The following is a 112,054-nucleotide window of genomic DNA, read 5'->3' on the forward strand; positions in this document are numbered from 1 at the left end:
GCCCGCGGCCCGTCGTGACACAGCCGCCGCGCTGAACCGCGGGGCCGTCACGCGGCGGCGGTTCCGGCGGGGCCCGGCGCCGGCAGCCGCCCGATGTCCCGCACGGCCGCGCGCCCGGCCCGGTTGGCGCCGACGGTGCTGGCCGAAGGGCCGTAGCCGACCAGATGGATCCGCGGGTCGGCGACCGCGCGGGTCCCCTCGACCCGGATGCCGCCGCCCGGCTCGCGCAGTCGCAGCGGAGCGAGGTGGTCGAGAGCGGCCCGGAAGCCCGTGGCCCACAGGATGACGTCGGCCTCGACGCGTCGTCCGTCGTCCCACTCCACCCCGTCCGGGATGATCCGGTCGAACATCGGCAGCCGGTCCAGGACACCGTCCGCCAGCCCCCGCCGGACGGCGTCGTCGAGCGGCAGAGCGGTGACCGAGACCACGCTCCTCGGCGGCAGCCCCTGCCGCACCCGTTCCTCCACCAGCGCCACGGCCGCCCGGCCGGCCTCCTGGCCGAACGGGCCGTCGCGGAAGACCGGGGGCCGTCGGGTGACCCACGTGGTGGCGGCCGCGTACGGGGCGATCTCCAGCAGGTGCTGGGTGCCGGAGGCCCCGCCCCCGACGACCACCACCCGCAGTCCGGCGAACTCCTCCGGTCCGGCGTAACGCGCGGTGTGCAGCTGCCGTCCGCGGAAGGTCTCCCGGCCCGGCCGGTGCGGCCAGAACGGCCGGTCCCAGGTGCCGGTCGCGTTGATCAGTGCCCGCGCCGACCAGTTGCCCTCCGAGGTCTCCACGAGCAGTCGGCCCGCGTCCCCCTCGCGCACGGCCCGCACGTCGACGGGACGGTGGACGCGCAGGCCGAAGGCGCGCTCGTACCGGTCGAAGTAGTCGCGGACGACCTGTGCCGACGGCCGCGCCGGGTCGGCGCCGGTCAGCTCCATGCCGGGCAGGGAGTGCATCCCGTGCACCTTGTCCCAGGTCAGCGACGGCCAGCGGAACTGCCAGGCGCCACCGGGGCCGGGGGAGTGGTCGAACACCACGAAGTCGCGTTCCGGTACACAACCGGTGCGCCGCAGGTGGTAGGCGCTGGACAGGCCCGCCTGCCCAGCGCCCACCACGGCCACCCCGACCTCACGAGCTGCGTTCACGCCGGTGCCAACAGCACGGTGCGCGCGGATCTTCCCGCACGGTCAGCGCCCGCCCGCCACCGGCAGCGGCGCCCCGCCGTCCGGGACCGCACGCTCCAGCAGTCCGCGCGCGGCCAGTTCGGGGAGCACGCCCTCCCCGAACCAGTACGCCTCCTCCAGGTGCGGGTACCCGGACAGCACGAAGTGCTCGATGCCGAGGGCGTGGTACTCCTCGATCAGGTCGGCCACCTGCGCGTGGCTGCCCACCAGGGCGGTGCCCGCGCCACCCCGGACCAGGCCGACACCGGCCCACAGGTTGGGATGGATCTCCAGCCGGTCGCGGGAGCCCCCGTGCAGCTCCAGCATCCGCCGCTGCCCCACCGACTCGCTGCGCCCGAGCGCGGCCTGGGCGGCGGCGATCGTGCCGGAGTCGAGGTCGTCGAGCAGCCGGTTCGCCGTCGACCAGGCCTCGGCCGAGGAGTCCCGGGACAGGGTGTGCAGCCGGATGCCGAAGCGGACCTCGCGTCCTTCGCGCTCGGCCAGCGAACGGATCCAGTCGGCCTTCTCCTTCACCCGGGCGGGAGGCTCGCCCCAGGTCAGGTACACGTCCGCGTGCCGTGCGGCGACCGGCCCGGCCGCCGGTGAGGAGCCGCCGAAGAACAGCTGCGGCACCGGGTCCGGCGGCAGCGCGGTCAGACCGCCCCGCACCTGGTAGTGGCGGCCGTCGAAGTCGTACGGTTCGCCCCGCCACACCCCGCGGACGACCGAGAGGAACTCGTCCGTCCGTTCGTAGCGCCGGTCGTGGTCGAGGTGGTCGCCGAAGCGCTGCTGCTCGGCCGAGTCGCCCCCGGTGACCACGTTGAGCAGCAACCGCCCACGGGTCACCCGCTGGTAGGTCGCCGCCATCTGCGCGGCCAGCGTCGGTGACAGCAGCCCCGGCCGGAACGCCACCAGGAACTTCAGCCGCTCGGTGTGCTGGGCGAGTGCGGCCGTGGTCAGCCAGGCGTCCTCGCACCAGGTGCCGGTCGGCGTCAGCACCGCCTCGAAGCCCAGGTGCTCGGCGGCCTTGGCGATCTGCGCCAGGTACTCGATGTCCGGGGCCCGCACCCCGGCGGCCCGGCGCCCGTCGTTCGGCCCGTAGGCGTGCCGGTCCACCAGGGTGCGGCCGTCACCGCCCGTCGGCAGGAACCAGTGCGGTCGTACCGTCATGCCCGATCCCCCTCAGCCCTTGGCCGCGGTCGTCGACGGTGGCAGGCCGCCGTTGAACCGCGTGTCCACGAAGTCGCCGAAGTCGACCTCGCGCGGGATGAGCCCCAGCCCGGCGAAGGCGTCGGCGATCTGCTGCTCGGAGGCCACGAGCGGCTTGTCCACGGCCACCGCGACCCGGGTGGAGTTGGTGCGCTCCACCGAGGCCAGGGCCACCTCGTAGGGCAGCCCGGTGTCCTTCGCCCACACCTTGGCCCACTCCTCCTGGTGGTCGTGCACCCAGGCGGTGGCCCGGCGCAGGCGCGCCAGGTAGTCCTTCATGGCGGCGGCCTTCTTCGGGTCCCGCAACGCGCCGGGCGCGGCCACCTGGAAGGTGAGCCCGTTGGTGACACCGTCACCGGTGGTGAGCACCCGGCCCTGCCCGGCCCGCAGGACCTGTGAGGTGTACGGGTCCCACACCGCCCACGCGTCGACCTTGCCGGAGGTGAACGCGGCGAGCGCGTCGGCCGGCTGGAGGTACTTGACGTGGACGTCGGCCAGGGTCAGCCCGGCCGCCTTGAGCGAGGCGAGGAGCTGGTAGTGCGCGGAGGAACCCTGGGCCACGGCTACGGATCTGCCCTTGAGCTGGTCCGGCCGGGTCAGCGCGGAATCGTCGGGGACGAGGATCGTGTCGCCCTTGGAGGTACCGTGCCAGGCGGCCACGACCGTGATCCTCGAGCCGGCGCCGGCTGCGAAGACGGGCGGGGTGTTGCCGACGCCGCCGATGTCGACGGCCTTGGCGTTGACGGCTTCCAGCAGGGGCGGGCCGGAGGTGAACGTCGACCACTTGATCCTGTACCGCAGGTTCCCCAGTTCACCGGCGGCCCGCAGGATGGCCTCCGAACCGCCCTTCTGGTCGCCGACGTCGAGCGTGACCGGCCCCGAGCCGTCGGCGCCGGTGCCCGCGCTCGCGGCCGGGTTGCCGCCGCAGGCGGTGAGCAGGAGGACTAGGGGCAGGAGCAGCGGGGCGGGGATCAGGCGTCGGCGCATGGCATTCCGTTCATGAGCGGGGGACGGTGAGGTGATCAGGCGGCTTCGGCGGCGGTGTCGACGCCGAGCCGTTCCAGCAGTCCGGCACGCAGGGCGGCGAACCGGGGGTCGGCGATGTCGCGCGGCCGGTCGAGGTCGACGCGCTGCTCGTGGGCGATGCGCCCGTCGTCCATCACCAGGACGCGGTCGGCGAGCAGCACGGCCTCCTCGACGTCGTGCGTGACCAGCAGCACGGCGCAGCCGCGGCGCTGCCACAGCTCCCCGACGAGCCGCTGGGCCCTGATCCGGGTGAGCGCGTCGAGGGCGCCGAACGGCTCGTCGAGCAGCAGCAGGTCGGGCTCGCGCACCAGGGCGCGGGCCAGGGAGGCGCGCTGGGCCTCACCGCCGGACAGCGTCTTCGGCCAGGCGTCGGCGCGGTGGGCCAGGCCCACCTCGTCCAGCGCCCGTTCCGCGACGGTCCGCCGGGGCCTGCCCGGCAGGCCCAGCAGGACGTTGCGCCAGACCCTCTTCCACGGCATCAGCCGGGGCGCCTGGAAGGCGACGGCCCTGCGGCGGGGGACCAGGGCGCTGCCCTCGATGTCCCGGTCCAGGCCGGCCAGGATGCGCAGGAGGGTCGACTTGCCGCAGCCGCTGCGGCCGAGCAGGGCGACGAACTCGCCGGGCGCGATGTCCAGCCGCAGGTTGTCGATGACGGCACGGCCGTCGAAGGAGCGGGTCAGCCCTTCGACCCGCACGGCGCTGGGGACCCGGGCGGGGGCGGGGCTCACCGGCCGGTGAACGTCGGTCGCCATTGCAGCAGCAGCCTTTCGAGGGAGCGGACGGTGAAGTCGGCGAGCAGGCCGAGGACGGCGTAGACGATCAGGCAGACCACGATCACGTCGGTCCGCAGGAAGTCACGCGCCTGCACCATCAGGAAGCCGATGCCGGAGTCGGCGTTGACCTGTTCGGCGAAGACCAGTGCGAGCCAGGCGATGCCGAGCGAGTACCGCAGTCCCGTGAGCGCGCCGGGCAGGGCTCCGGGCAGTACCACGTGGCGCACCAGCCCCCACCGGGACAGCCCCAGCGACTCACCGGCCTCGACGAGTTGGGCGTCGGCCCCCCGGATCCCGGCGTACACGTTGAGGTAGAGGGGGAAGGTCACGCCGAGCGTGATGATCGCGGTCTTCGGTGCCTCGCCGATGCCGAACCAGATGATGAACAGCGGGATGAGACCCACGAACGGCACCGTCCGCAGCATCTGCACCGGCGCGTCCACCAGGTCCTCGCCGATCCGGAACAACCCCGAGACCAGGGCGAGTCCGGTGCCGGCCACGGTGCCGAACAGCAGTCCCGCCGCGACACGCCGGAGCGAGGTGCCCATGGCCGACGGCAGTGAACCGTCGGCGGTCAGGTCCCAGCCGACCCGGGCGATCCGGCCCGGTGACGCGAGCACGTCCGCCGTCAGCAGGCCGGTGCCGCTGAGGAACTGCCACAGTACGAGCAGCAGCAGCGGGCCGGTGGTGCGGCGCAGCCAGCGCGGGACGCGGGCCCGGCGGACGGAGGCGGGGACGAGGGGCTGAAGACCGGGGGAGGAGGGTCCGGGGCTGCCCGTTCCGGTGGCCCCGGATTGCGGCATGCCGGAAATGCCGGGCCCTGGGGAATGGGATGGGGTGTGGCTGACGCTCATGGATGCTCCACGGAGGAGGGGGCGGGGTGAGCGGACACGGCGCGCCGCCGCGTCACGCCCGCTCCAGGGGGCGGCGGACGGCGGCGTGCGGATGTGCGGCGGAACGCGCCGGGAGGGGGAAGTGCGCCGGGAGGCGAAAGAGGCGTCAGCGACCGCGGCGACACGCGGCGGAGGTCACCCGCAGCAGGTCGATGTGACCGCGCGTGGTGAGCAGGGCTGAACGCAACATGCGGGTGAAAGTAGCCAGCCGTGCGCGTGCCGGTCAACGGGCGTCTCGCCCTGTGGACCCACCGTGCCGGCGGGTGTGGAACCCCGCGTACGGGTCAGGATGGGGTCATGCCAGATGTCTTCACCACTCGGATGCTGAACGTCGCCACCGGCTCGCGGGAACGGATCGTCGACCTGACCCGCGACTGCGAGGACTTCCTGGGCGAGGCGGCGGCCGGCCGCGACGGCCTGCTGAACGTCTTCGTCCCGCACGCCACCGCCGGCATCGCCGTCATCGAAACGGGTTCCGGCAGCGACGACGACCTCCTCGCCGCCCTGCACACCCTGCTGCCCGCCGACGACCGCTGGCAGCACCGGCACGGCAGCCCGGGCCACGGGCGCGACCACGTCCTCCCGGCGATCGTCCCGCCGCACGCGACCCTCCCGGTGATCGGCGGCCGCCTGGAGCTGGGCACCTGGCAGTCGGTGTGCCTGGTCGACACCAACCGGGACAACCCCGACCGGACGGTCCGGCTGAGCTTCCTCGGCTGACACCGCGCGAGCCCGCCCCGGGACACCGGGCGGCACGGCCGCGACCCGGCGGGCGCTCCGGTCAGCGGCTCACGGCACCGTCGGCCCGTCCGGCGGGACGCCGCTCCCGGGGGCCGCGGGACGGGAGCAGCCCGAGCCGCTGGGCGCGCAGTACCGTGCCGACCCGGTCGCGGGTGCCCAGCTTGCGGTAGAGGTTCTCGACGTGCTTGTGCACCGTGCGCGTCGAGATGCCGAGGCGGCGGCCGATGGAGTCGGCGGTCAGGGCGTCCGCGAGCAGCAACAGGACGGTCGTCTCGCGCGGCGTCGGTGCGCAGTCCGCCGCCCGCTCCTGGGGCGCCCCGGCCGGGGGCAGGGACCGCCGCCACTCCTCCAGCAGCTACCGCTGCCGCTCGACGGCGGCCAGCAGCGGCTGCGCACGCCCGGCCACGGCGAGGTGGTCCTCGGTGAAGTCCGTACCGGACCGGTAGACGAGACAGCCGGTGACCGGGGTGCCGCAGTCGGGCAGCGGTACCCCGAGCACGTGATCGGCGTCCAGGACGTCGCCGAGCAGGCGGGCGGTCCGGCTGCCCGGCCAGTCGCGGCCCGCCGCCCGGTGCGCGGTGACCGGTGCCCGGTCCGGCCGGGCCGCGTGGTGCCGGGCGAAGGGGTAGCCCGCGCGCAGCAGGCCCAGCGCCGCCTCCCCGAGCCGGTCCAGTTCGGCGGCGGCGCCGGGGGCCGCCCCGACGGTGCCCCCGCTCTCGCTCCAGTCGCCCCCAGCTTGTGGATGACCGCACCGCCGCCGCACAGGTCCGTCAGGGCGGTGCCGAGCAACGGCCACGGAAGCCCCGGGTCCCGTTCGTGGAGCGCCGCGACGGCGGCCGCCGTCAGGGTACGAGTCCTACGAGAACGAGGACGCCATCTGGAAGCACATGGAGAAGACCGCCGAGGGCCAGCGCGACTGGGCGGAGGCCACCGAGCTCGTCTCCCTCGCGGCGCTCGGCCCCATCAGCCAGAAGTTCCGCGACGCCTTCACCGGCGGCGAAGGCGTGGAGTGGAAGCCCTTCCGCAGCGTCAAGCGCTGACTCCCCACACCGGCCCGGTCCCGCGCCTCCCGAGGAGCAGGACCGGGCCGCGCACGCCGGGCCGCGGCAGCGGTGTGGTGTCCGGCTGCCTGCGCATGAGCTTCACCAGGTCGGTGGCGAAGCCCCGGCCATAGCGGTCGGCGGACATCTCGTGAACGCGCTTGGCCAGAATCTCCGCGTCCTGGGCGTCGGCGGCGAACTGGCCGAGCACGGAGCCGTCCGGGCCGGGGATGGTCAGCACCGCGGCGGCCGGTCCACGGCTCGACGCCCTTGGAGACCTCGTCGAGGGCGTGTAGGGCGCACGCGAGTGCCAGCGCCGCGGCCGGAGAGCCGTCCTGCGAGGCGGTGGTGCCAGCGGCACTGATCCAGCGGCCGATCTGTTCAGCGGGCATGGCGGGACTCCGATACGGGTTGGCCGGCGGCGCTGGCCGATGTGCGGGGATGGGGCACCGTGGGCAGGGCGAAGTCGAGCCGCTTGTCCATCTCCAGCCGGAATGTGCCGTACGGGTTGATGTTCGACCAGAAGAGCGCGGTCAACCCGCGCCGGTCCTCGTCCGAGAACTTCTTCGCCCACGCGGGTTCGGCAAGAACGCGTTGAAGCAGCAGGGTGTTGATGTGGACGAGGCTGGACTGGAGCAGGTGGAGCGCGAGCATGGAGGTCTCGGCGCGCTCCTTGTCCGGGCCGGTCAGCGCGCCGTCCTTGCCGTAGTGCGGCACGGTGTTCGCGCTGTTCCAGTTCTCCACGACCTGGAGGCCGCCGTGGATCTCGCGGCGCAGGCCCGGGCTGGCGAGGTAGTCGCAGGCGAAGACGGTGCGCACGGCGCGGCCGAGTTCTTCGAGCGCGGCGTAGGTGGGGTGTTCGGGGCCGCCGCGGGTGAAGCGGCGCAGGACCTGTTCCGCCTCGGTGGTGCCCAGTCGGAGGGCGGTGGCGTACTTGACCATCTGGTCGTACTGCTGGGCGATCAGGTCCCACTTGATGGGCCGGTCGTCAGCGAGCCGCCGAGCGCCGGCCAGCCGGGTGGGGTGTCGTCCGGGCGGTACAGGCGGATGCTGCCGATGTTCTTCAGCCGGGGCAGCAGCGGAAGTTCAGCGGCTCGGTGAAGGCGAACCCGACCACGCTCGCGCCTTGCGTGTCGACGTAGTTCGACTCGATCCCGGCGTCCGTGCAGTGCCGCAAAAGCCCCTCGATCATCGCCGCGACCTCGGACGACGAACAGCTCTTGAGCTGGGAGTAGATGCGGACGTTCTTCTTCTCGACGTGCCAGCACACCATCACGCCGTTGCCGCCGTAGCGGGCGTGGTACTCGGTCATGAAGTTCGAGGACCGGGACCCGAACTTCTTCGAGTCCGACGCGCACGCGGTGCGGCCCCCGCGTCCAGCAGGGCGGCCACGGCGGCCTCGGCGGTCCCGTCGTACGTCTCGCGGGACCCGCGGGTCCCGTGCGTCGCCGTGGCGGTCATGCCGCACGCTCCTCGTCCTCGACGTCCCGCCCGGCGTACAGCGCGGCCGCCATGCGCATGCCCTCCGACCAGGCGACCGGCCCGACCTCACCGAGCCCCAGCAGGCGTCCGGCGGAATCGGCCCACACCAGCGGGCCGGTCTCCGTCTCCTCGTAACCCTCGTAGTCGCCGACCCGGACGCGGGCCTCGACGCCGCGGCCCTCCTCCAGGACGGAGCACACGGCGTGGCCGCCGCGCACCCGGTAGCCCAGCTGGACGGCCCGGCCGTGCAGGAAGCGCAGCCCCTTGAACGGGCCGCCCGCGTACTCCGCCACCTGCGTGGCCCCGGCGTCGACGGCGGCCGGGCGGTGCCAGACCTCGCGGAAGAGCTGCCGGGCGCCCTGCTCGACACCCAGTTCGACGGCGAACTCGCGCAGTTCCTCCAGGTCGTCGAGGAGCACCGGGTGCGGGATGCGGACGAGGGCGGGGGCGGCGCGGACAGTGTCGCCGTCCGGGTCGACCAGGCCGAGGCCGCGCCCGGGACCGGCGTCGCGCAGGAAGCCGGTGACCCGCCCGTCGGCGCCGGTGACGACGAGGTCGCGCAGGGCGGCCCGCCAGGCGGGGTCCGGCCACACCCGGGCGATGACGGCGAGCGGCACCGGCAAGGAGCGGACCATCCAGCGCTCCACGTCGGCCAGGCACTGCCGCTCGTGCCGCTCCAGCCACTCGGTGAGCTGCCTGAGGCCACCACCGCCGGATCGTCACCGAGTTTGGCGGGCACCGACTTCAGCCGTCGCCCGGCCGCGTTGCGGCACACCACCTTCCCGCCGTCGAGGGCCACCTCGTAGCCGCCGGCCGGTACCCACCCCGTATGTGCCTCCCCGCACACCGCGGTGATCAGGTGACGGGAACCCTAGGGGAGGCCACTGACAGCGCCGCCGCCCTCCGGCGGCGGAGGGCGGCGGACACCACGAAGGAGGGCGGAAGCCCAGGTGAACCGGGCCGATGGGGGTCAGTCCCGCGCGGTGCGCCGGTCCTGCTTCTCTTCCTTCTCCTTCTGCAGGTTCTTCACCCGCACCGCTTCCCTGCGGACCTCGGCCTGGGTGGCGCGCTCCTTCTCCAGCCACTGCGGCCGCTCCTGCTTGAGCGCCTCGATCTGCTCGGTGGTCAGCGCCTCGGTGATCCCGCCGCGCGCGAGGCCCGCGATGGACACGCCGAGCTTGGCCGCGACCACCGGGCGCGGGTGGGGGCCGTTCTGCCGCAGCTCGCGCAGCCACGCCGGCGGATCGGCCTGCAGCCCGTTCAGTTCGGCGCGCGTGACCACACCCTCCTGGAACTCGGCGGGGGTGGCGGGGAGGTACACACCCAGCTTCTTCGCCGCGGTCGCGGGCTTCATCGTCTGGGTGCTCTGCTGCGAACTCATGGGGCCAAGGGTATCGGCCGGGTGCCGGGCGGCCGACCACGGCCGGTAGCCTGGCCCGGTGACAGGCTCGCAGGAATCACCGTCGTTCCGGCTCGCGCACGTCCCCGGAGCGACGCCCGCCAAGTGGGTGCGGATCTGGAACGAGCGCCTGCCCGGCGTCCCGCTCACCCTCCTGCAGGTCACGGCCGCCCAGGCGCCCGAGGCGCTGCGCGCGGGCGAGGCCGACGCGGGACTCGTCCGGCTGCCGGTCGACCGCGCGTTCCTCAGCGCCATCCCGCTCTACACCGAGACCACGGTGGTCGTCGTCCCCAAGGACCACCTGGTCACGGCGGCCGACGAGGTGACCTTGGACGACCTCGCCGACGAGGTGCTCCTCCACCCCCTGGACGACGTCCTCGACTGGGACCGCCCGCCCGGCGAGCCCGCCTTCGAGCGGCCCGCGACGACGCCGGACGCCGTCGAGCTGGTGGCGGCGAACGTCGGTCTGCTCGTCGTCCCGCAGTCCCTGGCCCGCCTGTACCACCGCAGGGACCTCACCTACCGCCCCGTCACCGACGCCCCCCGGTCGAGCATCGCCCTGTCCTGGCCGGAGGAGGCCACCACCGACCTGGTGGAGGAGTTCATCGGCATCGTGCGCGGCCGCACGGTCAACAGCACCCGCGGCCGTACGGCCGCGAAGCCGCAGGCCGAGCGGACGGGCACCCGGCAGAAGCCGTCGGCGGCGAGGTCCGCCGGCGCCAAGCCGACCGGCGCGAAGTCGGCGGGCCGTACCGCGCGGGGCCGCACGGGTGCCGCCAAGCCGGCCCCCAGGCGGGGCAAGCCGCGCCGCAGGTCCTGAACCGGGCCGGGCGGCGCCGGAGGGCTGTGGCCCGGGTGCCGTGCGGAGCGGGGCGAAACGGCGCCGAAGGGCGCAGCCGGGCAGGGCGGGGCCGCCCGCCGCGAGTCGCCCGCCGTGCTCCCCTCAGGTCCTCCCGGCCGGGTCCGGGACGGCCGCGGCGGGCTCGGGGCGCACCTGCCGCTCCCACAGGTCGGCCACGGCCAGCCCCAGCGCGACCAGGATGATCCCCACGGCCGTGAGCAGTCCGAGCTGCAGGGCCGTGGAGGCGCTGCCGTGGTTGGCGAGGTGGGCGAAGTACACCGCACCCACGACGGCGATGCCGCCCGCCGAGCCGATGCGCTGGGCCGTCACCAGGACGCCGCCGGCCGCCCCGGCGCGGTGCACGGGGACCCGCGTGAGGGTCAGCGTGGTGTTCGGGGAGATCGTCACGCCGGAGCCGAGACCCGCGAACAGCAGGGGCAGCGCGGCGGCCCACGCCACCCCGTCGCCCGGCACCGCCCGCACGGCCACGACGACGCCGAGCAGTCCCACCGCCACCCCGCCCAGCCCGCCGATCACCAGCTTGCGCCCGTGCCGGACGACCAGCCGGCCGCCCGCGGCGGCCCCCGCGGCCGAACCGACCGCGAAGGGCAGGGAGGCGAGCCCGGCCGCCAGCGCGCTGTAGCCCACCCCGTTCTGCAGGAACAGCGTGTAGACGAAGAACACCGTGGTGAAGCCGGCGAAGTACACCAGGTTCAGCAGCACGCCGAGCGAGAAGGAGCGCAGGGAGAACAGCCCCGGGTCGAGCAGCGGGACCCGCTCGCGCCGCTCCTGCCGCCGCTCCCACGCCCAGAACGCCGCCAGCAGCAGGCCGGCCACCGGCAGCAGCGCCCACTTCGCCCGCCCGCTCCACTGCTGTTCCTGCACGAGGGGCAGCATCAGCGCGATCACACCCGCGCCGAGCAGCAGGACACCGGGCAGGTCGATGCCCTCCCGCTTCGCGGCGGAGGGGGCGGGGCGACCGGGGGAGCGGGGCAGCAGCCGCAGCGCCCCGACGAACGCGGCCACCCCGATGGGCACGTTGACGTAGAACACCCAGCGCCAGCCCTCACCGGTGCCGAACGCCTCGATGAGCAGGCCGCCCGCCGGCGGGCCGACGGCCGTGGAGAGCCCCACGACGCTGCCCAGCATGCCGAACGCCCGGGCCCGTTCGCCGCCGTGGAACATCTGCTGGATGAGTCCCGTGGTCTGCGGCGCGACGATGCCCGACGCCACCCCCTGGAGCAGCCGGAACAGCACCAGCCAGGTGCCGTCGGTCGCCATCCCGCACGCCACCGAGGCCATCGTGAACAGGGCGAGCCCCACCAGGAAGACCTCGCGCCGGCCGCGCAGGTCGCCGAGCCGGCCCGCCGGGACGAGGGCGAGACCGAAGGTGAGGGCGTAACCGGAGACGACCCACGACAGGTCGGCGGCGTCGGCGCCCAGGTCCCGTTCCACGGAGGGCAGCGCCACGTTCACGATCGAGCTGTCGAGCAGCGTCATGAAGCCCGCCGTCAGACAGACCGCGAGCGCCTTCCACCGCCTTGGGTCACCGGTGGCCGGACGGGTCCGCGCTGTAGTCATGGAGTCACGCTATGCAGCCGGGACGCGGGGCGCACGCCGGGAGGCGCCGACGCCCGCGCACCCGGCGTCACGCCGTTCGTCCCCCATGGCCGGACGCGGCCGCGTCCCTGAGCCGGGCGTGGGCCGACCGCGCCGTGAACTCCGCCTGCCCGCCGCGCGGCAGCAGCCCGGCCGTGCCGAACCCGGGGGCGTCCGCCCGCACGGCCGCGTACGGGATCGCGACGCACCGCATGCCGGCCGCGCGCGGCGGCGGCGCCCGGAGCCGCGTCCTCCGGGACCACGCGATCGGCCGGGCCCGCCCCGAGCCGCCGGGCCGCCGCCAGGAAGACGTCGGGGGCGGGCTTGCCGCACGGCGCCCCCTCGGCCGACACGACGGTGCCCGGATGCGCGTCCGGACCGGTCCCGGCGAGGGCCGCCCGGATGGCCCCCGGGGGGCCGGAGGCCACCGTCACCGGCACGTGCTCGGCGGCCGGCGGTTCCACGAACTTCCGCATCTCCGGGTAGGCACGCGTGCGGGTGCGGGCCAGTTCCAGGTAGCGCCGGTCCGGGGCGGCCGGCAGCCCCTGCGCCGGGGCGCTCGCGCCGGGGAGGGCGACCGTGTCCCGGGTGCCGGCGCAGTCCTCGTGGTCCGCCCGGGTGAAGCCCGGACGGCCGCGCTCGGCCAGGGTCTGCCTGCTCGCCCCGTAGGGGTTCGGCCCGCTGTCCACCGGCGTTCCGCCGAGCTCGAGGACGACCGCACGGGCGCCGAGCGTGCTCATGGCGTCCAGCGTGTCCGGGATCAGGCCCCGGCCTCCCGGCCGAGCGACTCCACCAGGGGCAGCAGCCGGTGCGGCACGCGCTCGCGCAGTGCCACCTCGGTGCGGGTGCGCACCACGCCCGGCAGGCTGATCAGCTTCTGGATCACGTCCTCCAGATGGGCGTTGTCCCGTCCCACCACCCGGGCCAGCAGGTCCCCGCCGCCGGTGATCGAGAAGGCCTCGACGATCTCCGGTACGCCGGCCAGCGCGTCCCCGACGTCGTCGAGGTGGCCCTGGGTGACCTCGATGTGCACGAACGCCAGTACCGGGTGGCCCAGGGCGGCGGGGGAGAGCGAGGGGCCCGTGCCGGTGATCACGCCCTCGCGCTCCAGCCGGTCCAGGCGGGCCTGGAGCGTGCCCCGGGCGACACCGAGGATGCGGGCGTACTCGCGCACGCTGGTGCGCGGCTGCTCCAGCAGCAGCCGCAGGATGCGGGTGTCGAGTGCGTCCACGGTCATGGCGTACGACTGTACCAATGGCTCACGGTCGTCCGGTCGCCCATGGCGCCCGAGCTGGTCCTTTGGTATTCCGTTTCGCCCGCCCGGTCGGCCCCGGATGGGCCAATGGCGCAGTGATCCGGGTGCGACTTGAGCCACTGCCCCCGGGGATGCTCTCATGGGGGGGTGTCGATGGCGCTGCGGATCCCCGCGGCGCTTTTTGCGTGCCGGGACCCCACGCGGTCCCAGGGAGGGGAGCAATGCTGAAAAGGGCGTTCGTGGCGCCGGATCCGGGGCGGAGGCGGCTGCGCTTCGCCGCGCGGGCCGTCCTCGGCATCGGCCTGGCGGTCGTGGTGTGCGGGCTCGCGGGGCACTCCCTCGTCGGCGCGGTCACCGGCGGTCTCGCCGCACTGCTCGCCCTGTTCACCGTCGCCGACGCCACCGTGCGCGGCCAGGCGCTCACCACCGCGCTGCTGCCCGTCGCCGGTGTGCCGGTGCTCGCCGTGGCGGCCGGGCTGCACGCGCACCCGGTGGCACGGGACCTGGCGTTCCTCGCCGTGGTCGGCGCCGGCGTGTACGCGCGCCGCTGGGGTCCGCGCGGGCACAGCCTCGGCGTGTTCGCCTTCATGACCTTCTTCGTGGCCCAGTTCCTGCACGCCACGCCCGGACGGCTGCCCGAGCTGTCCGCCGCCGTCCTGCTGTCCGTGCTCAGCGCGGCCGTGGTGCGCTTCGGGCTGTGGTGCTACGAGCGGCGGCTGCCCCCGGCGGCCGTCCCCGCGCCGCCCGCCGGGACCGGGCTCGCCCGCGTCACCACCCGGCAGGCGGTCCAGGCGGTCACCGGCGCGGGATTCGCGCTGGCCGCGGGGCAACTGCTGTCCGGGCAGCGCTGGTACTGGGCGGTGGGCGCCACCTGGTGGGTCTTCGTCAACACCGCCTCGCGCGGCGAGACGCTGGTGCGCGGCTTCCGGCGGGTCCTCGGCACCGTCCTCGGCATCGGCCTGGGCTTCCTCGTCGCCGTCCCCGTGCACGGCGCGCCCGTACCGACCGCCGTCCTCGTCGCGGTGGCCGTCTTCGGCATCTTCTACACGGCCGCCGTCTCCTACACCTGGATGATGCTCTGGGTGACCCTGCTCGCCGAGCTGCTCTACGGCCTTCTCGGCGTCCTCGGCCCCGGACTGCTCGCCCTGCGCCTGGCCGAGACCGCCGTCGGCGTGCTCGGTGCCGTGCTCGCGGTGCTGTGCGTCCTGCCCGTCACCACCCACGCCACCACCGACGCCTGGATCCAGCGCGCCCTGCGCTGCGTCCACGCCTGCACCGAGCAGGCCGCGGCCCGGCTGGCGGGCTCGGCCACGGCCGACCCGGCCCCGCGCGTGGCCGAGCTGGAGCAGCTGCTCGGCCGGGTCCGGCTCTCGGTCGCCCCGCTGGTGCACCCGCTGAACCCGGTGCTCGGCCGCAAGCGGCGGGCCCGCCGGGTCCTGGCCCTGCTCGACGACTGCGCCCGGGAGGTCCGCGGCCTCGTTGCGGTCGCCGCCGACCCCGAGGCCTCCCACGACGCCCGCCTGGCGGCGGCCTGCTGGCGCGTGGAGGCCGCCGTCGAGGCCCTCACCGAGTCCGGCGGCGAGCGCGTCACACCGCCCGCCGACGCCCCGGCCGAGCCCGCCCTGGCCCACCTGCACGGCCTGGAACGCGCCCTCGCCGACCTGGCCGAACCCCTGCGGGCACCGTCCAGGTCCCCGCTGGTCGGCGCCTGAGGGGGACACGCGCCGCACCCCGGTCCCTCTTGGTCTAGACCGAGGTCGGTCGGCTGCTACCGTCGGCACCGGCTCGGCGGAGAGGGGACAGCGGTGGCACGGAGCGGCAGGCGGCGCAGGGCGTTCATCGGGTCGTTCACGGCGGCGGGCGGACCCGGGCTGGTGACCGCGGAGATCCGCGCGGACGGCGGCGCACTGACCCTCACCGGCAGACTCGGCACCGTCCCCGACCCGTCCTACCTGGCCCTGTCACCGGACGGGGACATGCTCTACGCCGTCAGCGAGACGGCCGAGGGGGCCGTCGCCGCCTACCGGGTCGGCGGTGACGCGCCGGAACCCGCCGGGCCGCCCGTGCCGGTCGGCGGCAGCGGACCCACCCACCTCAGCGTCCACGCCGGACACGTCCTGACCGCCAACTACGGTTCCGGCAGCGTCACGGCCGTGCCGGTGCGCCCGGACGGCACGCTCGCCGCCACGCCCTCGGGGGCGCTCCGGCACACCGGCTCCGGACCGCACGAGCGGTTCCAGCGCGGCCCGCACCCCCACCAGGTGCAGCCCGACCCCGGCGGCCGGTGGGCCGTCAGCGTCGACCTCGGCACGGACTCGGTCCGGGTGTGCACCCTGGCCGACGGCGTCCCCGTCCTGCACCGGGAGTTCGCGCTGCGCCCCGGCTCGGGCCCGCGCCACCTGGCCTTCCACCCGGACGGCGAGCGCGCCTACGTGGTCAACGAACTCACCCCGACCGTCACCGTGTGCCGCTGGGACGCGCGCGCGGGCTCCCTGAAGCCGCTGGCCGAGGTCCCGCTCCTGCCGGGCGCCCCGGCCGGCGACGCCTACCCCTCCGGCATCGTCGTCGCGCCGGACGGCCGTTTCGTGTGGACCGCGACCCGCGGTGAGGACGTCCTGTCCGTGCTCGCCGTCGAGGGGAGTGGGGGAGACGGGCTCCGGCTCACCGGCACGGTGCCGTGCGGCGGGCACTGGCCGCGCGCGCTGGCCGAGAACGACGGCTTCCTCTACGCGGCCAACGAACGCTCCGGCGACGTCACCTGGTTCGCCGTCGACGACAGCACGGGCCTGCCCCGCTACGACGGCTCCGTGGAGGTCACCGCGGCCTCCTGCGTGGTCTTCGGCTGACGGCCGGCCGGATCGCGCGCGGAGCGGGCCCGCCCCGGCCGCCGGAGCGGACCCCGCGCCGTACGAGTGCCGCGGCGGCTCAGCGGACCGGCGCGCCCAGCGGCTGCTGCGGGGCGATGCCCAGGGTGGTCGTGTACTTGGCCAGAGCCAGCTTGCCGATCGCCGGGTACGAGCCGAGCGCCTCGGCGGTGGCGCAGTTCGCCTCTTCGGCGGCGGCGGCCAGCAGTCCCGGCTCGATCTCGGGACCGATCAGGTACGGCGCGAGGGCCAGCTGCTGCGAGCCCGCGGAACGCAGCTGCTCGGCGACGGAGGCGATCGAACCCTCCTGGTCCAGGGCCGCCGCCATCACCGGCACGGCCAGTCGCGCGGCGAGCAGCATGCCGGTGATCCCGGCCGCCTGCACGGCCTCCTCACCGCCCACGGAGGCCAGGATGATGCCGTCCGCGGCCGTGGCCACGGTGAACAGCCGGGCGCGGTCGGCGCGGGCCAGGCCCGCCTCCGACAGGCGCACGTGCAGTGCCTCGGCGAGCAGCGGGTGCGGGCCGAGGACGTCGGTCAGTTCGGCGGCGACCCGGCTGTCCATCAGGGACTGGCGGACCTGGCGCAGCAGCGCGCTGTCCGGGCCGGCCAGCAGCGGGACGACGACGGCGACCGGCCCGTCCGGCTCCTTGGTCCCGACGCCGGCGGCGAGGGCCTGCTCGTGGCGGACGGCGCGCTCGTCGGCGGCGCGCGCCAGCACGGACCGCAGGGAGGGGAACTCCGCGTCGTTCCCCTCGACGTAACCGATGCGGGCGTTGAGGCCGGGTAGCTCCGAGCGGGCGATGCTGACCACTTCCTCGGCGAGGCCCCGCGTGGTGGTGCTGGGCACCCCGGGCACCGCGAGGACGAGCGCGGGCGCGCCCTCGGGAGCCACCAGCGGTTCCGGTCGGCGGTGCCGTCCGGGCTGGCGGGGTCGCGGCATTCGTACTGGCAGGCCGGACGCGGGCCCAGTGGGGGAGCTCATGGCGCCGCATGTTACTGGCTTCCTGGGCTCTTCTGTTCGGGGAGGGTGCAGGTGAGCGGTATCCGTCCGGTTTTGTCTGATGAGGTGCGCACCCGTGCCGCATGTTCGGGGCAGGTACCGGACGCAACAGCCTGAAAAGGAGTCAATCCCCCTTTGCGGTGACGACGTGCGGCATGGCCGGACCGCCTGGCAGGGTGAGCCGCCCGGCCGTCGGGGCGGCCGCGGTCCGGACGCGGCCGGGCGGCGGGCCGGGCCGGGGCCGACCGCGATCGGTCCGGTGCCGGGGCCGCCTGTTCGGTGACCTCTGCGCCACACGGGCATGACGACCACGGCGGAGCGGCTCGACCCCGGATGCAACAAGACCCCTCCCGGCGACCGGTCGAGCGGTCCGCCCGACCGGCTCGAAGACCCCGGCGGGGAGGAACTGCGCCGGAAGGGGCCCCGGTGCGCGGGGGCCTTCCGGCTCGTGCGGGACTCCGGTGCGTGCCAGTAGAGTGACGCGTCGTGGCACCACGACCCTTGCATGAACTTGTCGAAGCGGGTTGGGCGAAGGCCCTGGAACCCGCGGCCGGAGGCATCGCGGCGATGGGGGACTTCCTCCGGGCCGAGGTAGCGGCAGGCCGTACGTACCTTCCGGCCGGGGCGAACGTCCTGCGGGCCTTCCAGCAGCCCTTCGACGACGTCCGCGTCCTGATCGTCGGTCAGGACCCCTACCCCACGCCGGGAATGGCGATCGGGTTGAGCTTCGCGGTGGCGCCCGAGGTGCGTTCCCTGCCGGGCAGTCTGGAGAACATCTTCCGGGAGATGCACACCGACCTGGGGCTGCCCAGGCCGTCCAACGGAGACCTGACGCCGTGGACGCGGCAGGGCGTGCTGCTGCTCAACAGGGCGCTCACCACGGCGCCGCGCAGCCCCGGCGCCCACCGCGGCAAGGGCTGGGAAGAGGTCACCGAGCAGGCGATCCGGGCGCTGGTGGCACGGGGCAAGCCGCTGGTGTCCATCCTGTGGGGGCGCGACGCGCGCAATCTGCGGCCGCTGCTGGGGGATCTTCCCGCGATCGAGTCCGCCCACCCCTCGCCGATGTCGGCCGACCGCGGCTTCTTCGGCTCGCGTCCGTTCAGCCGGGCCAACGACCTGCTCGTGCAGCAGGGCGCGCAGCCGGTGGACTGGCGACTGCCGTAACGCCACGGCCGCCGCACCACCCGTGCCGCCCGCTCGTCGTCGGCCGGTGTCCGGCGTCGTGGAGTGCGGCGGTGATCCGGGGCGAGCCGTGGACACCGCCGCGGGAGCGGTGAACGGAACGGATCGGTTCGGCGCCGGGGCCCGGTCGTCCCGGTGCCGTCGCGGCCCTGCGGGGCCCGGTCCCGTCGGCACTCCGGACAACGACGTCCGCCCGGCGCGTTCCTCCGGCTCCGGGCCCCACGGTCACTACAGTCCCGTCCCGTGACGACGGTTACCACGCGCACGGTCGAGTACCCGGCCGACGGCCTGACGATGATCGGGCACCTCACGCTCCCGGCCGGTGCCGACCGCCGGCCCGCGGCCCTGATCGGGCCCGAGGGGCCGTGGCTGAACGACTTCCAGCGCCGCCGGGCCGACGCCCTGGCCGAGCTGGGATACGTGGCGCTGGCCTTCGAAACGCCCGCGACGCCACCCAGGTCCACGGCGGCTACGGCTTCATGAACGAGTACCCGGTGGCCCGCATGTGGCGCGACTCCGAGATCCTGGAGATCGGCGAGGGCACCAGCGAAGTCCAGCGGATGCTGATCGCCCGGGAACTGGGCCTGGTGAGCTGAGCCCCACCACCCACCACCCACCACCCACCACCCACCACCCACCACCCACCACCCGCCACTCGCCACCCGCCCCGCACCCACCGGACGCCACCCCGCCGCCCGGACGGGCGTCAGCCGATCACCGCGGCCCGCACGCACAGTACGTCCGGCAGGTGCGACGCCAGTTGCCGCCAGCTGTCGCCGTCGTCCGCGGAGGCGAACACCTCCCCGTTGCGGTTGCCGAAGTAGACCCCGGCCGGGTCCGCGTCGTCCGTGCACAGCGCGTCCCGGAGCACGGTGCCGTAGTGGTTCTCCGCCGGCAGCCCCCTGGACAGCGGTTCCCAGGTCTCGCCCGCGTCGGCCGTGCGGAACACCCGGCAGCGACGGCCCGCGGGCACCCGGTCCGCGTCGGCGTTGATCGGGAAGACGTACGCGGTGCCGCCGCGGTGCGGATGGGCCGCCGCCACGAAGCCGAACGTCGACGGCAGGCCCCCGCCGATGTCGGTCCAGTGCGCGCCGGCGTCGTCGCTGCGGTACACGCCCCAGTGGTTCTGCAGGTACAGCCGGTCCGGGTTCCCCGCGTCCCTGGCGACCTTGTGCACGCACTGGCCGAACTCCGGGTAGGGGTCGGGCAGGAACACCGCCGACACCCCGGAGTTGGAGGGCGCCCAGCTGACCCCGCCGTCGGTGGTGCGGAAGACGCCGGCGGTGGAGACGGCCACGGTCACCGCCCGCGGGTCGCGCGCGTCGGTGAGCACCGTGTGCAGGCCCTCGCCGCCGCCGCCCGGCACCCACCGGGAGCGGGTCGGATGCTCCCACAGGGGGCGCACCAGCTCGAAGCTCTCCCCGCGGTCCGCCGAGCGGTACAGCGCGGCCGGTTCCGTGCCCGCGTAGACCACGTCCGGCTCGGCGGCGGACGGGTGGAGCTGCCAGACCCGCTCCAGCGAGGCGCCGGTGTCCTTCGGGAACCTGACGGCGGGCCGGGCCGGCTCGGTCCAGGTGCGGCCCAGGTCGTCGGAGTGGAACACCGACGGGCCCCAGTGCGCGCTGTCACCGCCGGCGAGCAGTCGCGGGGTGGCGGTGCGGGTGTCGATGGCGACCGAGTAAACGGCCTGCGCGTTGAAACAGGGACCGTCGTCGAACTCCCAGGCGCCTGCGCGCCGGCGCCCGATGAAGAGGCCCTTGCGGGTGCCCACGGCGAGCAGTGCCTCGGTCATGCCGATCACCTCCGGGACGTCTTCGTCCTGGTAGTCGTCAGATACCGGTCAGTCTGCACCGCACCACTGACAGCCGCCCCCGCGAACGGCGTCGCCCCAGGTCGGCGCGGTGGTGGCGGCCCGGGGCGGAGATCGTCCGGTCCTGTTGCCGCATGTGCCTGCGGGAAAGGGGTGCGGCGTGCGACCGTCGAAGTGACGGCTCGTCGTGAGCACCGGGACGGCCCCGCCCGTGGGAGAGGACGGCGGGTCCGCGGGTGCGCTCGTGAGGAGGATGCCCTTGATGGCGTTCCGTGGTCCGAAGGTGTGGCTGTGGCGCTGGCGGCGCAACCCGCTCCGGCGCCGGGCCGACGTGGTGGAGGCGTGGGTGGTGCTCGGAGCCTGGCTGCTGACCGTCCTGGCCGGGGTGACGGCCGGTCTCCTGGTGGCCCGGTCGGTGCAGCACGGGCTGGCCCGGGAACGCGCCGAGTGGCGTCCCGCCGTCGCCCGCGTCGTCGCCAGGGCTCCCGGGACGCCCGTCACCGAAGGCGCGGGAGGAGGGCGGGTCTGGGCCGAGGTGCGCTGGACGGTGGCCGGCGGTTCGGTCCGCACCGGCCAGGCCCGGGTCGCGCCCGGCAGCGCGGCGGGCACCCCGGTCACCGTCTGGACCGACCGGCGGGGCCACCTCGTCGCTCGTCCCGCCACCGCCTCCGAGGCCGGCTTCCGCGCCGTCCTGGTAGGCGCCCTGGTGGGAGCGAGCGCCGCCGCCGTCCCCTTCGCGGGCGGCCTCGCCCTGCGGGACCGCCTCGAACGCCGCCGCCTGGACCGCTGGGACACGGAGTGGGCCCGGCTCGGCCCGCAGTGGGGCCGGACGACCGGCTGACGGCCACCCCGGACGGGCGCGGGCGGCCGGTGGGCGTCCCGGACGGGTCCGGACGGCGGCCACCACACCGGCGCGGACCGCACGCAGCGGTGTGGTGGCCGCCGCGGGGCGGCGCCCCCGACCGCGTCGTCCGGACCGGTAGGCCGCCTCCCGCACCGCTCCGGCAGCGCCTCGTTCCGGGGAGGGGGATCAACTCCGGTCGGGCAGGGACCGCTCCAGGATCGCGTCGAAGCCGGTGGCGGGGGGCAGCGTGCCGAAGGAGTGCCCCCAGTCCCCGCCCAGCCGGGACGCGCAGAAGGCGTCCGCGACCGGGTGCGGGGCGTGCCGGACCAGCAGCGAGGCCTGGAGGGCGAGGGCCATCCGCTCCACCAGCCGGCGGGCGCCCGCCTGGTCCGTCGCGGCCAGTTGGTCCCCGAGCCCGGCCACGGCCGCGTCCAGGCGGGCGTCCGCCCCCCGCGCGAGGGCGAGTTCGGCGAACAGCGCCTCGGCGGTGTCCGGTTCCCGCCCCAGGGCCCGCAGCACGTCCAGCGCGTTGACGTTCCCCGAGCCCTCCCAGATGGACAGCAGCGGAGCCTCCCGGTAGTGGCGGGGCATGCCGGACTCCTCCACGTACCCGTTGCCGCCCAGGCACTCCAGGGCCTCCGCGGTGAAGGCCGGGCCCCGCTTGGTGACCCAGTACTTGCCGACCGCGGTGGCGATCCGCCGGAAGGCCCGCTCCCCGGCGTCCCCGCGCACCGCCCGGTCCGCCGCCCCGGCCAGCCGCAGCGTGAGCGTCGTCGCGGCCTCCGACTCCAGGGCCAGGTTGGCCAGGACGTTGCGCATCAACGGCTGGTCCGCCAGCCGGGCGCCGAACGCGGTGCGGTGGCGGGCGTGGTGGCCCGCCTCGACGAGGGTCTTGCGCATCAGGGTCGCCGAGGACATCACACAGTCCAGACGCGTGCAGTTGACCATCTCGATGATGGTCTTCACACCCCGCCCCTCCGGGCCGACCAGCCAGGCCACGGTCCGGTCGAACTCCGGTTCGGAGGAGGCGTTGGACCGGTTGCCGAGCTTGTCCTTCAGCCGCTGGACGCGGAAGGTGTTGCGGCTGCCGTCCGGCAGCACGCGCGGCACCAGGAAGCAGGACAGTCCTCCCGGGGCCTGGGCGAGGACCAGGAAGAGGTCGCACATCGGCGCCGAGGCGAACCACTTGTGCCCGCGCAGCGTGTAGACGCCGGGCTCGGCGGTGGGCGTGGCCGCCGTGGTGTTCGTCCGGACGTCGGAGCCGCCCTGCTTCTCGGTCATGCCCATCCCGGCCAGCAGGCCGGGCTTCTCGGCGGGCACGCGCAGGACGGGGTCGTACACGCGGCTGGTGAGCAGCGGTTCGTAGACCTCGGCGAGGTCCGGCTGGGCGCGCAGCGCGGGGACGGCGGCGTACGTCATCGACGTCGGGCAGCCGTGCCCGGCCTCGGTGTGCCCCCACACCAGCCCGCCCGCGGTCCGGGCGACGTGCGCGCCGGGCCGCTCGTCCGCCCACGGCGCGCCGGCCAGGCCCTCGGCGACCGCGGTCCGCATCAGGTGGTGCCAGCTGGGGTGGAACTCGACCTCGTCGATCCGGTGGCCGTAGCGGTCGTGCGTGTGCAGCTCCGGCTCGTGCCGGTTGGCCAGCTCACCCCACTCCTGGGCCTCCTCACCGCCGGCCCGCAGTCCCAGTCGCCGCACGTCCTCCTCGGCCCAGCCGGCGCCCTCCCGGCGCAGCCCCTCCAGCAGGGCCGGGTCGTCGGAGGCGTCGTACGGGGGAGGGGCGGGGGCTGATTGGTGACGTCGTGGGTGCCGCACCGCGGCTGGTGCGGTGCCTGCGCGGGAATCGGGGCCATGCCGCCATGTTGCACTCTTCGTACGGCTGTAGCAAGGCTGCAACAGCACGGCCGACGTACAGTACGTGCCCATGCGCATGAACGTGTCGGCGGAGCCGGGCGCGGCGGACCTGCGGCCGCTGTCCGCACGGTCGGTCGTGCTGAGCCTGTTGCTGGGCACCCATCCGCCCGAGCTGCCGGTGAAGGACCTGGTCCGCCTGGTGGAGCCGTTCGGGGTCGGCGGCTCGACGCTGCGGGCCGCGCTGAGCCGGATGGTGGCCGCGGGCGACCTGCGCCGCACGGACGCGGTCTACGGGCTCAGCGAGCGGCTGCTGGCCCGCCAGCGCCGCCAGGACGAGGCGGTGCACCCCGGCACGCGCGCGTGGGACGGCGACTGGGAGATGGTGGTGATCACGGCGACCGGCCGCGGCCCCGCCGAGCGCGCCGGGCTGCGCGCCCGGCTGACCGCGCTGCGCCTGGCCGAACTCCGCGAGGGCGTGTGGCTGCGCCCGGCCAACCTCACCCGCCCGCTGCCCGGCGACCTCGCGCGCGTGGCCCTGTCGTGCACCGCCCGTCCCGACGGCCCCGCGCGCGACCTCGTCACCCGGCTGTGGCCGCTGGACGCCTGGGCGGCCACCGCGCGCGTGCTGCTCGCCCGCGCGAGCGCCTCCCGGGATCCGGCCGACCGCCTCACGTCCTTCGCCGCGGCCGTGCGCCACCTGCTCACCGACCCCGTCCTGCCCCCGGAGCTCCTGCCCGCCCGCTGGCCGGGCGGGGCCCTGCGCACCGCCTACGCCGGCTACCAGCGCGAGCTCGCGGCCTCGGCGGGACGGCGGGAGGTGCCCGGGGCGTGACGGCGGCGGCCCGGGAGGCGGGCCGCCCCGGGACCGCCCAGGACCGGCCCCGGCCCGTGCGGGAGCCGCCGCCCCAGGGGGCGGCGGCCCGGGCGCTCACTTGTAGGTGATGTCCGAGGACGCGTACTTGCAGTAGGTCCCGTCGGGCCCCGAGCCGTTGGTGGTCGGCTCGCTGCCGGTGCTGTTGCCGATGTACTTCTGGCACGGAACGATCTTCTTGCTGGTGTCCCCGACGACGGTGATGCCCCTCAGGGTCGCGCTGTCGCCGTAGTTGGTGTTGATGCCGACGAGCCTGCTGCCCTTGTAGGTCGCCTCGACGGAGCTGAGGTTGATCGTCCGCTTGTACTGCGTCCTGCAGTTGCCGCAGGAGCGGACGAAGGTGCCGAAGTTCTGCACGGCGAAACCGGACACGTTCAGCGTCCCGGCACCGTTGAACTGCAGCACCTTGTCGCTGGCCTCCTTCGCCCCGCCGCCGCTGACGGTGTAGACGTTGGACGGGGAGGAGCCGAGGAAGGTGGCGGCGTCCTCGCCGACGTCCTCCCACCAGACGTTCTGCAGCGTGCAGCTGCCCAGGCAGTGGATGCCGTCCGCGGCGGGCGAGCCGATGATGACGTTCTTGACCACCGCGCCCGGCGCCAGCTCCAGGACGGGGCCCTGGTCCTCGTCCTGGGAGTCGCTGCCCAGGTCCCCGGTACCGTACAGGCGCTTCATGCCGTAGTCCTTGGTGCCGGAGACCGGGACGGTCGCGGAGACCGCCTGGCTGCCGCTGGCGGTCGGCCAGGTCGCCGCCCGTGCCGGTCCCTCGCTGATCATGATCATGCCAATCGAGAGGCCGAGGGCGGCGACTCCGCCCAGCAGGGCGCGCCCGGTGCCGGTGCGCGCGGATGCTCGTGAGGTCATGTTCCGAGTGCCTTCTTCCGAGGGGGTGTCAGATCTTTCCGGTGCCCGCGCCGGCCGTCACCGAGGCGATGACGCCGGAGGCGGGTTCGGCGGTGTAGCCGTAGGGCGCGCTGGTGAAGGTGCCGGTCCGCGAGACCTCGGTCGCGGCTCCGCCGAGGTCGTTGCCGCGCAGGTTGGCGTAACCGTCCACGTCGCTGTCGCGACTGGTGGTGACGGCGACCCCGGTGCTGCGGAAGACGTTGTTCTCGACCAGCATCTGCGCGCCCATCCGGGAGTGCACCGCGGTCTCGGCGCCGACGACGTAGTTGTCGTAGAAGTGCCCGGTGCCGAACCGCAGGCTGGGGGTGCGGGAGTTGACGTTGTCGAACCAGTTGTGGTGGTACGTCACCCGCAGGTGCCCGGTGTCCTCGCTCGCGTTGTCGTCGCTGTGCCCGGCGAGCGAGCCCTTGTAGTGGTCCTTGAAGGTGTTCCAGGAGACCGTGACGTGGTCGGAGGCGTGGGTGATGTCGACCAGGCCGTCGTAGTAGTCCTTGCCGTGGCCGCGGTCGGAGGACAGGGCGTTGTGGTCGATCCACACCTTGGTCGAGGTCTGCACGGTGATCGCGTCGGTCCCCACGGGCCTGCTGAGGTTCAGGTTGCGCAGGACGACGTTGGTGACCTTCTTCAGGCGCAGCCCGCCGCCCGTGAAGCCGGAGGACGGTCCGACGCCCAGCACGGTGGTGTTGGAGCCGATGTCGACCTGGCCGCTCAGCGGGATCAGGCCGCTGACCTTCACCACCTTCGCCGAGGTGCCGGTGACGGCCGTCTTGAAGGCGTCCAGGGTGGAGACGGTCACCGCCGTGGCGGCGCCGCCGCCGGTCGCCCCGGCGCCGAACCCGACGGGCGCGGTGTCCGCGGCCCCGGCCGCCTGGGGCAGTGTGAGTGCGGCCGCCGCCGCGAGGGCGACGGCCGTGGCCGCCGCTCCGGTGAGTCCTTGCGTTCGCATGCGGGTGCGTCCCTTCGAGTGGGGGATGTTTGTGTACGTGAACGACGTACTTCATGGGGAACGCGCATATGGAACTGGTGGACGCATGAGCCCGGTTGTCGGACCCATCGGTCACGCTGATGAACGGAACGTAGGGTGCAAGCGCTTTCCAGTCAACGCCTCGCGTGCGGTCGCTTTCGGTCATCACCGATGTGAACAGGAAGGTGAAAAGGGGGTGATGTGCGACGATATGGGCATCTTAGGGATAGATGGGATCTCATCCTGGGAGCGGTCATGGCTGAGCAAAGGTCCCCGTCGGTCCTCACGGCGCCGTTGCACGGCGCGGTCTCGGTGCTGCGCAGGGTGCCCGGTGCCGGGGTGGTCGGCAGGGCGGCACAGGAAACGCTGGACCGGGTCGGCGCCGTCTCACCCCGGGGGCGCCGGTTCGCGGTGTACACCGGGGCCGGTGTGCTCGGCGTCGCGGGCGTGGTGGAGTGGCCCGTCGCCCTCACCGGAGCGGCCGTGGCCTGGCTCACCCAGCCCCGGCCCGCCGCCCCCGCCGTGCCCGCCGCCCCCGCCGCGCAGGCCGCGGGAGCGGAGCCGGCCCGTGAGCCCGCGCGGGACCTCGGCAGCGCGGCGCTCAGGGCCGGCGGCACCGAGGAGGACGGCGGAGGCCGTCAGGAGACCGCACCACCGGGCCCGGCGACCGCGCCCGGGACTCCCGGCAAGAGCGGCACCCGGACGCCGTCCGGACGGGCCGGGGAGACGAAGAGCTCGGCGTCCGGTGGCCCCCTGGGCCCGACGGCGCGGCCCGATCGCACCAGTCTGTGAGGACCCGCCATGGTGTTCGCCCTGCTCACACCCCCTGCCGCCGCCCGGCTGCTGCCCGCGGCGCCCCGACTGCTGGCCCGGGCCACCGCCCCGGCCCTCGGAGCAGCCGCGGGAGCGGCGGCGGGCACGGCCCGGGCCGGTGTGCGCGGTGCGGACACCGCCGTGCGGGTGGCCCGGGTCGTCCGCGGCGCGCTGCCCGGCGCCCGCGGCCACTGGCGGTCCGGCGCCCGCGCCCACCTGCCGCTGCGGCCCGCCGAGCCGGAGCGGGTACGCGACGGCGGCGGCACGGAGCACCTGGCGCACCGGATCGCCGCGGACCTGGCCGAACGCCCGGACGTCCTCCTCGCCCACTGGGACGAGGGCCTCGCCCGCCTGGTGGTGACCGCCACCGGGGAGGAGTTCACCGACCGGATCGTGGAGCACGCGGCCGGCCTCGCGGAGCGGCACGGGCTGCTCCTGGCGGACGGCGCCCCGCAGGGAGTGACCCACCCGGCCGACCCCGCCGGGGTGCGCGCCGCCGCGGCCCCACTCGCGGCCGACGTGCTCGGCATCGCCGCCGCGCTCACCGCCTCCGCCCTGCGCCTGCCGCCGTCGCCCCGCGCGGTGACGGCGGCGGTGACCCTGCTCAGGGAGAACCCGCGCTTCCGCGCCCTGCTCGGCTCCCGCCTCGGCAGCGCCCGCACGGACCTGGTCCTGGCCTGTCTGAACGCGGCCGTGCAGGGGGCCGGGCAGTCGCCGACCTCCCTGCTGCTCGACGGAGCGCTGCGCGGTTGCCAGCTCGCCGAGACGGTGGCCCGGGCGGCCGCCTTCGACACCATGCACGACCGGCTGTGCGCTCCCGACCGGGTCAGCGTCGGCGGGCACGGCATCCCGCGCCCGCCCCTGCGCACCTCCCCGGCCCAGGAGTACGCCGCCCACGCCTCGGCCGGCAGCGTGCTGGGCGCCGCCGCGACCCTGCTGGTCAAGCACAGCGGCGCCGAGGCGGCGGAGGCGGTCCTCGCCGGCTCGCCCAAGGCCGCCCGCTACGGACCCGCCGCCTTCCACGCCGTGCTCAGCGCCGCGCTGGCCCGCACCGGCGCGCTGGTCCGCGACCCCGAGCGGCTGCGCCAGCTGGAGATGGCCGGCACGGTGCTGCTGCACCCGAGCGCCCTGCGGGCCGGGGACGCGGCGGCCGATCCGTGGGCCGAGGCCGTCCTGGACGCGGCCCGGCGGGCCGGTCTGAAGGTCGTGGTGGTGGACAACCCCGCGCTGGAGGACCTCACCGGCCTGGCCGACCAGGTGGTGGACGCGCGCCGCCCGCTGGACGACGTCGTGTACGAGCTGCGCCGGGACGAGGGTGCCGTCATCACCGTCGCCCGGATGGGCGCCGACGAGCACGAGGTCTTGGCGGGGCTGCGCGGCAGCGACGTCGCCGTCGCCCTGACGGACCGGGGCGGCGCCGTCGTGTGGAGCGCCGACGTCCTCGCCCCGCACGGACTGCCCGACGTGTGGCGGATCCTGACCGCCGTCCCCGCCGCCCGCGCGGTCGGCCGGCGCTCCCAGACCCTGGCCCGCTCGGGTGCCGCCCTGTCCGGGCTCCTGGTGGCCGTCGGCGAGTCCCGGGGCGGACGCGGGCGCCTGGCCGTGCTGCCCGGTCTGCGGCACGCACCGGTCGACGCGGGCGCGGCGACCGCCCTGCTGAGCGGAGTGCGGGCCGCCCTCGGCGTGGCCGCCGCCCGCGCCCCGCACCCGCGCCCCCGCGTGCACTGGCACGAGCTGCGCCCGCAGGAGGCCCAGGAGCGGCTGGAACGGGAACCGGACGCCCGGCCGAGCCCACTGGACGAGGCGACGGCGCGGGCCCGCAAGGCGGCCGGCGCGCTCGCCCGGCACCCGGCGGTCGCCCCCCTGCGGTGGAGCGTGCAGCTCGGCCGGGCCGTGCGCGGCGAGCTGCAGGACCCCCTCACCCCGGTGCTGGCCGTCGGCTCGGCGGCCTCGGCGATCCTCGGCTCGGTCGTGGACGCCCTGCTGGTCCTCGGCGCCCTCGACCTGAACGCGCTGGTCGGCGGTGTCCAGCGGCTGCGCGCCGAACGGGCCCTGTCCGGCCTGCTCGCCGACCAGAAGCAGAAGGCACGCCTCGCGCCGCCGGCCGGCCAGGCACCGGCCGGCGGCGCCCGCACCGTGGACGCCGGCCGGCTCCGGCCGGGTGACGTGATCGAACTCAAGGGTGACGACGTGGTGCCCGCCGACGCCCGGCTGCTGTGGGAGGACGGCCTGGAGGTCGACGAGTCGGCGCTGACGGGCGAGTCGCTGCCCGTGCAGAAGCAGACCGACCCCACCCCGCACGCCGCGGTCGCCGACCGGCGCTGCATGGTGTTCGAGGGCACCACCGTGGTGGCCGGCCAGGCCCGGGCCGTCGTGGTGGACACCGGTGACCGCACCGAGGCCGCCCGCGCCGTCCACCTCGCCGCCCGCACGCCCCCGGCCGCCGGGGTCCAGGCCCGGCTGCAGGAGATCACCCGCAAGGCGCTGCCGGTGACGCTGGCCGGCGGCGCGGCCGTGACGGGGCTGGCGCTGCTGCGCGGCACGCCCATCCGGGAGGCGGTCAGCGGCGGGGTCGCCGTCGCCGTGGCCGCCGTCCCCGAGGGACTGCCGCTGGTGGCCACGGTGGCCCAGCTGGCGGCGGCCCGGCGGCTCAGCCGCGACGGCGTCCTCGTGCGCACCCCGCGCACACTGGAGGCGCTGGGCCGCATGGACACCATCTGCTTCGACAAGACCGGCACGCTGACCGAGAACCGGCTGCGCCTGGTGCGGGTCTGCGAAGCCGACGGCACCTCCCACGCGGCCGGCGACGCCACCGCCACGCAGACGCTGCGCACCGCGGCCCGGGCCTGCCCCCGGTTCGACGGCGGTTCGGACCGGCCGACGCACGCCACCGACGAGGCCGTCCTCGACGCGGCCGGCCCCGACCCGGACTGGACCCAGCTGGACAGCCTGCCGTTCGAGGCCGCGCGCGGCTACGCCGCCGCCGTCGGCCGTACCGGGGACGGCCCCCGCACGCTCGTCCTCAAGGGCGCCCCGGAGACCGTCCTGCCGGCCTGCGCCGACCTGCCCGCCGAGGCCGCCGGCGCGGCGCACGCCCTGGCCGGTGACGGCCTGCGGGTCCTGGCGGTGGCCCGGCGCCGGCTCACCGCGGCCGAGGACACGGAAGACGTCCTCGAACCACCTTTGCAGGACCTGGAGTTCACCGGTCTGCTGGCGCTGTCGGACGTACCGCGCGAGACGTCCACGGCCCTGGTGCGGGGGTTGTACGAGGAGGGCGTGCGACCGGTCATGCTCACCGGCGACCACCCGCAGACCGCCCGGGCCATCGCCACCGAGCTGGGCTGGCCCGAGGACACGGCCGTGGTCACCGGCGACGAGCTGGCCGCCGCCGACCGGGCGGCCCGGGCCCGGATGCTGCGCGACGCCGGTGTCGTGGCCCGGGTCGCGCCCGAGCAGAAACTCCAGGTGGTCGAGGCGCTGCGGGACGCCGGACGCGTGGTCGGGATGGTCGGCGACGGCGCCAACGACGCCGCGGCGATCCGCGCCGCCGACATCGGCGTGGGCATCAGCGCGCGGGGCTCGGCGGCGGCCCGCAACGCCGCCGACATCGTCCTCACCGACGACGACCTGACCGTCCTGATCGATGCGGTCGGCGAGGGCCGGGCCCTGTGGCACGGCGTCGCCGACGCCATCGCGATCCTCATCGGCGGCAACGCGGGCGAGGTCGGCTTCGGCATCCTGGGCACCCTGCTGTCGGGCACCGCCCCGCTGTCCACCCGGCAGATGCTCCTGGTGAACCTCTTCACCGACCTGTTCCCGGCGATGGCGGTCGCCGTCACCCCGACGGCGCCGGCGGAACCCGACGGCGCGGACGGCGCGGACGGGGCGGACGGGGCCGGCGGGAAGCGGCCGGCGGCCACCGCGCCGGAGGAGGCGTCCGCCGTGCTCGGCGAGCCGCTGCTGCGGCAGATCCGGCACCGGGCCCTGACCACCTGCCTGGGCGCGGTCGCCGCCTGGCTGATCGGCCGCTTCACACCCGGTACGGCCCGCCGCTCCAGCACGATGGCCCTGTGCGCCGTGGTCGTCACCCAGCTCGCCCAGACGCTCCTCGACCGCCGCGACAGCCGCCTGGTCCAGGTGACGTCCGTGGGCTCCGCCGCGGCGCTCTTCGTCCTGGTGCAGACTCCGGGTGTCAGCAGTGCCCTCGGCTGCACCCCGCTGGGTCCGGTCGCGTGGGCGGGCGTCGCCGCGGCGATCGTCCTGGCCCTCGCGGCCCAGCGGACCCTGCCCCGTCTGGAGGAGACCGTCGAGCGGCTGCTGCCGGCGGTGCGGGCGTGACGGCCGTCGGGCCGGCCCGCTCCCCGGCCGCCGCGGCCGTCCGCGGCGCGGGACGGCACCGGGCCCCGCGCGGCACGGGCCGGGGCCCGGTCCTACCCGGTGTGCTCCCCCCCGGTCGCGAAGAACCGTGACAGGTCCTGTTCCCCGGCCGTCCCGGCGCCCTCGCCGCCCTCCGGCGGCACGCCCATCTCCCAGTCGAGCCGGTACCGCCGGAACAACTCGGCGCGCAGCTCCGGCACCGGCATCGGCGCCCCCGGCATCAGTGCGGCGTACACCGCGCCCATCAACTGCGAGCGCAGCAGGGGGTAGTCGGCCGTCACGTCCGGGGAGCCGTACCGGGCGACCGTGTCGCTCAGCAGCTCCGACAGCCGCCGCTGCTCCGGGCACTGCACGAAGCCCTCGGCGTGGAGCAGCCCCGCCATGTGCTGCCGCATGAGGACCGGCCGCTCGTGGGCCAGGCCGAGGATCGCGTCGATGGCCCGGGCCAGCCGCTCCCGGCCGTCCTCGGTGCGCGGCTCCCGTTCGAGCGCCTCCTCCAGCGTCCGGTGCATCAGCCGGTGCACGGCGGACTGCACCAGTTGGCGCTTGCCGGGGAAGTAGTACGACACCAGCCCACGCGCGGACCCGGCCCGGTCGGCGATGTCGCCCAGGGTGGTGGCCTCGAACCCGCGCTCCCCGACGAGTTCGACCGCGGCCTGCAGCAGCCGCTCCTGGGAACGCCGCCGCAACTCTTCATTGACCGAGGCGCTGCGCGGGGACATCCTGTAACTCCTGCGTTGACTGGCTGTCAGCCAACTATACTCAACGTGGGAGGCCCCGCCCTGTGCGGGGTCCACTCAGGGCTGCCGTCCGTCTGGGACGACGCGGGGGATCGTCTCAGACGGGCGGCGCACATCGCCGGGCGCCGCCCGTTCGTCCCGCGGCGCTCGCGCTCCGGCCCGGCCGGTTCAGCCCACCAGCTCCAGCACCGGCAGCAGCGCGTCGGGCCGCTGGGCCACCGGCAGGTGGTCCACGAAGTGCACGCGACAGCCCAGTGCGGCCGCGCCGCCGTCCGCCGCCCTGCTGTCGCCGACCATCAGCACCTGTCGCGGATCGGCGCCCAACTCCTCGCAGGCGGCGGAGAACAGGCGCGGGTCCGGCTTCTGCACGCCGTGTTCGTACGACAGCACGTACGCGTCCACGTAGGCGTCGAAACCGTGCTCGCGGAAGACCGGGCGCAGGTCCCAGCCGATGTTGCTGACCACGCCGATGCCGATCCCGCGCTCGCGCAGCGTGCGCAGCACCTCGGCGGCGTCCGGGTACGGGGACCAGGCGGCGGGGGACATGTGCCGCTCGTACAGCGCGTCGTGCAGCCCCGGGTCGGGCAGGGGCACCCGCCGGGACAGGCCGGTGTAGGCGGCCCGGTGCAGCTCCGCGCTCTTGTCGCGCACCGCCCACAGTCCGGCCAGGTCCGCCGGCAGCCCGACCGGCGCCGCCCCGCCCGGCAGCGCACCGGCCGCCTCCAACGCAGCAGCCGCCCGGGCCAGTTCCGCCTCGGTCATCGCCAGGCCGGTCCTGCGCAGCACGGCACGCAGCCAGGACGCGGTGGACTCGACGCGGAACAGGGTCCCGGAGAAATCGAAGAGCACGGCAGTCATGCGCCGGACTCTACCCGGACCCGTGCGCGGCGCGGGGGCCGCTCGCGGCGCGCGCCCGCCCGTCAGCGGGGGGCCGTGTGGCCCCCGCGCGGCCCCGGGTGGACCAGTACGGCCAGCGCCACCACCAGCGCCCCGAGCAGCCAGCCGCCCAGGACGTCCGAGGGCCAGTGCACGCCCAGCCACACCCGGGTCAGCCCGACGCCCACCACCGACACCGCGGCCACCGTCACCGCCGTCCGCCACAGGACGCGACCGGCGCCCAGGCGGTACAGCAGCCACAGCAGCAGTCCGCAGACCACGGTGGCGGTCATGGCGTGCCCGGAGGGGAAGGCGGCGTAGTGCGCGCTGTCCACCGGGTCCGGCCACCGGGGCCGGCCCCGGCCGACCGCGGCTTTCAGCAACTGCTGCACGAGTGCGGCCAGGGCGCAGGTGACCGCCGGCCACAGCACCGCCCACCAGGCCCCGCGCCGCCGCGCCAGCCACAGCGCGGTCGCCGCGCACACCAGGCGCAGGGTCAGCGGATCCCAGACCCAGTCCGTCAGGATCCGGGCGGCGTGCGTGACGCCGGGCTCGCGGACCGCCCAGCGGTGCACGGTGCGGGAGACGACGCCGTCCAGGGCGAGCAGCGGAGCCCACCGGATCACGACGAGCACCAGCAGCAGTGCGGAGCAGACGGCGAGGCCGGCCGCCACGAGGGCCGCGGTGCGGCGGGCCGGCGGCCGGGGCGGGGCGGGGACGGGCGGGTGGCGCATGCCGCGATCCTCGTCGACGGGGCGGCCCCGTGGCCACCGCCGCGGACGCGGTGCCACCGGGTGGCGTGCGGGGCGGACGGACCCGCCCGGTCCGGCCGCCGTGCTCCGGAGGGCCTGCCGGAAGGCGCCCGCCGAAGAGGAAACCGGCCCGGGCGGCGCTGCCCGGGTCCCGCCGGCCCGAGCCGGGCGGCGGGGCCTATCCCAGGGCCCGCAGGCCGGGGACGAGTGCCACCAGTACCGGGATCACCGGCACCAGCGCGGCCGCCGCCGTCAGCCGCAGCCGACTCAGCGGGGGCAGGCGGGCCGGTGCGGCGAGCAGCCGGTGCACCCGCTGCGGGACGTGCGCCTGCGGTGTGGGGCACGGGCCGAACACGCCCCGGTCCTCGTTGAGTTCGACCAGCGCCAGCGCGGTCGTCAGCCGGCCGAAGCGCCGGGAGGCCGTGTCGTCGGCGGCCAGCTCGACCAGCCGGTGCATCTCGTCGCGGAAGGCCGCGAACACGGGCACCTGCGGGAACCCGGCCGCGAGCGCCGCCGAACAGTGCAGCAGCCAGTCGTGCCGGGCCCGGGCGTGGCCCTGTTCATGGGCGAGCAGGGCGTCGAGCTGCCGCCCCTTCAGACGGCGCAGGGCGGCCGTGGTGATGACGAGCCGGGGTGCCGCCCCGGGCAGCCACCAGGCGTCGGGGCGTTCACCCTCCAGCACCGCCACCCGGCCGCCCGCCGGCTCCTCTCCCGGCAGCAGCGGGAGGCGCGCCTGGAGTTCGGCCCGGCGCAGCCGCCACCGGGACCGGGCCCCCGCGACCTCGCGCACCAGCATCGCCAGGCTCCACAGCCCGGCGCAGGCGAGTGCCGCCGCCGTCGCCGCCGCCCACGGTCCGGACGCGCCGAGGGCGTACGCCTCCACGACCGCGCGCGGAGCCGTGGCGAAGACGTGCCCGCGCACCGCCGCCCAGGCCGCCGCGCTGAACGTCATGGACAGCGCGCAGCACAGCAGGACCCCCGCCACCACGCACTGCCACGCCCACAGGGCGACCACCGGCTCACGGTCCGGCCAGTCGGCCCGGGCGAGCAGCCGCGGGGCGACGACGGCGGTCAACGCGCCGAGCAGCAGCAGTGCCACGGGGAGCATCATGGGTAGCAGCCTATGAGCGGGCACCCGCGCACCGGTACGGTCTCCGGTGTCGAAGTGACGCACACAACGCCTCCGCCGTCCGCGGGGCCGGGCGCTCCACCCGGTCCGGTGCCTCACACGGCCAGCAGCATGGTCACCATCCCCATCCCCATCGACAGCCGGCACGCCCGTGCCAGTTCGGGACGGTCCCCCCAGCGCAGCGTGCCCGCCTGGCCCGCCGTGGCGGCGGGCAGGAGGCGGGCGCCGGACAGCAGCACGTAGCCGGTGAAGTAGAGCAGGAACGCGCCGGTCACCACCGGCACTCCCGAGCCGCCGTGCGCGTGGTGACCGGCGGAAGCGGGCGGGGCGGCCATGACGAGCGCCATGTAGACCATCGCCGAGGTCCCCGCCACGTGGTGCAGGTGGTGGGCGCTCGCGCGGGCGGTCCACAGGGCGCGCAGGGCCGCCGCGCCGAAGACCGCCGCGTACAGCGGCCAGGCCCACGCCGGCGGGGCGAACACCGTGGCGGGCACGGCCATGACGGCCATGCCGAACCCCATGAGCGCCTCGCCGCCCGCGGCCCGGCGCTGCTCCTCGACACCGCTGCGCATCCGCAGCAGGCAGTAGGCGCCGGTCGCCGCGCACAGCGCGACGAGCAGCCAGGCCGGCGCATCCGGTCCGTGCACGCGCACCTCCCCGCTCGACGTCGGTCGAGGAATGCGATGCCCGCACCGCGTGGAGCGCACGCAAGCGCAGGGGGGTACACGGGGAGCGTTCGGCGGAGCGCGGGCGGTGAACAGGCCCGGGACCCGGCGCCGAAATTATTTTACTGATAAAGTATATGTTAAATTAAATTAGGATGCGCAGTGCGGGCCCCCTTCCCCTTGCCGGCGTGCTCCGCCTCGGGCGCCCCCGACATCTGGTTCAAGCCCGCGCTGAGCGTGGTGGCCGCGGTCGCCCCGCCCAATCTGCCGCTCGTGGCGATGGGCCGCCTCGACCTCGCGATGTACACGATGGCGGGCGCCCTGTGCGCGCTGTACGGTCACAACCGGCCCTACGCCGCCCGCGCCCCGCACGCTCGCCCTGGTGGTCCTCGGCATGGTCGGCGGCCTCGCCGTCTCCCTGACCGCGGCCGCCCTGACCGGCTCCGCCGCCGTCCTGGTCACCAACCGGCGGGCGGGCGACCGCCTCGAACAGGCGCTGAGCACCGCCGAACGCGCCCGCGAACGGGCCGCCCGCCTGCCCGCCCGGCCCGACCCGGAGCCGCGCGCCCTGGAGACCGCCCGCCGCGCCCTCGCCGGGGCCCTGGCCGACCTGCGCGCCACGGCCGACGCCGCCTCCGGCGAGTGGTGGCAGCGCGCCCTGCCCGAGGAGCGGGTCGTCCTCGCCGAGCAGTCGGGACACCGTACGCTCGCCGCGACGGTACGACGCCAGGGGCTCGCACCCCTGGACCGGGGCACGGGCAGGACGACGGAGGACATGCGCCCATGACGGCGACGAACGGCCGGCCGGGGGCCGGAGGCGGCTCGGCGCAGGGCCGGTCCCGGACCGGCAGCGGACGGGCCGGGGCGCGGCCGGACGCCGGGAGCGGTGCCGCCGGGGCGCGGCCGGACGCCCGGACACGGGCGCCGGGCACGTCGTGAGCGCCGGCGGGGTACCGCGCGCGAGCGCGGCGGGCGGTGGGAACGGCGCGCGAGCGGGCGCGGCAGGTTCCGCGGGCGGGGGCGGCCGGCCGCCGCGCCCGCTGCGCCGAGGACGCCGGAGGCGGCTCGGCGCAGGGCCGGTCCCGGACCGGCAGCGGACGGGCCGGGGCGCGGCCGGACGCCGGGAGCGGTGCCGCCGGGACGCGGCCGGACGCCCGGACACGGGCGCCGGGCACGTCGTGAGCGCCGGCGGGGTACCGCGCGCGAGCGCGGCGGGCGGTGGGAACGGCGCGCGAGCGGGCGCGGCAGGTTCCGCGGGCGGGGGGCGGCCGGCCGCCGCGCCCGCTGCGCCGAGGACGCCGGAGGCCCCCGTACCCGCTGCGGCCGGAACGCCGTCCGGTACCGCGCGGGCCGCGGGCGCGATGCCGTCCGGTGCCGTACGGGAGGGCGGCGGGAGGGGGCCGCAGGCCAGGGGGGCCGCCTGGGACGGCTCGGAGCCGGAGCCCTCTCCCGGCCGGAGCGGTGGGGAGGCGGACACCGTCGCCGCCGTCGTCCGGCAGTGGCGCGCCGTCCACCCCGGACTGGACACCGGCCCCATGGAGGTCATCGGCCGCATCAACCGCTGCGCCGCCCTCCTGCAGCAGGCCGAGGACGCCCCGCTGCGCCGGGCGGGCCTCAGCCGTCCGGAGTTCGACCTGCTCGGCGCCCTGCGCCGCACCGGCCACGAGCTGACCCCGGGGGAGCTGGCCCGTGAGACCTTCTCCTCCGGGGCGGCCGTCACCAAGCGGCTCAAGCAGCTCACGGAACGCGAACTGGTCGAGCGGCGCGGCGACACCCGGGACCGCCGCGTCGCCCACGTCCGCCTCACCGGCACCGGCCGCGACCTCGTGGACGGCGTCCTGCCCGAGCAGCTCGCCTACGAGACGGCCGTGCTGTCCGTCCTCGCGCCCGAGGGGCAGGGGGAACTCGCCGCGCTGCTGGCCGACCTGCTGGGCCGCTTGGAGGGCCGGATGGGCGCCCTGCGCGCGTAAGGGGCGTCAGTGCGCATCGGCGGCCCGGTGGGCACCCCCGGGCTCCTCGCCGCTTCCGCGGCACCGCGACGCGCGGTCCCCGGGCACCGGCGCGGGCTCCACCGGGACAGGACCGTCCGCCGCGGCCGTCGCCGCGCCCACGCCGTCCGCCGCGACGCACGACAGCCGGTGCGCGGGCGCCGCCCGGGGCCGTCCGCCGGCCCCGGGCGGGCGGCGTCAGGTACCCGGCCGGTACCGCAGCGGATGGTCCGGCGGGATCTCCACCAGGACGATCCGCGTGCCGTCCGGGTCGGTGATCCACATCTCGACCAGGCCCCACGGCTCCTTCACCGGCGGCCGTACGATCTCGACGCCCCGGGCGTCCAGTTCCGCGTGCGCGGCGGCCACGTCCTCGACCTGGAGCCACAGCCGCACCGCCGGTGAGGGCGGGACCGGGGACCGGCCCGAGACCTCCAGGAAACCGCCCCCGAGGAAGTAGACGGTCCCGCGCTCCGGCCCCGTGCCGAACTCGCGGTAGACGGCGAGGCCCAGCTGCTCGCCGTAGAAGACGCGAGAGCGTTCGGGGTCCGTGGGCCGGAGGAGTGTCCTGCTGCCGAGTACATGCACCATGCGTCCGGAGCCTAGCGGCACCGTTACGCTCGTCCCCGGTTCCAGCCGCGCACGAGATCGGAGACCGCCCCGTGGACACCAGCACCAGCGGACTGACCTTCAAGGACGCCACCGACGCCGACGTGGACGCCCTGGTCGCGCTGATCGAGTCGGCGTACCGGGGGAGGCCAGCCGGGCCGGGTGGACCACCGAGGCGGACATCCTCGAAGGACAGCGGACCGACCCGGAGGGCGTGCTCCAGGTCATCAAGTCGCCCGGCAGCCTGCTGCTGACCGCGGAGCGGGACGGCCGGATCGTCGCCTGCTGCCAGCTCGAACACCGCGGCGACCACGCCTACTTCGGCATGTTCGCGGTCAGTCCCGCCCTGCAGGGCGCGGGCCTCGGCAAGGCGGTCATGACGGAGGCGGAACGCCGGGCCCGTGCGGTCTGGGGCGTCACCGAGATGCACATGACCGTGATCTCGGTGCGCGAGGAGCTGATCGCCTGGTACGAGCGCCGCGGCTACCGCCGTACGGGAAGGACGACGCCGTTCCCGTACGGCGACGAGCGCTTCGGCATCCCGCGCCGCGCCGACCTCCGGTTCGAACTGCTGGTCAAGCCGCTGGTGTGACGTCCACCGGGGAGGGCGCGCCGGCTCACGCGGTGAAGCGGCCGGTGCGCTTGATGTCCGGGTAGTCGGTCGTCGCGCCGTCCAGCTGCAGCGCGCGCACGAGCCGCAGCTCGTCCTGGGAGTTGACCACCCAGCCGATGATCCGCAGCTCGGCCGCGCGCGCGTGCTCGACGACCTCCAGGGTCAGCCGGCGGATGTTGAGGCAGAGGGCCGAGGCCCCCGCCTCCATCGCGCGCTCCACCACGTCGGTGCCGTAGCGGCTCGCGATCAGCGCCGTGCGGGCGCCGGGCACCAGCCGGGCGATCTCGGCGATCGCCTCGTCGTGGAACGAGGACACCTCCACCCGGGAGGCCAGGTCCCGCCGGCACATGACCTCGGCCAGCGCCCGGGCCGCGGCCACGTCCTTGATCTCGGCCTGCAGCGGTGTCCGCACCGCGTCCAGGACCTCCTCGAAGACCGGCACGCGCTCCCCGCGTCCGGCGTCCAGGGCACGCAGCTCCGCGAGCGTCTTCTCGCCGATCGGGCCGGTGCCGTCGGTCGTGCGGTCCACCTCGGCGTCGTGCATCACGACGAGGGCGCCGTCCTTGCTCAGGTGCAGATCGAGTTCGATCAGGTCCAGGCCGGCCTGCTGCGCGGCGACGAAGGAGCGCAGGGTGTTCTCGGGCTCGACGCCCATGACCCCGCGGTGACCGATGGTAAGGAAGTTCAAGGTTCAACCCGCTTCCGTCGAACGGCGGCTAAGCGTGCGGACCTGACGACGGGTCACGCCGTCCACCCGGCACGCCCGCAGCCTAGTGGCCGGGTCCCGCGATGGGCCCGCACTCGCGCGGCGGACGGGTGCGCGGCGCGGGTGCCACTCCTGGCGCACGCGCCCCACTCACAGTCGAAGTGAGCGTCATCACGGTTTGCCGCAGGAAAAATGTTGGTGACCATGGGGCTGGGCAGGAGAACTTACCGGATCACCTCTTGCTGGGATCACTCGGGATGCATACGGTGTCCCTACGCGAGGTTCTCCCGTGGAGGGTGAAAAATGACGGAAATTCTTGTGCAGACGGGTGTGAAGGGACAAGTTCCTTCGGGGAGCAGGGTGGTGGAGCACCCGGCGTGGCCCCTGCTCAAGGATGCCGTGGAGCGGATCCGGCCATGGCAGAGCACGGACGGGTCGGTCGACTTCACGGCCGAGGGCGCTCCCGCCCGCGCCGACGTCGAGGCGGCCGTCCGCCGGGTGGCCGAGGCGGTCGAGCGGCTCTCCCCGCTGCTCCCGCACGACGCCGCCTACCACGAGGCACTGGTCGGGGATCTGCGCCGCTGGGCCGAGGGCGGCTTCGGGGTGCCGGACTTCCTCGACTCCCTGCTGGCCTTCCAGCCCGCCGCGAACCGCGCGGACGGCCTGCAGCACCTGGTCGTCTTCCCGATGTACACGCAGAACGGCAACCCGGACCGCAACCTGGAGGCGGTCGTGCTGCGCATGGTCTGGCCCGACTGGCTGGCCGAGCTGGAGCGCACCCGCTACGACAACCCGCTGTTCTGCGGCATCAAGTTCGAGGACTTCACGGCCGGCTACGACACCAACTCCGCCGTCCTCTTCCCGGAGACCATCGCCGTACGCCAGGCGCCGGAACGGTTCTCCTGGGGCGGCATCTTCTGCGACCGCGAGGCCGCGCGCTTCCGCCGGGTCACCGAGGCCGCCGTCGGCATCCTGGGCCTGGAGCTTCCCGAGGACATCGCCGCGATGGTCCACGACCAGAAGCGCTGCGAGGAGGCCTTCGTGCTGTGGGACATGGTCCACGACCGCACCCACAGCCACGGCGACCTGCCGTTCGACCCGTTCATGATCAAGCAGCGCCAGCCGTTCTGGATGTACGGCCTGGAGGAGCTGCGCTGTGACCTCACCGCCTTCAAGGAGGCCGTGAAGCTGCAGGCCGACGGCGTGCCGCAGGCCCGTGACGTGCAGTACGCGGTGCTCTTCGACCGGATGTTCCGCTTCCCGGTCACCGGCGACCGCGTCCGCAACTACGACGGCCTCGGCGGCCAGCTGCTCTTCGCCTACCTGCACCGGCACGACGTCGTCCGCTGGACCGACAACAAGCTCTCCATCGACTGGGAGCGCGCCCCGCAGGTCACCAACCAGCTGTGCGCCGAGATCGAGAAGCTGTACAAGGACGGCATCAACCGCCCGAAGATCGTGCACTGGTTCGCCGGGTACGAGCTCGTGTCCACCTACCTCGCGCCGCACCCCGGTTCCAAGTGGGCCAAGGGCCCCGACGCCCTCGACCTGACCCAGCCGCCGCGCAGGCTCGTGGACGACGTGCTTCCGGACGAGTTCCCGCTGAGCATGTTCTACGAGGCCCTGTCCAAGAAACTGAAGAACGTGATCGCCTCGACCCGGGGCATCACACCGGGCGACGCCGAGCGGATCGCCGCGTGAGCGACCGCGTCCACACCACTGCTTCGGAGGGGAAGAACATGGGCAACGGCTCTCTCGGCGGCGCGGTGATCGCGGTGGCCGGGGCGGGTGGACCCGCCGGACGCGCGACGCTGGTCCGGCTCGCCGAAGCGGGCGCGACCGTCGTCGGCGCGGACAACGACCCCGCGCGCCTGGCGGAGGCCGTGGACGCGGCCCGCCACGCGGGCGGCGGCGCCACGGTGACCGGCGAGACGGTCGACCTGCTGGACCTGGAGTCGACCCGGGCCTGGGCCGACCGCATCGAGAAGGAGTACGGCCGCGTCGACGGCCTCGTCCACCTCGTGGGCGGCTGGCGCGGCGGCGCGGACTTCGCCGGGACCGACCTCGCCGACTGGGACCTGCTGGAGAAGCTGCTCGTGCGCACCGTCCAGCACACCTCCCTCGCCTTCCACGACGGCCTCCGGCGCAGCGACCGCGGCCGGTACGTACTGGTCAGCGCCGCCGGCGCCACGAAGCCCACCGCGGGCAACGCCGCGTACTCCGCCGCCAAGGCCGCCGCCGAGGCCTGGACGCTGGCCATGGCCGACGGTTTCCGCAAGGCGGGGGGCGGGGCGGGCCCGCGGGCGGCTGCTGCCATCCTGGTGGTCAAGGCGCTGGTGCACGACGCGATGCGCGCCGAACGCCCCAACGCGAAGTTCGCGGGCTTCACGGACGTCAAGGACCTGGCCGAGGCCGTCGAGGGCGTCTGGAGCAAGTCCGCCGCCGAAGTGAACGGAAACCGTCTGTGGCTGACCGAGAAGCCGTGAACCCCCCCAGGACCGACGCGCGTCGCCATCACGACCCGGAGGTCCGCGGTTTCGCCAGTGACAACTACGCCGGGGCGCACCCGGAAGTGCTGGCCGCCCTGGCCCTGGCCAACGGCGGCCACCAGGTGGCCTACGGCGAGGACGACTACACCGGGCACCTCCAGGGCATCGTCCGCAGCCACTTCGGCGCCACCGCGGAGGCCTTCCCCGTCTTCAACGGCACCGGCGCGAACGTCGTCGCGCTCCAGGCGGTCACCGACCGCTGGGGTGCGGTGATCTGCGCCGAGAGCGCGCACATCAACGTCGACGAGGGCGGGGCGCCCGAGCGCGTGGGCGGCCTCAAGCTGCTCACCGTGCCCACGCCCGACGGCAAGCTCACCCCCGAGCTGATCGACCGTCAGGCGTACGGCTGGGAGGACGAGCACCGTGCCATGCCGCAGGTGGTGTCGATCACCCAGAGCACGGAGCTGGGCACGCTGTACACGCCCGGCGAGATCCGCGCGATCTGCGAGCACGCCCACGCGCACGGCATGAAGGTGCACCTGGACGGTTCGCGGATGGCCAACGCGGCCGCCTCCCTGGACGTGCCCATGCGGACGTTCACCAACGCGGTCGGCGTCGACGTCCTCTCGCTCGGCGGGACGAAGAACGGCGCCCTGTTCGGCGAGGCCGTCGTGGTCATCAACCAGGACGCCGTCCGCCGCATGAAGCACCTGCGCAAGCTGTCCATGCAGCTCGCCTCCAAGATGCGCTTCGTGTCCGTGCAGCTGGAGGCGCTGTTCGCCAAGGACCTGTGGCTGCGCAACGCCCGCCACGCCAATGGGATGGCCCAGCGGCTGGCCGAGGGCGTGCGCGCGGTGCACGGGGTGGAGATCCTCCATCCCGTGCAGGCCAACGGGGTCTTCGCCCGGCTCCCGCACGACGTGGCCGAACGCCTGCAGAAGCGGTTCCGCTTCTACTTCTGGGACGAGCCCGCCGGGATCGTGCGCTGGATGTGCTCCTTCGACACCACCGAGGAGGACGTCGACGCCTTCCTGGCGGCCCTCAAGGAGGAGATGGCCCGTTAGTCGCCAAACGTGCATGAACGTGCGGCCACTTGAAAAGTCATCGACCTTCGGGTGGTCGTGTTCCCATGCTCTGCGGCCATGGAGCCGATCCGGCAGACCGACGGTCCCTCCGCCGGCCTGGCCGCCGATGAGGTCATCGACCTGCACCGTCCCGTCGGGCGTCGGCGCCCGGTTCTCCCTCGAGGGCGAGCGGCCGGCGTGGACCCCCGACCCCGCGTCCCGGGAAGAGGACCACCCGCTCCTGCACGCCGCACCGCGCCCGGCCGTCCTCGCCGCTCCGCGCGCCGCCCGGGACCGGCCGCACCTGTGGCGGACGCTTCCCGGCACCCCCGTGAAGCCCCCGGGGCGAGGGGGACGGCGCTCACGCCCGCCGTGTCCGACGGGCGGGGGAGCGGGTGCGGTGCCGGTGCGTCAGTGCACCTCGGCCGCTCGCAACTGCTCCGTGGTCGGGGCCGTGCCGCCCAGGTGGGCGGGCAGCCACCAGGAGTCCTCCGCGGCCCTGGGGCGTGCGGGATAGGCGCGCTGGGCGGCGTCCAACAGGTCCTGGACGCGCTCGCGCAGACGGCGGGTGATGGCGCCCGCGTACTGGTCGCGCGGCGCCTCGACCGCCTCGCCGACCCGGATGGTGATCGGGGTGTGGCTGCGCCGGAAGTTGCGCGGCTGTCCCTTCGTCCACAGCCGCTGCGTGCCCCACACCGCCATCGGGACCAGCGGGACGCCCGCCTCCTGGGCGAGGCGGGCCGCGCCCGACTTGAAGCTCTTCAGCGTGAAGGACTGCGAGATGGTCGCCTCCGGGAAGACCCCGATGACCTCACCGGAGCGCAGGGAGTCCAACGCGTGCGCGTAGGCGGCCTCGCCCTGGCCGCGGTCCACGGGGATGTGCTTCATGCCGCGCATCAGCGGTCCGGACACCTTGTGCCGGAAGACGGACTCCTTCGCCATGAAGCGCACCAGGCGCTTCTGCGGCAGGGCCGCCAGACCGCTGAAGATGAAGTCCAGGTAGCTGATGTGATTGCTCACCAGTACGGCGCCGCCCGAGCGCGGGATGTTCTCCGACCCCTTGCAGTCGATCCTGAGGTCCCAGACCTTGAACAGTGTCTTGGCGAAACCGATGACGGGACGGTAGACCAGTTCTGCCATGGGCGGGGTGGACCCTTTCTGCTCTGCTCGGGAAAGGGAGGAGCTCCCGGCGGGAAAGTTACGGAGCCGTAGGTTTACGGCGTCTCGCAGATCGTGCCCGAAGAACGGACGGGGGGCCAGTCCTGGTGCCCCGCGTCGGCGAGATCCTCGTCACGTCGACGTATACCCCGTGCCCGTTCCTTGAGTCCCCCGGTCCGGTGCGCACCGCGACCCTCCCCGGCGCCCGCACCGCCCCGCCTTCCGGGGCGGTGTCCGGACTCCGCGGCGGGGAAGGGGCCCGTGCCGAGGGGCGTGGGTCAAGCCCGCCGCAAGGGAAACTCCGCCGGGAAACGGGAATCTTCGCAGTCTCGTGAACGCTTGTGCAGGAGATGACCGGACCGGTGGTACACGTTCCGTCGCCCGTCGCGGCGGGCGTCGACGGAGTGCTGCGCGAGCAGCGGAGCGGGAGGGCGCGGGTGCGCGGGCAGGACGACGGCAAGCGGCTCGGGGCGGCCGACCTGGGGGGCGAACTGGGCCGGCGGGCCACCCTCGTACAGTTCTCCACCGCCTTCTGCGCGCCCTGCCGGGCCACCCGGCGCGTGCTCGGCGAGGTCGCCGCACTGGTCCCGGGCGTGGCGCACGTCGAGATCGACGCCGAGACCCGTCTGGACCTCGTGCGTGAGCTGGGGATCCGCAGGACGCCCACCGTGCTGGTCCTCGACGCCGGCGGCCGGGTGGTGCGGCGCGCCGCCGGGCAGCCGCGCAAGGCCGATGTCGTAGCGGCCCTGGGGGAGGCCGTGTGAGCGCGGCGCGCGGCCCCGCTGATCCAGGAGCGGGCTTGACCGCGCGTGCCCCCTGTCGTCAGCCTGGCCCGGTGCCGATGCGACTCCTTCTCGCCGTGCGGGCGCACGCCGGCCCCGCCCGCACCGCGAGTGCGCGCTGCCCGGGCCGTCGAGCAGCCACCGACCAGCTCGTCAACCCCGGCAGAAGGACCCCGTCATGACGGCCACCCCCGACCTCCGCACCTTCCGGCTCGCCTCCCCCGACCTGCTGCGCGCCACCTTCCGCCGGCACGCCGCCGGTGTCGCGGTGATCACCGCGCGCGGGGCCTCGGGCCCGGTGGGCTTCACCGCCACCTCCCTCACCTCCGTGTCCGCCGAGCCCCCGCTGATCTCCTTCGGCATCGCCACGGGCGCCTCCAGCTGGCCCGCCGTCGCCGAGACCGAGCACGTGGGCGTCCACATACTCGGCGAGCACCAGAGCGAGCTGGCCGCCACCTTCGCCCGCAGCGGCGCCGACCGGTTCGGGGCGCCCACCGCGTGGCGGGAGGGCCCCGAGGGCGTGCCCGTGCTCGACGGCGTGCTGGCCTGGCTGCTCTGCCGGGTCGTCGGCCGCGTCCCGGCCGGTGACCACCGGATCGTGCTCGCCGAGGTGGTCCTCGGCGACCCCACGGGCGCCGGCCGCCCCCTGCTCTACCACCAGGGCCGTTTCAACGGCCTGCGGGACTGACCGCCACCGGATCGTGCCCCGCCACCTGCGAAGCCGTCGGATTCCGGTTACGCTGCGTTGCGAAGGTCACAGTTCAAAGCGCTTGCTCAGCGGGCACGAACTGGGTGTACTGGCGAGTAATATTTCGGTCGGAGCGCGCGGACGCCCCGACCGGGATCGGCCGCTGCAGGCGCCTATGCTGCCTGCTAGAGGCAGCCCGGAAATGACGATGCAGTAGGAGAGCCGGCGTGAGCTTGAGGATCGTTGTCACTGTGAAGTACGTGCCCGACGCCACTGGCGACCGGCACTTCGCCGATGACCTGACCGTCGACCGCGACGACGTGGACGGTCTGCTCTCCGAACTGGACGAGTACGCGGTCGAGCAGGCGCTGCAGATCGCGGAGGACGCGGACGACGCCGAGGTCACCGTTCTGACGGTCGGCCCCGAGGACGCCAAGGACGCCCTGCGCAAGGCCCTGTCCATGGGCGCCGACAAGGCGATCCACGTCGAGGACGACGACCTGCACGGCACCGACGCCATCGGCACCTCCCTGGTGCTGGCCAAGGCCATCGAGAAGGCCGGGTTCGACCTGGTCGTCTCCGGCATGGCCTCCACCGACGGCACCATGGGCGTCGTCCCGGCGCTGGTCGCCGAGCGGCTGGGCGTCCCGCAGGTCACCCTGCTGTCCGAGGTCTCCGTCGAGGGCGGCACGGTCAAGGGCCGCCGCGACGGCGACGCCGCCTCCGAGCAGCTTCAGGCGCAGCTCCCGGCCCTCGTGTCCGTCACCGACCAGTCGGGCGAGGCGCGCTACCCGTCCTTCAAGGGCATCATGGCGGCCAAGAAGAAGCCGGTTCAGTCCTGGGACCTGTCCGACCTGGACATCGAGGCCGAGGAAGTCGGTCTCGAGGGTGCGTTCACCAAGGTCGAGACCGTGCACGAGCGTCCGGCCCGCACGGCCGGCACCATCGTCAAGGACGAGGGCGAGGGCGGCAAGCAGCTCGCTGAGTTCCTCGCGGGCCAGAAGTTCATCTGAGGGCCCGCCCCCGCTGACCGCCCCTCAACTTCGTTTCGCAGGAGAGCAATCCCATGGCTGAAGTCCTCGTCTACGTCGACCACGTGGACGGTGCCGTCCGCAAGCCCACCCTGGAGCTGCTGACCCTCGCCCGCCGCATCGGCGAGCCCGTCGCCGTCGCCCTGGGCAACGGCGCCGCCGACACCGCCGCCACCCTGGCCGAGCACGGCGCGGTGAAGGTCCTCACCCACGACGCGTCCGAGTACGCCGAGTACCTGGTCGTGCCGAAGGTGGACGCCCTGCAGGCCGCCCACGAGGCCGTCTCCCCGGCCGCCGTACTGGTCCCGTCCTCCGCCGAGGGCAAGGAGATCGCCGCCCGCCTGGCGCTGCGCATCGGCTCCGGCATCATCACCGACGCCGTCGACCTGGAGGCCGGCGACGAGGGCCCGGTGGCCACCCAGTCGGTGTTCGCCGCGTCCTTCACCACCAAGTCCCGTGTCGTCAGGGGCACCCCGGTCATCACGGTCAAGCCGAACTCGGCCGCCGTCGAGGCCGCTCCGGCCGCCGGTGCGGTCGAGGCCCTGTCGGTGTCCTTCTCGGAGAAGGCGACCGGCACCAAGGTCACCGGCCGCACGCCGCGCGAGTCCACGGGCCGTCCGGAGCTGACCGAGGCCGCGATCGTGGTCTCCGGTGGCCGCGGCGTGAACGGCGCGGAGAACTTCTCGGTCATCGAGGCCCTCGCCGACTCGCTCGGCGCGGCCGTCGGCGCCTCGCGCGCCGCGGTGGACGCGGGCTGGTACCCGCACACCAACCAGGTCGGCCAGACCGGCAAGTCCGTCTCGCCGCAGCTGTACATCGCCAACGGCATCTCCGGCGCGATCCAGCACCGCGCCGGCATGCAGACCTCGAAGACCATCGTGGCCGTCAACAAGGACGCCGAGGCCCCGATCTTCGACCTGGTCGACTACGGCGTCGTCGGCGACCTCTTCGACGTCGTCCCGCAGCTCACCGAGGAGATCAAGGCCCGCAAGGGCTGAACCCCGCGGCGCCGCCCGGCGCACGAGGCCCCCGTGACCGCGCCGGTCACGGGGGCCTCGGCGCATCCCGGTGGGGCCCGGGGCGCCGGGCCGCGTTCCCCGGGTGTTGACCAGCGGGAAGCGCCCCGGATAACTTCATTCTACGGATTGTTGATTCCGTGCAGTGGAAAAACGGAGGGCGCGGGATGGAGCAGGGCCGCCGGGAACAGGTGACGACGAGCCTCGCCGGTGCCGTCGGCGAGGAGATCGGTGCCCGTCTCGCGCCGATCGACGCGGAACTGCGCCGCCGCTACCCCGGCGACCCCGGCACCCGCCAGCCCGTCCACACCGTGTACGTCCCCGGCGACGCCCTCAGCGCCGGCACCGTCCGCTCCTGGGGTGACCGCGCCCTCGCCGCCCTCGACGAACACGCCCCGGACGCCGCCTCGTTCGCGGCCGTCCTCGGCCTCGCCGACGGCCTCGCCGAGCCGGTGCACTCCCGGGTCCGGGCCAAGCTGGAGCGCGAGCCGGTGGAAGACCTGCGTGTCGACTTCGAGGACGGCTACGGCATCCGCCCCGATGCCGAGGAGGACGAGGCGGCCGCCCGCGCCGCCCGCCTGATCGCCGAGGCGTACGCCAACGGCACGGCGGCCCCGTACATGGGCATCCGCACGAAGTGCATGGAGGCCGCGGTGCGCGACCGGGGCATCCGCACCCTCGACGTCTTCCTCACCGGACTGATGCGGGCGGGTGGCCTGCCCGAGGGCCTGGCGCTGACCCTGCCGAAGGTGACCTACGCCGAACAGGTCGGCGCCTTCGCGCGCCTGCTGGAGGCCTTCGAGGAGACCCACGGGCTGGAGTCCGGCCGGATCGGCTTCGAGATCCAGATCGAGACCAGCCAGTCCATCCTGGCCGCCGACGGCACCGCGACCGTCGCCCGCATGATCCAGGCCGCCGAGGGCCGTGCCACCGGCCTGCACTACGGCACCTTCGACTACAGCGCCTGCCTCGGCGTCTCCGCCGCCCACCAGGCCGCCGACCACCCGGCCGCCGACCACGCCAAGGCGGTCATGCAGGTCGCCGCCGCCGGTACCGGCGTACGCGTCTCGGACGGCTCCACCAACGTGCTGCCCGTCGGCCCGGCCGAGCGGGTCCACGCCGCCTGGCGCCTGCACTACGGCCTCACCCGCCGGGCCCTGGCCCGCGCCTACTACCAGGGCTGGGACATGCACCCCGGCCACCTGCCCACCCGCTACGCGGCCGTCTTCGCCTTCTACCGCGAGGGCTTCGAACAGGCGGCGACCCGGCTCGCCCGCTACGCGAACCGCGCCGGCGGCGACGTGATGGACGAGCCCGCCACCGCCAAGGCCCTCGGCGGCCACCTGCTGCGCGGCCTGGACTGCGGTGCCCTCGACGACGCCGAGGTCGCCCGCCTCACCGGCCTGACCCGCACCGGCCTGGAGGGCTTCGCGGCACCCCGGCGCAGGGGCCCGGCGGCTTCCGCGCGGTAGCGGACGCGGGCGTGTCCGCACCGGCCGCCCCGGTGCCCTCCGCTCAGGCGGCGGGCGGCAGCTCGCCGGAGCCGCGGGTGATCAGCCGGGTGGGCAGCTCCATCCGCTCCGGTGCCGCGAGGCCGCCGTCCAGCCGGCGGAAGAGCCGCTCGGCGGCGGTCCGGCCCAGGGCCGCCGAGTCCTGGGCGACCACCGTGACGCCCGGCCGGAGCAGGTCGGCCAGCTCGAAGTCGTCGAAGCCGACGAGGGCGACCCGGCGGGAGTGCTCGGCGAGGACCCGGATCACGGTGACCGTCACCCGGTTGTTGCCCGTGAACACCGCGGTGACCGGCGCGGGCCCCGACAGCATCTCCTCGGCGGCCAGGCGCACCCGCACCGGATCCGTCGCCCCGAGGGACATCCACCCCTTCTCCACCGCTATCCCCGCGTCCTCCATCGCGGCCCGGTAGCCGCGCAGGCGCTCGGCGGCGGTGTGGATGCGGGGCATGTCGCCGATGAACCCGATCCGGCGGTGGCCGTGCGCGATGAGGTGGGCGACCCCGTCGCGGGCGCCGCCGAAGTTGTCGGACAGCACGACGTCGGCGTCGATTCCCCCGGCGGGGCGGTCCACGAACACCGTCGCCACGCCCGCCTTGATCTCCGGCTCCAGGTAACGGTGGTCGTCCCCGGCGGGGATCACCACCAGACCGTCCACGCGCCGCGCGCACAGCGCCAGCGCCAGTTCCTGTTCCCGCTCAGGGTCCTCCGCGCTGGAGCCGTTGATCAGCAGTGCGCCGTGCGCCCGGGCCACCTCCTCCACCGCGCGGCTCAGCGGGCCGTAGAAGGGGTCCGCGAGGTCCTCCAGCACCAGGCCGATGCTGGCGGTGCGGCCCTTGCGCAGCACGCGCGCGCTGTCGTTGCGACGGAAGCCGAGCGCCTCGATCGCCTCCTGGACGCGGCGCTCGGTGTCCGGCGTGACCCCCGGCTCGCCATTGACCACCCGGGACACCGTCTTCAGGCCCACCCCGGCGCGCGCGGCGACGTCCTTCATGGTGGGACGGTTGCCGTAACGGGTCGCGGGGTTTCCGGCCGGCCGGCGGGTCGTCTCGGGCACGATGCGCTGTCCTGTCCTAGTCGTTCGCGGCGTCGCGCTGCCGCGTCGGTGCGTTCTCCACCGGGGGTGCATCGGTCGGTGGGCTTGTATGAGGATGTGGCGTCGAGCATAGAGCCTGGACAACGTTGTCAGATGCGAGAGAGACTGTCGTCCGCCCTGCGCGGCCCGCGTTCCCGCCGCTCGACCGGCTCGCGGCGTGCACTCGTTCCACTCGTTTCTCATGGTTCAACGGGGAGATCTGACTCTGATGCACACCGACCTCGTGGTGGCCCTCGACATCGGCGGTACCAAGATCGCCGGCGCACTCGTGGACGGCTGCGGACGGATCCGGGCGCGCGCGCAGCGCGCCACGCCCGCCCGGCAGGACGGCGAAACGGTCATGCGGGCCGTCGAGGAGGTGCTCGGCGACCTCGCCGGGTCACCCCTGTGGGGACGCGCCGGCTCGATCGGGATCGGCAGCGCGGGTCCGGTGGACGCCACGGCGGGCACCGTGAGTCCGGTGAACGTGCCGGGCTGGCGGAACTTCCCGCTGGTCGAGCGGGTGCGCGCGGCCACCGGGGGGCTGCCGGTCGAGCTGATCGGCGACGGGGTGGCCATCACCGCGGCCGAGCACTGGCAGGGCGCCGCCCGCGGCCACGACAACGCGCTGTGCATGGTGGTCTCGACGGGCGTCGGCGGCGGGCTGGTCCTGGACGGCCGGCTGCACCCCGGCCCGACCGGCAACGCCGGCCACATCGGGCACATCAGCGTCGACCTCGACGGCGACCCGTGCCCGTGCGGTGCGCGCGGCTGCGTCGAGCGCATCGCCAGCGGCCCCAACATCGCCCGCCGGGCCCTGGAGCGGGGCTGGCGGCCGGGCCCTGACGGGGACGGCTCCGCCGCCGCGGTGGCCGCCGCCGCCCGCCGGGGCGACCCGGTGGCCGCGGCCTCCTTCGAGCGGGCCGCCCAGGCCCTCGCCGCGGGCATCGCGGCCACCGCGACCCTGGTGGAGATCGACATCGCGGTGGTCGGCGGGGGCGTCGCCAAGGCCGGCGACGTGTTGTTCACGCCCCTGCGCGAGGCCCTCACCGACTACGCGACCCTCTCCTTCGTCCAGCGGCTGACGGTCGTGCCCGCGCAGATGGGCACGGACGCGGGCCTGGTCGGCGCCGCCGCGGCCGCGCTGGTCCGCGGACCGGACGCGACCGCGGCGGGCGTCTGAGGGCCCGGCGGTGGGCGTCCGGCGCGCCCGGAGCCGTCGCCGCGGCCGGGCCGGCTCAGCAGTGCAGCCGGGCGTCCGCCCAGTCCGCGTGGTCCGAGCCGACGCCGTCCCCGCCGTCGGTCACCACCAGGCGGACCACCTGGGCGCCGCCGACGTCCGCGGTGAGCGGCTGGGCGGGCATCGCGTTGGTCAGCACACCGGTCGAGGCGACCTTCGTGCCGTCCGCCCGGACCTCGAAGGCGACGGTGCCCCGCGTCCCCTCCTCCTCCTCCTCGTCGACGCCGACGTCCGCGGCGACCTTCCCGCACGCCCTGCCGGTGCAGAAGGCGATCTCGCTCCGCGTGGGGACGCCGGGCCCCTCGGCGTGGCCCACGCCGCCCAGGGTGATCGGCCCGCCGTCGCCGGCCGCGCTCTCCCGGTTGCCGGCGTCCCGCTCGACCGGGCCCCGGCCGCTGTCCGCCGACAACCAGGGCAGACCGCTGAGGTACGACGTCCCGGAGGGCGGCGGCACCACCACGGACACCGTCAGCGGCGGGGAACCGCCGACCCGCTCCCCGGCGGGCGAGCGGTAGCCGGTCCCGACGGAGAGCGGGTAGGAGCCGGGCGGTGTGCCCGCCGGGGCGGTCACCCTCCGGCCGGTGCGCTGAGTCCCTTGGCGCGGGCGTGGTCGGCGACGGCCCCGATCCCGTCCGGGAAGCGGGCCGGGTCGGGCACCAGCCTGGCGCTCGCGTCCCGGTCCGGCAGGGCCCGGCAGTCGTCGAGGTCGACGTAGCGGTACCCGGCGTCCTTGAGGCCCTCGTCCACGAACAGGTCGGCGATCCCCTTCACCGTGGCCTCGTTGAAGTCGGCCCGGCAGGACGTGGGGTTCCAGTTGTTGAAACCCGTCGGCGGGGTGAGGGCGAGACCGTCGGCCAGGGCGGGGGCGGCGGGGCCCGCCGCGCACAGCAGCCCCACGGTGAACGCTCCGGCCACTCTCCGGCGGATGGTGCGGGGCCGCCCGCCCGGTGCATTCGGTCCAGCGGGAACGCGCCGGGTGCACCGGAGGACGTGATCGCCGTGATCCGCGTGACCTCCGCGGGGTTCCGCAGTTGACCACGGCATGAAGAAGCGCAGCATGCTCGCCATCGCCAGCCTCGCCACCGGATTCGTCGTGGCCGCCGTCACCCCGTCGCACGCCGCGGACGGCGGGCCGCTCGGCCACCTCGACGCCCCCAGCGCCCCCGACGACGCCGGCCACCCGGTCGGCGAGGACGGCCCGGCCGTGGACGACGGCGCCCCCGACCGGGGCTAGCCGCGGACCGGTGCCGGTCCCCCCGCCGCGGGGGGACCGGCACCGTCGTGCGGGCGCCCCCTCAACTGGACGTGGTTTCCGTGGCAGGGTGGAGCGGGCAAGCCCCAGGGGGCCGACACAAGAGGGGGAACCGTGACCGTCGTCTGGATCAACGGCGCGTTCGGTGCGGGCAAGTCCACCACCGCACGGGAACTGATCGAACTGATCCCGAACAGTTCGCTCTTCGACCCCGAGGTCATCGGCGCCGGGCTCGCGCACCTGCTGCCGCCCAAGCGCCTCGCCGAGGTCGGCGACTTCCAGGACCTGCCGATCTGGCGACGACTGGTGATCGACACGGCGGCCGCGATGCTCGCCGAACTGGGCGGGACCCTCGTGGTCCCCATGACCCTGCTGCGCCAGGAGTACCGCGACGAGATCTTCGGCGGCCTCGCCGCCCGCCGGATTCCGGTGCGGCACGTTCTCCTCGCTCCGGCTGAAACGATACGGCGTGCGCGGGCGGCCGGGCGGCAGGTCCCACCGGACCCGCTCGACGGGGAGATACGGCAGCGGCGGTGGGCGTACGACCGCATCGAGCCCTACCGGAGCGCCCTCGCCTCCTGGCTCACCACCGACGCCCACCTGGTCGACACCAGCGCGCTCACCCCGTACGAGACCGCCGTCCGCATCGCCGAGGCCGTCAGCAGCGGCGTCGTGGCGCCCTGTGACATCGTGCAGAGCGCCGAGCCCACCGCGGAGACCCTCGCCGCCGGGGTGCTCCTCTTCGACGAGCACGACCGGGTGCTGCTCGTGGACCCCACCTACAAGCCCGGCTGGGAGTTCCCCGGAGGAGTGGTCGAGCGCGGCGAGGCGCCCGCCCGCGCCGGCATCCGCGAGGTCGCCGAGGAGACCGGCATACGCCTCGCGACCGTGCCCCGGCTGCTCGTCGTGGACTGGGAGCGGCCGGCGCCCCCCGGCTACGGCGGACTGCGCCTGCTCTTCGACGGCGGGCGGCTGGCTCCGGCCGAGGCGTCCCGGGTGCTGTTGCCGGGGCCGGAACTGCGCGCCTGGCGCTTCGCCACCGAGCGTGAGGCCGCCGACATGCTGCCCCCGGTCCGCTACGAGCGGCTGCGCTGGGCGCTGCGGGCCCGTGAGCGCGGCGCCGCGTTCTACCTGGAGGCCGGTGTCCCGGTCGCCGGAGAGGCCGCCTGACCCCGCGCGGCGCCCAAGGGCTCGGAACGCGGCCGCGCGCCCGTCCGTGCCGCCGTGCCGCGGACGGGGCCGCCCGGCGGGGGAGCGCGGGAGGTGCGGGCGGAGGATCGGTTGGACGGCCTCCACGCGCTGCCCGCGGGCAGAAGCCGTCAGCCCGCCGCGTAAGCGCGCAGGAACAGCGCCTCGGCGACCGACAGCCGCTCCAGCTCCTGCGGGGACACGCTCTCGTCGACCGCGTGGATCCGCGCCTCCGGCTCGCTGAGGCCGATCAGCAGGATCTCCGCCCGCGGGTACAGCCCGGCGAGGGTATTGCACAGCGGGATCGAGCCGCCCTGGCCGGCGTACTGCATGGTCTCGCCCGGGTAGGCCTCGGCCATCGCCTCGGCCATCGCCTGGTAGGCCGGGCTGGTGGGATCGGCGCGGAAGGCCTGGCCCTGGCCGACCTGCTCGGTGCTCACCCGGGCGCCCCACGGGGTGTGCGCCTCGATGTGGGCCTGGAGCAGCTTCGTCGCCTCGGCCGCGTCCACGCCCGGCGGCACCCGCAGGCTGATCAGCGCGCGGGCACTGGACTGCACCGACGGGGTGGCGCCCACGACCGGCGGGCAGTCGATGCCGAGGACGGTGACCGCCGGGCGGGCCCAGATGCGGTCGGCGACCGAGCCGTCACCGATCAGGCCGACCCCGTCCAGCACCTTGGCGTCCGAGCGGAACTGCTCCTCGGCGTACTGCAGTCCGTCCCACCGCGCCGTGGCGTCGAGCCCGTCGACCGCGGTCGAGCCGTCCTCGGCGCGCAGCGAGTCCAGGACCCGGATCAGCGCGGCCAGCGCGTCCGGGGCGGCACCGCCGAACTGGCCCGAGTGCAGGTTGCCCGCGAGGGTGTCGATCCGGACGCGGACCAGCGTCATGCCACGCAGGGTGGTGGTGACCGTCGGCAGGCCGACGCGGAAGTTGCCCGCGTCGCCGATGACGACGGTGTCCGCCGCCAGCAGCTCCGGGTGCTGCTCGGCGTAGCGCTCCAGGCCGCCCGTGCCCTGCTCCTCCGAGCCCTCGACGATCACCTTCACGTGCACCGGGACGCCCCCGTCGGCCTTCAGGGCGCGCAGCGCGAGCAGGTGCATGATCAGGCCGCCCTTGCAGTCGGCGGTCCCGCGGCCGTACCAGCGGCCGTTCCGCTCGGTCAGCTCGAAGGGGGGAGAGGTCCAGCCGGCCTCGTCGAGCGGAGGCTGCACGTCGTAGTGCGCGTAGAGGAGGACGGTCTTCGCGCCCTCCGGGCCCGGCAGGCGGCCGTACACCGACTGGGTGCCGTCCGGGGTGTCCAGCAGCGCCACGTCCACGAAGCCCTCGGCGCGCAGCGCGTCGGCGATCCAGCGGGCGGCGCCCTCGCTCTCGCTCCTGGGGAACTGGCCGAAGTCCGCCACCGACCGGAAGGCGACCAGCTCGGCCAGCTCCGCCTTGGCCCGGGGCAGCAGCGAGGCGACGGTCTCGGCGACCGGATTCGACGACATGGGCACACTCCTCGTGGGTGCGACGTCCAACTGGTGGGTACACCGATCCTCCCACAGTGGCCTGCGACGACGACCGCCGTAGGATGCGGGGGATAAGTGCGGCAGCGGCTTGATCGGAGCAGTAGACCATCGTGAGCGGCGAGAACTCTTCGGCGGACGACGTGCAGCGAGTGTGGGACGTCGTCGTGGTGGGCGCGGGACCCGCGGGGGCCTCGGCCGCCTACGCGGCGGCGGTCGCGGGACGGCGCGTCCTGTTGCTGGAGAAAGCCGAGCTGCCCCGCTACAAGACGTGCGGCGGCGGCATCATCGGTCCCTCCCGCGACGCGCTGCCGCCCGGCTTCGAACTGCCGTTCCGGGACCGGGTGCACGCGGTCACCTTCTCCCACAACGGGCGCTTCGCGCGCACGCGCCGCTCCAGGCAGATGCTGTTCGGACTGATCAACCGCCCCGAGTTCGACCAGCAACTGGTCGAGCACGCCCAGAAGGCGGGCGCCGAGCTGCGCACGGGCGTCACGGTGCAGCGGGTCGAGCAGCACGGCTCGGCGGTGCCGGACCGGCGCACGGTCGCGGTCGTCCTCCAGGGCGGCGAGACCGTGCTGGCCCGCGCGGTGGTCGGGGCCGACGGCAGCGCGAGCCGCATAGGAGCCCACGTCGGCGTGAAGCTGGACCAGGTGGACCTCGGTCTGGAGGCGGAGATCCCGGTGCCGGAGACGGTCGCCGAGGACTGGCAGGGCCGGGTCCTCATCGACTGGGGCCCGATGCCGGGCAGTTACGGCTGGGTGTTCCCGAAGGGCGACACGCTGACCGTCGGCGTCATCTCCGCGCGGGGCGAGGGTGCGGCCACCAAGCGTTACCTGGAGGACTTCATCGCCCGCCTCGGGCTGGCCGGCTTCGAACCGAGTGTCTCCTCCGGACACTTGACCCGCTGCCGGGCCGACGACTCGCCGCTTTCGCGCGGCCGGGTGCTGGTCTGCGGTGACGCGGCGGGGTTGCTGGAGCCGTGGACCCGCGAGGGCATCTCCTTCGCGCTGCGCTCGGGCCGGCTGGCGGGCGAGTGGGCGGTGCGGATCGCCGAGGCGCACGACGCCGTGGACGCCCGGCGCCAGGCCTTGAACTACGCGTTCGCCATCAAGGCGGGACTCGGCGTGGAGATGAGCGTCGGCAAGCGCATGCTGGCTGCGTTCGAACGCCGTCCCGGCATCTTCCACGCGGCCCTCACCGGTTTCCGGCCCGCCTGGCGGGCGTTCAGGGACATCACCCGGGGCTCGACCTCGCTCGGTGAACTCGTCAGGTCCCACCCGATCGCCCAGCGCGCCCTGAACGCGCTGGACCGGGGGCAGCCGGCCGCCGCCCCGGCAAAGGACCCCGTCGGTCCGTGACGGCGGCGCGGTACTCCGTCCCGGGCCGGGCGCACGACCGCGGACCTCGCGCCCGACGCGTCCCGAGTGGTGGCGGCCGTGCGGGTGGCGGCCGTGCGGGTGGCGGCGGGCGGGTGGCGGCCCGGACCCGGCTGTTCGGGCCGGCGGGGTGCGGACCGCGCGGGCGGGCGGCGGGGGACCGGGGGATCAAGGCGCGGGCCTGGCGGCAGATCGCCACGGCGGGAGCCTCGGGGCTCTCCCCCAACGCGATCGCCGAGGAACTGGGCATGAGCGGCCCGGCGCTGTACCGGTACTTCGACGGCCGGGACGGCCTGACCACCGAACTGGTCCGGGACGCCTACCGCGGCCTCGCGGACACCTTCCGCGCCGCGGCCGACGCGGGCCCGGGCCTGTCCGGCCTCGCCCACGCGATGCGCCGCTGGGCGCTGGAGGACCCCCAGCGCTACTTCCTCGTCCACGGCACCCCCGTCCCCCGGGGTGCGCAGGTGCCACCCCGGGTCACCGTCCCCTCACGGGTACCTGTGGAATGCACCCGCATCTGATGTCCGCGCAACGACGGTGCCGCTCTGCTACGGTGCCGCCATGGCGGCGGACAGGGCCGAGCGGGCGCTCGTGGAGCGGTGGCGGGACATGCTGGCCACGCACGCCCGGACCCAGTGCGAGCTGGACCGGGTCCTGAGCGGACACGGCCTGTGCGCGAGCGACTTCGAAGTCCTCGACGTGCTCGCCGAGGGCGTCGCGCCGGACGGCGGCTGCGCCTACCGGGTGCAGGAGGTCTCCGAACGGGTCCACCTCAGCCAGAGTGCGCTGTCCCGGCTGATCGGGCGTTTGGAGAAGGACGGACTCGTCGAGCGGGCCATGTGCCCGGAGGACCGGCGCGGTGTGCGGGTGGTGCTCACGGCGAAGGGCCGCGCGGTGCACGGCGAGGTGCTGCCCGTGCACCGCGCGGTGCTGGCGCGCATGCTGAGCGGCTGACGGCGCGTCACACCCGACGGCGGCGCGTCAGACGCCCGAGCGCTCCCGCCACAGCGCCGCCACCCCGGGGTCGCCGGTCACCTGCGGTACCGGTCCCCCGTTCCACAGCGCCAGGTACAACGGTCTGGCGGGCCCGGACAGTTCGGTGTCGGCCTCTCCCGGCGCGTCCCGGGAGGCCACCGGCGACTCGGCCGACAGCCGTACGGTCCACACCGCGTCCCCTCCCGCGTCCACCGCGCGCACCCGCAGCGTGCGCGGCCGCTCCGTGCGGACCCGGCTTCTGGGGCGGGCGTGGAAGCCGCGCAGCAACTCGTCGACGCCGTCCGCCGAGAGGTCGGCGGCGACCGGGGACACCGCACCGCCGCGCGCCGCCTCGGCGTCGCGGCGGTGGACGGTCGTCTCGTGCGCCTGCCGCCGCGTCCAGAACGCCAGCGGCGAGGGGTACGGTGCCGGATGGAAGGTCCAGCACTCCGGCTCGGTCGGGGCCAGGGCGTCGACCAGTTCCCGGTGGCTCTTCCGGTACCAGGACGCCAGTTCGGCGCCGTCCAGGTCCGGGTTGTCCGCGACGGGCCGCGGCGCGGTGTGCCCGCCGGTGACGAAACCGGTGGCCCACTCGTGGACCGCGCCCGTGTGCCGCAGCAGGTCGCGGACCCGCCACTTCGGGCAGTCCGGCACCTCGGCGTCGGGCCCCGCCGCCTCGGCCGCCGCGGCGAGCAACCGGCCCTCCCGGTCCAGCGTCTGAAGGTGCTCGGCAGTCTCCATGCGGATGAGTGCGCCGGACGAGGTCCGTGCCGGGACACTTGTTCTCCGGCTCGCGGCCTCCGTCCGGGAGCGGGCGGCCCCGGGAACGCGGGCCGGTGACCGGACGGCGGGGTTGCGGGTCCCCGGGTGGGTGCGCGGGACCGTTCGAGGTGACACTGCCGGTGCCGTCTGCTGGAGGACCTCCATGACCGATCCCGCGCCCGCGTCGCTGCCCGCCCCGCCCTACTACGCCGTGGTGTTCACCGCCGTGCGGACCGCCGGCGACAACGGCTACGGGGAGACGGACGAGCGGTTGCTGAAACTGGCTGCCGACCAGCCGGGATTCCTCGGTGTCGATTCCGCTCGCGGTGCGGACGGCCTGGGGATCACGGTGTCGTACTGGAGGGACGAGGACTCGACTGCCGCTTGGCGGGACCACGCGGAGCACGTCCTGGCCCGTGCGCACGGGCGCGAGCACTGGTATGCCTCGTTCCCGCTCCACGTGGCCAAGGTCGAGCGCGCCTACGGGTTTGCCCGCCCGGCGGATCTGTAGGTGCCGCCGCCCGGGCGCCCCGGCCGGACGGGACGGCCCCGCGGCTCAGCCCCCCATCACGCGCCGCGTCGCCACCCCGACGAGCGCGGCCACCGCGGCCAGCGCGGCGACGCTGGTCAGGGCCGTGGGCAGGGAGAACCAGTCGGCCATGAACCCGATCGCGGGCGGCCCGAGGAGCATGCCGCCGTACCCCAGGGTGGAGGCGACGGCGACGCCGGACGGTCCGCTCAGCGCGCCGGCCCGCTCCACGGCGATCGGGAAGAGGTTCGCCAGGCCGAGTCCCGTCACGGCGAAGCCGATCAGCGCCGCCCACACCGACGGCGCGAGGGAACCGAGGACCATGCCGGCCGCGGCGGTGGTACCGCCGGCGATCACCGTCCGGGCACGTCCCAGGCGCTCCAGCAGCGCGGTCCCGGTCAGCCGGCCGACGGTCATGGCGAGCGCGAAACAGGCGTACCCGGCCGCCGCCGCCCCCGCCGACGCGGCCAGGTCCTGGTGGAGGTGGAGGGCGCCCCAGTCGGCCATGGCACCCTCGCCGTAGGCGGTGCACAGGGCAACCAGCCCGAAGACCACGACGAGCCCGCGCGTACGGCCGTCCGTCCGCCGTGTGCCGTTCCCGTCCTCCGGCCCCCGCCGGCCGGGCGGGACCGGAGCCTCCTGCCGCAGCAGGGCGCGCCCGGCGACGAGGGTGACGAGCAGACCGGCCGTGGTGATGCCCAGCAGGTGCAGGGTGGGGGAGACGGCCCCGGCCACCAGTCCGCCGAGGCCCGCGCCGACCATGCCGCCCAGGCTGAAGGCCGCGTGGAAACTCGGCATGACCGGCCTGCGCAGTGCGGCCACCAGGTCGACCGCGGCGCTGTTGAAGGCCACGTTCGCCCCGCCGTACGCGGCCCCGAACAGCAGCAGTACGCCGCCGAGCGCGAGTGCCGAGTGCACGAGCGGGGGCAGGGCGACGCTGAGCGCGAGGACCGTCACGCAGGCGACGGTCACCGGGTGGCTGCCGTAGCGGCGGCACAGCCGGCCGGTCAGCGTCATGGTCAGCACGGCGCCCGCGGAGACCCCGAGCAGGGCGAGTCCGAGGCCACTGGCGGACGCGTGCGTCTGTTGCTTGATGTCGGGGATGCGGACGACCCAGCCGGCGAAGATGAAGCCGTCGAGGGCGAAGAAGGCGGTGATCGCCACGCGGAGCCGGGTGAGGCCGTTGCCCGGCACGACGTCGTGCGGACAGGTTTTGTATTTTATCGGCACAAAGTGAGGCTAAGGGGGCCCGGAGTCAGGGGCAAGACCGTCCGGCCCGTGGTTCCGCGGCCGTGCGCCGGGTGGCCCGGCGGCGTCACGGGAGGAGTAGGAGCTTGCCGCTGGTCACCCGGGACTCGATGGCGCGGTGGGCCCGGACGGCGTGTTCGAGGGGGTGGCGGCGGCTGGTGCGCGGTCGCAGGACGCCGCGCCAGGTCGAGGAGTTCGGCGCTGTGGCGCGGCAGCGCCTCGCGGGTGGGGATGCGGTCGCGGAGCCGGACCGTGGCGGATACGAGTCGGTTAATGCCCGTGCACAAGCTGGTTGCCCAGGGATGAGCGCGTCATGATGGGTCCATGACGTTGGCCTCGCGCGCGCTCGCGCAACTGGCGACCTGGCCGGACCTGAGACGGGCCGTGCCCAGCTGCGGCCGGGGACAGGCGGTGAGTTCGGCCGAGGGCGAGATCGCCCACTTCCACTCCGGCCGGGACGTCGACCTGCGGCTGACCGACCGGGCCGTCCGCCGGTTCGCCAAGGACCTCAGGGGCTCCGGTGTTGTCCGCATCGTGCCCGGCTCGCAGTGGGTGACCCTCCGCCTCGACGCCGCCAGTGACGTGGACCTGCTGCTGACGCTGGTGAGCGTGGCGCTCACGGCCCAGCAGAGCTGGCCCGACCCGGTCGAGCGTCCGCTCGTCGGCTGCAACGACCAGCGGGGCGCGGGGTTCGTGAGCGCCGACCACGGCCGTTTCTAACCGCGGCCCCCGCCCCGGTATGACGTGCGGGCGTCCACGGCGGGCTTGAGGACGTGCCGGCACCAGGTGCGGAAGTCCGTCGGCGTCGGCTCGGCGGTCGCCCAGTCCGCGTCGTAGATGCCGTGGTCCTGTGCGGCGAACGCCTCGGTCAGGTCCTTGACCGCCTGGTCGCCGGTGCCCTGGGAGCGGAGCAGCGAGGCGTAGTCGTCGATGCCCGTGCGGCGGTAGGCGACCGGACGCCCGAGTTCCTGGCTGATCACCTCGGCCATGCCGTCGGGGGTCAGCCGGTCGGGGCCGAACACGGGGAGGTTCTCCTGCCCGGTCCAGGACAGGTCGGTGAGGAGGCCGGCGGCGGTGCCGGCGATGTCCTCCGTCGCGATCGACGCCGGCGGCAGGTCACCCGCGCAGGTCAGGTAGAACGCGCCCCGCTCACGGATGGCGCCGAGCTGTCGCAGGAGGTTCTCCATGTAGAAGGGCATGGACAGCGCCCGGTAGGCCGCACCGGACGCGCTCGGTTCGGCGTCCATCGCGAAGGCCGCCGACAGGACGCCGGCCGGGGCCGGCCAGCCGTGCCCGGCGCTGGAGACCCCGACGACGTGACCGACCCCGTGGCGGGCGACGGCGGCGGCGCCCGCCCGGACGAACCGGAGGTAGTGCGCCTCGGCACTCGGCGCCCGACGGCCTGTGGGACGAGCCAGAACAGGGCCGGGACGCCGGGCAGTGCCTGGTCGAGCACGGCCGGATCGCCGTGGGAGCCGACGACGGTCTCGACCTGCTCGCGGACCGAGTCGTCCAGTCGCGAGACGTCCCGGACGGTGACCCATCAGGGTGCGGGCGGGTGCGAGGGGGCCGGCCGGGCCCGGCGCCCCGGGTGGAGCGGTCCGCCCTCACCGGCTGACGACGCCTGCTCCTCCCGCGCGATCCGCGGGCACCTGCGCACACACGGCATCCGGGCGGTCACCCCCGTCCCGGCGGCCAACGCGGCCACCGGCTCCGCCGGGGGAACCGCGGCGGCAGGCCGCCCGCCCCGACCGTGAGGCGTACAAGCAGCGTGACACCGTCGAACGCTGCACCAACGAGCTCGAACAATGGCGCGGCCCGGCCACCCGCCACGACGGGACCGCCACCGTCCACCTCGCCGGACCCCACCGGTTCGAGTACCCAGCACGCGTGTCACCGGCGTCCCGGGACAGCACGCCTAGCCCTTCTTGACCGCCCTCAGGACGACGAACTTCGGGTCGCTCGCCACCAGGTGACTGTTGCCGAACAGCCGCTTGAGCTTGACGTGGTAGCCCAGGTGACGGTTGCCCACCACCCACAGCTCGCCGCCCGGGCGCAGCGCGCGCCTCGCCCCGGTGAACATCCGCCACGCCGTCGCGTCGGTCGTCGCCTGGTGGGAGTGGAAGGGCGGGTTGTTCAGCACGAGGTCCACACTGCCGGGCGCCACCCCGGCCAGCCCGTCCCCGACCCGGAACTCGGCGTGTCCGGGCGCCCCGTTCGCCTTGTACGTCGCCTCCGCCGAGGCCACCGCCTGGAACGACTCGTCCACGAACAGCACCTCGGCCTCCGGATCGGCCAGCGCCACCGCCGTGCCCACCACGCCGTTGCCGCAGCCGAGGTCCACCACGCGCCCGGCGCCCGGCCCGGCCGGCAGGTGCCGCAGGAAGAACCGCGTACCGATGTCGAGCCGGTCCGCGCAGAACACCCCCGCGTGGTTGACGACCGTGTGCCCGGACACCGCGCCGACGCCGTCCGGGAGGGCGTAGCGGTACGGCCACGGGTTCGCGGGCCGCTCCAGCGACGGATCCGGGGTGCACAGGATCAGCCGGGCCTTCTGCCGGGCCGGCGAGGTGCGGGTGGTCCCGAGGACACGCTCGAACAACTGGAGCGTGGAGGTGTGGACCTCCTTCACCATCCCGGCGCCGACCACCACCGTGCCGGCGTGCACGGCCGGCGCCAGCCGCAGCAGTTGGTCCTCCAGCAGCGCCAGGCTCTTCGGCACCCGCACCAGCAGCACGTCCACCCGCCCGGGCGGCGGGTCCTGTGTGGTGAGCAGCGGCACGGAACCGCGTTCGGCCCCGGCCCGCGCCAGGTTCGCCCGGGTCGCCTCCTGGCTCAGGAAGGAGTCGGTGATCTGGACCGGCCGGTGCTTCGCGAGCGCCGTCACCAGCGCGCCCCAGCGGTCGCCGACCACCACGACCGTGCCCGACAGCGGCACCCGCTCCTCGGCCAGGTGCCGCAGCAGGTAGGCGTCGGCGGCATCCCAGGCGCGCAGCCGGTCGCGGGGGTCCTCGGGGAAGCGGGACAGTTCGAATTCGCCCCACGGCGTCGTCATGCGCTCGTTCATCGTGCGTCCAGGCTAACGGTCCCCGGCCACCGGCCCGTCCCGGCCGTCGCCTCCCGGCCGGGACCGAGCCGCAGCTCAGGGCGGTCGGCGGACCGCCCGGCGGGCGCCTCGGGCAGGATGGGAGCCATGGAGGCGGAACTGTTCCCGCGCGGGCGGGCACGACTCGCACCGGGCGCCGTGCACGTCCCGGACTGGCTGGACGCCGGCCGGCAGCGCGCGCTGCTCGCCGCCTGTCGGGAGTGGGCGCGGCCACCGGCCGGGCTGCGCACGGTCCGCACCCCGCAGGGCGGCACCATGTCCGTCCGGCAGGTCTGCCTCGGCCGGCACTGGTACCCGTACGGCTACGCCCGCACGGTCGTCGACGGCGACGGCGCCCCGGTGAAGCCCTTCCCTGCCTGGCTCGGCGAACTGGCCCGCGGCGCGGTGGCCGACGCGCTCGGCCCCGAGGCGGTCCCCGCGCAGCCGTACGACACCGCGCTGGTCAACTTCTACGACGGCGGCGCCCGGATGGGCATGCACCGTGACGCCGACGAGGCCTCGGACGCGCCGGTGGTCTCGCTGAGCCTCGGCGACACCTGCGTCTTCCGCTTCGGCAACACCGCGACCCGCGCCCGGCCCCACACGGACGTGGAGCTGCGCAGCGGCGACCTGTTCGTCTTCGGCGGGCCGTCCCGGCCCGCCTACCACGGGGTGCCGCGCGTGCACCCGGGCACGGCACCGCCGGCGCTGGGACTGACCGGGCGGCTGAACGTCACCCTGCGGGTGAGCGGGCTCTGACGCGTCGGCCCGCAGGCCGGTTCCGGCCGCTCACGGAGCAGGCCGCAACGCGTGCGGATCATGGGAGACTCGCCCTCATGAGCGGCAAGGCGGACCCCCGGTCGGCGGGGGAAGGGACCACCTCGAGGGCGCGGCTGGACCGGGGGCGCGGTGCGCTCGGACCCGCGCTGGAGCTGGTGCACACCGGGCGGGCACCGACCCGGGCCGTGCTCACCGCCGAACTCGGGGTCACCCGGGCGACGGCCGGGGCCGTGGCCGCCGAACTGGAGGCACTGGGACTGATCCGTGTGGACGCCCGCCCGGGCGCGGCGGCCGGTTCCCAGGGGCGTCCCTCGCACCGGCTGGGGGTCGCCGAGGACGGCCCGGTGGCGCTGGCCGCGCAGGTCCACGCCGACGGGTTCCGGGCCGCGCTGGTCGGTCTCGGTGGGCGGATCGTGGCGACCGCGCCGGGCAGCGGGACCGTCGACGCCGATCCGGCGAAGGTACTGGGTTCCGTCGTGGAGATGGGCGCCGAACTGTTGCGGACGACGGGCCGCCGCTGCGTGGGTGCCGGACTCGCCGTGCCGTCCGCCGTGGCCGAACCCGACGGCCGGGCCCTCAACCCCCTCCACCTGGCCTGGCCGGTGGGTGCCCCGGTCCGCCGGATCTTCGCCGAGTGCGTGCGCGCCGCCGGCCTGGCCGGCCCCGCCTTCGCGGGCAACGACGTCAACCTCGCCGCGCTCGCCGAGCACCGGCACGGCGCCGGCCGCGGGGCCCGGGACCTGTTGTGCGTGGCCACCGGGCACCGCGGTGTCGGCGGCGCGCTGGTCCTGGACGGCCGCCTGCACGCGGGCAGCTCGGGGCTGGCCCTGGAGGTCGGCCACCTCACCGTCAACCCCGAGGGCCGGCCCTGCCACTGCGGCAGCCGGGGCTGCCTGGACGTCGAGGCGGACCCGCTGGCCCTCCTGGTCGAGGCGGGCCGCGAGCCGGGCCCCGAGGTCTCCCTGCTCCAGCAGGCCAACGACCTGCTGCGCACCCAGTACGCCGACCCGGCCGTCCGCACGGCCGCCGAGACCCTGATCGACCGGCTCGGACTGGGTCTCGCCGGGCTGGTCAACATCCTCAATCCCGACCGCATCATCCTCGGCGGCCTGCACCGCACGCTCCTCGACGCCGATCCCGGGCGCCTGCGCGCGGTCGTCGCCGACCGCAGCCTGTGGGGCCAGAGCGGCGACGTCCCCGTCCTGCCGTGCACCCTGGACCACAACAGCCTGGTCGGCGCGGCGGAGCTGGCCTGGCAGCCGGTGCTGGACGACCCGCTGGGCGCGCTCCGGTGACCGCTTCGCGCGCGCCGCGGTCGGCCGTTCGCCGGCCGGCCCCCCAGGCGGCCCGTCCCCGCGGCGCGCACAACGGCCGCGTATCCGCAGGAAACCGGCGTCTGCCGGTCCTCCCGCACGACGGCGCCGAACGCCTTGCCGGAGGCGTCCGGGAGGTGACTCGCCGCCCGCGGTCCGCGTCCGCCACCGGACGGCGTACGGGCGACGGGTGCACCGCGGTCCGCCGCCCGTGCGCCGTCTCCCGGAGGCCACCGCCCGGTCAGCCGGGGACGGCCGACCGGGCGGGAGCGGGGGCCGCGGCGGAGGCGTGCGCCACCGCGGGGGCCGCGGCGGAGGCGGCCAGCGGAGCCGGCTGCACGTCGGTGACGATCCGGGGCGCGGGCTGCTGCCCGGCCGTGAGGCGTGGCGAGCGGGACGGGTGCGGGCGGGTCACGGACGGCGCGGGCAGCGTGAACCACACGACCTTGCCGTCGTCCCCGTCGGGACGCGCGCCCCAGCTCTCGCTCATCGCGGCCACCATCGCCAGACCCCGTCCGCAGGTGGCCAGGGGGGCGATGTCGGCCGCCCCGGGGAGGTCGGCCGGCACCGGGAGGCGCGGATCGCGGTCGCGCACGGAGACGGTGAGCCGGTCCAGGAGCAGCTCCAGCTCGACGGTGCACGACTTGTCGGGCCGCGCGTGCCGGTGGACGTTGCTCAGCAGCTCGGTGACACCGAGGGCGGCGCGGTCTATCAACGGGTCCAGGTGCCAGTAGCGCAACTGCGCAGATACGATTCTGCGGACCTGGCCGATCCGCGACGGCAGAGCTTGGAGCTCCACCGTGCAGTGCCTGCTTGGATGAGTGATCACAGCTGCGACTCCCCGATGCATGAGGTCCGGAGGAACCGGAGGAACACGGAGAACAACGGATCCAGCAGGGTGCTTGCGTCCAAACGTCCGCCTGCTGTCGTGGCCGGCGGGCTGGTTCGCAGCGTTATCGCCGGTAAACCCAGAGTGACGTGAGACCAGCGTGGCGCAGCGGGTGGGCTCCCGCAACTCGCCGCGCGCCGGTGCGGCTCAGTCACCCCGTCCGGCCGCCCGGCGCACCGCCTCGACGAACCGGCGTGCCGCGGGCGGCCCCGGCTCACCTGGAGCCGGATCGTGCTCGCCGAGGGTCAGCAGGTAGCGGTTGCCGTTGAGGTCGGCCAGGGCCCGGTCGTCCGGGACGAACCAGGGTTTGGAGGCGCGCACGGCCTGCACCGGCGCGCTGTCGATCTCACTGCCGTAGCTGGTGAGCAGCTCCAGTCGGCCGCCGCTGATCCGGACCTGCCCGGCCCGGGTGAGCGAGCGCAGCCGCCTGCCGATCCGCACGCCCGTGGCCGTGAACTCCGGCTCCGCCATCCCTCGCCGCCCCCTTGTTCGTCCGTTCGTTCCGGTTCCCGTGCACGCCCCGTCCGGGATGTTCGCCCCGTCCGGGACGTTCGCCCCGTGCGGTGCAGTCTGCCGCGATGCCGCGAGGAGCACCAGTACGCGCGGGGGGCGGAGGACCGGCGCGCGGAGTACTCGGGCCAACGTGGCCCCCGCACATCCCGCACGGCTGTGCCCCAGTGCGCCTTTGACTGCCCCAAAGATACGTTTATGCAGGTGGGAAGCGGTGCAATGGCTGCCTATGATCGAGGGGTCGACCGTGTGAGGCGCCGTCGGCACCCAGCAGAAGGAGAGCACCGCCGTGCGCACCACCCCGCAGAACCGGTCCGGCGCCACCCTCGACGTCGACCGCAGCGACGCCGCCCACCGGGACTGGCTGAAAGAAGCCGTCCGCAAGGTCCAGGCCGACGCCAACCGCTCGGCGGACACGCATCTGCTGCGCTTCCCGCTGCCCGAGAGCTGGGGCATCGACCTCTACCTCAAGGACGAGTCGACGCACCCCACCGGCAGCCTCAAGCACCGGCTCGCCCGCTCCCTGTTCCTCTACGGCCTGTGCAACGGCTGGATCCGGCCGGGCGCCCCGGTCATCGAGGCGTCCAGCGGCTCGACGGCCGTCTCCGAGGCCTACTTCGCCAAGCTGATCGGCGTCCCGTTCATCGCCGTCATGCCGCGCACGACCAGCGCCGAGAAGATCCGGCTGATCGAGTTCCACGGCGGCCGGTGCCATTTCGTGAACGACCCCCGCCGGATGTACGAGGAGTCCGCCCGCCTGGCGGCGGAGACCGGCGGCCATTACATGGACCAGTTCACCTACGCCGAGCGGGCCACCGACTGGCGCGGCAACAACAACATCGCCGAATCCATCTTCCGCCAGCTGGAACTGGAGCGGTTCCCGGAACCCGCGTGGATCGTCGCCACGGCCGGCACCGGCGGCACCTCGGCGACCCTCGCGCGCTATGTGCACTACATGCAGTACGACACCCGCATCTGCGTCGCCGACCCGGAGAACTCCTGTTTCTTCGAGGGCTGGACCACCGGTGATCCGGACGTCACCTGCGACTGCGGCTCCCGCATCGAGGGCATCGGCCGGCCCCGCATGGAACCGAGCTTCGTGCCCGGCGCGATCGACCGGATGATGAAGGTTCCGGACGCGGCCAGCGTGGCCGCCGTCCGCGCACTGGAGCGGGCCATCGGCCGCAGGGCGGGCGGCTCCACGGGAACCGGCCTGTGGAGCGCGCTGAAGATCGTCTCCGAGATGGTGGCCGCGGGCCGCACGGGCAGCGTCGTCACCCTGCTGTGCGACCCGGGCGACCGCTACCTCGACAAGTACTACTCGGACGCCTGGCTGGAGGAGCAGGCCCTGGACATCACCCCGTACGCCGCGGCCGTCGACTCCCTGCTGGCGACGGGCGTGTGGACCCACTGAGCCGTACGCCCGGTGACACGGCCCGCGCCGTGCCCGGACCGCCGGTCCGGTGATCACGACGCGGACCCGGCTGACACGGGGTCAGGCGTCCGTACCCGCCGTGCCCTCCTCCTCGTCGTCCGGTTCGTCTGGTTCGTCCGTTTCACCCGCCACCACCAGCCGCCGCAGGCGCTCGGAGACCTCCGCCCGCGCCTCGGCCGGCAGTCCCGCGTCGGTCACCAGGGTGTCCACCTGCTCCAGCGCGGCGAACGAGCTCAGACCCACGGTGCCCCACTTGGTGTGGTCGGCGACCACCACGACCCGCCGCGCCGACTGCACCAGCCGGCGGTTGGTCTCGGCCTCCGCGAGGTTCGGCGTGGACAGGCCGGCCTCGGCCGATATGCCGTGCACCCCGAGGAACAGCAGGTCGAAGTGGAGGGCGGCGATCGCCCGGTCGGCCACCGGGCCCACCAGCGAGTCGGACGGGGTGCGCACCCCGCCGGTCAGCACCACCGTGGCCGCGCCCTGGCGCTGACCGGTGGCGCGCTGCGCCGCGTGGAAGACGTCCGCGACCCGCACCGAGTTCGTCACCACGGTCAGGTCGGGCACCTCCAGCAGGTGCTGCGCGAGCGCGTACGTCGTCGTGCCACCGGACAGCGCGATCGCCGTGCCCGGCGTGACCAGCCGCGCGGCGGCGCGCGCGATGTCCTCCTTGGCGGACAGCTCCAGACCCGACTTGGCCTCGAAACCCGGCTCGTGGCTGCTGGCCTCCACCACGGGCACCGCCCCGCCGTGCACCTTCTCCAGGACCCCCTGGCGGGCGAGCGCGTCCAGGTCACGGCGCACCGTCATGTCCGACACCCCGAGCTTGCGGGTCAGTTCGTTGACCCGGACGCCGCCCCGGCGCCGGACCTCGTCCAGGATCAGGGCGCGGCGCTGCTCCGCGAGGAGGTTCTGATTCTCACTCACGTGCGCTCCGGTCCTTTCGCCGCCCGTCGTCCGACCCACCCGCCGCGCCCGCTCCGGCCTGGACGTGCCGGTCGGCCTCAGACGCGCGGGACTCCCATCCTTTCACGGGTCGGCACCGGCCGCGCCACCGCCTGTCACGACGCGTGCACGCCCTACGGACGCCTGCGGACACCACCATCCCCGGCCGTTTCCCGTCCGGATCGGGCGGATTCGGTGGCGGGAGGTGTGAGGAGCCCCGGAAACGGAGATCCTGATGCCCGCACGGACACAAGCCGTCGGGTGCGTCACGGGGGAAGTGCGAGAACAGTGGAACGTGCACGGGAACGCAGCACCGAACGGAAGCCGGACGGCCCCGGCACCCGGGCCGTCGGCGCGGAGAGCCGGATGGAACTCCTGGTGCACGGAGTCGGCGGCACCACTCCGGAGAAGATGCTCGGCGACCCGCGCACGGTCCGGATCACCGGTGACGGCACCGCCGCCGTCTTCCGGCGCGCCGGGGACGCCGGGGACGCCCCCTCCGGGGCACGGTCCCGGCGGGAACCCGTGCAGGAGGCCTACGTCTGGTGCAACCTGACCTCCGGCGACGGCACCCGCGCCCTGTGGCTGTTGCTGCTGCCCTTCATGGTCGTCAACCTCGCCCACTGGATGCGTCCCGCCGCCCGCGGCCGCAGACGCACCGTCCGGCTCTACGGCCTCCTCGTCCGCCTGACCGCCCTCACCCTGACCACGCTGCTGGTGGCCGCCGTCTGCGAGGTCGCCCTCGACCTGGTGGCCTGGCAGTGCGCGGGGGCGGCCGCCTGCGCGAGCCGCCATTCCTGGCTGTCCTTCCTCTCGCCCGCCGCGTCCGGCGGCGCCTGGTGGACCCCGCCCGGCCGCCGGCTCGCCCTCGCCGCCCTGGTGCCCACCGCGCTCACCGGCCTGCTCTGGTACCTCTCGCACCGCACCTGGAGCGCCTACGAGTCCCACCAGCCGATGTCCCGCGCGCCCGAGCCGGCGGACGAGGCCAGCGCCCTCGCCCGGCCCGGCTTCTGGTACGGGCGCCGCCTGGTGGCCCGGCTGCGCGCGGCGCACACCGCGGCCGGCCTGCTGACGGTCGCCGCCGCCGTCGCCCTGCCCGCGGTCCGTTTCGACCACCGGCCCGGCGGCCCGCCGGCCCTGGACCTCCTCGGCGACCTCCTCGCCGCGGCCCTGCTCGGCACGGCGGCCGTCGCGGTGGCGGTGGTCTGCCGCCGGGGCCGCAGCGAGAACCGCCTCGACCGGGGGATCGACCGCCGTCTCGTACGCGGCCTGCCGCTCGGCTCCCTGGCCCTGCTGCTGCTCACGCTGCTCTACGCCGGCTGGTCGAGGCCGGGCTGGCACTCCGCCGGACGCCTGCCCGGGGACCCGGCCTTCGGCGCCCTGATGCTCGCTCAGGGGCTGCTCGTGGTCGTCCTCGCCGTCGTCGCCCACGACCTGTACCGCCGCCGTCCCGACCCGCGCACGGCCATCCGCGGCCTCGGCGGCCCCGCCGTGGCACTGCTCGCCTGCGCGCTGGGCGGGGTGATGTCCGGCGGGATCGCGCAGCGCGTCGCCGACTGGCTGGACGGCACCCGCTCCGGCCTCGCCGGGCCGCCGGTCCTGCTGACCTGGCAGGCGTCCGTGCTGCCGGTGCTCCTCGCGGTGCTGCTCGCACTGGCCGCCTGGCTGGCCCGGGGCACCGCGCGGCTCGCCCGCGCCGAACGCGACCGGGTGCGCCGGGAGCACCCCGGCGAGCCCGAGGAACCGGCCCGCACCCGCGCCGTCGCGCACGCCCGGGCCATGGCCGCCCTCACCGACCGGGCCCCGCTGATCGTCGCCGTGCTGTGCGCCACCACCCTGGTGCTGGGCGCCGCCGCGCTGGCCGGCGCCCTGCTCACCGGGAAGACCCCCGACGGGGCGGCCCGGCCGGCGCACCACGTCGTCAGGGCGGCGGCCGAGGCCTCACAGGCGCTCGGCTCCTGGCTGGTCGGGCTCGGCTTCCTGCTCTTCGTCACCTGGGCCCGGCGCGCCTACAGGGACGCCTCCGCCCGGCGCACCATCGGCATCCTGTGGGACGTCGGCACCTTCTGGCCGCGCGCCGCCCACCCCTTCGCCCCGCCCTGCTACGCCGAGCGCGCCGTCCCCGACCTCACCTGGCGGATGGCCACCTGGACCCGGCGCACCGGGGGCCGCATGGTCCTGTCCGGCCACTCCCAGGGCAGCGTCCTGGCCGCGGCCGCCGCCTGGCAGCTGACCCCGGCCGTCCGCAAGCGGGTCGCCCTGCTCACCTACGGCTCGCCGCTGGAGCGCCTGTACGGCCGCTGGTTCCCCGCCCACTTCGGCCCGCCCGCACTGGCCGCCCTGCACCGCGACGTCGACTGCTGGCGCAACCTCCACCGCCTGACCGACCCCATCGGCGGCCCGGTCCGCGTACCGGACGACGAGGGCTGCCCGGACGTCGACCACCCGCCGCTGAAGGACCCCCTGAGCTACGGCCGCACCCCCGAACACCCGCTGCCCGCACCGATCCTCGGCCACTCCGACTACCAGGCCGACCCGGCCTTCGCCCGGGAACGCTCCGTCCTGCTGTCCCGGCTGCACCCGGACGTACCGGGACCGCGCCCGGACCCGCAGGCACCGCCGGCCTGACGCGGCCCGTGGCGCGCCCGGCGCTCAGGGCAGCTCCGGCAGGTCCTCCGCGTACAGCAGGGACAGGTCGTCGGTGCTGGGGTCGGCCAGCTGGGCGACCCGGCTCGCGTGCCGCTCCACCATCGCCTCGAACGTCTGGCGCGCGGTACGGCCGTTGCCGAACGCCGGGCCCTTCGGGAGCGCCGTGAAGTACTTCAGCAAGCCCTCGGCCGCGCCCGGCGCCAGCCGGTACTCGTGCTCGTCGGCCTGCTGCTCCACGATCCTCAGCAGTTCCTCCGGGCCGTAGTCGCCGAAGGTGATCGTCCGGGAGAAGCGCGAGGCCACACCCGGGTTCACCGACAGGAAGCGCTCCATCTCGGCCGTGTAGCCGGCGACGATGACCACCACCGCGTCCCGGTGGTCCTCCATCAGCTTCACCAGCGTGTCGATGGCCTCCTTGCCGAAGTCCCGTCCGGCGTCCTCCGGGGACAGCGCGTACGCCTCGTCGATGAACAGCACCCCGCCGCGCGCCCGTTCGAACGCCTCCTGGGTGCGGATCGCGGTCGAGCCGATGTGCTCGCCGACCAGGTCCACCCGGGACACCTCCACCAGGTGCCCCTTCTCCAGCACCCCGAGGGAGGCGAGGATCTCGCCGTACAGCCGGGCGACCGTCGTCTTGCCGGTGCCGGGGGAGCCGGTGAAGACCAGGTGCCGCTTCACCGAGGCCGCCTTCAGCCCCGCCCGCTGCCGGCGCCGGCCCACCTCGATCATGTCGGTCAGCGCCCGCACCTCGCGCTTGACGCTCTCCAGTCCGACCAGCGCGTCGAGTTCGCCGAGCACGTCCTTCGGCGTGCGGGCCGGCTGCTCCGGTCCGGGCGCCGGGACCAGCGGCACCGGGCCCGGGGTCCGCTGTCCGGGGAGCGAACCGAGCAGCCCTCCGGACGGCGGCACCGTCTGCACCGCCGCCTCGCGGGCCACCGGGGACCTCGGGCCGCCGCTCTCGTCGCTGGTGCAGTCCTCCACGACCGGTCCCGTCCCGGCCCCGCCGTCCGGCCCCGCGTCGGCGAACTCGTACCCCCCGCGCGCGCACCGCTCCGTACGGCACTTCCGCAGTGTCGTGCGGCAACCGTCGATCACGTGGAAGCCGTAGCCGCCGCTCCCGCTGACCCGGCAGTCCAGGAAGCTGCCCCGGCCCCCGGCGGACACGTAGAAGCCCGCCTCGGCGGGGGAGTCGACCGTGCACCGCTCGATGAGCGGGTCGGCGCCCTTGGTGACGATCACGCCGGTCTGGGTGCCGTCCAGGGTGCAGTTGTTGAGCGTTCCCCCGCTGCCGTGGTCGCGGAACCAGGCGCCGGTGGCCGCCTCCCGGATCCGGCAGTCGTCGAGCTGCGCGGTGGCGCCGTCGCTCACCGACACGGCGGTGTTGCGCACCTGCGACAGATCGCTGTCCACGACGTCGGCCCGCGAGCCGCGGTCCAGCACGAACAGCGCGTCCGGCACGTCGTGCACCCGGCAGGAGTCGAGCACCGCGGTGGCGCCGTCGCTCACCCACACCGCCGGGTAGTCACCGGTGCTGTCGAAGATCTCGCACTGGTTGGCGTCCACCCGCGTGCCCGGGTCCCACACCGACAGGCCGTTGCGCCCGAACTGACGGACCGTCGTCCGCGTCAGCGTGAGCACCGAGCGGGAGCGCAGGTCGACCGCGTTCTCCGGGATGTCGTGGATGCGGCAGTCGGCGAGCGTGAGGACCGCGTCCGTGTCCAGCGTGACCCCGTCGGCCGTGGTGCGGTGCACGTCGCAGTCCGTCAGGTGCGCGGTGCCCCGCTGCGTCACCTGCACCCCGGATCCCCGGACCTCGTACACCTCGCAACCGACCGCCTCCAGCGCGGAGTTCTCCCCCGTCGCGGTCAGCCCGGTGCCGGAGGCGTGGTGCACCCGGCAGCGCTCCAGCCGGGGGTGGGCGCCGCCGCGGACCGCCACGCCGGCCTGCCCGGCCGCGACGACCTCGCAGTCCTCGAAGACCCCGCCCGCCCCGTCGAGCACGGCGATGCCGATGCCGGCGGGGTTGTCGACGGAGCAGCGCCGCACGGTCGGGCGCGCCCCGCCCCGCACCTCGATGCCCGAGGCCGACCGGGTGACGATCCGCACGTCCGTCAGCTCGGGCGTGCCCTCCTCGACCAGCAGCGCGGGTGCCGCCGCGTCCTGCCCCTCCACGTGCAGGTCCTGCACCACGGCCGAGGCCCGCACGGTCAGCGGCACCCCGTCCGCGGGCGCGATCCGCACCGAGCCCGGAGCGCCCTCGGGGCCGCGCAGGGTCACCGCCCGCTGCACGACGAGGTTCTCCCGGTAGGTCCCCGGGGCGATGGTGAGGACGTCACCGTCGGCGGCGGCCTCCAGGGCGGCGGCGAGCGACGCGTACTCACCCGTGCGGCGCCGCCACCGCGATGTACCGGTGTGCGTCACCTGGACCGTGCCCTGTGCCATGGCGTTGCTGTGCCCCCACCTCGTCGTACTGCTGGCCTGTGCCGACGGCTCTTCCGGCGGCTCGTCCGCCATCGGGGCGCCACGGCCCCGGCGGCTCGCTCGCGCGGGTCGCCGGCGGGGCCGAAAGCGCTTCGGCCGGTCCACCGTAGCGTGCGCGCGGACGGTGGGTTGACCAGAGCCGGAAGGCCGTCAGCAGCCGGTGCCCGCCTTGCCCCAGTCCGGGCCCGCCCGGTCCCACGCCTGGTCCCAACGCGCGTACCTGCGGCGGACCATCCGCCACAGGACCAGACGCCGGACCCCGTCGACCAGTCCGGCGGCCGCCAGGGTGGCGCCGAGGCCGGCGAGCACCGCGTGCGTCGTCGCCGTCGGGGAGTTCAGGGGGCGGGTCGTTATTCGCCCGTGCGGATCGGTCCAGACCTTGAAGCGCTCACCCGGGCGGGGGTGCTTGGCGCGCGCCAGGACCGGTCCGCGCCGCCGCGTGCCGTCCGGTGCCGTCCAGTGGGCCAGGACCCGACTGCGGGCCTCGTGCGCGGTGCTGGTGTCCGGGTCGGTCTCCAGCGGAGCGCCGCCCAGTTCGCGCACCACGGTGGCCGTGACGAGATGGCGGGAGTGCCGCTGCTCCCGCACGGAGCGCTGCAGGGAGTCCTGGGCCGCCGTGCCGACCAGGACGCCGATCACGGGCGCGGCCACGGCGATCAGTACGAGGGCCACCAGGGCCGCCCACGCCTCGGCCACGTCCGTCGCGCGGCACAGCGGATTGCGCCGCCAGCGCCACAGGCCGCTGATCGCTCGCACCCGTCCCACCCCCTTCCGCTCCGCGACGACCCGGGCGGGGCCGCCCGCCCGGTCCGGGCCACCGGAGCGCGGCACCACGCCGACCGGGTCTCCCGGCAATTTCCCACTGTCCCAACGACCGGAACCCGCAGGGCGGTTCCCGGCCGCCGCGCCCGTCCGGGAGCCGGGCCCCCGGTCCGCTACGCCGGCACCCGCACGGGGTCCCCGACGCGGATGGTCCCCGGCGAGAGCGGCACCAGGTTCTGGCCGAACAGCAGCCGCCCGCCCACCGCGCGGTGCCGCGCCAGCGTGCGCAGCGGTTCGCGGCCGCGCACGGCGGTGTCCTGGTCGGTCGTGGTCACGACGCACCGCCCGGACGCCTTGGCGACGCGGAAGACGACCTCGCCTATGGCGAGCCGCGTCCAGTGGTCCTCGGCCCACGGCTCGGTGCCCGCGACGACCACGTTCGGCCGGAAACGGTTCATGGGCAGCGGGCCCTCGGCGGCGTGATCGCCGCGGGAGACGAGGGCGTTCAGGGCATCCAGGGACGCGGCCGTGGTGAGCAGCAGGGGATAGCCGTCGGCGAAGCTCACCGTCTCGCCCGGCAGCGCGTACGCGGGGTCGACCGGACGGCGGGTGGCCGGATCGTGCAGGTGGACCAGGTGGACGCCGGTCCCGAGGTACGCGCTGCACCACTCGTGGGCGGCCGCCGCGGCCGGGACCGCCTCCACCTTCGTGCCGAAGATCTCCACCGGTACCGTCGCCGTGACCTCCGGGACCGGCACCGCCAGCGGCTCGCGGCCCGGCGCGGACAGACGAACGCCGCCGCCGGGCAGAGCCTCGGCGGCGGCCAGCGCGAGGCGCGGCTGCTCGCGTTGTGTGACGACCTTTCCCCCGTTGCCGATTAGCGTCCAGCGGCGGTCTCCGGCCAGGCCCCAGGGCTCCACCACGGCCTCCCGGGGCGCGAGGCCCCGGAACGCCTTGACCGGATGGACGTGGATCGACTGCAGCACTGCGTTCCCCATGTCGTCATCCTGCCAGCCGGTGCCGGCAGCGGGACACGCGGCTCAGTAACCGCGGTACTGCTGGTTGTTGTACGGGTCCTGGTAGGGGGCCTGCGGGGGCCGCGGCGCGGCGGGACGCATGGCCTCGTAGCCCGTGCCCGTCGCCATCTGGCGCGGCTGCGGGGCCTGGGGGCCGGGGTAGCCGCGCGGGGCGCTCGCCTGCTGCGGAATGTACGCCGCGGGCGCCTGCTGCAGCGGGGCGGACTGCTGGCTCTGCGGGTAGCCGTAGGCGGGGGCCTGGTGGGGCGGGGCCGCCGGGAGGGCGGGCAGTGCCGACGGCAGGGCGGGCAGGCTGCTGCCCGTGTCGTAGGCGGCGGGGACCCGGATCGGAGCGATCTGCGGGGTGCCCCGCTCGGCCACGAGGGAGTCGTAGATCGGAGTGTCCGGGAAGGAGGCGGAGTAGTAGCCGCCGCCATAAGTGGAGCGGGGGGAGGTCATGGCACATAAGTTAAGCCCACGATGTGCTGGTTGGGGAGACCGATAAGAGGGTTGTTTTCCGTGTCGGCGGTGCCTTGGGACCCCTAACCCGAGCGAACTTGACAAAAAAGGACATCGATCGACGTTTGGATCGTGCAAAGGCCTAGTTCCTACGGGGTTACCGGTGGTTGACCGGCGATCTTCCTGTGCCGCTGCGGAGGGTTCGCCGTGTCCGGCAATAGGTTGAGCGGGTAACGATGACGCGAGGCGGCCGGGGGCACCCGGGACGCGGAGGCGAAGGGGCTTACATGTCCATGCAGAAGGGATCGAACACGCCGGTGCCGGCCACGGCCCTGCGCGTCGGGCTGGGCTGGAGCTCCGGCCCCGGGGTGCCCGACGCGGACGCCTCGGCCCTGCTGCTCGCGGACGGAAAGGTCCGCTCCGACGAGGACTTCGTCTTCTACAACCAGCCCGCGCACCCCTCGGGCGCGGTCCGCCACGAGGGCAAGCGCACCGTGGACGGACGCGTCACCGACACCCTCGTGGTGGACCTCGCGCGCGTGGAGGGCGGCATCGAGCGCGTCGTCCTCGCGGCCTCCGCCGACGGCGGCACGTTCGGGCAGGTGCCGGACCTCTCCATCGAGGTCACCGACGCCGCCACCGGTGAGGTGGCCGCCCGCTTCGACAGTCCCGGCGCGAGCGTGGAGACGGCCTTCGTGCTCGGCGAGTTCTACCGCCGGCAGGGCGGCTGGAAGTTCCGCGCCGTCGGCCAGGGCTACGGCAGCGGACTCCAGGGCCTGGCCACGGACTTCGGCATCAGCGTCGACGAACCGCAGCACGCCGCCCCGCCGGCCGCCCCCGCCGCCCCGCCCCGGCCCCCCGCCGCACCCCCCGTCCCGCCGCCCGTGACGATGCCGCCCCCGGCCGCGGCCCCGCCCGGCACGACGGCATCCCCGACCGCCGCGACACCCCCGCCCGCGCCCGCGGGAACGCCCGCCGCACCCCCGCCCCCGCCCGCCGCGTCCCCGGTCCGCCTCTCCAAGGTCACCCTCACCAAGGCGGCCCCCTCCGTCTCGCTGGCCAAACAGGGCGGCACCTCCGGGGCCATGCGGGTCAACCTCAACTGGCAGACCCGCAAGCGGTTCCCGGGCTGGGCCGGCCGGTGGGGCTCCGGACCGGGGGGCGTCGACCTCGACCTGTGCGCGCTGTACGAACTCACCGACGGCCGCAAGGGCGTCGTCCAGGCACTCGGCAACGCCTTCGGTTCGCTGGACCGGCCGCCGTACATCCACCTCGACGGCGACGACCGCACCGGTGCCGTGGCCCAAGGCGAGAACCTCACCATCAACCTCGACCACACGCGGGACTTCCGGCGCATCCTGGTCTTCGTCACCCTCTACGAGGGCGCCACGTCCTTCGCCGACCTGCACGCCACGGTCACCCTCCAGCCCCAGCACGGCGCCCCCATCGACTTCTCGCTGGACGAGTGCACGGTCCCCTCCCCGGTGTGCGCGCTCGCCCTGATCACCAACACCGGCGGCGACCTCCTCGTCCGGCGCGAGGCCCGCTACCTGGTGCCGGAACGCGGCACGAGCCCGCAGCGGACCGTGGACCGCGCCTACGGATGGGGCATGGACTGGACACCCGGCCGCAAGTAGCCCGCCGGGCGCTCAGCCCTCGTCGGGCACCGTCCCGGGACGCGCGTACGTGCGGCCCTTCCAGGCCGCGCCGCGCCCCCGGTAGTGCTGCACGGCGGAATCGACCGTCATCAGCAGGTAGAGGAACGCGGTGAACGGCAGCAGGGGCGCGAGCCACCGCGGCTGCCGGTAGTAGCGGAGCATCGGCAGGTACGTCGCCGCCATCACCGCCCACGCCGCGCCGCCGGCGGCCGCCGCCGCCCCGTCGCCCGCGAGCGCGCCCGCGGCCACCGCCACCGGCGGCACCAGGTACACCAGCGCCAGCCCGGCGACCGTGCCGAGGAGCAGCAGCGGATTGTGGCGCAGCTGGGCGTAGGCGCTGCGGGAGACCATCCGCCACAGGTCGTGCAGCCGTGGATACGGGCGGACGCTGTCCACCCGGTCCGCCAGCCCCAGCCACACGTGGCCGCCGGCGGCCTTCACCGCGCGCGCGAGGGCGACGTCGTCGATGACCGCGTGCCGGATGGCGTCCGGGATGCGCGCCCGCCGCGCCGTGTCCGCGCGCAGCAGCACGCAGCCGCCCGCCGCGGCGGCCGTCCGCGCCCCCCTGCGGCCGATCCACCGGAAGGGGTACAGCTGGGCGAAGAAGTAGACGAACGCCGGGACCACGAGCCGCTCCCACGGGCTGTCCGCCCGCAGCCGCGCCATCTGCGACACGACGTCGTAACCGCCCGCGCGGGCCGCCGCCACCAGGGAGCGCAGGCTGTCCGGCGCGTGCGCGATGTCCGCGTCCGTCAGCAGCAGGTACTCGGGGCCGCGCGCGCCTGCCAGGCCGATGCCGTGCCGCACCGCCCACAGCTTGCCCGTCCAGCCCGCGGGCGGCTCGCCGGGCGAGTCCACCGTGAGCGGCAGCCCGCCGTGGCGCCCGGCCAGCTCGCGGGCCAGCTCCCCGGTGCCGTCCGCACTGCCGTCGTCCACGAGGAAGACCTCCGCCCGCCCCGGATAGTCCTGCGCGAGCAGCGACGGCAGGCTCGCGGGCAGCACCGCGGCCTCGTCCCGGGCCGGGACGACCACACAGACCGACGGCCACTCACCGGGCTCCGCACGCTGCGGCAGGCGCACGTCCGCGCGCCAGAAGAAGCCCCGGCACAGCAGCAGCCAGCACCAGGCGGCGAGGGAGACGGCGGTGGTCCACACGAGGGCGCTCACGGGCTGCAGTCTGCCCCACCGGGCCGGGGCGCGAGGGCCCATCGTCTATCGTGACCGGGTGAAGATCGCGCTCATGGACTCCGGAATCGGCCTCCTGCCCGCAGCCGCCGCGGTACGCCGGCTGCGTCCCGACGCGGATCTCGTGCTCTCGTGGGACCCGGACGGCATGCCCTGGGGACCGCGCACGCCCGAGGACATCACCCGGCGGGCCGTCGCCGTGGCCGAGGCCGCCGCCGCGCACGGCCCCGACGTCCTGATCGTCGCCTGCAACACCGCCTCCGTGCACGCCCTGACGGTGATGCGGGCCCGCTTCGAGCCGGACCTGCCGCTCATCGGCACCGTGCCGGCGATCAAGCCGGCGGCGGCGGGCGGCGGACCCGTGGCGATCTGGGCGACCCCCGCCACCACGGGCAGCGCCTACCAGCGCGACCTGATACGCCGGTTCGCACAGGACGTGGCCGTCACCGAGGTGCCCTGCCCGGGGCTCGCGGACGCGGTCCACCACGCGGACGACGCCGCCATCGACGCCGCCGTCGCGGCCGCCGCCGCCCGCACCCCCGCCGACGTGACCACCCTCGTCCTCGGCTGCACCAACTACGAACTGGTCGCCGAGCGCATCCGGGCGGCCGTCCAGCGACCGGACCGCCCGCCGCTCGTCCTGCACGGCTCCGCGGACGCGGTGGCCGCCCAGGCGCTGCGCCGGATCGGCGCGGAACCGGCACCGCGGGCCGGCGCCGACGCCACCCTCACCGTGCTGCTCAGCGGGCGCGGGTCGGTGCTCCCGCCCACCGCCCTGGCCTACGACGAGGGACGTTTCCTCCAGGCGGTCAGCCCGGTCCACTGACGCAGGGACCCGGGCCCGGCGGGCTCCCCGGAGGGTGCCGCCACCCGGACCAGCCGCGCCCCGCGACCGGTACCCGCGCAGCCGATCGTGAGTAACCTCGTAAGCATGAGGGAGCATCCCCGCACCGAGGACACCCCGCACCCCGACGTCTGGACCGGGCGGGCCACCAACCGGGTGCAGTGGCTGCTGGCGCTGGCCGGCGCGGCCTGCGTGGCGCTCGGTGTCCAACTGGCGGTGGACTCGGCCTGGACGTCCGGCGTCACCCCCCTGGCGATGTCCGTCGTGGGCTGCATCGCCGCCGGCCTGCTGGTCCTCTTCGGCACGCTGGCGTTCGTGCACGTCGACCTCACGCTCGACAAGGAGTGCCTGGAGGTGCGCTGCGGCCACATCGGAGTGCCGCGCCGCCGCATCCCGCTCTCCGAGGTCGTCGGCGCCGACTTCACCCCGCTCGTCACGCCGCGCCACTGGGGCGGCTGGGGCTACCGCTGGCGCCCCGAGAAGGGCACGGCCGTCGTGGTCCGCCGCGGCGAGGGCATCGTGCTGAGACTGGGGGACGGCCACACGTTCACGATCACCGTGGACAACGCCGAGTCGGCCGTCCGGGTCATCAGGGCCCGGCTGCGGACGACCGGACCCGGCACCACCCGCTGACACCACCGCGCGCCCCGCGCACCGGGAGAACCGGCCGCAACCGCTGAGGACCGGGCCCACCGGAGGCGCCGGCGCCCGCTCGCGGACGAGCCGCCCGCGGACGCCGTGACCCCGGTACGGCGGCACCCGGGCGGGCGCGGCCCGACCGGCGTCGCTGTCGGGCCCCAGGTCACCCGCCGTAGACTCCCCGGGTGACCGTCACCGCAACCTCCGTGGACCCCTCCGGCCGGGTCGGACCGTCCACCGCGCCGACCGCGCGGGGCAGCCGGCTGCTCCGGTGGGTCCCGGCCGCCGCCTCCGCGCTCTGCGGAGTGCTGCTCTACGTCAGCTTCCCGCCGCGCACCCTGTGGTGGCTGGCCCTGCCCGCCTTCGCCGGCTTCGCCTGGGTGCTGCACGGCCGGGGCTGGAAGGCCGCCCTCGGCCTCGGCTACCTCTTCGGACTCGGTTTCCTGCTGCCGCTGCTGGTGTGGACCGGCGTGGAGGTCGGTTCCGGGCCCTGGCTCGCGCTGGTCGCCGTCGAGGCGGTCTTCGTCGCCCTGGTCGGCGCGGGCATCGCCGCCGTCTCCCGGCTGCCGGCCTGGCCGCTGTGGGCGGCGGCCGTCTGGATCGCCGGAGAGGCGCTGCGGGCACGTGTGCCCTTCCGGGGCTTCCCCTGGGGCAAGGTCGCCTTCGGGCAGGCCGACGGCGTCTTCCTGCCGCTCGCCGCGGTGGGCGGCACCCCGGTGCTCGGCTTCGGGGTCGTCCTGTGCGGCTTCGGCCTGTACGAGGCCGGCCGCCTGGTCGCCGGGCGGCGCGGTGCGCGGGCCGTCCGGCGGTCGGCCGCGACCGCCGCGGTGCTCAGCGTCGCCGTCCCCGTCGTGGGCGCGGTCGCGGCCCGGGCGCTGGTGAGCGACCGGGCCGAGGACGGCACCGCGACCGTCGCGGTGATCCAGGGCAACGTGCCGCGCTCCGGATTGGAGTTCAACGCCCAGCGCCGGGCCGTACTGGACTACCACGCGCGCGAGACGCTCAAGCTCGCCGCCGACGTCAGGGCCGGCAGGACCGCCAGGCCCGACTACGTGCTGTGGCCCGAGAACTCCTCGGACATCGACCCCTTCGCCAACCCCGACGCCGCCACCGTGATCGACGACACGGCCAAGGCGATCGGCGTGCCCATCTCCGTCGGCGCGGTCGTCGAGAAGGACGGCAGGCTGCTCAACGAGCAGATCCTGTGGGACCCGGTCAAGGGCCCGACCCAGACCTACGACAAGCGGCAGATCCAGCCGTTCGGGGAGTACCTCCCGCTGCGCTCCCTGATCGGCGCGATCAACGACGAATGGACCGGCATGGTCCGCCAGGACTTCAGCCGGGGCGGCAGGCCGGGCGTCTTCGACATCCACGGCACCGAGGTCGGCCTGGCCACCTGCTACGAGGCCGCCTTCGACTGGGCGGTGCGGGACACCGTCACGCACGGCGCCGAGATGATCTCCGTGCCGAGCAACAACGCCACGTTCGACCGCAGCGAGATGACCTACCAGCAGCTCGCCATGTCCCGCGTCCGTGCCGTCGAGCACAGCCGCACCGTGACCGTACCCGTCACCAGCGGCGTCAGCGCGGTCATCATGCCGGACGGGGAGGTCACCCGGAAGACCGGCATGTTCGTGCCCGCCTACCTCGTCCAGAAGGTGCCGCTGCGCACCTCCGAGACGCCCGCGACCCGGCTGGGCATCCTGCCCGAGATGGCCCTGGTGCTGGTCGCCGCGGGCGGGCTGGGCTGGGCGGTCGGGTCCGGGACGCGGGCCCGGCGCGCCGGTGGCGCGTAGCCGTACGACCGCCGTACGCCCCTGAACAGCGGTGGAGGCCGCGCACCGGCCCGTTAGGGTCGGCCCATGGCTACTCCCGATTTCATCCGCGCGCTCAGGGTCTCCGCCGGCCACCAGCTGCTGTGGCTCCCCGGGGTCACCGCGATCGTCTTCGACGACGGGGGCCGGGTGCTCCTCGGCCGGCGCTCCGACACCGGCAGGTGGTCGGCGATCGGTGGCATCCCGGACCCGGGCGAGCAGCCCGCGGCCTGCGCCGTGCGGGAGGTCTTCGAGGAGACGGCGGTGCGCTGCGTTCCCGAGCGGGTGGTCCTCGTCCAGGCCCTGGCCCCGGTCACCTACGCCAACGAGGACGTCTGCCAGTACATGGACATCACCTTCCGCTGCAGGGCCGTGGGCGGCGAGGCACGGGTCAACGACGACGAGTCGCTCGAGGTCGGCTGGTTCGCGGTGGACGCCCTGCCTGATCTGCACGAGTTCGCGCGGTTCCGGATCAAGCAGGCCCTCGCCGAAGCACCCACATGGTTCGAGCCCACGGCCATTGGCTGAACTATGGGTGGTCACCACATGTGATGAGGGGTGGGTTCTGCTTAGGGTCGACGCATGACCACGTCCAGTCCGCTGCCCGGCTCCCCGCCTCCGGTCCCGCCCCTCTCCCTCGACCTCGGCGGTCGCACCGCCCTCGTCACCGGTGCCGCCAGTGGCATCGGCCGCGCCTGCGCGCTGCGGCTCGCGGCCGCCGGGGCGGAGGTCAGAGCGGTCGACCGGGACGCGGCGGGCCTCGCCGAGCTGGTGGAACTCGCCCGGCGGGGAGGGGACCTCGCGGGCACGGTCGTCCCGCTCGCCCTCGACCTCACGGACCTCGACGCCGCCGAGCGCGCCGCCGCCGGCACCGACGTCCTGGTCAACAACGCCGGACTGCAGCTGGTGCGCCCGCTGGAGGAGTTTCCGCCCGAGGTCTTCCACACCGTGCTGACCGTGATGCTGGAGGCACCGTTCCGGCTCATCCGCGGTGCCCTGCCGCACATGTATGCGCAGGGGTGGGGCCGGATCGTCAATGTGTCCTCCGTGCATGGGCTGCGCGCTTCCGCCTTCAAGTCGGCGTACGTGTCCGCCAAACACGGTCTGGAGGGGCTCTCCAAAACGGCTGCCCTGGAGGGCGCCCCCCACGGCGTCACCTCCAATTGTGTGAACCCGGCCTATGTGCGTACGCCACTGGTCGAGAAGCAGATCGCGGACCAGGCGCAGGCGCACGGCATCGCCGAGGAGCGCGTCCTGTCCGAGATCCTGCTCAAGGACAGCGCCGTCCAGCGGCTCATCGAACCGGAGGAGGTCGCCGGGGCCGTGGCCTACCTGTGCGGCCCGCAGGCGTCCTTCGTCACGGGCACCTCGCTGGTGCTCGACGGCGGGTGGACCGCCCACTGAGCCGGCCGGTCCCGCCGGGCCCGGGAGTTTTCTACAGGCCTGACGGGCCGGGCGGCCGATGCGGAATCCTGTGACCATGTCCCGCGATAACGCCCAGTCACCCGGGCGCCCCGTCACCGGGGGCGCCACGCAGGCCGTCACGGAGGCCGCCCCCGCGGTCCGCGACGGCGGTGCGGAGGCCCCGTACCTCGCCCTGCTGGCCCGCGACGCCTCCGCGGAGGCGTACGAGCAGCCGGTGCTGCTGGCCCGCGCCGAGGGCCGGCCGGCCGACCGGATCGCCGCGCTGGAGCGCGCCAAGCTCCTCGCGCTGCGCGTCCGCTCGGAACTGGAGGGGCGGCGGCGCCGCGAGGCGGAGCTGTCCGCGCTCTTCGAGACCGCCCACGACCTGGCCGGCCTCAGGGACCTGGACGCCGTCCTGCAGGCGATCGTGCAGCGCGCCCGTTCCCTGCTCGGCACGGACGTCGCCTACCTCAGCCTGAACGACCCGGCGCACGGCGACACCTACATGCGCGTGACGGAGGGCTCCGTCTCCGCCCGCTTCCAGCAATTGCGCCTCGGCATGGGGGAGGGGCTCGGCGGACTGGTCGCCCAGACCTCGCGGCCCTACGTCACCGACGACTACTTCGCGGACGACCGCTTCCAGCACACCCCGAACATCGACGGGGGCGTCCGCGACGAGGGCCTGGTCGCCATCCTCGGCGTGCCGCTGACGCTCGGCCCGCACGTCATCGGGGTCCTCTACGCGGCGGACCGGCGCGCCCGCGTCTTCGAACGCGGGCAGATCGCCCTGCTCGGCTCCTTCGCCGCGCTCGCCGCGGCCGCCATCGACACCGCCAACCTGCTCACCGAGACCCGCTCGGCCCTGGCCGGGCTGGAGCGCGCCAACGAGATCATCCGGGACCGCAGCGCCGTCATCGAACGCGCCTCCGACGTGCACGACCGGCTCGCCGAACTCGTCCTGCGCGGCGGTGGCGTGCACGACGTGGCCGCGGCCGTCTCCGAGGTGCTCGGCGGCACCGTCGTGTTCGCCGGGACCGGCGCGGCACCGGCGGAGGCGCTGGGGGCGTCCCGCGCCGACGGGCACGCCGTACGGCACGGGGACGACTGGACCGCCGCGGTGACCGCGGGCGGTGAACTGCTCGGGGCGCTGGTGCTGCGCGGGCACCCGGACCTGGACCCGGTGGACCAGCGCACCCTGGAGCGCGCGGCGATGGTCACCTCGCTGCTCCTGCTCGCCCGCCGGTCCGCCGCCGAGGCGGAACAGCGCGTCCGTGGCGAGCTGCTGGACGACCTGCTGGACGTCCGCGACCGCGATCCGCGCCCGCTGCGCGAACGCGCCGCCCGTCTCCACGCCGACCTGGACGCCACGCACGTCGTCCTGGCGGCCCGCCTCGACGGGGCGGTGGCCGACGCCGAGGAGGAGGCCGCCGCCCGCCGCCGCCTGTGGTCCGCCGCCTCCCACCTCGCCGCCACCGGGCACGGCCTGGCCGCCGCCCGCGACGGCGGCACGGTCCTGCTGCTGCCCCTCGGCACCGGCGACACCGCCACGGACCTGGCCCGCCGCACCGCGCGCCACCTGGGAACGGCCGTCCACCAGCCGGTCACCGTCGGCGCCTCGTCCCCCGTCACCGGCATCGCCGCCGACCCCGGCACCGTGGCCGCCGCCTACGCGGAGGGCCGCCGCTGCCTGGAGGCCCTGCACCTGCTCGGTCGCCGCGGAGACGGCGCGGCGGCCGAGGACTTCGGCTTCCTCGGGCTGCTGCTCGCGGGCGAACGCGACGTCGGCGGCTTCGTCGACCGCACCATCGGCCCGGTCCTGGCGTACGACGAACGGCGCGGTACGGAACTGCTGCGCACCCTGGAGGCGTACTTCGCCGGCGGAATGAGTCCGGCCCGCACCAAGGACGCCCTGCACGTGCACGTGAACACCGTGGCCCAGCGGCTGGAGCGCGTGGGCCGGCTGCTCGGTGAGGACTGGCAGACCCCGTCCCGCGCCCTGGAGATCCAACTGGCCCTCAAACTGCATCTGCTGACGGCGCCGGGCCGGCCCTGACCCCCGCACCGCGGCACCAGGCGGGTGGGGGCACGGGGGCAGACACGGGTTCTGCGGACGGTTCTCACGTGTTGCCACGTGGTCGATGACGGTAACAGGGTGATGGGTCCCGAATGCTGAGTTCCGTCCCCAAAGCCCTGTTCTTTGATGACTCGTCGATCGTCAGGTTGACCGTGCTCGAGCAGCCGGCAGCCGTCCACGGTGGTCCACTCGATGGTGCCAGTGCCGCTGCCGCCTCCGGGCAGGCAGCCCAGGGTCACGCCGCTCCGCGGGCTGGTGATTCTGAAGTCAGCGCCTGACCCCTGATCGGCCTACCCCCGAAGGCCGGTCCAGCTCGCGGGCGGCGCGGGCTCGAACGATTCCGTCTCGCCGTACGCGGAGCCCGGTCGGCCGGCAGCCAGGCGCACGACGACCACCGACCCGCAGTACACGAGGTGGACATAGCTCGGGCGCCGACGACGGCCGGCCGACAGACTCGGGGCCCGGCGGGCCGAAGAGGGCAGCCCTGGTAGCTACGCTATTGAGTGCCTGTCCGGAACCTTCGGGTCCGGCCCAACAGGTCGCGCAGGCCGCGCGCGGCCAGGGCGTGGACCTGAACCCCTGTGGGCGTCAGGAACGGGCGCGGCCCGAACATGATCGGGGCGTCCACCCAGGTACCCGCGTAATCCTGGGTGTCGATCAGGAACCGGGTGGCGCGTTCGAGAGCAGATTCGGCTGGCACGTCGCCGGCCATCAGCGCGGTGACAGCCAGCCCGGTCGCGGCGGGGCTGGAGTCCACGGCGCCCGGGAGCCCGGGCCAGCCACCGTCGGCGTGCTGCGCTCTCAGCAGCGCCCTCAGTGCGCCGCGGCTTTCGGCGGTATCCCAGCCGACGGCCGGGCCTATCTCGGCGACGGCGTAAGCCTCGGGGATGTACCAGTCGGCGCGCCAGCCGCCATGCGATTTGTATTCGGCGCGCAGCCAGCGTTGCGCTGCATCGGTCATGACCTCGGCGGGGGTCCGGCGATGCGCCAGGATGCCACAGATCATGTGCGCCGCGACGTCTTGGGCGGGCATGTCATCGCTGGACAGCCAGGTTGTCCACCACCCCTCCGGGGTCTGTTGCTGGCGGGCGTAACGCGCGGCCCCAGGCCAGGTCCGCAGCCCGTGCCCGGTCTCGGCCAGCGCCAGCAGTGTGCTTCCCACCGAGTCGTTGTCGGACGCAAAACCCTGGGCGCAGCCCCAACCCCCGTCGCGGTTCTGTGATCGCTCGAGATGACCAAGCGCACCGGCCAGCACAGTGGTGTCGAATGCTTTATGTCCGCGCAGGCAGCGCACCATCAAGGCGGTGTCCCAGATGTCGCTGGTCAGGAAACGCCACGTCCCGTCGGGGTGTTGATCGGCAAGCACCCGGTCGCGGCATCGCGCGGTGGCGGTGCCGTACGGCGCCGCCGAGATCAGTGCGTGGTAGGCGAGGCCAGTGATCATCGGCATGTGGTGGAAGGAGCCGTCAGGCAACTGTGCTCTGTGCAGCGCACTCAAGTCGCTCGGTAGCGGTGCGTCGCCTAGGGCACGGCTGGCTATCAAGACGGCTGCATGCAACACCGTCCGTTGCCACGGTTTGAGTGACTGCCCGTCATCAGAGCCCAGTCCGGCTCGTGCCTTGGCCAGCAGGTTGGCTGGCTCCGAGCCGGCGGCGCCCACGGCCGTCGCGACGGCCTGCAGATAAAGCGCGCGCCGGCCGTGGACACCGGATCCACCGCGGCCGATGAGCTCGGTGGCGTCCGGGGCAGCCGTGTTGAGCGCCGCATCCCGTAGCCACAGATCCGCGGCGTGCACGAGGGGATCGTGGTCTTGCGGGTCCGCGTCGGCGATCCATCGCCGGGCCCGTTCAACGGGTCTACAGGGGCCGAGATCTCGTGCGACCGCGGACGCGACGACAGCGGTCTCCAGGATCCGGGGCTCGGACGGTTGAACCCAGCAGGATCCGTCCTTGGCCTCGCCGATCGCATAAGCGACGGCCCGGTCCAGCGCCCCTGCGGCGGCATCGGTCAGTTTCGTCGAAATCGGTGTTTGGGCGGACGAGAACACGGTCCCCACGATTCGCAGCATCCTCTCTTAAGTGGCCCGAGGTGAGTTTCAGCGCCTCGTCGGGCAGGGCGCCGATGCCCGATTCGAGGCCCGTGGCGATGACCTGACTGCGCATTGAAGATCTGGCCCTTGCCGGTGCTCAAGGAGACAGGGACAGGGCCCGGTCATATCGCCCCCTCCGCACGACTGCACGGCCTGCCGTCGGTGCCCCACCAGCACGCGTGGTGCCCGGCGATGTGCCGCAACTCTGCGGGCAGCTCACCGATCACCGCTCGGTACTCGGGCTCCTGGACTGCGCCAGGAACGCGGCCGCCGAGCGGACCGTCCGAGCTGAGAGCTGTCGCCGGTACGCTCAATGGCATCCAAATCACCTCCACCGGGGCACACTCCGGGAAATAGCGGAAGATTCGATAGCGGTTGTAAGCCTCTGTTCACTTCACGTCATCGCCCTGTACGGGCAGGGAAGAACCCCATCAACCGCCGGGATACGTTGAAAATTGAGGCGTGTTAAACAGCTCACGTGTCGCCGATCCTTTCGGCGTAGAGGTCGCTTCCGGCCAAGTTAATAGTGGGCTTTGCCCGTAGCAGCCTTCCAGACCGAAGAAGCTCCGGATGCGCCTTGATGGAGGTCACTGTTTTAGCAAGGCCAGTCGCCATACTGGCCGGATCCAGTCAGAGCGGACTGGTCCCGGTGGCCTCGGGCACCGCAATCAAGAGATGACTTGGGCGATCACCCGGGTGCTTGGGGCACTGGTGAGGCACGCACGCCGCCCAACGACGTGCTCCGTGAGTTTGGTGACCGAGACGAGATGGACGTCTCGGTAGCGGGCCGCGTCGGTGAATACCGCAGAGCCTGAAAAACGTCCTGTTCCTGCGGTACGACCGATCGTCGGCGTCGCATTGGCTGAGCGGAGCGGCGCCGCGCCGCGGCCTCCGGTGCCCGAGTTGACCGCCGAGACCCTTTCGCGCAGGCTCGGCCGACGGCCCAGTGCCGCCAACCTCGGGCTAACGCCACAGGACAAGGACGCCGACGGTAGAGCCCGGCGCCGGAACGACCGATGGGAGAACGGCTGAAGGGACGAGGACACGCTGGCGGAGCTTTCCCGTCTGTCCAGCCTGCAGCCAGCGGGAGTGAGCGACCGGCACCGTGCACAGGTCCTGCGCCCGGCGCTGGCAGTACCGGCCTGGCCGAAACGCCTACCGTCCAGAACCGGACGTCCACCGCTCAGAGTCATCACGGCGGTGGTAAGCCTAAGCGAATCTTCCACTGGCCCCGCTGCCAGCACCAGTCTCCGCTCGGTCGCTGCCGCCGTCATCCTGAAGAGCACCGTCACCGACCCTCCTTCGCCGATCGCCGTCCGGTACGACCAGTCGCAGCGCCGCACCTCACGATCCCCGGAGTCCGGCCCCTCATCGGCAGCCTCCATGGTCGTTCCAGTACAGCCGAAAGCGCGTGAGGTGTGTATTCCGGCCGTTGTTCCCGCGCACTGTGTGGGCGCTCAGGAACCAGGTCATATGTTCTGGGGATGCATGGCAGCGAAGTCGCCTCGACTCGTGTGCCCCAGCGTGTTGAAGATGGCCTGATGTTGAAATGATTCAGCGGCCGCGTGTACGGGCAACGGAAGTCGGTTTGTGAACGGGCCAGTGGGCCTGGACGCGGGTTACGCGGTTCGGGTGGCGGAGTTGGGTGTTGTAGCGGTGTAGCCAGGTGAAGGCGTCGAGGCGGGCTTCGCGCTCGTTGGGTCAGCTCCTTCGGTCCTGGAGGGTTTTACGCTTGAAACGTAGCGGTGAAGGGCTCCGCGAGCGTGTAGTCCGTTGAGCTGCCGATCGCGTTCATGGGCCGCTGGACTCCGGCCTTGCGGCAGCATCGGCGAACGCTCTGCTGGTGTGCTCGGCTCCGTGGTCCGTGTGCATGATCGCGCCGGTGAGGCTGCCGCAGGTGGGGCGGTGGCCAAGGCGTCGCCTGATCAGTTCGGTGCGCATGTAGTGCGCGATCGCTCAGCCAGCCAGGCGGCGTGAGGTGAGGTCCGTGACGGTGGCCAGGTAAGAGGGGACAGCGATGTCGTCGAGGATCCCGAACGAGGCACTGCGAGCCGTGCTGGCCGAAGCGCGCTGGACAGGAGAGGCGCTGGCCGCGGCGGTGAACCGGGTCGGTGCTGAGGCCGGTTTGTCCTTGCACTACAGGCGATCGTCGGTGACGCATTGGCTGGCCGGGATGCGCCCACGGCCGCCGGTACCCGCTCTATTGGCCGAGGCGTTCTCCCGGCGGCTTGGTCGCCGCGTCACCACGGATGATATCGGCCTGGGCTCCCAGCGGCAGGCCGTGGCGACGGGTGCGTGGTGGCCGCGGGACCTGGTCGGCGAACTGATCGAGCTGGCCGATGCCGGGGCTCGCGGCGAGGAGATCGGTGCCAGCGCGGTATACAGCCTGGCCTGCCTGGAGATCCCGGAATGGACGCGGTTGCCAGCTGTGGTAAGGGTGGAGTCACCCGCGGCAAGGCCGGGTGCGAAGGTCGGCCGGACCGAGATCCGGTCGGCGGAATTGATGTTGCGTCTGTTCTCGGAAATGGAGGCGCTGTTCGGCGGCGGTCATGTCAGAGCCGCGCTGGTTCATTACCTCGCTGCCACGATCACGCCCTGGCTCGGTGCGAGCATGACCTCTCAACTCAGGCGGGAGCTGCTGGCGGTGGCAGGCCGGTTGGGCTATCTGTGTGGCTTCGCATGCTTCGATGAGCAACTGCACGGCGCCGCGCAGCGGTATTACCGGGTCGCGGCGCGGATGGCGGCCGAAGCCGGCGACGTGGTGGGCTATGCGGCGGCCGCGCGTCAAATGAGCGTGCAGGCGGGAGTGCTCGGCCATCGGCGGCACGCTAGGGCACTGGCGGAGACCGCCTATCGGACGAGGCCACTGATCTCGGACCGGGCGACTCGAGCCTTCCTCGCCGGGCAGCTCGCCGTCACCGCGGCTGCCGAGGGCCACCGCAGGAGCGCGTTGGTCGCCATCGCGACCGCCGGCCATGACTTGGAGCAGGCTGATGTCGCCGCGCTGGCACCAGTGGTGGCCTACCACTGGGGATCTCTCGGCCACCAGCACGCCGTCATGGCCGCGACGCTCGGGGACACGGCGGAGGCGGTGGCGGTATTGAAGCGCTCCATGACTTACCGGCCCTGCGGCGAGCGCCGCTCCGCAACCTTGATGTATGCGCGGTTGGCCGAATGGCAGCTCACCCTCGGCGAGATCGAACGCGCCTGCGACTCCTGGCACTGCTTCCTCGACTCGTATCCGGATCTGCGATCACGGCGGCTCACTGACGCGCTGGCCGTCTTGCTCGCCAGTACCCGTCCGCACCAGCGCAATCCGTGGGTGCGGGCGTTACGTGACAGGGCCCTGCGGGTCAATGCACCTCGACACCGCCCGGATGGGCCGTAATCGAGGAGCGAAGCGATGATCCCCTTACCGCGACAATACGCAGAAGCGGCCTTCCGTCCGGCATGGTGGGACCGATCTCGGTGACGGCTCGTTGATGCGCCACCCACAGCGCCCTCCAGGATGAAGGAGAGTCCATAAGCTGCAGGGGTGCCGTCGTGCCGGTCCTACCCGGCGTCCGGATCAGGGGATGAGCCCGGTGCCGACCACGGCGACGCACACCGCGAAGCAACCTGCCGAGAACGTCCACCGTAGCGGGCCGGGTGCTTCGCGGAGTTGCATGAAGTAGTTGCCCACCATCCAGGCCTTCGTGAAGGCGACGACCATGATCAGCGTCATCAGAGGTCTGTGGCCGTCCGCGCCACCATCGTGACCAAGCCACCAGGAAGTGCCGGTGGCGAGTATCAGCACTAGCCAGGCCAGAAATTCAGGAACCCTCAGCAACGCCTTCATGGCACCTCAATTCGAAAGATAGAGGAGTGAGAAGAGCACTATCCACAGCAGATCCACCAGGTGCCAGTAGGTCGCGCTGCCTTCGATCAGCCGGGTCTCGTCCGGCAAGACGCGCGGCTTGCTCGTCCATAACCAGATTGCGGCGAGGAAGGCGAGCCCCGTGATGACGTGGACGAGGTGGATACCGGTGAGCACGAAGTAGTAGCCAAAGAAGTCGTTGGTCTCTGCTTGGTAGGCGACGCCGGCAAGCCGGGTGTATTCGACGACCTTGACACAGACGAAGACGAGGCCGCACGCGAACGCCGGCAAGAGCAGGGCTCGTCCCTTCGTAATGGATCCGGTGCGGATCATCGTCGTCGCCAGCGCGACGAACAGTGAACTCGTCAGCAGCAGCACGGTGTTGATCGTGCCGATGGTGAGGTTCAGGGACTGCTGTCCGCTGTGGAACGACGCGAGGTGGTGGTGGCGTTGGTAGGCGAAGGCCACGAAGAAGCAACTGAACAGCAGCAGGTCGCCCAAAACGAACACCCAGATGCCCGGCTCGCCGGGCACGTGCCGCCTGGTAGGGGGCGCGATGGCTTTCCCGTAGCCGGAGCCGGCCTGCCGCCCGTCGATTCGGCTAGCCATTGGTGGGCACCCTCCCGTCGTGAGCCTGCAGGTTCAACTCGGCCCGTCGTTCTCGGCCGATACTTCGGAGCAGGAGGACCTGGAACAACATCATCAACACGAAGAACGCGCCGATCGAGGTCCAGAAGACGAACACACCGTTCCAGGCGAAGACGCCCCGGTGAAAGAAGATCGTGGTCGCCGTCGGGTAGTTCAGGGTCGTCACGAGGAAGCAGAAGTACCCGCTCCATCGGGGAAAAGCCGGCTCGGAGTTCTTGTCGAGCAGGATCGCAAATCCCAGGGAGGCCTCCCACAACGATAGGCTGCCGATGGTCCAGGTGAACAGGATCCACCCGACGTCGTTTAGCAGGGTCAGTGACTCGGGCGAGTAGTAATCGGGGCGGAAGGCGGCGACCGACCAGCAGGTCATGGAGACGAGCCCGCTGCAGGCAGCCATGGCGACGCCTGCGACCTGGGTGGCGGCCAGCGCGGGCGAGCCGGCCCCCGGTCGTTTGAACTGCGTCGCCACCGCCGCGGCCCAGGGCACCGCCAGGACGGCCGCATACATGGCCAGAACCATGCCGATGCGGATTCCGGTGGTGTGGTCCCGATACATGGCGGCGACCTGCGCCGGGCTCATCGACGGCGACGGCGGCGGAATGAAGCCCGCGGCCACGTAGAGCCCGGCACCGAACAGGATCACGAACAGCGGCATGGTCCACGCGCACACCAATTGCGCGGTTCGGTTCACGGCAGCCCTCTCAGCCGGACGCCGACGGGGCGTTATTCCGGCCGGGGCTCGCGGGCGCCTGGCCGTTACGTCTGGGTTCGGCACATGTGCAGGTGGCGAGGTGCCTGGATACGCTGGGCAGCGAGGCGATCTGGGCGAGGGCGAGGGGCGCGATCAGACTCGTCGGCGGGTCGAGCATCTGCATGGTCCGCACGAAGCGCCGGTACAAGCCGGCGTGGTGGGGTAAGCGCGCGGTGAGGGCGCCGAACAGGCCGGCGGCCATTCGGCTCGACAGGGTCGGGTTGTCTTCCCAGGCGCGGTCGGTGGAGGTACTGACCATCCAGGGGCTGCGAACGAGGGCGGCTGCGCCCCGTTGGAAAGCCCGGCCGAGCCTGTCGAGATTTCCACGCTCGGCGTGGCGGGTGAGCAGAGTATCGAGTAACGCGGCCTGTAGCGCGGCGACGGTCATACCTTGGCCGTAGACCGGGTTGAAAATGCAGATCGAGTCGCCCAGGGCGATGAGGCGGGTCGGCCAATGCCGCATGCGGTCATAGCGGTACCACCGGTTGCCGGTGGCGCGGGTGCGGCGGATGGGACCGAGTGGCACGCCCTCCTCGATGATCGTCGCGAAGTCGGGGTTACGCAGTTCTCGCGCGTAGGCGCGGAAGCCTTCCTCATCGGTGGGCGGGGCCTCATCCGCGGCGCCGAGCATGCCGACGATCCACTGGTCCGTTCCGATCCGGAGGAGGACACCGCCGCGGGGCGAGACGGGAGCGATGGTGGGTTCGTAGGAAGCGCACCAGTCCCGGGCTGAATCGGGTGGCACAGTGTAGAGCCGGGAGGTATGTGTGGTTTTCTTGCCTGTCACCCGTGTGGCGGGTTGCCCAAAACCGGCTTCGGCGAGCCAGCGCGGAAGCCGGCTGCCGCGGCCTGTCGCATCCACGACCAGGTCGGCCTGCAGCACTGTTTCCTCGTCGCCGGCTCCCGCGGTTTTGTGGGGACGGGCCACCACTGCGGTGACGCCTCGCTCTCGATCGAGCTGTAGCCGGTCCACCCGCAGTCCGTAATGAACGGTCACGGCGTCCAGCGCGGTGACACGCCGCCGGATAGCATGTTCGAGCAGGGGCCGGGGCATCAACTGCACATCGACATCGACCGGCTCCCGCGATGTCCAGCCGGTGGGGAACAGGATTCTCACCCCTTCGGCAAAGTCGATCACAGGGCACCCCTCGGCGAGCAACTCGGACCGAAGACCGGGGAAGAACTCCTCCACCTGACTCGCGCCACGAGTCGTCAGTGCATGTGGGTGCGCAGACTGCGGGACGCCGGGACGCGACTCGGCACCGGGTTCGCTGTCTTGCTCCACGATGGTGACCTGGCGGAAATGGGAGGACAGCACACGAGCGCTCAGCAGGCCGGCGAAGCCACCGCCCAATACGATGGCGCTGTCCCACCACCTTGTTCCAGTCATCACTGGCCTCTCATGTGTGAAGCGACTGAGATCTGGGCCGACGATGCTTCCGCTACGACCACCGCCAGAGTTCCTGCCCCGTACAACGTGGCCAGCAGGCTTGATCGATTTCTCCGGATCATCGATACAACCCCCTGGCGTGGCGGACGGAGACCATGCTGGGTCCACCACTGGCAGCCGTGAGTCATGGATTTCTACGGATGCAGCGAACATCGATGACGTCCATGCTCGCGGTCTGCGCGGCGAGTACGCCTTCGTCGGTGTTTTCGTAGGCCAGACATTCCTGCGCTGGCACGTCTAGTTGTGCTGCGGCGGCGAGGTAGGCATCAGGGGCGGGCTTGAGTGCGGCGACGTCCTCTCGGGCGACGACGGTGCTGATCGTTTCGGCGAGGCCGATGAATCGCAATCCGGCCCGTACAACCTGGCCATCGTTGGAGGAGGCGACGGCGACCGGACCCCGGGCGGCGGCTGCACGGGCCAGTCGGGCGGCGGGCAGTTCACGCAGGTGATCGACGGCGCTAGCCAGCCAGCGGACACGCACTGCGGCTACCCACTCGGCATCGGTGCACGGCAGCACCACCTTGTGCTCGCGGATCAGCCATCGACGAAACGCCGCTAAGTCCCCCAGCGGAGCCAACTGCAGGCTCGCGCAAGGAACGGTGATCGAGGTGTAACAACATAAAGCCGCGTGGCAGCTGGTGAGGTTGAGGGTACCGGTGTCGACCAGGGTGCCATCGAAATCGAAGATTCGTGCGCTATAACCCATGGTGTGTGTCCTGTTTTTGCGCCTGCGCCAGCCGCCGCCTACCGGCAGCAACGGCCGATGCGGCGTGGTCAACCCGAGTATGTAGCGTCCATATCGGTCCACTCAACGCCGGTGGTGAAAGGATGCAGCGGTGCCGAAGTTCAACACCATGTGAGATTGTTTACGTAGAAGATGGTCAAGATTTGCACTTTTCTACGGCTGGATATTCCTCCAAGGGTTACTTCTTTGATCGATGGTAGATATCCCTCCGGGAGCTGTTCGTCTTCTGCATGTGCGAGCTTGTTTAAAATCAGCCCGTGTTTAACAGCGCGAGCCAATCCGTGTGCAAGCAGGCCGGTGGGTGAATACCCCCGCACGCCAACCAGTCTGGGCTCTACGGCGCCCAGTGGGCTCGGCCCCGGCCCCGCCCGGCGGATGACACGCCGGATGTAACCGCTGCTGCAGGCAGTCCTGGCCCATGGTTGCCCGGCCCCCGCACCGCGCCCGATACACGGACTGGCGAACCGAAGGCGGGGGGATGGCGGGGGCTGCATCTCCTGTCGCGCGTTCCGTGGTCGAGCGGGACCTCGGCCCAGGGCAGCTCTTTGACCCGCGAGGTGCCCACCCACCGCTCGGCGTTGACATCGGGGTCAGGGTCGGCGCCGCCGACGGGTGAGATTGGGCACGGAGGCATGGGCGGCCACCTGCTGCTCCATGGCCGCGTTGGCCTCCTTGAGCTTGCTGTTTTCGATCTCCAAGACGTGGACGATCCGGGCCAGGAGCTGCGCCTGTCCGCGCAGATCGTCGCGTTCGGCGCGGACGCGGGCCAGGTCCCGCTGCTGCTTGGCCGCGCGGGCCCGCGCCGAGTCGGGCAGCGCTTCAGAGACGGGGGTGCGGGCCTTGACCAGGGCGTAGAACAGGTCCTTGATGCCGGTGTGCTTGTGGGTGAGCTTGTTGCGGCGCGGTCCGGCTTCGGTGGCCAGGGAGACGACGGTCAGCGTGCCGTCGGAGTGCAGCGGGGCGCCGATCAGCAGGCGCACCATGGCAGGGGTGATGGCTCTTATCTCCGCGGTGCCCTCAGTGTCGGCGTGTCCCTGGGCGTGGGCGAGGGCCTCGCCGACGAGCTGGGCCAGCGCCGCACCGTCGCGCGGGCCGGAGGCGGCCGCGGCGGGGGTGCTCATCGTCGCTCCTCGGCGTCGGTGTCGGCCAGCTGCTCGGCCTCGTGGCGGCGGATGATGGCGGTGAGGTGGGCCTTGCGCTGCTGTTCGCGAGCGGCGATGGGGTAGGGGGCGAGGCCGGTGTCGGTGTCCGCGTCGATCCGCGCGACCTCGGCCCGCAGGGCAGTGATCTGGCTGTCGGTGCGGCTGATGTTCGCGCACGCCGGGTGGCAGCGGGAGTGGTCGGGGGTGCTCCGGCCGCCGTCGCCCGCCCGGGCGCGGTCAGGGTTGCACAGCGCGGTGAACACGTCGTGGTTGCAGGTCAGGAACGCCTTCGAGTCCTCGTACACCTGGAGGCGGGGGTTGGCGACCAGCGCGCGCAGTTCGCGTTTGCCGAGGTAGGTCCCGGCGTAGCGGTCGGAGAACCCCGCGGCCGCGGTGCGGTAGCGGTCGGCCGCCGGGCCGCTGACCTTCCCGCCGGCGGCGAGGCGTTCGCTGGCCTCGGTGAGGGTCTCGGCCAGGCTAGGCCCTTCTCCTGGTCCAGGACCTCGAGCATGTCGGCCTTGGAGCGGCCGGTGTAGGACTCCGGCATGGCGGTGGCCGCGTGGCCGTACTGCACCGCGAGCGCGATCCGGCCGCCGGGCTGGCGGTAGATGAACCAGGCGACGGTGCGGCGGAAGCGGCGCAGGGCGACGGCGCCGTCGGGGTCCGGCGGGATCAGCTCGTGGGGCCGGTCGTGGTCGGCGGCGAGCTGGTTGGCCCAAGCGGTGAAGGCGCGGATCCGTTCCACGGCGGTGTCGGAGGACAGGCCGGTGCGGGGCATGCAGTGCCCTTGGCGTACCGGTAGAGGGTGCGGATGAACAGCTGCTCGCCGTCTTCGAGTTCCTCGACGACGGCGATGGCGCGCGCGACGGGTTCCAGCACGATCCACGGGGCGGCGCGTTGTTCGCCTTCGCCGATGGCGTTGCCGTCCTCGTCGAGCACGCCCTTGAAGTGCCAGCCGCGGATCTCGAACCGTACGGTGCCGTCGTCGCGTTCCGCGCGGGTGCAGCAGCCGCGGCGCAGGGCCAGGACCTCTTCGGGCCGCATGCCGGAGAGGTAGGCGCAGCAGATCAGGGCGGCGGTGGACAGGTGCAGCATCAGTACGTCCACGTCGTCGAAGCCGATCTGTTCTCGCCACGGGGCGGCGCTGATCCGGGCGGCGAGCGGGACGTTGAGGCGCGGGGCGGGGCCGAAGTCGGCCGGGGTGAGTTCGTCGGTCAGGAGGCCGCGGGCGCGGGCTACTTGGGAGGTGGTGACGCCGAGGGTGCCGGCCAGGAAGGTGTTGGCCATCGGCGGCAGCGGGCCGCCGAAGCGGGCGCGCACGGCGGTGGCGCCGGGCGCACCGCTGGAGGGCAGCTTCTCGCCGGCCGCGAGCAGGCCGCGCAGGTGGGTCACTGCGGTCTCGGTGCCGCCGTGCGGGGCGCGGTCGGGGATGGCGGCGAGGAGTCGGCGGTGCTCGCGGGCGGCGGCCAGGATGTCCGGGGACAGGTCCAGGACCGTGCGTAGCGCCCACACCAGCAGCGGGGCCATGACGGCCGGGTGCACGATCGCGACGCTGTTCTCGCCGTTCGGGGTGTCGTCGTTGGTGCCGAGGAAGTCGGACATGACCGCGGCCGGGTCCTCCCACGGCGGCATGACCAACCGGTCGCGCTCGGGCAGGTAGGGGGCGTAGGCCCACAACCGCGAGATCACCCGCAGGGCCTTGGCGTCGGTGCGCCACTGGCGGCCGAGCGGGCGCAGGTGCTCGGCGTACGCTTCCAGGTCGCCGGTGATGACCTGGGAGAGCTCGGTGATGCCGCGGCCGTCGAGCCAGGTGGCGAAGCGGGTCCAGATCTGGAAGTTGTGGCGCAGGGTGCCCGGTTGGGTGGTGGAGCGCGAGGCCCGCTGCTGGAGCAACACGGCCGGGGTGGGGATGTTCAGCTCGGCGAAGGCCGCGCGCATCAAGCCGGGCCGCAGCCCGGCGGGGCAGCGGCTCGGTCGATGACCAGCGAGCGGTTCGACTCCCTGGGGCTGATCAGCGCCAGACGCCAGGCCAGATCGCGGAAGCGCGGCAGCTGCTCGGGGTCGAAGCCGGGCCGCAGCCGGTTGAACGGCAGGACGAAGGTGTCCGGGGCCGGGTCGACGACCTCCGAGCCGGCGGGCAGGGGCGAGGACGCGTTCACGGGTCGAGCCTCCGTTCCAGCATCGCGTGGATCAGCTCCCGCTCGCTGTCGGCGACGGCGGCGAGCAGTTGGGGCCGCGCGTCGGTGGTGGTGTAGGGGGTGAGGAAGCCGCCGATCCGCGCGTGGTGCGTCGCCCAGTCCGCGGCCCACACCGCCGGCTTCACGGCCGAGCGCAGGGATTCCAGCGCCTGGTGCAGGTAGGCGATGCGGGGCAGGTCGCGGCCGGTGGCCACCGCGTTGCGGCAGGCGAAGCACAGCAGGAACGACACCGCGCACGGCGTCCTGGCCGTGCTGTGGTCGGAGTTGAGGAAGTCCGCGCACGAGGCGACCGGGGTGCGCAGTCGGCCGGCCACGATCCGGCGCGCCACCTCCATGTCGATCCCGGCCTCCTTGGCCATGAGCTCGGCGCTCACCTCGTCGGCGGCGTCGACGTTCTCGACCAGGCGCATGGCGACCGTTTGCCGGGCAAAGGCCAGAGCCTGGGCCAGCCCGAGCTCCACTGCGCCGCGCGAGGCGGCGCGGACGTCCTCGTCCTGCAGCTGGTAGTCCCGCTCGTGGGTGGCCTGGGTGTTGTTGCGGGCCCGGCCGTGGTGCGCCTGCGCGCTGTGGCGCAGCGCCTGGGCGTGCACCCGGGCGGGCAGGTCGACGCCGCCGGCGCGGACCTGCTGCTGCCAGCGCCGGATCGCCCCGTCCAGGGCTTTGCCGAGCTCGTAGTCCCGCAGATTCTCGGCTCCGCCCAGGCCGCGGTGGCCGACCAGCAGCTTCGTCGAGGGACGGCCCAGCAGCTCCAAGGTCGTCCTGGCCGACGCGGTCAGCTCCAGCACGTGCCGCAGGACCCGGCCGCTGGAGCCCTCGCCGACGTCGACGAGCGTGTTGCTCGCGTGGCGGCGCCGTCCGCGCCGGGCCTTGTCCGTGTCGACCTGGTGCACGGCGGGGTCCTCGCGGTCCGCATTCGGCCACCAGGTGGGCACGTCCATCTTCTTGAGCACCGACTAGTTCCACGCCTCGTGCGCGATCAGCAGCATGGCCGCCGCCCCGATCTCCGCCGGCGTCGCGAAGAGCCGGCTCAGCGAGGCGGCGTTGCCCTCGAAGGCGCACGCGCGCTCCGCGTACGCGGTCACCGCGTGGTCGGTGCTGTTGGGGTGGCGCGGAAGGTCCCCGGTGCGGGCCAGCACGTCCAGCACCTCACCGAGTGGCCAGTCGCCGTCTCCGCGCTCGATCGCCCCGGCCCGCCACCGTTGGAGGACCGCGGTGTTCGCCGCGATCCGCAGCCGCCCGGCGCGCACCGTCGCGGCGGCCGCGTCCCGGATCCGGCGAAGTTCCTCCCTGGTGTGGGCCTGCTTGCGCGGCCGCCCGCGCCGGGCCGGCGGTCGGCGCCGCGGCGTCTCCATGAACACGCGGGTCGCCTCCGGCACCCCGGGCGCCCGCCGGACGACCGCGGCCAGGACCCGGCGGACGTGGATGTCGCCGCTCCACTGCTTCCACCACTTCACCGTGATCTGCCCGGTCGCCGCGACGGGAGGCTCGGCCGCCGCCGCGTCCTTGAACAGCAGCTTCAGCGCGCCGGCGTTCGTCTGGTAGGTGTCCTGGCTGCCCCAGCCCCGGCCCTGCGCGGCCAGCGCGGCCACCAGCGCCCGCCGGAATTCGACAGGGCCGGGGCTGGCCCGGAAGTCCCACACGCCCAGCGGCTTCCCGGCGCCGCTGACCGGGCGGATGACCAGCCCGTCCGCGTCCAGCACGGGCGCCTTGCGGTAGTCCGTCGGCGGCAGCGCCGCCCGGCGGCCCCGCCCGCTCACGCCGCGTCCAAAATCAGGCCTGTGCGCGCCGCCAGCTCCGCGATCTTCTCCACGTTTACGGGGTTGTCGTCGTCGCCGAGCAGCGACTCCAACTGCAGCCCGCGCACCGGCTCCAGGTACACATCCCGCGTCACCTGGTCGCTGCGGTGCCCGAGCATGTCCTTGACCATCAGCCAGACCTGCCCATACACCTCCTCGTAGTGCAGGCGCTCAGCCGGTGTCAGCCCGAGTCGGCGGTCCAGCGCGTTGTGCAGGGCGATCAGGGTCCGCAGGGCCATGGAGTGCCGCAGCATCTTCGGCGTCGCGAAGACCTCGAGCCCCGCGGCGGCGCACCGGTCGCTCGCCCGCTCGAGAACCTTCGTCCAGCTCGTGTACCGCAGCGGCAGCCCGCTCTCGGTCAGCCACAGCATCGCCGGCTCCAGGCCGTCCTCGCCCTCGACGAACAGCATCATCCGCTCGGCCGCCGTCAGCCTCCCAAGCGCGCTCTCACCCGCACGACCGTCCCGGCTCCTCCACTGCACCCGTCCCGCCCGGCTGACCGTCTGGATGATGCGCAGGCCGGGCAGCCGGTCGTAGACGCCGCGCCGGCGCGCACGGGCCACGGCCAGGGCGCGCGTGCTCATCCGGTAGCCCTCGACGCGCTGGAGCGCTGGGTGGCCGACGTAGAAGGTGTAGCCGGCCCGCTTGGCCACACCCTGGCCCACCCTGCCCGCGTAGTAGTTTCGCCGCCTCAGCGCCGGGAGTTCGCAGAGCAGCAGGGTGCCGCCCTCGCGGCGCCGCAGGCCGCTGGAGTACGTCAGGTCGGGGTAGGCCATGTGCCGGCCGGCTGATTGACCGCGCCACGCTTCGTCCTCCAGCCCGCTCGGCAGCATGCCGCCGAGCCCGACGTTGCGCCACAGCCGAAAGGCCCGGGGCGAGAGCCACTTCACGTCCGAGGTCTTCACGTCCGACGGCGAGGCGAGCGTCACCGGGTTCGCCGGTATAAGGTCGCTCTGGGCCGCGATGCCGTACAGCAGCTTCAACGCGGCCTGCTCCTTCGGCCACGTGCCGCCGTCGACCGGAGCCGGATTCATCGCCCCTCGTCGACGCCAGTCCTCCCAGTCCTCAACGTCGTCCTCCGACGCCTCGTCCCAGTCCAGTCCGCGCTGCCACAGGAACGTGAAGAACAGCCGGTAGAGCGGAGCGTACGTGACCTGGGTGCCCGGCGCCTTGGCCGAGAACGCCGAGCGTCGCAGGCACTCACTCAGCCGAGGATCGACCCGGCCCTCCGGCGAGACGAGGATCGGCTGCCTCTCGCGCAGCCCGAGCGTCCGCTCGCGCTCCTTCAAGTCCTCCCAGCCAGGGACGGGTCGGCCTCCGACGGGATCGCCCCCGTCACCAACCCAGAACAGCCGCCATTCATAACCCACTTGACTCCCTCAGCCGCAACACGACATGAGGCAACACGGCGTATGTCCACAGAACACCGCTACGGGACCGGTGCGGGCCCGCCGGGAGCCGGGCGCCCGACGGAGCCGGCGCGCGCACGGCAGCCGGTGCGCGCAGGGCGTGGACGTGCGCCCGGGAAGGGTGCGCCGGTCAGACCGTCCGCGCCCCGGCCGCCGCCTGCGCCACGGCGGACGCGCCGTCCTCCTCGGCCCCCACCCGGGCGAGGTCCCGGTGCCGCGTCTCCCGGGCCACACCGACGGCGACCAGCGTCAGCACGGCGGCCGCGATCACGTACAGCGCGATCGGGGTGGAGCTGTCGTAGTCGGCGAGCAGCGCGGTGGCGATCAGCGGGGCGGGGGCACCGGCCGCCACGGAGGCGAACTGGGCGCCGATGGAGGCACCGGAGTAGCGCATCCGGGTGGCGAACATCTCGGCGAAGAAGGCGGCCTGGGGTGCGTACATGGCGCCGTGCAGCACCAGTCCGACGGTCACGGCCAGCACCAGGCGGCCGAACGATCCGGTGTCGGCCAGCGAGAAGAACGGGAACATCCACAGACCGACGCCGGCCGCGCCGAACAGGTACACGGGCCGTCGCCCGACCCGGTCGGAGAGCGCGCCCCAGGCGGGAATCACGGCGAAGTGCACGGCCGAGCCGATGAGGACGGCGTTGAGCGCGGTCTGCTTCGACACACCGGCGGAGGTGGTGGCGTAGACGAGGACGAACGCGGTGATGACGTAGTAGCTGATGTTCTCCGCCATGCGGGCGCCGATGGCGACGAGCACGTCCCGCCAGTGGTGCCGCAGCACGGAGACGAGCGGCGGCTTCTCCTCGGCACCCGGCTGCCGGGACTCGGCCCGCCGCAGCGCATCCTTGAAGACGGGCGACTCATCGACGGAGAGCCGGATCCACAGGCCGACGACCACGAGGACACCGGAGAGCAGGAACGGGATCCGCCAGCCCCAGCTGCCGAAGGCGTCGTCCGAGAGCACCGCGGTGAGCAGCGACAGCACACCGGTCGCCAGCAACTGCCCGGCCGGCGCTCCCGTCTGCGGCCAAGAGGCCCAAAAACCACGCCGCCGTGCGTCCCCGTGCTCGGACACCAGCAGGACGGCGCCGCCCCACTCGCCGCCGAGCGCGAAGCCCTGGACCAGGCGCAGCGCGGTCAGCAGCACGGGCGCGGCGCTCCCGACGGTGGCGTGCGTGGGCAGCAGTCCGATGGCGAAGGTCGCCCCGCCCATCAGCAGCAGGCTCAGCACCAGCAGCCTCTTGCGCCCCAGCCGGTCACCGTAGTGCCCGAACACCAGCGCCCCCAGCGGACGGGCCGCGAACCCCACGGCGTACGTCAGGAACGACAGCAGCGTCCCGACCAGCGGATCGGAGCCCGGGAAGAACAGCTTGTTGAACACCAGCGCGGCGGCGGAACCGTACAGGAAGAAGTCGTACCACTCGATGGTGGTCCCGATGAGGCTGGCGGCGACGATGCGGGGGAGGCTGGCAGGGGGTGGGGGAGCGGTGGTTCCGGAGGCCATGTGCGCCACTTCCTCGTGTGCGGTGGGGACGGGTACGTGTCGGCACACCGTAAGAACATGCAGGTCAGGCGCACATGTGGCGGGGCAACATAGTTCGAAGCTTGCCTATGCGTGCGTCCGCCATGCCGACTCACGAACGGGCGTTTCAGGGGCTCGAAGGTGGCGGCACCGGGTGCCGTCCGGGACGCGTGGTGCGGCCGGCGGCCCGGCGATGGACCGACCTCCTTGACAGCTAACCTCATGTTGCGTGCAGTATGTTGCATGCCAGTTCCGCAGAGCCGGGGGCTCGTTTCCAGGTCGCTCCTTCGGGAGACCGCCTACCGGGCGATCCGGGACGCCATCATCGACGGCACGTTCGCCCCGGGCGAACGCCTCAACGACAGCGACCTGGTGGAGTGGCTGGGTGTCAGTCGCACCCCCATTCGGGAGGCCCTGACGCGTCTGGACCAGGCCGGACTGGTCCAGACGAAACCCGGCCGTTACACCATGGTCAGCCCCCTGGACGTCCGCGCTGTCCGCGCCGCCCAGTCGGTGACGGCTGCCATGCACGAACTCGCCGTCCGCGAGGCACTGCCCAACCTGTCCGCCGCCGAGCTCGACGCCATGCGCGAGGCCAACGCACGCTTCGCCGACGCCCTGCGGCGCAACGACGCCGACGCGGCGATCGCCGCCGACGACGACTTCCACGGTGTCCCGGTCGCCGCCTGTGCCAACCACGCCATCCACAGCGTCCTCGAGCAGTTCACGCCGGTGCTGCGGCGCCTGGAGCGATTGCGTTTCTCCTCGCTCGGCGGCCGGGGCTCGGTCGGTCAGCACGACCGGATCATCGCGCTGTGCGAGGCGGGGGACGTGGAGGGGGCGGTGGCGGCCACCCGCGCCAACTGGCAGACGCTGGTACCCCTGCTCGACATCCCGCTCCCCGGCGGCGAAGAGGTGGGCGACGGACCCGTCGGCACCGCTTCCCCGCACTGACCAGAGCCCCGCACCGCACGCCTCCCCCAAGGACCCACAGATGCCCCTCGACGCCTTCGAGCGTTACCCCCTGCTGTTCGGACCCAGCCCCGTCCACCCCCTGGACCGGCTCAGCGACCACCTCGGCGGCGCGCGCATCTGGGCCAAACGGGAGGACTGCAACAGTGGATTGGCTTTCGGCGGCAACAAGACCCGGAAGCTGGAGTACCTGCTTCCCGATGCCCTCGCCATGGGCGCGGACACCCTGGTCAGCATCGGCGGGGTGCAGTCCAACCACACCCGGCAGGTGGCCGCGGTCGCCGCCAGGGCCGGTCTGAAGGCCGTCCTCGTGCAAGAGAGCTGGGTGGACTGGCCGGACGCGGTCAACGACAAGGTCGGCAACATCCTGCTGTCACGCATCATGGGCGCCGACGTACGACTGGTCCGGGCCGAATTCGGCATCGGCTTCAAGGACAGCTGGCAGCAGGCCCTGGAGGACGTCCGGTCCGCCGGCGGCACCCCGTACGCCATCCCGGCCGGTGCCTCGGACCATCCGCTGGGCGGTCTCGGCTTCGCCGGCTGGGCCCACGAGGTGCAGCAGCAGGAGCGTGAACTGGGCGTCTTCTTCGACACCGTCGTGGTGTGCAGCGTCACCGGCAGTACCCACGCGGGCATGATCGCGGGCTTCGCCGGCCAGGAACGGCCCCGCCGCGTCCTGGGCATCGACGCCTCGGCCAAGCTCGCCGAGACCCGCGCCCAGGTGGAGAAGATCGCCCGCAACACCGCCGAACTCATCGGCCTCGGCCGGGACCTGCGCGACGACGAGATCACCGTCCTCGAGGGCTGGGCCGGCGACCGCTACGGAATCCCGGTACGGTCCACCCTGGACGCCATCCGGCTCACCGCAAGCCTCGAAGGCATGATCATCGATCCCGTCTACGAGGGCAAGTCCATGGCCGGGCTCATCGACCTCGTACGCAACGGAGACGTCCCGAAGGACTCCAACGTCCTGTACGCCCACCTCGGCGGCCAGCCCGCCCTCAACGCTTACAGCGGCGTCTTCCGCTGACCGGGTACACACCCGGTCTCCCCGTCGCGTCCCTGAGGCGCCGTCCCATGGTGCGGCGGGACGGCCGGGCCGGGTGGAACGGACCGGTGCTCAGGGAAGCCGGTAGTCCGCGTTCAGGGCCGCTCCGGCCTCCGGGTGGGTCTGGTCGTAGCCGCGGGCGTCGCACTGCAGGCCGCCGACGACGCAGTGGCCGACCAGCGCCTTGAGCGTGGCGTCGTCCCAGGCGTTGAAGAAGTCGTAGTGGAAGGAGTGGCCCGTCCCGCTGGCCAGGTGGACCCGCGACATGTCGCCGTTGACCGGGAAGGCCATCTTGAACTCGATCATGGGCAGGGCGACCGGGTGGTCGGCGGGGCACATGGTGTCGTTGGTGCCGGGCTTGACCACGGGGTAGGCCGTGTGGCTCTGGTGGTCCGGTGTGTCGAGGTACTTGCCGTCCCAGCAACTGGGTGCCTGGAAGCGGATGTCGAGCTGGACGTCGGCCCGGCTCGGGCGGCTCGCGGGGAAGTCGGTGTTGAAGTAGCTGTCGCCGCACTCCCAGCCCTCGACGAAGCCCGGGTGGCGGCGGAACCCGTCGGCGCTCTGCATCGGGTCGCCCACGACGAACCGCAGGCCCTTGGGGAAGGGGCGCACGCTGGTGTAGTCGGTGACGCCGGACTTGTGGGAGATGGTCTGCGCGCCCACCGGGAGGATCTTCTGGTCGCCCTTGAACAGCGAAGGCGTCCAGTAGGCCGAAGCGTCGGCGGGGACCTTGCAGGTGGTTGCGCCGCCCTCGGGGGAGGCGGTGGTGCTGCCCGCGTTGGTGGTGTCGCCCATGAGGGTGTGGCCGTGGGACTTGCCCGGCTGGCCCGGGTGCACGACCGGATCGTCCGGAGCGGTGTGCGTGACCGAGCGGTTGGCCTGGAACTCGTGGAAGTAGCGCGGGGGCGGGCTGGCCGTGGACGGCGTGACACCGGTGACCTGCGGCACGGCCGGTATGCAGCCGTCACCGTCCGGGTCGTCGCCGGACGCCTGCGTGGACACGGCCATCGTGTGCCCGCTGCGGGCGGCCGGCGCCGAGGCGGGTGCGTCACCGCCGGTGCCGGTGGTGGCGGAGGCGAGGGTGCCGACGCCGAGGACACCGGCGAGGAGCGCGGTGCCGAGGAGCAGTGCGGGGAGCCGTTCGGAACGCGATCTCACGGGGGGCTCCTGCCCGTGGGGTGGGAAGAGGGCCCGCGCGCACGCACACGTGTCACGCGGGTGGTGCGGCCGGTTCGGCGGCGGGGCCCTCCACGGGTTCCGCCGCCGCCCGGAGCTCGGTCGTCAGCTGTAGATCCCCAGCTCGTGCAGGGAGTAGCCCCAGCTCGTGCCGCGCGCCGTCAGCTGCAGGCGCACGTAGCGGGCGGTGGCCGAGACCTCGATGGCGTCGACGTCACCGTCGCCGGTGGTCGTGGAGTACACCGGACGCCAGTTGCTGCCGGCGTCGGGGACCCGCACTTCGTAGGACTTGGCGTAGGCCGGGTCCCAGACGAGCTGCAGCTTGCGCAGGGCCTGGGAGGCGCCGAGGTCGACCTGGAGCCACTGGGGGTCGCTCCAGTCGCTGGCCCAGCGCGTGTCGGTGCGGCCGTCGACGGTCAGCGCCGGGGGGCAGGGGCAGTCGCCGTAGGACTGCTGGGAGGAGGAGGCGGTCGCGGGCCGGTTCAGCGCCAGATTGGTCCCGCTCACCGGCGGGGGGACGACCTTGACGGACTTGGTCTCGATGCCGGCGTTGCCGTGCCCGTCCTCGGCCTGGACGTAGACCTTCCACACGCCGAGCTTCTGCGGCGCGGTGAGGGCGAAGTTGCCGTTGCCGGTCGAGCGCCACTGGGCCTCGACGAGCCGCTTGTCGCCGCTGGCGTAGTTGCCGCCGAGGAAGACCTTGTACGTGATCGCGTCGTTGTCCGGGTCGCGCACGTCGGCGTGGACGGCGAACTCGCCGCCGGCCGGTGCGGAGGAGGCCGGGGAGACGGTCATGTTGCTGATGACCGGGGGAGTGTTGCCGACGGACGCCGAGCCCGTGTACGCCCTCTTGACGGCGTAGTACGACAGCCGCCTCAGCCCGTCGGGCACGAGGTTGAACCACACGCCCCCGAAGTCGTGCTCGGTGCCGTAGTGGAAGAGGGCGGCGCCCAGGGCCACGCCCTGGTGGCCGGTCACGCAGTTCCAGGCCTTGGTGTACCCGTCCGCCTTCTGCACGTCGGTCGGCTCGTCGGGGACGCCGTTGGCGTCGTGGGGCACCTCCCACTCGCCGGCCGGACCGGTCTCGGTGATGATGTAGGGCTTGGTGTAGCCCCCGTCGATCCAGTCCTGGCGGACCTTGCACACGTTGTTGTACGAGTTCATCGCGTACAGGTCGAGGTCGGGCGCATTGCGCTTGTAGTACGGCCAGGCGCCGGTCCACGCGTCGGTGGAGGTGACCGGGTGGTCGGGGTCGATGCTGTGGATCTTCTCGGCGACGTCGTTGACGAAGCTGGTGTAGGCGTTGCGCTGCGCCTCCAGTTCACTGCCGCTGTAGCAGTTCTGCAGACCGAGGACCGACTCGTTGCCGACGTTCCACATCAGCGTCGCCGGATGGCTCTTGTAGGCCTCCACCCACTTGGCGAACTCGGTGAGCGAGTCGTTCTTGTACGCGGTGTCGGTCACGTAGTTGACGCAGCCGCCGGCGCCCGGCCCGCCGCCCGGCTGGAGCCAGAAACCGTTGATCACGTGGATCCCGTTGGACGCCGCGGCGTCCAGGAGCGCCTTGCTGGAGCCGTCGGTGCCCCAGGTGCGGATCGTGTTGGCGCCCATGGCCTTCACGTCCGGCAGGTACTTGGGAGCGTCGGAGGCCGCCGGGCCCCAGGTGACTCCCTTGACGGTGTACGGCTGGCCGCCCACGGTGAGGCGCCAGTTGCCCTGGCCGCCCTCGACCTTCACGGCGCCCGAGGCGGGCGGCGGAGTGCTGCCGCCGGGGGAGCCGTAGACCTGGAACTCCCACAGCGAGTACCCGTAGCCGCCGGACCGGGCCAGGCCCTGCATCCGGACGTAGCGGCCGGTCCCGGACACGGCCAGGTCGTCGGTGCCGCCGTCGCCGCCGGTCACCGCCTTCAGGGGGTGCCAGTCGCTGCCGTTGTCGGATGCCTGGATCTCGTAGTCCCTGCCGTAGGCGCTCTCCCAGGTCAGCACGACACGGCTGAGGTTCGACCGCTGGCCCAGGTCGACCTGGAGCCACTGCTGGTCGCTCCACTGGCTGGCCCACCGGGTCCCGGTCAGGTCGCCGTCCACCGCGGCGGCGGCCGCGTAGCCGTCTCCTTCCTGCGAGGAAGCGGCGACGGGCTTGCCCTGGGACAGGAGGGTGTCGGCCGCGTGCGCGTTCGGCGCGAGCGCGACGGTGAGCGACGACGCGAGGAGCGCGCCGAGCGCGATAAGGGACACGCCGGCGCGGCGTGGGACGGGTGCGGTCGTGGAAGGTGGTCTGGACACGGGTGCTCCTGACGGATCGGCTCGTCGCGCTGGCTGGCCCCTCCGGGCCGGGATGCGGGGCAGGTGCGTCCGGCTCGGACGGGGAGTGCGGAGGGGTGGCGGGGTCAAGGGCGGGGACGGCCGTCGACGGGACGGGCGAGGGCCCGAGGCCGGCGACAGGGCGTCGCCGTCCTCAGCGCGGACGCCGTGGCCGGCCCGGTTCGCGTCCCGGTCCACTCCGGCACCGCGGTCCGCACGCCGTCCCCGGGTGTGGCCGACGATCACGCCGTTCCTGTTGGCGGCCGGGCCGGCGGTGGCCTCGGCCGGCCCCGCGCCGTCGATGCGGAAGCGCAGGTCCTGGGGGACGGCGGGGTCGGCGGAGTGGTCCGCGGCGGCACCCCGGGGACCGGTCTCCAGCGGGGTGGGCGGGTCGGCCGGACCGGTGCCGACGGGGAAGCCGGACGGCCGGACGCCGTCGGCGACCTCCATGACCGCTGCGCCGTCGCGCCGTTGCGCCGTTGTGCCGTTGTCCGGGACGGCCGTGGCCGGGCCCGGGCCGGAGCGGACCGTGCCCGGCCGGTTCATCCGGACCGCCCGGTCGGCGTGGTGGACGCAGGCCGGTGCCCCGTGCTGCTCCCGGCCGCCCGCCGTCGCGGGCTTGCCCCGGGACGGCGGGCGGGAACCGCCTGGGCCGCGGCGGTCGGGGGAAGCGTGAGCGGGGCGCCGGCGAAAGAGGTGGGAAACGCTCCTGCGATCCCTCCGGACGCTGCAGTGGCCCGTCCTCCTCGTGACGGTCCCGCCACGGCATCGACTGCGGACACGAAGTCGGCTCCTTGACTCGGGAGGTGCGGTGATCAAAGAGGATGGGAGAGCGCTCTCCGAAACCATGCCTCTTCGCCAGAGGCAGGTCAAGGAATCCAACGCGGCTTTTCTTTTGGTGTGAGTTAAGCCGTGTCGACCGGGGGTGGGCCGCCGCCGGTGACCGGCAGCACCGGACGGGCGGCCGGACGGGCGGCCCCTCCCGGAACGGAGGCGCGGGGCGGTGCGCGGCCGCGCGTCTGTTCCTCGAGAAAGGTCCGCGCCGTCCGCCCCGGGCGGGTTCCCGCGCCGGGGCCTTGCCGATGCCGACCTCCAGCCATCGCTCGTGGGCCGCGTCCTGCCGGCCGCTGAGGATGCCCCTGCCGTGGTTCGCGGTCAGGCACCGCATCGGCGACTCGGTCTCCGGGTGGCCCGGGGGATCGGTCGGTCCGCCGGTCACCGCGTGCGGCGGACACGGCGGGGCCGGGGCGAGCGCGGCCGAGTCGATCAGGTACCAGCCCCAGTCGTTGCTGACGGTCACCGTGTTGGCGCCGGCCTTCAGCAGGACGTTCGCGGCCGCCGCGTCGGTGAAGGAGTCGGTGGCCGGCAGCGCGATCTCACCCACACCGGCGTCATTGACCGGCAGGTTCGCCTTCTTGTCGCGGTACGGGGCGTCGTAGCGCACCGACAGCGTGTGCAGGCCGCCGGGACTGTCCGGGACCGTGATCGTCACGCTGTCGCTCGCCTGGTCGAAGCCCTCGACGTGACCGCTGCCCTGGTAACCGGAGACCGAAGCGCCGGCTGTCACACCGTCCCGGGTGCCGTCCTCGGCCAGGTAGACCTGGGCGGAACCGGAACCGACCGGAACCAGAACCGGAACCGACCGGAACCGGCGGCCTGAGCGCTGCCGGGTGCCAGGAACGCCGCCGCCGACAGCGCCAGCGCGCCGGACAGCAGCAGTCCCGTGAGCCCGGAGCGGCGTGGTGTGCGGGGACAAGGCGCACCTCCTCCTCGTGGGGGGTCGCCGCGCCGGAGGCGTCCTGCCCCACCCGGCACGGGAGCGCTCCCGTGAAGTCGGCCGGGGCTCCCGCGTCCATCGTGTGCGCACTGCCGGATGAACAGGCGCGCTGCACGCACACCGGCCGTCGGTCTGCCCCTGGCCGTGCGGGCGTCCTGGCCAGGGGACGGGATCACGCGGCGGCGGTGCGGTGCCCGGAACCCCGGGAAGGCGCGTGCGTCGCTGATCCGGCTGCGGTCCGGACCATTGACGGGGCGTCAGGCCGTGGTTAGCTTCACAGGAGCGCGTCGGTCTTCCTCGCGGCGCGGCCCTCACCCCCACCCCCTTGGTCCCCCTGGTCCCCCCACGTCCGATCGGTTCGGGAGCCCCCATGAAACCCAGCAGATCCGCCTCCGGCATCCTCCTCGCCCTCCTGACAACGTTGTCCATCGGGGTGGCCGCGCCACCGCCGGCCTCGGCCGCTTCCGCGGCGGTGTGCAACAGGTACTGCGACGCCCGGGATCCGGGCCTGAGCCCCCAGGACCGGCAGCCGGTGACGGCCGCGCTGTCGGGCCGCTCGGTCGTGCTGCACTTCGACGACACCGACGCGATGGGCTGGGCGTCCATCGACAACGGCGCTGCCGGCGACGAGGTGTGGCTCGACCGCAGCTTCGACGGCGGCCGCACCTGGGCGGCCGGCAGCAAGCTCGGCGACACGACGGTCCCGTCCGGCCAGCGCGGCTGGCGGACGCTGATGTACAACGTGGACGACTGGAACACCCTGGGGGTCGGAGCGCTGCGGGCCTGCGGGCAGGCGGCCGGCGCCATCGTGTGCACGCCGTGGGCGCGCACCACGTGGAACGCCGGCGACCGGCGGACCGCCGCGGCGACCGCGCTGATGATGTCGTACGACCGCACCACCAAGCTGTTCGGGGGCAACGGATGGTGGACCGGGGCCAACGCGCTGACCGCGATCATCGACAACGCCCGGATCACCGGCATGGGCAGCTACACGTACACCATCGCCCAGACGTACGACAAGAACATCAACGCGCAGGGCGGGCAGTTCAGGAACGAGTACCTGGACGACACCGGCTGGTGGGGCCTGGCCTGGGTGGCCGCGTACGACATGACGGGTGACAGCCGCTACCTGAACACCGCCCGCGCCGACGCCGACCACATGTACGCCAACTGGAACGGCACCTGCGGCGGCGGAGTGCGGTGGAACACCAACGGCAACTACAAGAACGCGATCACCAACGAGCTGTTCCTCCAGCTCACCGCCGCCCTCCACAACCGCATCCCCGGCGACACCACGTATCTGAACCGGGCGAGGAGCGAATGGTCGTGGTTCCGGAACAGCGGCATGATCAACGGCAACAACAT

At 73.8% G+C, this 112,054-nt stretch carries 97 protein-coding genes and 12 pseudogenes (2 of these 109 cut by a window edge); 49 read left to right on the forward strand and 60 right to left on the reverse strand.

Annotated elements, in window-relative coordinates; translation table 11 throughout:
• Window positions 1–35: the end of an endolytic transglycosylase MltG gene (mltG, locus tag QQY24_RS27290; RefSeq protein ID WP_301975368.1), read on the forward strand. The gene continues 868 nt to the left of window position 1, outside the view; only the last 35 of its 903 coding nucleotides appear in the window; the start codon falls outside the window, past its left edge; it ends in the stop codon at window positions 33–35.
• A gap of 12 nt (window positions 36–47) precedes the next feature.
• Here the strand turns inward: mltG and QQY24_RS27295 are convergent, their stop codons facing one another.
• The 6 genes from QQY24_RS27295 to QQY24_RS34855 form a co-directional block, all read right to left on the reverse strand.
• Window positions 48–1,133 (reverse strand): NAD(P)-binding domain-containing protein, encoded by a 1,086-nt coding sequence (locus tag QQY24_RS27295; RefSeq protein ID WP_301975369.1) that lies wholly within the window; start codon window positions 1,131–1,133, stop codon window positions 48–50.
• Window positions 1,134–1,175: 42 nt separating this feature from the next.
• Complete coding sequence (locus tag QQY24_RS27300) at window positions 1,176–2,321, reverse strand: LLM class flavin-dependent oxidoreductase (RefSeq protein WP_301975370.1); 1,146 nt, start codon at window positions 2,319–2,321, stop codon at window positions 1,176–1,178.
• Window positions 2,322–2,333: 12 nt separating this feature from the next.
• Window positions 2,334–3,347, reverse strand: coding sequence for an ABC transporter substrate-binding protein (locus QQY24_RS27305; RefSeq protein ID WP_301975371.1), 1,014 nt, complete (start codon window positions 3,345–3,347; stop codon window positions 2,334–2,336).
• A gap of 35 nt (window positions 3,348–3,382) precedes the next feature.
• Window positions 3,383–4,138 (reverse strand): ABC transporter ATP-binding protein, encoded by a 756-nt coding sequence (locus QQY24_RS27310; protein WP_301975372.1) that lies wholly within the window; start codon window positions 4,136–4,138, stop codon window positions 3,383–3,385.
• Window positions 4,111–4,962, reverse strand: coding sequence for an ABC transporter permease (locus tag QQY24_RS27315; RefSeq protein WP_301975373.1), 852 nt, complete (start codon window positions 4,960–4,962; stop codon window positions 4,111–4,113). Before QQY24_RS27315 ends, QQY24_RS27310 begins: the two co-directional genes overlap by 28 nt.
• 196 nt (window positions 4,963–5,158) lie before the next feature.
• Complete coding sequence (locus tag QQY24_RS34855) at window positions 5,159–5,242, reverse strand: putative leader peptide (protein ID WP_367658055.1); 84 nt, start codon at window positions 5,240–5,242, stop codon at window positions 5,159–5,161.
• A 107-nt stretch (window positions 5,243–5,349) separates the two neighbouring features.
• Between QQY24_RS34855 and QQY24_RS27320 the strand changes: the two genes are divergently transcribed.
• Window positions 5,350–5,772 carry a secondary thiamine-phosphate synthase enzyme YjbQ gene (locus QQY24_RS27320; RefSeq protein ID WP_301975374.1) on the forward strand — a complete coding sequence of 141 codons (423 nt, stop codon included), beginning with the start codon at window positions 5,350–5,352 and terminating at the stop codon, window positions 5,770–5,772.
• 61 nt (window positions 5,773–5,833) lie between these two features.
• On the opposite strand, the gene QQY24_RS34860 is transcribed toward QQY24_RS27320, so the two are convergent.
• Together QQY24_RS34860 and QQY24_RS34865 are read right to left on the reverse strand one after the other, a co-directional pair.
• Window positions 5,834–6,052, reverse strand: a complete 219-nt coding sequence (locus tag QQY24_RS34860) for a response regulator transcription factor (RefSeq protein WP_367658021.1) — start codon at window positions 6,050–6,052, stop codon at window positions 5,834–5,836.
• A gap of 96 nt (window positions 6,053–6,148) precedes the next feature.
• Window positions 6,149–6,556, reverse strand: coding sequence for a hypothetical protein (locus QQY24_RS34865; protein WP_367658022.1), 408 nt, complete (start codon window positions 6,554–6,556; stop codon window positions 6,149–6,151).
• A 124-nt stretch (window positions 6,557–6,680) separates the two neighbouring features.
• Here QQY24_RS34865 and QQY24_RS27330 point away from each other — a divergent pair, with 124 nt between their 5' ends.
• Window positions 6,681–6,833 carry a hypothetical protein gene (locus QQY24_RS27330; RefSeq protein ID WP_301975375.1) on the forward strand — a complete coding sequence of 51 codons (153 nt, stop codon included), beginning with the start codon at window positions 6,681–6,683 and terminating at the stop codon, window positions 6,831–6,833.
• Here the strand turns inward: QQY24_RS27330 and QQY24_RS27335 are convergent.
• From QQY24_RS27335 to QQY24_RS27350, 4 genes and pseudogenes are all read right to left on the reverse strand, one after another.
• Window positions 6,823–7,074, reverse strand: a complete 252-nt coding sequence (locus QQY24_RS27335) for a hypothetical protein (RefSeq protein WP_301975376.1) — start codon at window positions 7,072–7,074, stop codon at window positions 6,823–6,825. The genes QQY24_RS27330 and QQY24_RS27335 overlap by 11 nt on opposite strands.
• A 140-nt stretch (window positions 7,075–7,214) precedes the next feature.
• Window positions 7,215–8,202, reverse strand: a pseudogene (locus QQY24_RS27340) (Tn3 family transposase); the annotation flags it as partial.
• Window positions 8,203–8,290: 88 nt separating this feature from the next.
• Window positions 8,291–9,162: pseudogene (locus tag QQY24_RS27345) on the reverse strand (DUF4132 domain-containing protein).
• A gap of 123 nt (window positions 9,163–9,285) precedes the next feature.
• Window positions 9,286–9,696 (reverse strand): DUF5997 family protein, encoded by a 411-nt coding sequence (locus tag QQY24_RS27350; RefSeq protein WP_301975377.1) that lies wholly within the window; start codon window positions 9,694–9,696, stop codon window positions 9,286–9,288.
• 58 nt (window positions 9,697–9,754) lie between these two features.
• Here QQY24_RS27350 and QQY24_RS27355 point away from each other — a divergent pair, with 58 nt between their 5' ends.
• Window positions 9,755–10,534: a LysR family substrate-binding domain-containing protein gene (locus QQY24_RS27355; protein WP_301975378.1), complete on the forward strand. Its 780-nt coding sequence runs from the start codon at window positions 9,755–9,757 to the stop codon at window positions 10,532–10,534.
• Between the two features lie 123 nt (window positions 10,535–10,657).
• Here the strand turns inward: QQY24_RS27355 and QQY24_RS27360 are convergent, their stop codons facing one another.
• From QQY24_RS27360 to QQY24_RS27370, 3 genes and pseudogenes are all read right to left on the reverse strand, one after another.
• Window positions 10,658–12,136, reverse strand: coding sequence for an MFS transporter (locus QQY24_RS27360; RefSeq protein WP_301975379.1), 1,479 nt, complete (start codon window positions 12,134–12,136; stop codon window positions 10,658–10,660).
• A gap of 67 nt (window positions 12,137–12,203) precedes the next feature.
• A pseudogene (locus tag QQY24_RS27365) lies at window positions 12,204–12,894 on the reverse strand (HAD family hydrolase).
• Window positions 12,895–12,914: 20 nt separating this feature from the next.
• A complete protein-coding gene (locus QQY24_RS27370; protein ID WP_301975380.1) occupies window positions 12,915–13,391 on the reverse strand; it encodes an Lrp/AsnC family transcriptional regulator in 477 nt (158 codons plus the stop codon).
• A 239-nt stretch (window positions 13,392–13,630) separates the two neighbouring features.
• Here QQY24_RS27370 and QQY24_RS27375 point away from each other — a divergent pair, with 239 nt between their 5' ends.
• Window positions 13,631–15,121, forward strand: coding sequence for an FUSC family protein (locus tag QQY24_RS27375; protein WP_301975381.1), 1,491 nt, complete (start codon window positions 13,631–13,633; stop codon window positions 15,119–15,121).
• A gap of 93 nt (window positions 15,122–15,214) precedes the next feature.
• Window positions 15,215–16,255, forward strand: coding sequence for a lactonase family protein (locus QQY24_RS27380; protein WP_301975382.1), 1,041 nt, complete (start codon window positions 15,215–15,217; stop codon window positions 16,253–16,255).
• 79 nt (window positions 16,256–16,334) lie between these two features.
• Here QQY24_RS27380 and QQY24_RS27385 read toward each other — a convergent pair whose 3' ends face one another.
• On the reverse strand, window positions 16,335–17,258 hold the full coding sequence (locus QQY24_RS27385) for a sirohydrochlorin chelatase (protein ID WP_301975383.1): 924 nt from the start codon (window positions 17,256–17,258) through the stop codon (window positions 16,335–16,337).
• 504 nt (window positions 17,259–17,762) lie between these two features.
• Between QQY24_RS27385 and QQY24_RS27390 the strand changes: the two genes are divergently transcribed.
• From QQY24_RS27390 to QQY24_RS27400, 3 genes and pseudogenes are all read left to right on the forward strand, one after another.
• Window positions 17,763–18,440: a uracil-DNA glycosylase gene (locus QQY24_RS27390; RefSeq protein WP_301975384.1), complete on the forward strand. Its 678-nt coding sequence runs from the start codon at window positions 17,763–17,765 to the stop codon at window positions 18,438–18,440.
• 261 nt (window positions 18,441–18,701) lie between these two features.
• Window positions 18,702–18,896, forward strand: a pseudogene (locus QQY24_RS27395) (dienelactone hydrolase family protein); the annotation flags it as partial.
• A pseudogene (locus QQY24_RS27400) lies at window positions 18,896–19,054 on the forward strand (acyl-CoA dehydrogenase family protein); the annotation flags it as partial. The pseudogenes QQY24_RS27395 and QQY24_RS27400, both read left to right, overlap by 1 nt.
• Window positions 19,055–19,164: 110 nt before the next feature.
• Here the strand turns inward: QQY24_RS27400 and QQY24_RS27405 are convergent.
• Window positions 19,165–20,250 carry an exo-alpha-sialidase gene (locus QQY24_RS27405; RefSeq protein WP_301975385.1) on the reverse strand — a complete coding sequence of 362 codons (1,086 nt, stop codon included), beginning with the start codon at window positions 20,248–20,250 and terminating at the stop codon, window positions 19,165–19,167.
• Between the two features lie 280 nt (window positions 20,251–20,530).
• On the opposite strand from QQY24_RS27405, the gene QQY24_RS27410 reads away from it, so the two are divergent.
• On the forward strand, window positions 20,531–21,109 hold the full coding sequence (locus QQY24_RS27410; RefSeq protein ID WP_301975386.1) for a hypothetical protein: 579 nt from the start codon (window positions 20,531–20,533) through the stop codon (window positions 21,107–21,109).
• 189 nt (window positions 21,110–21,298) lie between these two features.
• Here QQY24_RS27410 and QQY24_RS27415 read toward each other — a convergent pair.
• Window positions 21,299–22,965, reverse strand: a pseudogene (locus QQY24_RS27415) (acyl-CoA dehydrogenase family protein).
• A 71-nt stretch (window positions 22,966–23,036) separates the two neighbouring features.
• On the opposite strand from QQY24_RS27415, the gene QQY24_RS27420 reads away from it, so the two are divergent.
• Window positions 23,037–23,798 (forward strand): PaaX family transcriptional regulator C-terminal domain-containing protein, encoded by a 762-nt coding sequence (locus QQY24_RS27420; protein WP_301975387.1) that lies wholly within the window; start codon window positions 23,037–23,039, stop codon window positions 23,796–23,798.
• Window positions 23,799–23,894: 96 nt separating this feature from the next.
• Here QQY24_RS27420 and QQY24_RS27425 read toward each other — a convergent pair whose 3' ends face one another.
• Both QQY24_RS27425 and QQY24_RS27430 read right to left on the reverse strand, forming a co-directional pair.
• A complete protein-coding gene (locus QQY24_RS27425) occupies window positions 23,895–24,698 on the reverse strand; it encodes a pectate lyase (protein ID WP_301975388.1) in 804 nt (267 codons plus the stop codon).
• 28 nt (window positions 24,699–24,726) lie between these two features.
• On the reverse strand, window positions 24,727–25,683 hold the full coding sequence (locus tag QQY24_RS27430) for a polysaccharide lyase family 1 protein (protein ID WP_301975389.1): 957 nt from the start codon (window positions 25,681–25,683) through the stop codon (window positions 24,727–24,729).
• A gap of 273 nt (window positions 25,684–25,956) precedes the next feature.
• Between QQY24_RS27430 and QQY24_RS27435 the strand changes: the two genes are divergently transcribed.
• Both QQY24_RS27435 and QQY24_RS27440 read left to right on the forward strand, forming a co-directional pair.
• Window positions 25,957–26,493, forward strand: a complete 537-nt coding sequence (locus QQY24_RS27435) for a hypothetical protein (RefSeq protein ID WP_301975390.1) — start codon at window positions 25,957–25,959, stop codon at window positions 26,491–26,493.
• A 9-nt stretch (window positions 26,494–26,502) separates the two neighbouring features.
• Window positions 26,503–30,852 (forward strand): cation-translocating P-type ATPase, encoded by a 4,350-nt coding sequence (locus QQY24_RS27440; RefSeq protein ID WP_301975391.1) that lies wholly within the window; start codon window positions 26,503–26,505, stop codon window positions 30,850–30,852.
• A gap of 92 nt (window positions 30,853–30,944) precedes the next feature.
• Here the strand turns inward: QQY24_RS27440 and QQY24_RS27445 are convergent, their stop codons facing one another.
• The 5 genes from QQY24_RS27445 to QQY24_RS27465 form a co-directional block, all read right to left on the reverse strand.
• Window positions 30,945–31,613, reverse strand: a complete 669-nt coding sequence (locus QQY24_RS27445; RefSeq protein WP_301975392.1) for a TetR/AcrR family transcriptional regulator — start codon at window positions 31,611–31,613, stop codon at window positions 30,945–30,947.
• 186 nt (window positions 31,614–31,799) lie between these two features.
• Window positions 31,800–32,489, reverse strand: a complete 690-nt coding sequence (locus QQY24_RS27450) for an HAD family hydrolase (RefSeq protein ID WP_301975393.1) — start codon at window positions 32,487–32,489, stop codon at window positions 31,800–31,802.
• A 62-nt stretch (window positions 32,490–32,551) separates the two neighbouring features.
• Window positions 32,552–33,241 (reverse strand): phosphatase PAP2 family protein, encoded by a 690-nt coding sequence (locus tag QQY24_RS27455; RefSeq protein WP_301975394.1) that lies wholly within the window; start codon window positions 33,239–33,241, stop codon window positions 32,552–32,554.
• A 196-nt stretch (window positions 33,242–33,437) separates the two neighbouring features.
• Window positions 33,438–34,370 (reverse strand): M56 family metallopeptidase, encoded by a 933-nt coding sequence (locus QQY24_RS27460; protein WP_301975395.1) that lies wholly within the window; start codon window positions 34,368–34,370, stop codon window positions 33,438–33,440.
• Between the two features lie 113 nt (window positions 34,371–34,483).
• Window positions 34,484–35,035, reverse strand: a complete 552-nt coding sequence (locus QQY24_RS27465; protein ID WP_301975396.1) for a DUF5134 domain-containing protein — start codon at window positions 35,033–35,035, stop codon at window positions 34,484–34,486.
• A gap of 173 nt (window positions 35,036–35,208) precedes the next feature.
• Between QQY24_RS27465 and QQY24_RS34870 the strand changes: the two are divergent.
• Together QQY24_RS34870 and QQY24_RS27475 are read left to right on the forward strand one after the other, a co-directional pair.
• Window positions 35,209–35,840 (forward strand): annotated as a pseudogene (locus QQY24_RS34870) (hypothetical protein).
• A 574-nt stretch (window positions 35,841–36,414) separates the two neighbouring features.
• Window positions 36,415–37,023, forward strand: coding sequence for a MarR family winged helix-turn-helix transcriptional regulator (locus QQY24_RS27475; RefSeq protein ID WP_301975397.1), 609 nt, complete (start codon window positions 36,415–36,417; stop codon window positions 37,021–37,023).
• A gap of 216 nt (window positions 37,024–37,239) precedes the next feature.
• Here the strand turns inward: QQY24_RS27475 and QQY24_RS27480 are convergent, their stop codons facing one another.
• A complete protein-coding gene (locus QQY24_RS27480) occupies window positions 37,240–37,632 on the reverse strand; it encodes a VOC family protein (RefSeq protein ID WP_301975398.1) in 393 nt (130 codons plus the stop codon).
• 71 nt (window positions 37,633–37,703) lie between these two features.
• On the opposite strand from QQY24_RS27480, the pseudogene QQY24_RS27485 reads away from it, so the two are divergent.
• Window positions 37,704–38,242 (forward strand): annotated as a pseudogene (locus QQY24_RS27485) (GNAT family N-acetyltransferase).
• Window positions 38,243–38,267: 25 nt separating this feature from the next.
• Here the strand turns inward: QQY24_RS27485 and QQY24_RS27490 are convergent.
• Entirely contained in the window at window positions 38,268–38,951 is a 684-nt protein-coding gene (locus tag QQY24_RS27490) for a glycerophosphodiester phosphodiesterase family protein (RefSeq protein WP_301975399.1), read from the reverse strand.
• 321 nt (window positions 38,952–39,272) lie between these two features.
• Here QQY24_RS27490 and QQY24_RS27495 point away from each other — a divergent pair, with 321 nt between their 5' ends.
• The 4 genes and pseudogenes from QQY24_RS27495 to QQY24_RS27510 all read left to right on the forward strand — a co-directional run.
• Window positions 39,273–40,670 carry a DUF6421 family protein gene (locus QQY24_RS27495; protein ID WP_301975400.1) on the forward strand — a complete coding sequence of 466 codons (1,398 nt, stop codon included), beginning with the start codon at window positions 39,273–39,275 and terminating at the stop codon, window positions 40,668–40,670.
• 38 nt (window positions 40,671–40,708) lie between these two features.
• A complete protein-coding gene (locus tag QQY24_RS27500; protein ID WP_301976369.1) occupies window positions 40,709–41,455 on the forward strand; it encodes an SDR family oxidoreductase in 747 nt (248 codons plus the stop codon).
• Window positions 41,452–42,522: a low specificity L-threonine aldolase gene (locus QQY24_RS27505; RefSeq protein WP_301975401.1), complete on the forward strand. Its 1,071-nt coding sequence runs from the start codon at window positions 41,452–41,454 to the stop codon at window positions 42,520–42,522. The genes QQY24_RS27500 and QQY24_RS27505 overlap by 4 nt, the downstream gene beginning before the upstream one ends.
• A gap of 157 nt (window positions 42,523–42,679) precedes the next feature.
• Window positions 42,680–42,844 (forward strand): annotated as a pseudogene (locus QQY24_RS27510) (transglutaminase); the annotation flags it as partial.
• Window positions 42,845–42,933: 89 nt separating this feature from the next.
• Here the strand turns inward: QQY24_RS27510 and QQY24_RS27515 are convergent.
• Window positions 42,934–43,662 (reverse strand): lysophospholipid acyltransferase family protein, encoded by a 729-nt coding sequence (locus QQY24_RS27515; protein WP_301975402.1) that lies wholly within the window; start codon window positions 43,660–43,662, stop codon window positions 42,934–42,936.
• A gap of 368 nt (window positions 43,663–44,030) precedes the next feature.
• Here QQY24_RS27515 and QQY24_RS27520 point away from each other — a divergent pair, with 368 nt between their 5' ends.
• From QQY24_RS27520 to QQY24_RS27540, 5 genes are all read left to right on the forward strand, one after another.
• A complete protein-coding gene (locus QQY24_RS27520) occupies window positions 44,031–44,444 on the forward strand; it encodes a thioredoxin family protein (protein ID WP_301975403.1) in 414 nt (137 codons plus the stop codon).
• A 196-nt stretch (window positions 44,445–44,640) separates the two neighbouring features.
• A complete protein-coding gene (locus QQY24_RS27525) occupies window positions 44,641–45,150 on the forward strand; it encodes a flavin reductase family protein (RefSeq protein ID WP_301975404.1) in 510 nt (169 codons plus the stop codon).
• 227 nt (window positions 45,151–45,377) lie between these two features.
• The gene (locus QQY24_RS27530) at window positions 45,378–46,163 is read left to right on the forward strand and encodes an electron transfer flavoprotein subunit beta/FixA family protein (protein WP_301975405.1); all 786 of its coding nucleotides are present in this window, start codon (window positions 45,378–45,380) and stop codon (window positions 46,161–46,163) included.
• Between the two features lie 53 nt (window positions 46,164–46,216).
• Complete coding sequence (locus tag QQY24_RS27535; protein WP_301975406.1) at window positions 46,217–47,179, forward strand: electron transfer flavoprotein subunit alpha/FixB family protein; 963 nt, start codon at window positions 46,217–46,219, stop codon at window positions 47,177–47,179.
• Window positions 47,180–47,364: 185 nt separating this feature from the next.
• Complete coding sequence (locus QQY24_RS27540; RefSeq protein ID WP_301975407.1) at window positions 47,365–48,669, forward strand: aldolase/citrate lyase family protein; 1,305 nt, start codon at window positions 47,365–47,367, stop codon at window positions 48,667–48,669.
• A 43-nt stretch (window positions 48,670–48,712) separates the two neighbouring features.
• Here QQY24_RS27540 and QQY24_RS27545 read toward each other — a convergent pair whose 3' ends face one another.
• The gene (locus QQY24_RS27545) at window positions 48,713–49,834 is read right to left on the reverse strand and encodes a LacI family DNA-binding transcriptional regulator (protein ID WP_301975408.1); all 1,122 of its coding nucleotides are present in this window, start codon (window positions 49,832–49,834) and stop codon (window positions 48,713–48,715) included.
• Window positions 49,835–50,009: 175 nt separating this feature from the next.
• Here QQY24_RS27545 and QQY24_RS27550 point away from each other — a divergent pair, with 175 nt between their 5' ends.
• Window positions 50,010–50,963 (forward strand): ROK family protein, encoded by a 954-nt coding sequence (locus QQY24_RS27550; RefSeq protein ID WP_301975409.1) that lies wholly within the window; start codon window positions 50,010–50,012, stop codon window positions 50,961–50,963.
• 55 nt (window positions 50,964–51,018) lie between these two features.
• Here QQY24_RS27550 and QQY24_RS27555 read toward each other — a convergent pair.
• Window positions 51,019–51,935 (reverse strand): annotated as a pseudogene (locus QQY24_RS27555) (NPCBM/NEW2 domain-containing protein).
• A gap of 127 nt (window positions 51,936–52,062) precedes the next feature.
• Between QQY24_RS27555 and QQY24_RS27560 the strand changes: the two are divergent.
• Window positions 52,063–52,254 (forward strand): hypothetical protein, encoded by a 192-nt coding sequence (locus tag QQY24_RS27560; protein WP_301975410.1) that lies wholly within the window; start codon window positions 52,063–52,065, stop codon window positions 52,252–52,254.
• Window positions 52,255–52,386: 132 nt separating this feature from the next.
• Window positions 52,387–53,442, forward strand: coding sequence for an NUDIX hydrolase (locus QQY24_RS27565; protein ID WP_301975411.1), 1,056 nt, complete (start codon window positions 52,387–52,389; stop codon window positions 53,440–53,442).
• Window positions 53,443–53,591: 149 nt separating this feature from the next.
• Here QQY24_RS27565 and QQY24_RS27570 read toward each other — a convergent pair whose 3' ends face one another.
• Window positions 53,592–54,947, reverse strand: a complete 1,356-nt coding sequence (locus QQY24_RS27570) for a dipeptidase (RefSeq protein ID WP_301975412.1) — start codon at window positions 54,945–54,947, stop codon at window positions 53,592–53,594.
• A 131-nt stretch (window positions 54,948–55,078) separates the two neighbouring features.
• Here QQY24_RS27570 and QQY24_RS27575 point away from each other — a divergent pair, with 131 nt between their 5' ends.
• The 3 genes and pseudogenes from QQY24_RS27575 (at window position 55,079) to QQY24_RS27585 (ending at window position 57,301) form a co-directional block, all read left to right on the forward strand.
• On the forward strand, window positions 55,079–56,326 hold the full coding sequence (locus QQY24_RS27575) for a geranylgeranyl reductase family protein (RefSeq protein WP_301975413.1): 1,248 nt from the start codon (window positions 55,079–55,081) through the stop codon (window positions 56,324–56,326).
• A 185-nt stretch (window positions 56,327–56,511) separates the two neighbouring features.
• Window positions 56,512–56,799 (forward strand): annotated as a pseudogene (locus QQY24_RS27580) (TetR/AcrR family transcriptional regulator); the annotation flags it as partial.
• Between the two features lie 109 nt (window positions 56,800–56,908).
• Window positions 56,909–57,301, forward strand: a complete 393-nt coding sequence (locus QQY24_RS27585) for a MarR family winged helix-turn-helix transcriptional regulator (protein ID WP_301975414.1) — start codon at window positions 56,909–56,911, stop codon at window positions 57,299–57,301.
• A gap of 27 nt (window positions 57,302–57,328) precedes the next feature.
• Here the strand turns inward: QQY24_RS27585 and QQY24_RS27590 are convergent, their stop codons facing one another.
• On the reverse strand, window positions 57,329–58,063 hold the full coding sequence (locus tag QQY24_RS27590) for a maleylpyruvate isomerase family mycothiol-dependent enzyme (RefSeq protein ID WP_301975415.1): 735 nt from the start codon (window positions 58,061–58,063) through the stop codon (window positions 57,329–57,331).
• Window positions 58,064–58,247: 184 nt separating this feature from the next.
• On the opposite strand from QQY24_RS27590, the gene QQY24_RS27595 reads away from it, so the two are divergent.
• Window positions 58,248–58,595 (forward strand): antibiotic biosynthesis monooxygenase, encoded by a 348-nt coding sequence (locus tag QQY24_RS27595; RefSeq protein ID WP_301975416.1) that lies wholly within the window; start codon window positions 58,248–58,250, stop codon window positions 58,593–58,595.
• A 45-nt stretch (window positions 58,596–58,640) separates the two neighbouring features.
• On the opposite strand, the gene QQY24_RS27600 is transcribed toward QQY24_RS27595, so the two are convergent.
• Complete coding sequence (locus QQY24_RS27600; RefSeq protein WP_301976370.1) at window positions 58,641–59,807, reverse strand: MFS transporter; 1,167 nt, start codon at window positions 59,805–59,807, stop codon at window positions 58,641–58,643.
• 378 nt (window positions 59,808–60,185) lie between these two features.
• Here QQY24_RS27600 and QQY24_RS27605 point away from each other — a divergent pair, with 378 nt between their 5' ends.
• The gene (locus tag QQY24_RS27605; RefSeq protein WP_301975417.1) at window positions 60,186–60,581 is read left to right on the forward strand and encodes a luciferase family protein; all 396 of its coding nucleotides are present in this window, start codon (window positions 60,186–60,188) and stop codon (window positions 60,579–60,581) included.
• Here the strand turns inward: QQY24_RS27605 and QQY24_RS27610 are convergent.
• Window positions 60,578–61,108 carry a hypothetical protein gene (locus QQY24_RS27610; RefSeq protein WP_301975418.1) on the reverse strand — a complete coding sequence of 177 codons (531 nt, stop codon included), beginning with the start codon at window positions 61,106–61,108 and terminating at the stop codon, window positions 60,578–60,580. The genes QQY24_RS27605 and QQY24_RS27610 overlap by 4 nt on opposite strands.
• A 366-nt stretch (window positions 61,109–61,474) precedes the next feature.
• Between QQY24_RS27610 and QQY24_RS27615 the strand changes: the two are divergent.
• Window positions 61,475–61,697 (forward strand): annotated as a pseudogene (locus tag QQY24_RS27615) (IS5/IS1182 family transposase); the annotation flags it as partial.
• An 82-nt stretch (window positions 61,698–61,779) separates the two neighbouring features.
• Here QQY24_RS27615 and QQY24_RS27620 read toward each other — a convergent pair.
• Entirely contained in the window at window positions 61,780–62,916 is a 1,137-nt protein-coding gene (locus QQY24_RS27620; RefSeq protein WP_301976371.1) for a methyltransferase, read from the reverse strand.
• Between the two features lie 138 nt (window positions 62,917–63,054).
• Here QQY24_RS27620 and QQY24_RS27625 point away from each other — a divergent pair, with 138 nt between their 5' ends.
• Both QQY24_RS27625 and QQY24_RS27630 read left to right on the forward strand, forming a co-directional pair.
• Complete coding sequence (locus tag QQY24_RS27625; protein ID WP_301975419.1) at window positions 63,055–63,705, forward strand: alpha-ketoglutarate-dependent dioxygenase AlkB; 651 nt, start codon at window positions 63,055–63,057, stop codon at window positions 63,703–63,705.
• A 77-nt stretch (window positions 63,706–63,782) separates the two neighbouring features.
• Window positions 63,783–65,021: an ROK family protein gene (locus tag QQY24_RS27630; protein WP_301975420.1), complete on the forward strand. Its 1,239-nt coding sequence runs from the start codon at window positions 63,783–63,785 to the stop codon at window positions 65,019–65,021.
• A gap of 259 nt (window positions 65,022–65,280) precedes the next feature.
• On the opposite strand, the gene QQY24_RS27635 is transcribed toward QQY24_RS27630, so the two are convergent.
• Together QQY24_RS27635 and QQY24_RS27640 are read right to left on the reverse strand one after the other, a co-directional pair.
• On the reverse strand, window positions 65,281–65,868 hold the full coding sequence (locus QQY24_RS27635) for an ATP-binding protein (protein ID WP_301975421.1): 588 nt from the start codon (window positions 65,866–65,868) through the stop codon (window positions 65,281–65,283).
• Window positions 65,869–66,075: 207 nt separating this feature from the next.
• Window positions 66,076–66,399, reverse strand: a complete 324-nt coding sequence (locus QQY24_RS27640; RefSeq protein WP_301975422.1) for a hypothetical protein — start codon at window positions 66,397–66,399, stop codon at window positions 66,076–66,078.
• A gap of 328 nt (window positions 66,400–66,727) precedes the next feature.
• Between QQY24_RS27640 and QQY24_RS27645 the strand changes: the two genes are divergently transcribed.
• A complete protein-coding gene (locus QQY24_RS27645; protein ID WP_301975423.1) occupies window positions 66,728–67,852 on the forward strand; it encodes a PLP-dependent cysteine synthase family protein in 1,125 nt (374 codons plus the stop codon).
• An 81-nt stretch (window positions 67,853–67,933) separates the two neighbouring features.
• Here the strand turns inward: QQY24_RS27645 and QQY24_RS27650 are convergent, their stop codons facing one another.
• On the reverse strand, window positions 67,934–68,800 hold the full coding sequence (locus tag QQY24_RS27650; protein WP_301975424.1) for a DeoR/GlpR family DNA-binding transcription regulator: 867 nt from the start codon (window positions 68,798–68,800) through the stop codon (window positions 67,934–67,936).
• 306 nt (window positions 68,801–69,106) lie between these two features.
• On the opposite strand from QQY24_RS27650, the gene QQY24_RS27655 reads away from it, so the two are divergent.
• A complete protein-coding gene (locus QQY24_RS27655; RefSeq protein WP_301975425.1) occupies window positions 69,107–71,446 on the forward strand; it encodes a hypothetical protein in 2,340 nt (779 codons plus the stop codon).
• 24 nt (window positions 71,447–71,470) lie between these two features.
• Here QQY24_RS27655 and QQY24_RS27660 read toward each other — a convergent pair whose 3' ends face one another.
• The 4 genes from QQY24_RS27660 to QQY24_RS27675 form a co-directional block, all read right to left on the reverse strand.
• Entirely contained in the window at window positions 71,471–73,909 is a 2,439-nt protein-coding gene (locus tag QQY24_RS27660; protein ID WP_301975426.1) for a right-handed parallel beta-helix repeat-containing protein, read from the reverse strand.
• Between the two features lie 189 nt (window positions 73,910–74,098).
• Window positions 74,099–74,704 (reverse strand): hypothetical protein, encoded by a 606-nt coding sequence (locus tag QQY24_RS27665; protein ID WP_301975427.1) that lies wholly within the window; start codon window positions 74,702–74,704, stop codon window positions 74,099–74,101.
• 179 nt (window positions 74,705–74,883) lie between these two features.
• On the reverse strand, window positions 74,884–75,708 hold the full coding sequence (locus QQY24_RS27670) for an MOSC domain-containing protein (RefSeq protein WP_301975428.1): 825 nt from the start codon (window positions 75,706–75,708) through the stop codon (window positions 74,884–74,886).
• A gap of 42 nt (window positions 75,709–75,750) precedes the next feature.
• Entirely contained in the window at window positions 75,751–76,185 is a 435-nt protein-coding gene (locus QQY24_RS27675; RefSeq protein WP_301975429.1) for a DUF6643 family protein, read from the reverse strand.
• Between the two features lie 293 nt (window positions 76,186–76,478).
• Between QQY24_RS27675 and QQY24_RS27680 the strand changes: the two genes are divergently transcribed.
• Window positions 76,479–77,822 carry a TerD family protein gene (locus tag QQY24_RS27680; protein ID WP_301976372.1) on the forward strand — a complete coding sequence of 448 codons (1,344 nt, stop codon included), beginning with the start codon at window positions 76,479–76,481 and terminating at the stop codon, window positions 77,820–77,822.
• Between the two features lie 12 nt (window positions 77,823–77,834).
• On the opposite strand, the gene QQY24_RS27685 is transcribed toward QQY24_RS27680, so the two are convergent.
• Window positions 77,835–79,010 (reverse strand): glycosyltransferase, encoded by a 1,176-nt coding sequence (locus QQY24_RS27685; RefSeq protein WP_301975430.1) that lies wholly within the window; start codon window positions 79,008–79,010, stop codon window positions 77,835–77,837.
• 58 nt (window positions 79,011–79,068) lie between these two features.
• Here QQY24_RS27685 and QQY24_RS27690 point away from each other — a divergent pair, with 58 nt between their 5' ends.
• The 6 genes from QQY24_RS27690 (at window position 79,069) to QQY24_RS27715 (ending at window position 85,782) form a co-directional block, all read left to right on the forward strand.
• Window positions 79,069–79,854: a glutamate racemase gene (locus tag QQY24_RS27690; protein WP_301975431.1), complete on the forward strand. Its 786-nt coding sequence runs from the start codon at window positions 79,069–79,071 to the stop codon at window positions 79,852–79,854.
• Window positions 79,855–79,959: 105 nt separating this feature from the next.
• The gene (locus QQY24_RS27695) at window positions 79,960–80,505 is read left to right on the forward strand and encodes a hypothetical protein (protein ID WP_301975432.1); all 546 of its coding nucleotides are present in this window, start codon (window positions 79,960–79,962) and stop codon (window positions 80,503–80,505) included.
• Window positions 80,506–80,696: 191 nt separating this feature from the next.
• Entirely contained in the window at window positions 80,697–82,307 is a 1,611-nt protein-coding gene (lnt, locus tag QQY24_RS27700) for an apolipoprotein N-acyltransferase (RefSeq protein WP_301975433.1), read from the forward strand.
• A gap of 66 nt (window positions 82,308–82,373) precedes the next feature.
• Complete coding sequence (locus tag QQY24_RS27705) at window positions 82,374–82,853, forward strand: NUDIX domain-containing protein (RefSeq protein WP_301975434.1); 480 nt, start codon at window positions 82,374–82,376, stop codon at window positions 82,851–82,853.
• A 54-nt stretch (window positions 82,854–82,907) separates the two neighbouring features.
• Entirely contained in the window at window positions 82,908–83,729 is an 822-nt protein-coding gene (locus QQY24_RS27710; protein WP_301975435.1) for a 3-hydroxybutyrate dehydrogenase, read from the forward strand.
• Between the two features lie 76 nt (window positions 83,730–83,805).
• On the forward strand, window positions 83,806–85,782 hold the full coding sequence (locus QQY24_RS27715; protein WP_301975436.1) for a GAF domain-containing protein: 1,977 nt from the start codon (window positions 83,806–83,808) through the stop codon (window positions 85,780–85,782).
• Window positions 85,783–86,299: 517 nt separating this feature from the next.
• Here QQY24_RS27715 and QQY24_RS27720 read toward each other — a convergent pair.
• Window positions 86,300–87,859 (reverse strand): prenyltransferase/squalene oxidase repeat-containing protein, encoded by a 1,560-nt coding sequence (locus QQY24_RS27720; RefSeq protein ID WP_301975437.1) that lies wholly within the window; start codon window positions 87,857–87,859, stop codon window positions 86,300–86,302.
• A gap of 2,050 nt (window positions 87,860–89,909) precedes the next feature.
• Here QQY24_RS27720 and QQY24_RS27725 point away from each other — a divergent pair.
• Window positions 89,910–91,280, forward strand: coding sequence for a hypothetical protein (locus QQY24_RS27725; protein ID WP_301975438.1), 1,371 nt, complete (start codon window positions 89,910–89,912; stop codon window positions 91,278–91,280).
• 180 nt (window positions 91,281–91,460) lie between these two features.
• On the opposite strand, the gene QQY24_RS27730 is transcribed toward QQY24_RS27725, so the two are convergent.
• The 13 genes from QQY24_RS27730 to QQY24_RS27790 all read right to left on the reverse strand — a co-directional run bounded on the left by QQY24_RS27730 (window position 91,461) and on the right by QQY24_RS27790 (window position 103,397).
• Entirely contained in the window at window positions 91,461–91,730 is a 270-nt protein-coding gene (locus QQY24_RS27730) for a cytochrome C oxidase subunit IV family protein (protein WP_301975439.1), read from the reverse strand.
• Window positions 91,731–91,736: 6 nt separating this feature from the next.
• Window positions 91,737–92,357 (reverse strand): cytochrome c oxidase subunit 3 family protein, encoded by a 621-nt coding sequence (locus tag QQY24_RS27735; RefSeq protein WP_301975440.1) that lies wholly within the window; start codon window positions 92,355–92,357, stop codon window positions 91,737–91,739.
• Window positions 92,350–93,051 (reverse strand): hypothetical protein, encoded by a 702-nt coding sequence (locus QQY24_RS27740; protein ID WP_301975441.1) that lies wholly within the window; start codon window positions 93,049–93,051, stop codon window positions 92,350–92,352. The genes QQY24_RS27735 and QQY24_RS27740 overlap by 8 nt, the downstream gene beginning before the upstream one ends.
• A gap of 46 nt (window positions 93,052–93,097) precedes the next feature.
• Window positions 93,098–94,537, reverse strand: a complete 1,440-nt coding sequence (locus QQY24_RS27745) for an NAD(P)/FAD-dependent oxidoreductase (RefSeq protein WP_301975442.1) — start codon at window positions 94,535–94,537, stop codon at window positions 93,098–93,100.
• Window positions 94,538–94,721: 184 nt separating this feature from the next.
• Complete coding sequence (locus QQY24_RS27750) at window positions 94,722–95,375, reverse strand: HAD hydrolase-like protein (protein WP_301975443.1); 654 nt, start codon at window positions 95,373–95,375, stop codon at window positions 94,722–94,724.
• A 557-nt stretch (window positions 95,376–95,932) separates the two neighbouring features.
• Window positions 95,933–96,463 carry a hypothetical protein gene (locus tag QQY24_RS27755; protein WP_301975444.1) on the reverse strand — a complete coding sequence of 177 codons (531 nt, stop codon included), beginning with the start codon at window positions 96,461–96,463 and terminating at the stop codon, window positions 95,933–95,935.
• On the reverse strand, window positions 96,460–96,789 hold the full coding sequence (locus QQY24_RS27760) for a hypothetical protein (protein ID WP_301975445.1): 330 nt from the start codon (window positions 96,787–96,789) through the stop codon (window positions 96,460–96,462). Before QQY24_RS27760 ends, QQY24_RS27755 begins: the two co-directional genes overlap by 4 nt.
• A 367-nt stretch (window positions 96,790–97,156) precedes the next feature.
• Window positions 97,157–98,422 (reverse strand): hypothetical protein, encoded by a 1,266-nt coding sequence (locus QQY24_RS27765; RefSeq protein ID WP_301975446.1) that lies wholly within the window; start codon window positions 98,420–98,422, stop codon window positions 97,157–97,159.
• Entirely contained in the window at window positions 98,422–98,643 is a 222-nt protein-coding gene (locus tag QQY24_RS27770) for a hypothetical protein (protein WP_301975447.1), read from the reverse strand. Before QQY24_RS27770 ends, QQY24_RS27765 begins: the two co-directional genes overlap by 1 nt.
• Window positions 98,640–99,632, reverse strand: coding sequence for a hypothetical protein (locus QQY24_RS27775; protein ID WP_301975448.1), 993 nt, complete (start codon window positions 99,630–99,632; stop codon window positions 98,640–98,642). The genes QQY24_RS27770 and QQY24_RS27775 overlap by 4 nt, the downstream gene beginning before the upstream one ends.
• 3 nt (window positions 99,633–99,635) lie before the next feature.
• Complete coding sequence (locus QQY24_RS27780) at window positions 99,636–100,439, reverse strand: hypothetical protein (RefSeq protein ID WP_301975449.1); 804 nt, start codon at window positions 100,437–100,439, stop codon at window positions 99,636–99,638.
• Window positions 100,436–101,767 (reverse strand): integrase, encoded by a 1,332-nt coding sequence (locus tag QQY24_RS27785; RefSeq protein WP_301975450.1) that lies wholly within the window; start codon window positions 101,765–101,767, stop codon window positions 100,436–100,438. The genes QQY24_RS27780 and QQY24_RS27785 overlap by 4 nt, the downstream gene beginning before the upstream one ends.
• A 250-nt stretch (window positions 101,768–102,017) precedes the next feature.
• Entirely contained in the window at window positions 102,018–103,397 is a 1,380-nt protein-coding gene (locus QQY24_RS27790) for an MFS transporter (RefSeq protein ID WP_301975451.1), read from the reverse strand.
• Window positions 103,398–103,658: 261 nt separating this feature from the next.
• On the opposite strand from QQY24_RS27790, the gene QQY24_RS27795 reads away from it, so the two are divergent.
• Entirely contained in the window at window positions 103,659–104,369 is a 711-nt protein-coding gene (locus tag QQY24_RS27795; protein WP_301975452.1) for a GntR family transcriptional regulator, read from the forward strand.
• Between the two features lie 40 nt (window positions 104,370–104,409).
• Window positions 104,410–105,417 carry a 1-aminocyclopropane-1-carboxylate deaminase gene (locus tag QQY24_RS27800; protein ID WP_301975453.1) on the forward strand — a complete coding sequence of 336 codons (1,008 nt, stop codon included), beginning with the start codon at window positions 104,410–104,412 and terminating at the stop codon, window positions 105,415–105,417.
• Between the two features lie 90 nt (window positions 105,418–105,507).
• Here the strand turns inward: QQY24_RS27800 and QQY24_RS27805 are convergent, their stop codons facing one another.
• The 3 genes from QQY24_RS27805 to QQY24_RS34875 all read right to left on the reverse strand — a co-directional run bounded on the left by QQY24_RS27805 (window position 105,508) and on the right by QQY24_RS34875 (window position 111,118).
• A complete protein-coding gene (locus QQY24_RS27805) occupies window positions 105,508–106,593 on the reverse strand; it encodes a DUF1996 domain-containing protein (RefSeq protein WP_301975454.1) in 1,086 nt (361 codons plus the stop codon).
• A gap of 123 nt (window positions 106,594–106,716) precedes the next feature.
• The gene (locus QQY24_RS27810) at window positions 106,717–108,894 is read right to left on the reverse strand and encodes a discoidin domain-containing protein (RefSeq protein WP_301975455.1); all 2,178 of its coding nucleotides are present in this window, start codon (window positions 108,892–108,894) and stop codon (window positions 106,717–106,719) included.
• 172 nt (window positions 108,895–109,066) lie between these two features.
• The gene (locus QQY24_RS34875) at window positions 109,067–111,118 is read right to left on the reverse strand and encodes a CBM35 domain-containing protein (RefSeq protein WP_367658056.1); all 2,052 of its coding nucleotides are present in this window, start codon (window positions 111,116–111,118) and stop codon (window positions 109,067–109,069) included.
• Between QQY24_RS34875 and QQY24_RS27815 the strand changes: the two genes are divergently transcribed.
• A protein-coding gene (locus QQY24_RS27815; protein ID WP_301975457.1) for a glycoside hydrolase family 76 protein crosses the window boundary here: on the forward strand, window positions 111,060–112,054 show its 5' portion. The gene runs 442 nt beyond the window's last position; only the first 995 of its 1,437 coding nucleotides appear in the window; its start codon is at window positions 111,060–111,062; its stop codon lies off the right edge, out of view. The genes QQY24_RS34875 and QQY24_RS27815 overlap by 59 nt on opposite strands.

The organism is Streptomyces sp. TG1A-8 (genome assembly GCF_030499535.1).
GTDB lineage: Bacteria > Actinomycetota > Actinomycetes > Streptomycetales > Streptomycetaceae > Streptomyces.

What these genes read in the sequence shown, in the direction of transcription:
- QQY24_RS27300 (WP_301975370.1), bottom strand. Translation starts at nt 2,321, where the DNA reads ATGACGGTACGACCGCACTGGTTCCTGCCGACGGGCGGTGACGGCCGC.
- QQY24_RS27305 (WP_301975371.1), bottom strand. Translation starts at nt 3,347, where the DNA reads ATGCGCCGACGCCTGATCCCCGCCCCGCTGCTCCTGCCCCTAGTCCTC.
- QQY24_RS27310 (WP_301975372.1), bottom strand. Translation starts at nt 4,138, where the DNA reads ATGGCGACCGACGTTCACCGGCCGGTGAGCCCCGCCCCCGCCCGGGTC.
- QQY24_RS27315 (WP_301975373.1), bottom strand. Translation starts at nt 4,962, where the DNA reads ATGCCGCAATCCGGGGCCACCGGAACGGGCAGCCCCGGACCCTCCTCC.
- QQY24_RS34855 (WP_367658055.1), bottom strand. Translation starts at nt 5,242, where the DNA reads ATGTTGCGTTCAGCCCTGCTCACCACGCGCGGTCACATCGACCTGCTG.
- QQY24_RS27320 (WP_301975374.1), top strand. Translation starts at nt 5,350, where the DNA reads ATGCCAGATGTCTTCACCACTCGGATGCTGAACGTCGCCACCGGCTCG.
- QQY24_RS27330 (WP_301975375.1), top strand. Translation starts at nt 6,681, where the DNA reads ATGGAGAAGACCGCCGAGGGCCAGCGCGACTGGGCGGAGGCCACCGAG.
- QQY24_RS27350 (WP_301975377.1), bottom strand. Translation starts at nt 9,696, where the DNA reads ATGAGTTCGCAGCAGAGCACCCAGACGATGAAGCCCGCGACCGCGGCG.
- QQY24_RS27360 (WP_301975379.1), bottom strand. Translation starts at nt 12,136, where the DNA reads ATGACTACAGCGCGGACCCGTCCGGCCACCGGTGACCCAAGGCGGTGG.
- QQY24_RS27370 (WP_301975380.1), bottom strand. Translation starts at nt 13,391, where the DNA reads ATGACCGTGGACGCACTCGACACCCGCATCCTGCGGCTGCTGCTGGAG.
- QQY24_RS27375 (WP_301975381.1), top strand. Translation starts at nt 13,631, where the DNA reads ATGCTGAAAAGGGCGTTCGTGGCGCCGGATCCGGGGCGGAGGCGGCTG.
- QQY24_RS27385 (WP_301975383.1), bottom strand. Translation starts at nt 17,258, where the DNA reads ATGAGCTCCCCCACTGGGCCCGCGTCCGGCCTGCCAGTACGAATGCCG.
- QQY24_RS27405 (WP_301975385.1), bottom strand. Translation starts at nt 20,250, where the DNA reads ATGACCGAGGCACTGCTCGCCGTGGGCACCCGCAAGGGCCTCTTCATC.
- QQY24_RS27410 (WP_301975386.1), top strand. Translation starts at nt 20,531, where the DNA reads ATGGCGTTCCGTGGTCCGAAGGTGTGGCTGTGGCGCTGGCGGCGCAAC.
- QQY24_RS27420 (WP_301975387.1), top strand. Translation starts at nt 23,037, where the DNA reads ATGCGCATGAACGTGTCGGCGGAGCCGGGCGCGGCGGACCTGCGGCCG.
- QQY24_RS27425 (WP_301975388.1), bottom strand. Translation starts at nt 24,698, where the DNA reads ATGACCTCACGAGCATCCGCGCGCACCGGCACCGGGCGCGCCCTGCTG.
- QQY24_RS27430 (WP_301975389.1), bottom strand. Translation starts at nt 25,683, where the DNA reads ATGCGAACGCAAGGACTCACCGGAGCGGCGGCCACGGCCGTCGCCCTC.
- QQY24_RS27435 (WP_301975390.1), top strand. Translation starts at nt 25,957, where the DNA reads ATGGCTGAGCAAAGGTCCCCGTCGGTCCTCACGGCGCCGTTGCACGGC.
- QQY24_RS27440 (WP_301975391.1), top strand. Translation starts at nt 26,503, where the DNA reads ATGGTGTTCGCCCTGCTCACACCCCCTGCCGCCGCCCGGCTGCTGCCC.
- QQY24_RS27445 (WP_301975392.1), bottom strand. Translation starts at nt 31,613, where the DNA reads ATGTCCCCGCGCAGCGCCTCGGTCAATGAAGAGTTGCGGCGGCGTTCC.
- QQY24_RS27450 (WP_301975393.1), bottom strand. Translation starts at nt 32,489, where the DNA reads ATGACTGCCGTGCTCTTCGATTTCTCCGGGACCCTGTTCCGCGTCGAG.
- QQY24_RS27455 (WP_301975394.1), bottom strand. Translation starts at nt 33,241, where the DNA reads ATGCGCCACCCGCCCGTCCCCGCCCCGCCCCGGCCGCCGGCCCGCCGC.
- QQY24_RS27460 (WP_301975395.1), bottom strand. Translation starts at nt 34,370, where the DNA reads ATGATGCTCCCCGTGGCACTGCTGCTGCTCGGCGCGTTGACCGCCGTC.
- QQY24_RS27475 (WP_301975397.1), top strand. Translation starts at nt 36,415, where the DNA reads ATGCCGTCCGGTGCCGTACGGGAGGGCGGCGGGAGGGGGCCGCAGGCC.
- QQY24_RS27480 (WP_301975398.1), bottom strand. Translation starts at nt 37,632, where the DNA reads ATGGTGCATGTACTCGGCAGCAGGACACTCCTCCGGCCCACGGACCCC.
- QQY24_RS27495 (WP_301975400.1), top strand. Translation starts at nt 39,273, where the DNA reads ATGACGGAAATTCTTGTGCAGACGGGTGTGAAGGGACAAGTTCCTTCG.
- QQY24_RS27500 (WP_301976369.1), top strand. Translation starts at nt 40,709, where the DNA reads ATGGGCAACGGCTCTCTCGGCGGCGCGGTGATCGCGGTGGCCGGGGCG.
- QQY24_RS27515 (WP_301975402.1), bottom strand. Translation starts at nt 43,662, where the DNA reads ATGGCAGAACTGGTCTACCGTCCCGTCATCGGTTTCGCCAAGACACTG.
- QQY24_RS27520 (WP_301975403.1), top strand. Translation starts at nt 44,031, where the DNA reads ATGACCGGACCGGTGGTACACGTTCCGTCGCCCGTCGCGGCGGGCGTC.
- QQY24_RS27525 (WP_301975404.1), top strand. Translation starts at nt 44,641, where the DNA reads ATGACGGCCACCCCCGACCTCCGCACCTTCCGGCTCGCCTCCCCCGAC.
- QQY24_RS27535 (WP_301975406.1), top strand. Translation starts at nt 46,217, where the DNA reads ATGGCTGAAGTCCTCGTCTACGTCGACCACGTGGACGGTGCCGTCCGC.
- QQY24_RS27540 (WP_301975407.1), top strand. Translation starts at nt 47,365, where the DNA reads ATGGAGCAGGGCCGCCGGGAACAGGTGACGACGAGCCTCGCCGGTGCC.
- QQY24_RS27545 (WP_301975408.1), bottom strand. Translation starts at nt 49,834, where the DNA reads ATGCACCCCCGGTGGAGAACGCACCGACGCGGCAGCGCGACGCCGCGA.
- QQY24_RS27550 (WP_301975409.1), top strand. Translation starts at nt 50,010, where the DNA reads ATGCACACCGACCTCGTGGTGGCCCTCGACATCGGCGGTACCAAGATC.
- QQY24_RS27560 (WP_301975410.1), top strand. Translation starts at nt 52,063, where the DNA reads ATGAAGAAGCGCAGCATGCTCGCCATCGCCAGCCTCGCCACCGGATTC.
- QQY24_RS27570 (WP_301975412.1), bottom strand. Translation starts at nt 54,947, where the DNA reads ATGTCGTCGAATCCGGTCGCCGAGACCGTCGCCTCGCTGCTGCCCCGG.
- QQY24_RS27585 (WP_301975414.1), top strand. Translation starts at nt 56,909, where the DNA reads ATGGCGGCGGACAGGGCCGAGCGGGCGCTCGTGGAGCGGTGGCGGGAC.
- QQY24_RS27590 (WP_301975415.1), bottom strand. Translation starts at nt 58,063, where the DNA reads ATGGAGACTGCCGAGCACCTTCAGACGCTGGACCGGGAGGGCCGGTTG.
- QQY24_RS27595 (WP_301975416.1), top strand. Translation starts at nt 58,248, where the DNA reads ATGACCGATCCCGCGCCCGCGTCGCTGCCCGCCCCGCCCTACTACGCC.
- QQY24_RS27605 (WP_301975417.1), top strand. Translation starts at nt 60,186, where the DNA reads ATGACGTTGGCCTCGCGCGCGCTCGCGCAACTGGCGACCTGGCCGGAC.
- QQY24_RS27610 (WP_301975418.1), bottom strand. Translation starts at nt 61,108, where the DNA reads ATGGACGCCGAACCGAGCGCGTCCGGTGCGGCCTACCGGGCGCTGTCC.
- QQY24_RS27620 (WP_301976371.1), bottom strand. Translation starts at nt 62,916, where the DNA reads ATGACGACGCCGTGGGGCGAATTCGAACTGTCCCGCTTCCCCGAGGAC.
- QQY24_RS27625 (WP_301975419.1), top strand. Translation starts at nt 63,055, where the DNA reads ATGGAGGCGGAACTGTTCCCGCGCGGGCGGGCACGACTCGCACCGGGC.
- QQY24_RS27630 (WP_301975420.1), top strand. Translation starts at nt 63,783, where the DNA reads ATGAGCGGCAAGGCGGACCCCCGGTCGGCGGGGGAAGGGACCACCTCG.
- QQY24_RS27640 (WP_301975422.1), bottom strand. Translation starts at nt 66,399, where the DNA reads ATGGCGGAGCCGGAGTTCACGGCCACGGGCGTGCGGATCGGCAGGCGG.
- QQY24_RS27660 (WP_301975426.1), bottom strand. Translation starts at nt 73,909, where the DNA reads ATGGCACAGGGCACGGTCCAGGTGACGCACACCGGTACATCGCGGTGG.
- QQY24_RS27670 (WP_301975428.1), bottom strand. Translation starts at nt 75,708, where the DNA reads ATGGGGAACGCAGTGCTGCAGTCGATCCACGTCCATCCGGTCAAGGCG.
- QQY24_RS27675 (WP_301975429.1), bottom strand. Translation starts at nt 76,185, where the DNA reads ATGACCTCCCCCCGCTCCACTTATGGCGGCGGCTACTACTCCGCCTCC.
- QQY24_RS27680 (WP_301976372.1), top strand. Translation starts at nt 76,479, where the DNA reads ATGCAGAAGGGATCGAACACGCCGGTGCCGGCCACGGCCCTGCGCGTC.
- QQY24_RS27695 (WP_301975432.1), top strand. Translation starts at nt 79,960, where the DNA reads ATGAGGGAGCATCCCCGCACCGAGGACACCCCGCACCCCGACGTCTGG.
- QQY24_RS27705 (WP_301975434.1), top strand. Translation starts at nt 82,374, where the DNA reads ATGGCTACTCCCGATTTCATCCGCGCGCTCAGGGTCTCCGCCGGCCAC.
- QQY24_RS27710 (WP_301975435.1), top strand. Translation starts at nt 82,908, where the DNA reads ATGACCACGTCCAGTCCGCTGCCCGGCTCCCCGCCTCCGGTCCCGCCC.
- QQY24_RS27715 (WP_301975436.1), top strand. Translation starts at nt 83,806, where the DNA reads ATGTCCCGCGATAACGCCCAGTCACCCGGGCGCCCCGTCACCGGGGGC.
- QQY24_RS27725 (WP_301975438.1), top strand. Translation starts at nt 89,910, where the DNA reads ATGTCGTCGAGGATCCCGAACGAGGCACTGCGAGCCGTGCTGGCCGAA.
- QQY24_RS27730 (WP_301975439.1), bottom strand. Translation starts at nt 91,730, where the DNA reads ATGAAGGCGTTGCTGAGGGTTCCTGAATTTCTGGCCTGGCTAGTGCTG.
- QQY24_RS27735 (WP_301975440.1), bottom strand. Translation starts at nt 92,357, where the DNA reads ATGGCTAGCCGAATCGACGGGCGGCAGGCCGGCTCCGGCTACGGGAAA.
- QQY24_RS27740 (WP_301975441.1), bottom strand. Translation starts at nt 93,051, where the DNA reads ATGCCGCTGTTCGTGATCCTGTTCGGTGCCGGGCTCTACGTGGCCGCG.
- QQY24_RS27745 (WP_301975442.1), bottom strand. Translation starts at nt 94,537, where the DNA reads ATGACTGGAACAAGGTGGTGGGACAGCGCCATCGTATTGGGCGGTGGC.
- QQY24_RS27755 (WP_301975444.1), bottom strand. Translation starts at nt 96,463, where the DNA reads ATGAGCACCCCCGCCGCGGCCGCCTCCGGCCCGCGCGACGGTGCGGCG.
- QQY24_RS27765 (WP_301975446.1), bottom strand. Translation starts at nt 98,422, where the DNA reads ATGCGCGCGGCCTTCGCCGAGCTGAACATCCCCACCCCGGCCGTGTTG.
- QQY24_RS27790 (WP_301975451.1), bottom strand. Translation starts at nt 103,397, where the DNA reads ATGGCCTCCGGAACCACCGCTCCCCCACCCCCTGCCAGCCTCCCCCGC.
- QQY24_RS27795 (WP_301975452.1), top strand. Translation starts at nt 103,659, where the DNA reads ATGCCAGTTCCGCAGAGCCGGGGGCTCGTTTCCAGGTCGCTCCTTCGG.
- QQY24_RS27800 (WP_301975453.1), top strand. Translation starts at nt 104,410, where the DNA reads ATGCCCCTCGACGCCTTCGAGCGTTACCCCCTGCTGTTCGGACCCAGC.
- QQY24_RS34875 (WP_367658056.1), bottom strand. Translation starts at nt 111,118, where the DNA reads ATGGACAACGTTGTCAGGAGGGCGAGGAGGATGCCGGAGGCGGATCTG.